This is a genomic window from Burkholderia sp. TSV86, assembly GCF_001522865.1.
Taxonomy (GTDB): Bacteria; Pseudomonadota; Gammaproteobacteria; order Burkholderiales; family Burkholderiaceae; genus Burkholderia.
Genome location: NZ_LOWB01000040.1, coordinates 1 through 85,115 on the forward strand (window position 1 = coordinate 1; position 85,115 = coordinate 85,115).

Genomic DNA, 85,115 nt, shown 5'->3' on the forward strand with positions numbered 1-85,115 from the left:
TCTCAAGGCCACCATCGAATTCGCGCTGCGGCACCCCGAAGTCAAGGACGAGTTCGCCGCTTATCTGCGCGAGCGCGACGCAAGCCCGCTGTAATTTTCATTCTGAATCGCGTGCGGCAAGGCGGGCATTGCACCGCCGAGCCGCACGCCGAGTCACGGCGCCTGGTTTCCGCCCGGATCGCGCTGAGCGCTTAGCTCCCGCGCTTAGTGTGCATCGACGGGTTTCACCGACACCACGCCCAGCACCTTACCCTGATCGTCCTGCTTGGTTTTGACGAGCCAGCCGCCGCCGGCGAACGGCAGTTGCGCGAGCGCGCTTTGCACGAGCGCGGGCGCGGCTTGCAACGCGTCGGCCTGACGATCCTGAACAATCGCCGACACACGGTACGCTTCATTCCCCGTCGCGCGTTCGACGAAACGCAGCGTCAGCATGTGCCGGTAGACCGTTCCGAACAAGCCGAACGGCGCCGGCCCGTCGACGGCGATACACGCCGGCTGCTGCTCGCCGCCGCAGCCCGCCTGCGCCAGCGCAACCGATGCCGGCTGCGTCGCATACGCCACCGTTAGGCGATAACGGGCCTGCGCGGCGCCTTCCTCGGCAAACCCGCGCCGAGCCAGCTCGCTGCGCACGAGCGCCTCCACGCGCCGATAATCCGCATTGTCGGCCTGGGCGCTCGTCTGCACGAAATCATAGGTTTGCGCGCCCGCGAGCGCCCCCGACGCACTAACACCGGTCGTGACCGACGCGCAGCCGGACAGCAATGCAACCGCCAGTCCCGCCCCCGTCCACAAGATCTTCATAAGTTCTCCCATACTCGCGGATTGCCCCGCCATTTCTCGCGACCGCTGGCCCCATGCGCGCCGCTTGCACAACTCCGCTTGCCGAACATCCCCCATCATGCCGACGGTTCGTCGAGCGTCGGCAACGATACGGTGATCTCGGTACCCACGCCAGGAGTGCTGTCCACGCCGACGCTACCGCCGTGCCGCACGATCACGGTCTTGACGAATGCCATGCCAAGCCCCGCGCCGGCGACCTCCGGCCGCTCGTTCGCATGAAAGCGCTTGAAGCGCTCGAACAGATACTGCTGATCCTCGAGCGGAATGCCGTATCCCTGATCGCGGATCGCGCAGTGCATCCGCTTGGCCATCGGTTCGACTGATAGCGTACACGTGATCACGGTATCCGTCGGACTATATTTGACCGCATTGTTCAGCAAGTTGACGAGCGCGCGTGTCATCAGCGAACGGTCGGCGCCGATCCAGCACGGCGCGGTGCCGATCGACGTGTCGATGCGTATGCGCTTCGCCTGCGCCTGCGGCCAGACTTCGTCGCTCGCGTCGATCAGCAGGTCCGCAAAGCTCACGACCTCGAGCTGATAGGTTTGCGACTCGGCGCGCGCGAGCTGCACGAATTCGTCGGCCAGCATCAGCGCGCGCTGCGCATATCGCTCGATCCGCGCGAGCAGCCCGCGCATATGCTCGGACTCCGCGCGCGGCCGCTCGATCTCGACGAGAGCGAGAATCGACGACTGCGGCGAGCGCATGTCGTGCGACAGCAGGTGCAGCGCCTCCTCGCGCTGCCGCTCGGCCGCATGCAGCGCGGTCACGTCGACGAGGCTCGCGATCCAGCCCGTCACTCTGCCCTGAGCGTTGGTGCACGGCGCGTAGCGTAGCAGATGATCAAGCCCTTCGCGATCACGAACCTCGACGCCGCGCTCCATCACGTCGTTGCGGCTGTCGCGCGTCGGGTCGAGCGCGGCGGGCCAGCGCTCGCGAATCGCGACATCGGACTCGGCCTGGCCGTCGACCGTCTTCATGAACGAAAGCTCACCGAAAGCCGAACGCAACGGCCGCCCTTCCGGCGCCGGCACGTTCAGCCGCCCGCAATAGCGCTTGGCCGCATGGTTGGCGATCAGCACGACGCCTTCCAGATCGGTGACGACGACAGGCTCCGGCATGCTGTCGAGGCTGTCCCACACAAAGCGCTTCATGTCCTGCACGCGCTGCGCCGCCTGCGCCATCAGCGCCATCTGCCGCTCGAGCACGTCGCCGCCGAATTCGTTGCGATCGCGCGGCGCCTCGGGCAACAGATGCGGCTCGTCCGCAAGCCGCTGCAGCTCATAGCGCAGATACGACATCGTCATTTCGAGCCGCCGCCAATTCCAAATCGGATAGGCCGCGATCAGACCGAAGATCGCCGGCGCAGGCGACAGCCACAGCCGCGCGTAGTAAAGAAGCGCCGCGCTCGATACGACCGCGAACAGCGCGAGACTCAGCGTGAGCAGCAGCGAGCGCCACGGCGACAACATCAGGAAACCCGCGAGCAGCACGACGAGCGGCAGCAGCGACGCGGCGAAGATCACCCAGCCCGAGGCGGGCGAGATCGCGCGATCGTTCATCAGCATGTCGAGCGCGCTGGTATGGATGTAGACGCCGGGCAGCGGGCCGAATTCGCCCGAGATCGGCGTCGCGAACCGGTCGCCGAGCCCCGACGCCGTCATGCCGATGATCACGACCTTACCGCGCAGCTGTTCCGCGTTGACGTTGCCCGAGAGCACGTCGACGAACGACACGCTCGGATAGGTCGCCGTCGCAAGGCCGAACGGAATCAGATAGCGGTCTTCGCCTGTCGCGTGCTCGGCAAGCTCGCGCATCCGGTGCGCGATCGGCCTCGGGTGCGCAAGCTTGAGCCGGCCATCCGCGACAGCGCGAAACACGGACATCGACAGCAGCGGCCAGCCCTGCCGGCCGTCGCTCTCGAACGGCGCGATGCTGCGCACGATTCCGTCCGGATCGACTTCGACGTTGATGTGCCCCGTTCCCGCGATGCTCTGCGCGATCGACGGCACAGGCGGATCGACCGCGCGCGTGCCGTCGGGCATCTCCTCGTGCAGCAGCACCGGCACGAATGTCGGCACGAGGCCGAGAGACTGCGCAAACGCTCTATCGTCGGGAGACGGATCGCTGAACAGCACGTCGTAGACGACCGCAGCGGGCTTCGCCTTCGCGATCGCGGCGATGAATTCGGCCTGGATGTTGCGCGGCCATGGCCAGCGTCCAAGCAGGTTGATGCTGCGGTTGTCGATCTCGACGATCACGAGATTGGGGTCGATCGGCAGCTTGCGCAGCGTCAGCAGGCGATCGTAGATGATCCGGTCGACGCTCGACGTCGTGCGCCCCATCACGCCCACGAGTATCACCGCGACTCCGAGGCAGCCGATCGCGATCCATTCGACGAGGAAGCGGCGGCCCAGCAGCCGCCGCCGTTGCGTGCGGTCGAATCTCATCCGCCGCCCATCAGCGCGCGACCGTAAACGAGTTGACCGCGCCGGCCTTTTCGTAGAAACGGCCGCCCTCGAACCGCTCCGCGATCACTGCCCAGTAATATTCGCCCGGCTTCAGATTCGATACGACGATGCGCCCGCCCTTCAGATCGACCTGATCGACGATCGGATTGCTCAGATCCTTCGACGACGACAGCACAAAGCGGAAACGCGTCGCATCGCCCTTGTCGCTTTCCGTCGTGGACCAGCGGAACGCATAGCCGCCGTTGTCGCTCGGCGCGGCCGACGCGTCGATGCCGAAGCGGCGCCGCTCGAACGCGTAGATGCGCGGCACGCCCTCGAGGCCGTGCGAATCGAGCGCCGACACACGCACGAAATAGGTGCCGTCCGGCACGTCGTCGAACGTCGCGCGCGGCGAGCTCACGCGAACTTCCTTGAAGAGGTCGTAAAGGCTCGCGTCGCGGCCGATTTGCACGTGATAGGCGCTCGCGCCGTCGAGCGGCGCAAGCGCGAACGCGACATCCGGCTCGTCCTGCACTTTCGCCGGATCGACGAGCGTCGGCGCGGCAAGCAGCGCGATCGGCGCGCCCACGTCGCCCGTCGAACTCGCCACGCTGCCGTAGTTCGCGTGAACGAGCATCAGGTCGTCAGCGGCGCGCTTCGCATCCGGCGCGACGCCGACCGTGCCGTCCAGCACTTCGACCGTCGTCGTCGCCTTGCCGTCCTTGTTGTAATTCACGCGAAAGTGCGTGCCGCGCACGCCGGCCACGACCGACGGCGAGCGGATCTGGAAGCGGTCGTCCTTTTTCTTCAGGTGGGTGACGTCGCTGTCGACCGAACCGCGCTTTAGGTCGATCACGCGTTCGAGCGTGCCCGTGAGCACCGTGCGGCGCAGCGTCGACAAGTCGATTTGGCTGTCCGGCGGCAAGCTCAGGTGCGTGCCGTCCGCGAGTTCGAGCGTGACGAAGCCGTTCGCGCCCGTGCGCAGGCGATCGCCTTCGGTCAGGGTCGTGTCGACCGACGCGGGCACGAACTGGTCGTCACCGCGTGACGCGCTCTCGACCGGCCCGTGCGCGAAGACCACGCGCGCGGACAGCCGCTCCTTGCGCAGCCGCGACGCGGGCAGCTTCAGCGCGATGCCCGGCAGCAAATGCTTGGGCACCGGCACGTCGTTCAACTGCGCGACGAGCGGCCAGTCCCCAGGCCCTTGCAGATAGCGGGTGGCGACGTCGTACAGCGTATCGCCTTCGCGCGTCGTGTATTCGACGACCGGCGTCGCCGCGGCCGCGCGCTTGGGCGACTGCGCGACCGATAGCTGCGGATACGCGGCGAACGCCAGCACGGCGGCGCCGCACGCAGTCAGCGCAAGTTTCGTTACCCGAGTCACCCGAATGCCCGCCGTCACTCCGCCTCCCCTAGTGCGATGCGCTCGAGCCGATAGCCATAGCCGTAAATCGGCGCGAGACGGTAGCCGTTTTCCGGACGCAGGCCGAGCTTCGTGCGCAGCATCGAGATGTGCGTGTCCATGGTCCGCGACGGAATGTCGGTTGCCTGCTTCCAGACGAGATCGAGAATGTGCGCGCGCGACAATGGCCGGTCCAGATGCTGGAACAGCAGCAGCGCGAGCTCGAATTCCTTTTGCGTCAGGCTCACCGGTTTATCGTCGACGTATGCCTGCTTCAGGTTGACGTCGAACTTGTAATTGTCGAATTCGCGAACCGACGACTCGGAATTGACGGGATACGCGCGCCGCAGCAGCGAACCGATGCGCGCGCGCAGAATCGGACCCGACACGGGCTTGACGACGTAGTCGTCGGCGCCGGCGTTCAGAATCTGCGTGATGCCCGCCTCGTCGTCGCGGCTCGTCATGAAAATGATCGGCAGCCGATGTTCGACCTGGCTCTCCCGCACCCACTTCAACACTTCCTCGCCGGACATGTCGGGCACGTTCCAGTCGAGCACCAGCAGATCGAACGTCTCCCGCTGCAGACGCTTCTTCAGCGCCTTGCCTTCCCTGAACGCGTAGCAGGTGTGACCCGCGGCCGTCAGTGTCTGACTGACGAAATCCGTTTGGGCTTGATCGTCATCCAATACAGCAATTCTCATAGCACCCCGCAAAACGAAATCCATTCAGCCTCTCACACGCGGCGCCGCACAGCAATGGCCGGGCGCTGATTCAGCCCCCGCCCCGTCATCCGCCGCTATCGGCCAAATGGTGATGGTGTTGTCCGTTCGACTAGCCCGCAAACCGCTATTTTATGTGATAGACAGCGCGATATCTCAAAAACAGGGGACGCAAGACCTACGTTTTCACGATAGTAGTATGAAAACGCCATGGAGATCGCCAAGAAACCGGCTTGAATCGCAGCTTTGTTACCGGGGCCACAACTCCAACGGCCGGCTGCCGCAGCCCAAACCGGCATCGCACAAGCAAGCCGTTGCATTCAAGCTTACAGAACGGAATCGGGCTCGGCCACCTTCCGCGCCGACGGATGCATCCGTTGCAGCGCATCATGCAGCCGACCGCGCACGTGCTCCCACGCGGCACGCGCATAATCGGGTTGATCGGCCGCCCATGCATGCGCGAGATCAAACACGCGCTCGACCGTGGCCGCGCAACGTGTGAGTTCGGGCTCGGGGCTGCCAAGCGCCTCCCGTATCCATTCGGCGAGCCATGGCATGTCGCTCGCGCTGGAATCCGCATAAGCCTCGAGCGCGGCCCGCGCATGACGATCCTGTGCGGAGTCCAGTTCGACGCGCTGCACGTTCGTTCGATGCCGCATCTTGCCATTCGGCTCGAACGGTATTCGAATCGCTCCCGATCTGAACAGCATCGCATCCCCCCGTTGGTCGTCAACGACACGCACCGGGCATGCCGGCCCGCGGCCACCCATCTTGCACGGCCTTTGCGCAGGCGATCCGGCACGAGTATAAGCAGCGGGTAACGGCAGATGGTTTAAGGATTGTTAGACGCTCGCGCGCAACGCATACGCACATGCCGCGCGGCCGGGCCTCGAACCGTCAGCGGCGGCGCATCAGGAAGATGAAGGTTTTGTCTTGCGTCGTCGCCTCGACGATCTCGTTGCCCGTTTGCTTCGCGAATGCGGCGAAATCGCGCTGCGAGCCGGGATCGGTGGCGAGCACCTTCAGGATCTGCCCGCTTTCCATGTCGGCCAGCGCTTTCTTCGCGCGCAGGATCGGCAGCGGGCAGTTGAGCCCGCGCGCGTCCACTTCTTTATGTATGTGCATCGGCTTTCGACCTTCGAATCGCGCCGTCGCGGCGCTTTCGCTGTGGGGAGCGCCGATTTTACCGCAAGCATCGCGCGCCGCATTCGCGATGAGTGCAAGCGGGCTGCCTCGCCTGGGCCGCCTACTTCACCCGCCTCGCCCGCCTCGCCCGCCTCGCCTACCTCGCCTACCTCGCGTTGCCGCGCCTGTTGCCGCGCGCTGGGCCCGCTATCCGCTCGGCCGGTTTCGTCCGGCCCGTCGCGCTGGCCGCCGCCCGCTACAACTCCACCGCCCGCCCGGTGTCGAGCGACGCGCGCAGCGCATGGCCGATACGCGTCGCCTCGAGCGCATCGGCGAGCGTCGCGCCGCCGCCCACGCCCTCGTCGCCGCGCACCGCCGCGACGAACGCCTGCGCCTCGATCAGGAACGCTTCGTCGAAACGGTCGAAAAACGTCGGCGTGCACGTGTTTCGAATGCCCGTCGCATCGTAGATCTCGACGCGGTTCGCGCGCGGGTTGCGCCCGATCGTCAGCGCGCCGGCCGTGCCGATCACCTCGGAATGCGTGTCGTTGCCGTGCGCCATCGTGCGCGACGCGTAGAACATCGCGAGCCCGCCGCCGTCGAATTCGCAGATCGCCACGCCGTTGTCGACGTCGCCGCACGCGCGCAATCCTTCATGCAGCGCGACCGTGCCGGCCGCGTACACGCGCTTCGCGCGCGGTGAGCCGAGCAGCCATCGCGCGACGTCGATGTCGTGCACCGTGCAGTCGAGAAAAATTCCACCCGAGCTGGGCGCAAAGCGCACGAAAAAGCCGTCGGGATCGTTCTGGTCGCAGGTCTGCGAGCGCACCAGGAACGGCCGGCCGATCGAGCCCGACGCGACGCGCGCGTAAGCATCCCGATAACTGGGATCGAAGCGGCGCATGAAACCGATCATCGCCTGCAGATGCGGCCGCGCATTCGCCTCGGCGAGCACCCGCTCGCATTCGGCAAGGTCGAGCGACAGCGGCTTCTCGCAAAACACGTGCTTGCCGGCGGCAAGCGCGGCTGCTATCTGATCCGCATGCAGCGCCGACGGCGTGACGAGCCACAGTGCATCCAGCTCGGGATCGGCGACGAGCGAATCGAAGCTGTCGTACACGCGCGGCACCTTCAGCGCATCACGCGCCCACGCGCATTCGTCGGCAACCGGGCTGCATGCCGCCGCCAACTCGGCGCCCGCGACGCGGCGCGCGAGATTTTCCGCATGACGCCGGCCGAGCCGGCCGAGCCCGGCGATGCCGATGCGCACCGGCTCGCGACGCGTCGACTTCGACGGGCTGGCCGACTCGGCGGGCTTGGCCGGCCTCGGCGCGGCCGCCGAGGCCGGCGCATTTGATGCGCCCGATGCGCTCATCGGATTCACGAAACCTTTCAGTACCGCCATCGCTCGCCTCCTTCAGGCCGCCGTTTCACCGAGCTTCACCGCGCGGGCCTCGCGCCACGACAGCGTCGCCGCCTCGGCAAGCTCAAGCGCCTTCACGCCGTCGGCGACCGTCGTGCGCACCGGCTCGCCGCGCGTGACTGCCGCAACAAAGTGCTCCATCTCGCACACATACGCGGCGCGATAGCGCTCCAGGAAGAACGCCTCGGGCAGATCGGTCGATACCGCGCTCGCCGTGTAGCCCGTCACCTCGGTCGGCCGCACGTTGCCCGCCTGCAGCATGCCGAGGCTGCCGAGCACCTCGAAACGCTGATCGTAGCCATACGCGGCGCGCCGCGACGTATTGATCTGACAAAGCCGGCCGCGCTTCGTGCGGATGGTGACCGCCGTCGAATCGATATCGCCCGCGTGCGCGATCGCCGGATCGGTCAGACAACTGCCCGTGGCATGCAGCGTGTCGGCCTCGTCGTCGAGAATCCATCGGAAGATATCGAAATCGTGAATCAACATGTCCTTGAAAATCCCGCCCGAATGCTTGATGTAATCGACGGGGGGCGGACCCGGATCGCGGCTCGTCACGACGAGCGCCTCCGGCGTGCCGATCTCGCCCGCGTCGATGCGGCGCTTCACCGCGGCGAACGTCGGATCGAAGCGCCGCTGAAAGCCGATCATGCAGACCACGCCCGCTTGCGCGACGGCGGCCTCGCACTCGCGCGCGCGCGCGAGCGTCAGGTCGACGGGCTTCTCGCAGAACACATGCTTGCCGGCGCGCGCGGCGCCGACGATCAGGTCCGCGTGCGTGTCGGTGCTCGAGCAGATCACGGCCGCGCCGATCGACGCGTCGCCGAGCGCGCCGTCGACGTCGGCAACCTGCGCGCCGTGCTGCGCGGCGAGCGCCGCCGCCGCGTCGCGGTTGACGTCGACCACGTATTTGAGCCGCACGCCGGGCTGGCGCGCGCAATTGCCCGCATGAATGCGGCCGATCCGCCCGGCGCCGAACACAGCGACGTCGATCGCCGGCACGGCCTTCGCTACTGCATCAGTCATCGTATCCTCCAGTGTCTTTGACTTCTTCGACGTTCAATTCCAGCCGGTACGCGAGCGCGATGAACAGCGCCTGGCACAGGCAAATCGTGCTCGTCAGCGAGCGGAACGCGAACGCGCTGCCCTCCTTCACGAGCAGATGGGCGGTGGCATCGCGCGCGAGCGGCGACAGCCGGCTGTCGGTGATCACGAGCGTATCGGCGTGATTGTGCCGCGCGGCGCGCAGGCAATATTGCGTCTCCTTGCCGTAAGGCATGAAGCTGATCGCGATCACGACGTCGCCCTTCGTCACGCTGCGGATCTGCTCGCGGTACATCCCGCCGAGCCCCGACACGAGATGCACGCGCTTGGCCGTATGCTGCAGCGCGTAGACGATGTAGCTCGCCACCGGAAACGACCGGCGCACGCCGACCACGTAAATGTTCTCGGCGCGCTCGAGCATGGTGACCGCGGCGTCGAACTGCGCGTCGTCCAGGCCGGCTGCGAGTTCGTCGAGGCCCGCCCGCGACGCGTCGATGAACTGCCGCGCGACCGCGCCGCCCGTCATCGGCCCCGCATCGCCGTCGATCAGGCTGCGAATGCGCTGCTGATAGCTCTGCACGGAGGGGTTCTGGCCCGTGTACGCATCCTTGAACACCGCCTGCAAATCGGAAAACCCGGAAAAGCCAAAGCGCTGCGCAAAGCGCACGACGGCCGACGGATGCACGCCGCAACGCTCGGCGATATCGCTCGTGCGATCCATCATCACGCTCGAGCGGTGTTCGTCGATATACGACGCGACGCTCTTCAACTGGCGTGGCAGCGCGTCGTATGTGTCGGCGATGCGTTGCAGCAGATCGTCGACGGCGGGCGTTTCGGATTGGGGCGTGTCATCCATGGGCAGGGTTGCGGCGGGCCGCGCGGCCTTCCGGCTGAATCTGAATTTGTCGTGCCCCGAGTATAGGCGTGCGCGAATCGAAATGGAATAAATTTTCCACAATCAAATTAAATAAAATTTTCTTTGCAATTCGTTGCGAGTTGACCTAACCTTGCTCGTGAACGCAGCCCGATCTGCGTTCACCCGATAACGACAGACACAGGTGGAGACATGAGACTTTGCACTGGCAAGGCGCTGCTGCGCGCATTGACCGTCGCGCTCGCCGCGCTCGCGGGCGTTGCGATGCCGGCGGCGCATGCGGCGGACGCCCGTTTCGTGCTGATCAGCCATGCGCCCGATTCGGATTCGTGGTGGAACACGATCAAGAACGCGATCAAGCAGGCCGATGAGGATTTCAACGTCACGACCGACTACCGCAACCCGCCGAACGGCGACATCGCCGATATGGCGCGCCTGATCGAGCAGTCGGCCGCGCGCGACTACGACGGCGTGATCACGACGATCGCCGATTACGACGTGCTGAAGAATTCGCTCAAGAAGGTCATCGCGAAGAAGATCCCGCTCGTCACGATCAATTCGGGCACTGAGGAGCAAAGCGCACAACTGGGCGCGATGATGCACGTCGGGCAGCCCGAGTACGTCGCGGGGCACGCGGCGGGCGAAAAGGCGAAGGCCGCCGGCGTGAAGTCGTTTCTGTGCGTGAACCACATCGCGACCAACAGCGTATCGTTCGACCGCTGCCGCGGCTTTGCCGACGCGATCGGCGCCGATTACAAATCGTCGACGATCGACTCGGGACAGGACCCGACCGAGATCCAATCGAAAGTCAGCGCATACCTGCGCAACCATCCGAACACGCAAGCGGTCCTCACGCTCGGCCCGGTGCCGGCCGCGGCGACGCTCAAGGCGATTCAGCAAATGGGGCTCACGGGCAAGCTGTATTTCGCGACGTTCGATTTCTCCGACGACATCGCCAAGGCAATCCAAAGCGGCGCGATCAAGTTCGCAATCGATCAGCAGCCGTACTTGCAAGGCTACATTCCGGTCGCCGTGCTGGCGATCGCCAAGCAGAACAAGACGAGCGACCCGGCGAAGATCCGTCAGCTTCTCGAAGCGAATCCGAAATTCCAGGCGCGTCTTGCCACTTACGGGCTGCAGCCGTCGTATGGGCCGAAGAACATCCGCTCCGGCCCCGGCTTCATCACGAAGGACAATCTGGACAAGGTGATCAAGTACGCGGGGCAGTATCGCTGAGGGCTTTCGCACCGCATCGCAGGTTTGAGCGCGCCGTGCGACGCGCGCGACCAGAATCGGCGCGACAGCACCGCGCTGGCCCGCGCGAGCGCTGAAGCACCAGCTCGAGCAGTTACAGGAGACATCATGGGCGTCATCGGCAAACACATTTCCGCGCATCCCCACGAGCAACCGCCGGCAGGCGCTCGTCCCGACGAGCGCCTGCGCGGCGAAGCATGGTTCCAGCGCTTTCTCAACCGCCCCGAATTCGCCGCGATTTCCGGCACCGTGCTGGTGTTCGCGGTGTTCGCGTTCGGCGCGGGCGGCTCCGGCATGTTCAATCTCGACGGGATCATGAACTGGTCGCAAGTCGCCGCGTATCTCGGGATACTGGCGGTCGGCGCATGCCTGCTGATGGTCGCGGGCGAGTTCGATTTGTCGATCGGCTCGATGATCGGCTTTGCCGGCATGATGGTGGCGATCCCGACGGTCTACTTCCACTGGCCGATCTCGCTCGCGATCCTGTTCGCGTTCGCGGGCTCGATGGCGCTCGGCGCATTGAACGGCTATCTGGTGATGCGCACGAAGCTGCCGTCGTTCATCGTCACGCTTGCATTCCTGTTCATCCTGCGCGGCCTCACGCTTGCGCTGTCGATCATGTTCGCGGACCGCACCATCGTCTCGGGCCTCGGCGACTACGCGCACGCCGATCCGATCGCGCACCTGCTGTTCCAGGGCGTGGCGTTCCACGGGCTGTTCCGCTGGCTCGCGCAGCACGGCATCGGCCAGATGCTCGACAGCGGCGAGCCGCTCGTGCCTGGCGTGCCAAAGGTGCTGCTGTGGTGGTTCGCGATCACCGCGATCGGCGCGTTCACACTCGCGAAGACCCGCTACGGCAACTGGATGCTCGCCGTCGGCGGCGACGCGCTGGCGGCGAAGAACGTCGGCGTGCCGGTGCGCCGCGTGAAGATCTCGCTGTTCGTGCTGAGCGCGTTCTGCGCGTGCCTGTTCGCCGTGCTGCAAGTGGCCGACATCGGCTCGGCCGCGGCCGACCGCGGGCTGCAAAAGGAGTTCGAGGCAATCATCGCCGCGGTGATCGGCGGCACGCTGCTCACCGGCGGCTACGGCTCGGTGATCGGCGCGGCGTTCGGCGCGCTGATCTTCGGCGTCGTGCAGATCGGCATCACGTACACGAATATCAGCTCGGACTGGTTCCGCGTGTTCCTCGGCGTGATGCTGCTCGTTGCCGTGCTGTTCAACCATTACGTGCGCCGCCGCGTATCGCAAGCATGACGCAACGCACCACGCCATTCGCCACGGGAGCTTCCAGCATGTCCACGCCAGCCTCCAACGATACGATCCTCGCGCTCGAGAACGTCAGCAAGTTCTTCGGCAAGGTGATCGCGCTGTCCGACATCACGCTGCGTCTGAAACGCGGCGAAGTGCACTGCCTGCTCGGCGACAACGGCGCCGGCAAATCGACGCTGATCAAGACCCTCGCGGGCGTTCACCAGCCGTCGCAAGGCCAGTATCTCGTCGACGGCAAGCCCGTCGCGTTCGAATCGCCGAAGGACGCGCTCGATCTGGGGATCGCGACCGTCTATCAGGATCTCGCGCTCGTGCCGCTGCTGTCGGTCGCGCGCAACTTCTTCATGGGCCGCGAGCCGCAGAAGAAGCTGTTCGGCTTGCTGAACGTGATGGATCTCGACGCGAGCGCCGAGATCGCCCGCGCGAAGCTCGCCGAAATGGGCATCCACGTGCGCGATCCGCATCAGCCGATCGGCACGATGTCCGGCGGCGAGCGGCAATGTCTCGCGATCGCGCGCGCGATCCATTTCGGCGCGCGCGTGCTGATTCTCGACGAGCCGACCGCCGCGCTCGGTGTCAAGCAGAGCTTCAACGTGCTGAAGCTGATCCACACCGCGCGCGCGAAAGGCATCTCGGTGATCTTCATCACGCACAACGTCCATCATGCGTACCCGATCGGCGATTCGTTCACGCTGCTCAACCGCGGCCGCTCGCTCGGCACGTTCACGAAGGAAACGGTCAGCAAGGACGAGGTGCTCGACATGATGGCGGGCGGCGCCGAAATGCAGAAGATGATCGCCGAACTCGACGGCGCGACCATTTGACATTCAGGACTCGAGATGACTTCCCCTACCCTTTCCTTTGCGCCCGAGCGGCCGCTCGACGTGATTTGCATCGGCCGCGTCGCGGTCGATCTCTATGCGCAGCAGATCGGCGCGCGGCTCGAGGACGCGACGAGCTTTGCCAAATATCTCGGCGGCTCGTCGGGCAATATCGCGTTCGGCTGCGCGCGGCTCGGTCTCAAATCGGCGATGCTCTCGCGCGTCGGCCACGACCACATGGGCCGCTTTCTCGTGGAGACGCTCGCGCAAGAAGGCTGCGACGTAAGCCATCTGCACGCCGACCCCGAGCGGCTCACCGCGCTCGTGCTGCTCGGCCTGAAGGATCGCGACACGTTTCCGCTGATTTTCATGCGCGAGAACTGCGCGGATATGGCGTTCGACGAAAACGATTTCGACGAGGCGTTCATCGCGTCGTCGAAGGCGCTGCTCGTCACCGGCACGCATTTCTCCACCGAGCAGGTGAACCGCGCGAGCCGCCGCGCGCTCGACTACGCGCGCCGCAACCAAGTGAGCACGGTGCTCGACATCGACTATCGCCCGGTACTGTGGGGGCTGACCGGCAAGGCCGACGGCGAAACGCGCTTCATCGCGAACGAAGGGGTGAGCGCGCATTTGCAGCGGATTTTGCCGCTGTTCGATCTCGTGATCGGCACCGAGGAGGAATTCAGGATCGCAGGCGGCAAGGATACGCTCGTCGACGCACTGGCGATGGTGCGCACGGTGACGAGCGCCACGCTCGTCGTCAAGCGCGGGCCGCTGGGCTGCTCGATCGTCGACGGCGACGCGCCCGCGAGCCTCGATGCGCTGCCGATCATCGGCGGCGTCGAAGTCGACGTGCTGAACGTGCTCGGCGCAGGCGACGCGTTCGCGTCCGGTTTCCTGTCGCGCTGGCTGCGCGGCGCGCCGCTCGACGAAGCAGCGCGCACCGCGAACCTGTGCGGCGCGCTCGTGGTGTCGCGCCACGGCTGCTCGCCCGCGATGCCCACGCCCGCCGAACTCGCGTATTTCGCCGACGAGGCGCAGCGCGACCCCGTGCGGATGCGCCGGCCCGATCTCGATGCGACGCTCGCACGGCTGCACCGCGTGACGCCCGCGCGCGTGCCGCGCGACGAAGTGCTCGGCTTCGCGTTCGATCATCGTCCGCAATTTTTCGAACTTGCGCGCCAGACGGGCGCGCCGCTTGCGCGGATCGCCACGCTCAAGCGGCTGTTCGTCGAGGCGGTCGCGCAGACGGAAGCCCAGCTCGGCCTGCAAGGCAGGATCGGCGTGCTGATCGACGACCGCTACGGCCAGGACGCGCTGAACGATGCCACCGGGCGCGGCTGGTGGATCGGCCGGCCGGTCGAACTGCCCGGCTCGCTGCCGCTCGAATTCGATCACGGCCGCTCGGTCGGCACGACGCTCGTCTCTTGGCCGCGCGAGCATGTCGCGAAGTGCCTCGTTCAACTTCACCCGGACGAGCCTGCCGAGCAGCGCATCGAGCAGGAAACGCAATTGCGCGCGCTGTACGACGCGGTGCAGGCGAGCGGCCACGAGCTGCTGCTCGAAGTGATTCCGCCGCGCCGCGCCGATCTGCCGCACACGGCCGAAACCGTTTATCGCGCGATCAAGCGGCTGTACAACATCGGCCTCTACCCGGAATGGTGGAAACTCGCACCGCTCGATGCCGTGCAATGGCAGGCGGTTGACGCGCTGATCGCCGAGCGCGATCCGTCGTGCCGCGGCGTCGTGCTGCTCGGGCTGTCCGCGAGCGTCGAGGAACTGGTCGACGGCTTCAACGCGGCGGCCGCATCGGCAACCTGCCGCGGCTTCACGGTCGGCCGCACGATCTTTCACGAGCCGAGCCGCGCATGGCTCGCAGGCGAGATCGACGACGGCGCGCTGATCGCGCAGGTGCGGCGCACGTTCGAAACGCTGATCGACGCGTGGCGCACGGCGCGCGCCGCGCACGCGCGGCACGGCGGCCAGCTTGACGCGGTGCGGCGCGTCGCATGAGCGCAACGGATCACGCGATGAATCCCACGATCACGAACGATGAGATCTTATGAGGCAATCACATGAGCCGCTCCTTGGATGAAACCGCGGCGGGCGCCGCGGGCACGCTGCGGCTGAGCACCGCGCAAGCGCTCGTGCGCTACCTGGCCGCGCAGCGGGTGGCCGCCGGCCGCGCCGGCAACGACGGCGGCCACCCCGGCGGCGCCACCGAAGCGCTGTTCGGCGGCGTGTTCGCGATCTTCGGGCACGGCAACGTCGCGGGTCTCGGCGAGGCGCTGTATCAGTACCGCGACGTGCTGCCCACCTATCGCGCGCACAACGAGCAGGCCATGGCGCACAGCGCGATCGCCTATGCGAAGGCGCACATGCGCCGCCGGATGATGGCCGTCACGACGTCGATCGGCCCCGGCGCGACGAATCTCGTCACCGCCGCCGCGCTCGCGCACGTGAACCGGCTGCCGGTTCTGCTGCTGCCCGGCGACGTTTTCGTCTCGCGCGCGCCGGACCCGGTGTTGCAGCAAATCGAGGATTTTCACGACGGCGGCATTTCGGCGAACGATGCATTCAAGGCCGTGTCGCGCTATTTCGACCGGATCGTGCATCCGGCGCAGTTGCTCACCGCGCTGCCGCGCGCGCTTCGCGTGCTGACCGACGCCGCGCTCTGCGGGCCCGTCACGCTCGCGCTGCCGCAGGACGTGCAGGCGATGGCATACGATTATCCGGCCGCGTTCTTCGAGCCGCGCGTCGTATCGTTCCATGCAAGCGCGCCGAGCGACGACGAACTCGACGCGGCGCTCGCGACGCTGCGCGCGGCCAAACGCCCGCTGATCGTCGCGGGCGGCGGCGTGCTGTACAGCGAAGGCGGCGTGCAGGCGCTGCGCGCGTTCGCCGAGCGCCACGGCGTGCCGGTAGGCGAAACGCAGGCGGGCAAGAGCGCGCTGCCGTGGGATCATCCACTCAACGCGGGTGCGATCGGCGTGACGGGCTCGCCCGCGGCGAACGCGCTCGCCGCCGAAGCCGACTGCGTGATCTCGCTCGGCACGCGCCTGCAGGATTTCACGACCGGCTCGAACACGTTGTTCCAGCAAGCCAGCGTGGTCGGCATCAACGCAAACGCATTCGATGCGCTGAAATACCGCGCATCGACCGTGCAGGCCGACGCGCGGCTCGCGCTCGATGCGCTCGGCAAGCAGCTCGAAGGCTGGCGCGCGCAACCCGCATGGACCGCACGCGCGCAAACGCTCGCCGGCCAATGGCGCGACACCGTCGCCACGCTCACGCACACGCCGCCACGCGCGGACGTGCTGCCCTACGACGCCGACGTGATCGGCGCCGTGCAACGCTCGGCCGCCGATTCGCCGGCGCGCGACATCGCCGTGTGCGCGGCCGGCACCCTGCCCGCCGAGCTGCACAAGCTGTGGCGCGCGGCCGTGCCGGGCGGCTATCACGTCGAGTACGGCTACTCGTGCATGGGTTACGAGATCGCGGGCGGCCTCGGCGTGAAGCTCGCGAAACCCGAGCGCGAAGTAATCGTGATGGTGGGTGACGGCAGCTATCTGATGCTCAACAGCGAGATCGCGACATCGGTGATGCTCGCAGCGAAGCTGATCATCGTCGTGCTCGACAACCGCGGCTACGGCTGCATCAACCGGCTTCAGCAGGCGTGCGGCGGCGCGCCGTTCAACAATCTGCTCGCCGATTGCGTGCAGGGCCCGCTCGGCGCGCCGCCGATCGATTTCGCCGCGCATGCGCGCGCGCTCGGCGCGCAGGCGGAGCATGTCGCCGACCTCGCCGGGCTCGAGGCGGCGCTCGCTCGCGCGCGCGCATCCGATAGAACCTACGTGATCAGCATCGACACCGACCCCGCCCGCACGACCGAGGAAGGCGGCTGGTGGTGGGAAGTCGCGGTGCCCGAAGTCTCGCCGCGCGAAGCGGTGCGCGCCGCGCGCGCCCGTTACGACCGGCAGGTCGCGATGCGCGACGGCGCCGGCCACGGCATCGACACCGGTGGCGCTGCGCCATCCAACGCTCCCTCTTCTGCGGATTCATCGACATGAACCCAACCCACATTCGCATCGGCATCAACCCGCTATCGTGGATGAACGACGATCTGCCGTCGCTCGGCGGCGAGACGCCGCTGGGCGTCGCGCTGACCGAAGGCCGCGAGATCGGCTACGAAGGCTTCGAGCTGGGCAACAAGTTCCCGCGCGAGCCGCAGGCGCTGAAAACCCTGCTCGCGCAATATGATCTGTCACTCGTGTCCGGCTGGTATTCGGGGCGCCTTGCCGAGCGCGGCGTGCAGGAGGAGATCGATGCGGTCGGCCCGCATCTCGAACTGCTCGCGAAAAACGGCGCGGCCGTGATGGTGTATGGCGAAGTCGCCGGCTCGATTCAGGGAGCGCCCGTGCCGCTGTACCAGCGCCCGCGCTTCGTCACCGATGCGCAGTGGGACGCTTATGCGGCGCGTGTCGACGCATTCGCGCGCTACACGCAGAGCCAGGGCGTGAAGCTCGCGTATCACCATCACATGGGCGCATACGTCGAATCGCCCGCGGACGTCGACCGGCTGATGGCAAGCACGAGCGACGCGGTCGGGCTGCTGTTCGATGCGGGCCACATGGCGTTCGGCGGCGGCGATCCGGTGGCGGAGCTGGCCAAGCACATCGGCCGCGTATGCCACGTGCATTGCAAGGACGTGCGCCCCGCCGTGATCCGGCTCGCGCGCAACCGCAACTGGAGCTTTCTCGACGCAGTCATCGCCGGCGCGTTCACGGTGCCGGGCGACGGCGCGATCGATTTCCCGGCGCTGATCGCGATGCTCAAGCAACACGGCTATCGCGGCTGGCTCGTCGTCGAGGCCGAGCAGGATCCGGCGGTCGCGCCGAGCTATGCGTATGCGCAAAAAGGCTACCGCGCGCTACGCGCGCTCGTCGGCGCGCCGTTGCCGCCCGCCGCCCGTCAGGAGGCCGCGTAATGAGCCTGCTCGTCAAAGGCGCGAATGAAGGCACGTCGATCGCGTGCGTCACGCCGCAGTCCGCGAACTGGAAACACGTCGGCTTTGCCGCGTATCGTCTGAAGGCTGGCGAAAGCATCACGCTCGCGCAGACCGAGCGCGAAATGTGCATCGTCGTGCTCACGGGCACCGTCGACATCGACGCGCAAGACGGCACGCATTGGCACGACCTCGGCTCGCGCGACAGCGTGTTCGACGGCGTCGCGCCGTATGCGCTCTATGTGCCGCCGAAGCTCGGCGTGAGCGTGCGCGCGTCGCGCGACGCCGAACTCGGCGTCGCGAGCGCGCCCGCTGCGGGGCGCTATCCGGCGCGGCTCATCAAGCCGTCGCAGATGCAGCGCTCGGTGCGCGGCAGCGGCGCGAACACACGCTACGTCTGCGACATCCTGCCGCAAACCGAACCGGCCGAATCGCTGCTCGTGGTCGAGGTGCGCACGCCGTCCGGACATTCGTCGAGCTATCCGCCGCACAAGCACGACACCGACAACGTGCCGCACGAAAGCTCGCTCGAGGAGACCTACTATCATCGCGTGCATCCGCCGCAAGGCTTCGTATTTCAGCGCGTCTACACCGATGCGCGCGATATCGACGAATCGATGGCCGTGAGCGATCACGACGTCGTGCTCGTGCCGCGCGGTTACCATCCGGTCGTCGTGCCGTATGGCTACGAGTCCTACTATCTGAACGTGATGGCCGGGCCAACGCGCGTCTGGCATTTCAAGAACGATCCGGCGCATGAGTGGATGTTGAACGGACGATGAAGGCCGGGCGGCGGCGCCGATGTTCGCTGCGCCGCGGCCGGCGGCCGGCAGCTCCGCGCACGCCATCCGCGCCGGCCAACCTCGATCAGGCCGCCGATGCCGTTGCGCTGCCCGTGCGGAAAATTCGCCGGCGGCTCTGGCGCCGGCACGCTCCCGCTCAGTTCGCCGGCAAGACGAGCCGCGCAAGCGCCGTGCGCAACGCATCGGGCAGCGGCGCGGGCCGCCGCGTGCGCCGGTCGACGTACACATGGACGAAATGCCCTTGCGCCGCCGCCGATTCGCCGCCTTGCGCAAACAAGCCGATTTCGTAACGCACGCTCGACGCACCGCACTTCGTGACGCGCAGCCCCGCGTCGACGTGCTGCGGAAACGCGAGCGGCATGAAGTAATTGCACTGCGTCTCGACGACGAGGCCGATCGTCTCGCCGCGCTCGATGTCGAGCACGCCCGCGCGAATCAGATATTCGTTGACGACCGTGTCGAAGTAGCTGTAGTAGACGACGTTGTTCACGTGCCCATAGACATCGTTGTCCATCCAGCGGGTCGGAATCGTCAGGAAGTGGCAATAAGCGCTGCGCGGCAGTGCAACGGGTTTGGCGGCGGACATAAGTCAGGCGGATCGAAGTAGAAAGAGGTCAAAAAGGTGGGAGGCGGCGCGACAGGCTCGGCACGGCGTGCCGCACACGAGCCGGCATGCATCGGCTCCATCATAGCGATTCGACGAGCATGCGCCGGTAATCGTCCGCCGTCGCGATGCGCGGATTCGTCCTATGGCAATGATCGGCGAGCGCGCCGTCGATCACGCGATCGAACACGCTGGCGTCGACGCCCATCTGCGCGAGGCCCGTCGGCAAACCCAGGCGCGCGCTCATGTCGTGCAGCGCCTGCGGCAAGTCCGCGCGCTCCGGCAGGTTCATCGCGCGGCGCATCCGCGCATAGCGACGTTCGGCAACAACGCTCGGCGCGCTTTCGTTGAAGCGCAGCACCGCGGGCAACACGACGGCGTTCAGCGTGCCGTGATGCAGCGACGTCTTGCCGTCCACCTTCACGCCACCGAGCGGGTGCGACAGCGAGTGCACGCAGCCGAGCCCCTTTTGAAACGCCAGCGCGCCTTGCAGCGACGCACTCATCATCGCAAGACGCGCCGCGCGGTCGCCGCCGTCGCGCGTCGCGCGCTCGATATGCGCCCACGCGCGCTCGAGGCCGTCGAGCGCGATGCCGTCGGCCGGGGGGTTGTACGCGGGCGCGAGAAACGTCTCGATGCAGTGCGCGATCGCGTCCATCCCGGTGGCGGCCGTCAGCCCCGGCGGCAGGCCGAGCGTCAGCGACGGATCGCAAATGGCGGCCTTCGGCAGCAGATGCCACGAATGAAAGCCGAGCTTGCGGCCGTCGGCGAGAATCAGGATCGCGCCGCGCGCGACCTCGCTGCCCGTGCCCGATGTAGTCGGCACCGCGATCAGCGGCGCGGCGGCGCCGGTGATTTGGTCGCTGCCGCCTTCGATCGTCGCGTATTGCGCAAGCGGCGCCAGGTGTGTCGCCGCGATCGCGACGCCCTTCGCAAGATCGATCGACGAACCGCCGCCGATCGCGACGAGCCCATCGCAGCGCTCGCCGCGATAACGCTGCGCGGCGGCAAGCACGGCCGCTTCGGTCGGATTCGACGGCGTGTCGTCGAACACCGGCAGCGCACCGAGCCCCAGCGCGTCGAGCACGCGCGCGACGAGCCCCGCCGCCGCGACACCCCGGTCAGTCACGACGAGCGGACGCGCGATGCCGCTCCTCGCACATTCGGCCTTCAGCATCGCGAGCGCGTCGTCGCCGAGATGGATATGCGTCAGGTAGTAGATATAGGCCAACGGTCGTCTCCTTCGATCCTCGTGTTGCGCTTCGGCGGCGCAACGGCTTGCACGGCGCGCAGCCGCAGTGCCGGCTGTCGAGCGCGCCTATGCCAACGGGTCCGCTGGACAGATGCATGCCGTCCGGGCGAACATGCGACGCTTGGCGCGCTGCGAACGAGCATACGGCAATTCCGGCCGGCGCGCGCCTGCGTGGCCGCCTTGCACCGCTCCGGCGTGCCGGCAACGGCTGTCGCCGGCACGCCGGAGCGGCGCCCTATTCTGACGAGGAACCTTCTATCATGGCAGACCCCCAACTCATCACCACCGCCGTCGAGCTGCCCGGCTACCGGATCGAACGCTCGCTCGGCATCGCGCGCGGGATCGTCGTGCGTTCGCGGTCGATCGTCGGCACCTTCGGCGCGTCGATTCAAACCCTGTTCGGCGGCAACATCTCGCTTTATACGTCGCTGTGCGAACGCGCGCGGCAGGACGCTTACGAGCGGATGATCGAGCAGGCGCGGCAGATGGGCGGCAACGGCATCATCGGGATGCGTTACGACACGACCGACATCGCGTCGGGCGTGACCGAAGTGCTGTGCTACGGAACGGCGGTACAGGCGGTGCGCGCCGGTTGACGGTGGCCGTCGAAAGATAACGGCGCTCGCTCGACAGGGGCCGATCGAGACGCCCGAACGCAGGCGGGGATCAGCGCCGACCGGAAACGGTCGAAGCAGCCCGGGCAAGCCGGCAAGCGCAAGCCGTTGAACGGCTGCCAGGTTTAAATTCAGCGCACCGCCCCCGGACATACCGCCGGCACCGCGGCTCAACCGCCGGGCGAATCGACGAACTCCACGGCAAGGCCGCGGGCGCGCATCCAGTCGGCCAGCGCGTGGCCCGTGCCCGCGCGCCACGGACGCAGATCCGGCGGATCGACGAGACGATATTCGAGCAGCTCCGGCGACAGCCGGATTTCGCCGCACGCGCGCACGTGGTACGCGATGATCAGTTCGTTCTTGCGGATGAACTCGTAGACGCCGACGAGCGCGACCGATTCCGCGAGCAGCGACGTCTCCTCCCGCACCTCGCGGGCAATGCCGTCCTCGGGCGTCTCGCCACGCTCGAGAAAGCCGGTGATCAACGCGAACCATCCTTCCGGCCATGCGGCGTTGCGCGCGAGCAGGATCTTGCCTTCATACTCGACGATCGCAGCCACGACAGGCACCGGGTTGTTCCAGTGCACATAGCCGCACGCGGCGTCGGGACAGGACACGCGCATGCGGTCGCCGTCGCCTGCGGAAACGGCACGCTCGACGAGCGGACGCGCGCATTGCGGACAGAAACGAAAGTCGGCAGTTGTCATCGAACAGGTAGGGCGCGGCCAGGAAAGGAGCGGACAAAGCGTCGCGCACGGCCCTGGCGCGGTGCACGCGCCGCGCCGCCGTTGCGCTTGGCCCCGCGGCGGCGGGCCGCCCGGAATCGCAAGACTTCACATTGTAGCGAGCTATTGCCCGGTGCACCGCACCACCGCACGCAGACACTCACGCACGCCACACTCGCGGCGTGCGTCAAACCTCGGCGGGTAAAACGCACGCGGCCGCCGTGCCCCGCGCCCGGGCGCCGACGCGGCCGCGCAGCCCGACGCGCGCGTCATCCAACGGCGGCGCGTCGCACGCCGCCGATCGGGCTGTATTCCGCGCGCGCTCAGCCGCTCTTGCGCGCAAACGCAAGAATCGCCCGCAGTTCGTCCATTGAAAAACGTCCGTCCAATTGAATCTGGCCATTGGACCAATCCGGACAATCGCGAAATCCGTTCCAGACGATCCAACCGCCGGAACCTCGTAATATCGTCCGAGCCGTCTGCTCGTCCATCGGCCGCTCGGCCTGCTTGGAAATCTGTTCAGTTGCGTCGCTCATTGCCACACCTCATCCCTTCCACTTCGCTTCATGCCTGCGGCAACGCCGCAGGCCGTCCGTGCCGCACGATCATCGACCTGCATCGAGCGCGACCGCCGCACACGTCGCGCCCAACGCTTTTCACCGCTTCTGCGGCGAAAGGTGCCAACCGTCGAATACGTATTCGTCATACGAGAATCTCGTCCGCCGCTGCGCCGCGTCATTGCATCGTTCCGGCGAAACGGCACCGGCGCGCGCGGATGCGGCGGCGGGACCGGTTTGCTCCATTCGCGCCGAACCGGCTGCGCTTTGCCGATAGATTGAACGTTCCGATCCGATTTGACCGTTGCCTAGCCAACCCTTTCGCTGCGCAGCTCGACACCTTCGCCTCGGGAACAACCCTCGGGGCGCGCCGCGGGCGGCGTGCGTCCGCATCGGGGGCATGACATAGCGGCAGATCGCGCCGCCGATGCACGGCGTGCGACACCGCTGAGCCAGGTGTCGCTCTGTGCGATGGCATACGCTTTCCACACTCATTTTTTCGACCGATAGCGCTATGGCTAACGATCGACGTGGCGTGGCGGGCGCGGCTCACTCAATCGAACTGCGCAAGCGCCTTCTTCACGTCCTTTCGTCAACCCGTGCGGACACGCTCGCACGCCGCCACAGCGCGTGCGCCCGGCCGGCATCGCCGCGTTGTCGCTCCAGCATGGCGCAACAGCGCAACGCATCCGGACGATCACGCCGCTTCACGGGCGCGGCGCGTAATGCGCGCGCCGCATCGTCGATGCCGGCTCGCGCCGGTGGACAACCCCGACCGTCTGTGCTGAGATTGCCGGACCTCGGCTTGGGAGAACCTGCATGGAACGCCCCGATTTCATTCGGCACTGGAGCGAACTCGAAAATCCGGACCAAAGCCATTACCCTGGCGACTCGGAGCTGATGTCGATCGGAGCGCCGCTTGCGCGCAAGCTGGGGCTGACGCGAATCGGGATTCATCACGAACGTCTGCTTCCCGGGCGGCGCACGTCGTATCCGCATGCGGAAAGCGCGGAGGAGGAATTCGTCTATGTGCTGCAAGGCACGCCGGACGTATGGATCGACGGCCACCTGCATCGGCTCGCGCCCGGCGATTCGGTGGCGTTTCCCGCCGGCACCGGAATCTGCCACACATTCCTGAACAACACGCGGCAGGAAGTGCATCTGCTCACGATCGGCGAAACCCCAAAGCCGGAAAACCGCATTCGCTACCCGATGAACGAAGCTCACGAGGCGACACGTGCGGACCGGTGGAGCGACTGGCCGTCGCGCCCGCTCGGGCCGCACGACGGCAAGCCGCGCGTCGAATGAGCGCCGCGCGCCGGCGTGCTACGCGCTCGGCGCGGCACTCGCGCTGAAAGCGGACTGATGATCGCGGATGAAATCGTCGATGCTTCGCGCCGGCCGGCCGATGAGCCGTTCGAGCGCGGGCGTGAGCGCCGCGTGGCGGCCGGCTTGCATCGCATGTTCGATCCCGAGCGCGATATCGGCGAGCCAATCCGGCACGCCGCGTTTTGCGTATCCCTGCCGCATCGCCGCCTCGTCGATCGGCACATACTGAATCGGCCGGCCGAGCAGCGCGGAGAATCGCCCGGCCACTTCGGCAAACGTCAGGCTGGCCGGCCCCGTCAAATCATATGAAGCGTTTTGCCGCGCCGAATCGCCGAGCACCGCGTGTGCGGCATCGGCCACGTCGCGCGTGTCGATCATCGCGATGCGAGCGCTCGGCACCAACCCATACCAGCGGCCGGCGCTTGCAATCGATGCCGCCGCAAACAGCAGATTGCTCATGAAATAGGCGGGACGCAGCAGCGTGTGCGCAACACCCGAGGCTGCCAGGTAATCGTCGAGTTCGCAGTGGCGGCGTGCGACTTCATAGCCGCCCTGCTGGCTCGCGCCAAGCACCGACAAGCGAACCACCTGCCCCACCCGCGCATGCGCGGCCGCATCGATCAACGCTTTCTCGAACGCGATTTGCTGCGTGCTGGTGCCAAGCGCGAGAAAGACCGAGCCAACGCCGTCGAACGCGCGTTGCAATAGCTGCACGTCGCCGAAATCGCCGTCGACGATTTCCAAACGATCCGCCGCATCGGGCAGCACGTCGGCAAAAACGGTTTTCGCCTTCGCGGAATTACGGACCAGCGCGCGCACCCTCGCTCCGCTTTCAAGCAGGCGCTTCGCCAGGTGAGACGCCGTGCGTCCGGTCGCTCCGGTAATGAGTATCGTCATTGTGTGGTCCTTGGTGGCCATATCGTGACCATGTAATCGAACATCGGCCCCGCCACATGCCGCACGTCAGCGAGACCACATCATCGATGTAACACTTGCATTCAGTATTTTATATGCATATACACATTAAGTGCCGGAGGCCGACGCCATCGAATTGGCATCCGAATCATCGATGCAAACATTCATAGGGGGCATAAGGTGAAGAAACGAGACTTATTGATAGGACAACAAATCGATGAATTGCAATGGGCGGCCATCAACGGACGAATTTCACGCCGTCAAATGATCAAACAGTTGCTCGCCCTTGGCGTGTCCGCCGCGTCGGCGACATCGATGGCCGTGCACGCCCAGGCTGCGTGGACCAACCAAAGCACGCTGCGCAACGCGCTTCGGGACGAATACGACTACATCATCGTCGGTGCGGGCTCAGCCGGTTGCGTATTGGCCAACCGGCTTTCGGACACGGGCGCGTCGGTGCTGCTGATCGAAGCCGGCACCGACCGCATCAACGAGCCGCAGATCGCGCGAGCAGCGCTCTGGCAGCGCAATCCGATGAGCTATGCGTACTGGAGCCGTCTAACCGTCGCGCAGCCCGCATTCGGCTCGCGCCCTGCGCTCGCCGGCAGCGGCACGATCTGGGGCGGCAGCGGCAGCATCAACGCATTGCTGTGCCTACGTGGCGATCTGCGAGACTACCTGCAATGGCAAGCGCGAGTCGGGCCGGCCTGGAACGTCGCAGCGCTCTATGCCGCGTATTTGCGCACCGAAAACTACATCGCGAGCGATAACCCGCTGCGCGGACACCATGGCCCGCTGACCGTAAGCCGCTTCTCGCAAGACCATCCGCTCACGCCCGCTTACCTCGCGGCCGGCCGCGAACTCGGACTCGCGCAGATCGAACTCAACAGCGGCGGCTCGCTTGACGGCATCGGCGTCAGCGAGCTTCACGTGACGTCTGACGGCTCACGCTCGGGCCCAGCCGAAGGCTATCTCGTGCCGGCCCTGGCGCGCCCGAATCTCACCGTGCTGTCCGAGACCCTCGTCACCCATCTCACGCTTAAAGGCTCGCGTTGCACCGGCGTCACCCTGGCCGCCGGCGGGCAGACGCGCAGTATCGCGGCCAAGCGCGAGGTCGTGCTGAGCGCCGGCGTATTTGAGTCGCCGAAGCTGCTGATGCTGTCCGGCATCGGCAGTGCCGAGCAACTCGCGCCGTTCGGCATTCCGGTGCGCCACGAGCTGAAAGCGGTCGGCCAAAATCTTCAGGATCACTCACTGCTCTATAACATCTTGATGAAAGCGCGCAATCCGGTACCGCAGTTCGACACAATGACGGGCGCGAGCGCGATCGCTTATTTCCGCACCGCGCGGACCCCCGTCACCGAATCGCCGGACATCCAGATCCTGCTGTCGATCAATCCGTTCTTCACGAACGCGGTGCCGCCTACGCAAGGCTTCAGCATCGTGCCGATCTACGTAAAGCCGCGCTCGCGCGGCAGCGTCACGTTGACGAGCACCGATCCTCGGCAGCCGTTGGCGATCGATCCGCGTTATCTGCAACATCCGGTTGAAATGGACGGCATGATCGAAGCGCTCGATCGTGCCATCGACATCGGTAACTCAAGCGCACTGCGGCCATATACGACCGGCTTCGTCACGCCCGGGCCGTTGCGCACCCGCGCGGACAAGCTTGCATTCATCGCGAACAACGGCGGCGCGGGCTTCCATCAAACCGGCACTTGCGTGGCGGGAACCCACCCGGCGCGCAGCGTCGTCGATCCGCATTTCCGGGTCTGGGGCATCGACGGCCTGCGCATCGTCGATGGCTCCGTGATTCCTTACCTGCCGTGCGTCAACATCAACGCGCCGATCCTTTCGCTCGCCGAACTGGCCGCGCATTTCATCGCCCGCGACGCGCTCGCGGCAGCCTGACGATACGACAGCGGGCGGCGCTTTCGCGCCGCCCGCTCTGCTCAATCACTTGGCGTCTTCCACCTGCGGCCGGCGCGACGCGCCGAGCCGCGTCAAGTGGTGGCTACTTCGCCTGCGCGACGTCGACCCGCTGCTCGGCCGCGACGAGCCGATCAAGCATCGCCCGCGCGACGAACGATGGCTGATCGACGACCAGATGCACGATCGGCGCATCGTCGCGCCAATTGTTCTGCTGCGCCTCGGTCACAACTTTGTCTTCCTGGATCGTCGAATAAATCTGCTTGCCCGCCATCTCGGTCAATTCAGCGTTATCGATCAGGAAATCCCGATGCAGGCCGAGAAACGCGTGGCAGCTCTTCTCGGTTTCCGGCGTGAAGATCGTCGTCGTATACAGCCGGAACGCCGGGCCCTGCGCGCCGCCTGGCGGCCGTGCGATGGTCTCGATGCGCACGTTGCCGACCGGCCAGAACACCATCTCCTGGGTACGGTCGATGAACTCGAGCTGCATCAGCTTGTGCAGCAGCGGCGAATTGCGCTCGCCATGCGTCGTGCGTGAGACGCGCACTTCGTGATCGTTGCTCGTGAACACAGGCGGCGTCGTCGCGATCGCATCCGAGCCGATGGTCGACTGATGAACGAACGCGATATGCGACAGATCGAGCAGATTGTCGACGCCGAGCCGATAGTCCGTGCCGATGTGAATGTATTGCACCTGCCCGGCGAACTCCGGCGACGCGCAGATCGAATGATCGGGAATCGCCGCTTCGTCGAGCAGCGCCGGATCGCCCATCCACAGCCAGACGAACCCGTGACGCTCACGCGCCGGATAATGCTTCACGCACGCGCGCGTCGGGATCGTCGCCTGACTCGGGATATGCACGCATTGCCCCGTGCCGTCGAAACGCAGCCCGTGATAACCGCATTCGATTTCGTCGCCCTTCAGCCGGCCCATCGACAACGGCACCTGCCGATGCGCGCAACGGTCGTCGAGCGCCGTCACTTCGCCGTCGCTGCGCCGAAACAGCACGACCGGATCGCCAAGCAACGTCCGCGCGAAAAGCGCGTGCGTGATTTCAGCCGAGAGTGCCGCCACATACCAAGCATTCCTGATGAACATCGCTATCTCCTGGCAACATGAATCGACACCGCCCGCCCGTTGGCCGCAGCAAGTGCCGTTCAGATCGATATCATTTCGAAATCCTCTTTTCCAACGCCACATTCGGGGCAACGCCAATTGTCCGGAATCGCCTCCCAGCGTGTGCCGGGTGCGATGCCGTCCTCCGGCGAACCCGCCTCTTCCGAATAAATCCAGCCGCATACGAGACACATCAACGTTCGCATTTCCACAGTGGGCGTGCTCATGCGATTCGCTCCTCCAGATTCGACATATGCTGTTTCACGAATGCAAAAATCCGCTCGCGCACTTTCGCATCCGACAGGATGCGCCCGTGCCCGCAGCCTGGCATCGGCTCCAGCGTCGCGTGCGCAAGACCGTCCGATACCCGCTGCGCCTCGCAATACGGCACGACAGGATCGTCAGGATCGTGGACGATGAGCACGGGCGAATCGAGCGACCCGCCGCGCGCCGGAATGTCCCAATGGCTGACGGGCACGCCGTTGCGCACGAGCAGCTCGGCGTAGATGCGATCGACGATCGGCCGCGGCAGCGCCATGTCGTTCTGCGCCCAGCGTTCGAGCACACCGGTCAGCGCGGCGGTGGGCGCGATCAGCACGACACAGCGCGGCTGCACGCCGCGCTCCGCGAGTGCCGAAATCGCCGCGATCGAGCCGAGCGAATGCGCAATGACGACGTCCGCGCCGCCGACCGCATCGAGCACCGCACCCGTCGCCCGCGTGAAGCGCGTCATCGTCGTATGCTTGCCCGGCGAAATGCCATGCGCGGGCGCATCGAACGCGACGACCGACAGCCCGAGCGTCTGCATCGGCTTGACAAAGCCCAGCATGCTGCTGCTATCGGTGCCCCAGCCGTGCACGAGCAGCGCGCGCACGGCGCCGCCGGGCCAGCGATAGGCGCGGTCGATGTCCGGATTGCCGGCGATCTGCATCGCGCGCGCGCCAAGGGGCACGCGATCGCTGACCGGCAGCCCGTAACCGCGCGTGAAGCCGAACGCGTCGGCCGCGCGCCGGCCCGCGGTCTTGGGCGCCAACCGGTAAAGCGCGCGGTAGCCGTACTGCGTGATGCGCTCACCGAACGACGGCGCCTTGGCCGATACGCGCGCGATCGGCGAAATGTCGGCGGTATCGGCCGCCGTCATTGCTGCGCTCCCGCAGCCGCCGCGGCCGTCGCTCCCGGCGCCGGCGACACCGGTTCTCGCGACAAGCTCCGGTAATAGCCCGACTCGGGGTCATAGAAGTGGCAATAGCGGATCACATGCCACAGCTCGCCGAAAGAAAAGTCCTTTTCGCGAATCATCCCCGGAAACGCCGCCTTCAGCGCTGCCTGAGCCTTCGGCAGGTTGTAGAACGGCACGATCGGCGCGACGTGGTGCGCGGTGTGCACCGAGATATTGTGCGTGAGAAAGTGCAGCCACTTCGGATAGCGGAAATCCGTCGTGACGAGCAGCCGGCTGGCGTTCGGCGTCCAGTGCTCGGTGGGCAGGAACGGCACGTCGTCCGACGTGTGGTGCATCAGCGTCGTCGCGCTGAACCACGCATGGATCGCGAACCAGGGCGCGACGAAATACAGCAGCAGCCCCGATACGCCGGTCAGCGCGATCAGCACCGGAAAGTAGATCGCCGACGCGATCAGCACGAACGCAAGCGAGCGCTTCACGTCGCGCCGCATCTCGCGCTTCGGATAGAAGCCCGGCCGGAAGCCGGACTCCTTCCAGTAGCTGATCGTGCCCATCCAGAAGAACCACTTGCGCGTGCCCGCATATTCGAGCCGTTTGAGCAGCGACATCCGGTCGTACAGCGGCGCGGGAATCGGCCGCCAATCGGTGTCGAGTTCAAGCCGGTTCGTGTTTGCGTGATGCAGGTTGTGCGTATGCCGCCACGCATGAAACGGATACAGCAGCGGCAGCAACGCGACGTGCCCGACAATCAGGTTGAGCGTGCGCGATCGCGAGAACGAGCCGTGGCCGCAATCGTGCGCGATGCAATGCAGCCCCCACCCGCCCAGGCCCGCGAGGAGCCAAAGCGGAATGTAGAACAGCCAGTGCGGCGCATACGCCACACCAACGATCGCGCCGGCATAAACCGCGTAGCTGACGAGGAATCCGAGCAGCCCGCGGGCGACGCGCGGCTCGTACAGCGATTTGGGAATCGCGTCGGCAAGACGCACGCCTTCGAGCGCCTTCGATTTCTTCAAGAATTCGTCGAAGCTCGGTGGCGGCGCGCTTGGAATGGAATAGGTAGTGGCCATGTGGATCTCCCGTTCACGCCTGCTCAAGGCCCAATTCAGTCGCGAGATAATGCGCGAGGTCGTCGATGCTGCCGTGTTCGAACAGCAACGCCGGCGACAGCCGCTGTTCGACGACCTTCTCCAGATCGCCCGACACCTGCACCGCGACGATCGAGTCGAGACCATACGCATCGAAGCGCTTGGACGTGTCGATCGACGCGCGATCGACCTTCAACTGCTTCGCAAGCCGCTCGACCAGCCAGTTGCGGATCGATGCCTCGGACAGCGTGCCGATATCGGCGGCCGCTGCCTTGTTCCGGCCGAAGAGGCCGCTCAAAATGCCTGCCTGTGCCATGAATCGACTCCTGTAAGTGAGAAATGAACGAATGAAACGAACTTGAATGCCGTCATCGGCGCACGAATGCCTCGGGTTTCTTCGCGAGCCGCTCGATCGCGGCGGGCTCGGGCTTGCGCAATCCATGAACCACGCCGAGCTTGCCAAGCGTCCACAACACCCACGCGCTCAGATCCGGCTCGTACCACTTGACCGAGTGGCGATACGACGCGGGAAACGCATGGTGATTGTTCTGCAGCCCCTCGCCGAACGTGAAGATCGCAACCGGCCAGTTGTTCGCGCTCTGGTCGTCAGTCTTGAACGGACGGCCGCCGAACATGTGGCAGACCGAACCTACGCACCAGGCCGCCTGATTCGCAAGAAAAATCCGGGCAAAGCCGCCGAACAGCAAGCCGTTCCATGCCGCGTGCAGGCTGCCTCCGACGAGCCCGCCGATGACAGCCGGCAACGCAAGGCCGAGCGCGACCCACCACATATACGTGCGGTGGTAGAAAAAGAGCCGCCTGTCGCGCAGTACGTCCGGCGCGAAGAAGGTCCATCCGGACACGTCCGGCGCCAGCATCCACGGCATGTGCGCATACCAGAGCCCGCGCGCCTTCGCGAGGAACCCATTGCCGAGCAGGTTCGGCGAATGCGGATCGCCCTGCTGATCGCTGTACAGGTGATGGCGGCGATGCGTCGTCACCCAGAACATGATCGGCCCCTGCGCGGCCATCGATCCGCAAATCAGCATCAGCCCTTCGAACCAGCGGCCGGTTCGAAATGTCTTGTGCGACAGATAACGATGAAAACCCATCGTGATCCCGCCCATGTGGAGAAAATAGAATGCGGCGAACAACACCAGATCGGTTGCAGCGAAATCGCCAAGCACGAGTTGCCGCAGCGCGAGAACGAAGCCCGCGAATGGCACGAGCATCACCGCGAGCGCGGTCAGCCGCTTGATGCGCGCGCCGGCGCCGATCAACGGCGAGACGCCGGGAATCTGTCCGCCGGCGGCGGACAATCCGCCGCCGGCATTGACGCCGGGTGCTACCTGAATCGACGAAGTCATGAGGGTCTCCAAATACGGTCAAAAGGAAGTCATCGAAGGAAAATCATCGAAGCTACCGGGATGAAGACGCGTCGGCGGCCGCCTGTTTCGATGCGTATCGCACATCCGTGACCAGGCCGACGGAATCGAGCAGACGAATGAACCATGCGGACGGATCCAGTTGCCAAAATTCGTGGTCGTTGTTGGCGAGCGCCGGATGGGCGTGATGGTTGTTGTGCCATGCGCCGCCCACCGAAAAGAGCGCGAGCACGCCAAGATTGCGGCTGTGATCGCGTGTCTGATAAGGGCGCGTGCCGATCGTATGACACAGCGAATTGACCGCCCATGTCGATTGATCGAGCAGGAAAATCCGCGCGAGGCCGCCCCACAGAAATCCGCCCAGCGCGCCAATCCACGCATGGCCCGACGGCGCGAGCAGCGCGCCTGCCGCGGCCGGCAGCGCGAGACCAAGCGCCACCCACCAGCCGTAACGCAGGTTCAGATTGACGATCAACCGGTCCCTGAGCAGATCCGTTGCGAACGCGTTCCAGTTGTCGCGGCGCACCGTAAACAGCCAGCCGACATGGCCGTGCCAGAGCCCGTAGAGGCGGCTCGAGCGGCCGTCGCGGTTCGCCTTGGGCCGCGGCGAATGCGGGTCGCCGTCCTGATCGGTGAACGCGTGGTGCATCCGGTGCGTTGCCGCCCAGAACAGGATCGGCCCTTGCGCGGCCATGCTGCCGAGCACGCCGAGCAGCACGGTGACGATCGGGTGCCCCTTGAACGCGCGATGGGAAAAATAGCGGTGCATACCCGTCTCGACGCCCAATGCGGTCGCGAAATACATGACGGCCAACAGCACGAAATCGGCCGCGCGCACGCCGAACGCCCATGTATAGGCGATCGCGAACACGAAGCCCGCCGCCGGCACGCATACCGTCAGATAGGCGAGCCGGCGCGCGCGCCTGTCGGCGTCCGCGTGCGCGCCGACAGGCGTGTCCGACGTACCAGAGGCGCTTTGAGAAGACAAAAGATCCGCTTCAGCCATGACTGACTCCGAAGAAAAAGAGCGGGAACGAAGCAAGCGAAAGAACGCCGCGCATGCGCTACGCGCTTGCGGTGAACACGCGCAAACTGCCCTTTTGGAACGCCTGCTTGCACGCTTGCCGGCGCACCTTGCCGCTCGTCGTCAGCGGAATCGCGCCCATCGGTCCCAGATGCACGAACGCCGGCGCGACGCCGTGATCGCGCGTCACCGCCCGCGTGATCGCCTCGCGCACTTCGCTCAGTTGCGCGTCGTTTAGCTGTTTCGTGCGCTTGATCTCCGCGACGATGATCAGCGATTCGCTGGTCTCGCCCTCGACCGAGAATGCGGCCACGCCGTTCGTGCGGATTGCGTCGTGCGCCTGCTGAACCGACCCCTCGATGTCGTTCGGATAAAGGTTGCGCCCCGCAACGATCACGACGTCCTTCAGCCGCCCGGTGACGAACAGCTCGCCGCGCTCAACGAACCCCAGGTCGCCCGTGCGCAGATAACGGGCCGATTCGCGCCCGCCTTGCGGCGCATCGGCGGCGAGCGTCGCGGCAAATATGTCGTCGCTGTCGTCGCGATTCAGATACCCGGCCGCGACGTTCGGACCCGCGACCCAAATCTCGCCGATCGCGCGCTCCGGCAACGGCTGCCGCGTTTGCGGATCGACGATGCGCAGTTCATGGCCCGCCGCGACGGGCCCGCAGCCGACGAGCCTCGCGTGGCCGAGCGGCGTGTCCGTGCCGCCCGTGTACGGCAAGCAGATGCCGGCGGCGAGCGCGTCCTTGTCGACGTCGAGCAGCGTAATCGGCTCGCGGCCGCGCTTGCCGGACACATAGAGCGTCGCCTCCGCCATCCCGTAGCACGGCACGATCGCATGACGGTCGAAGCCGCGCGGCTCATACCGCGCGAAGAAGCGTTCGAGCGTCGCGTAGCGAACCGGCTCCGCGCCGCAAAACACGTGCTGCAGCGAGCTGAGATCGAGCGTGGCCGCCTCAGCCTCGCTGATATTGTCGACACACAAATCGAAGGCGAAATTGGGCGCGACGCTCGTCGTCACGCGATAGTCGTTGATCGCCTTCAGCCAACGGTACGGCCGTTGCACGAAATGCTGCGGCGACAAAATGACGAGCGGAAAACCGCTATAGACCGCAAGCAGCAGCGCCCCCATCAGCCCCATGTCGTGATACGGCGGCAGCCATGTGCAGCCGACGCGCTCCGGATCATCGCCAAGGCGCTGAGCGATCACCGCGCAATTGCTGACGAGATTGTCGTGCGTGACGATCACGCCCTTGGGCTCGCCCGTCGATCCCGACGTATATTGCAGCAGCGCCGGGCGTTCGGCGTCGCCGGGCGGCAAGTCCGTTACCTGCTTTTTATATGCATATACATTTTCACCATCAAAAAATTTTTGATCGATGCCGAGCAGCGCCGGCACGGCCTGCACGCCGGCTTGCGCATAGAACTGATTGAGATGCTGCTTCAGCAGCTCGAGCACGCCGGTGCCGGCGATGACGATATCCGGGTGCGCATCGCGGCAAATCGACGCGAAACGGGCGATGGCCCGCGATCCGGCCGGCGGAAACGACGGCACGGCGGTTGCACCGGCAAACAAAATTCCAAATAAAGCAGCCACATAATTCAACCCAGGTTCAAGCACCAGCAAGACGCGCCGATTATTAAGCGGATACTGCAAAATGGCATCGCGCACGCGAATTGACGCATCATAAAAAGTTTGATAATTCCAGGTAACTACGTCGCCTTCACCATCGCGCAAAAAGATAAAAGCCGTGTGATCCGGCGCCTGCGCGGCGCGCTCACGGAGAATATCGAGCAACGACGCACGCCGGTCACCATCGCGTGGCGTGGGGATGACATCGATCGCCATGGAAGCCCTCGTTTGATGTTGTATGTCAAATCCCGGTTCTGGTTTTCCCGGTGCATACGCTTTTATATACGCGAGCGTTAAAAATTCAAAATAAAGTCGACTGATGAACTCTTCTACAAGTCGCCCCGCGCTTTCGGTTGACAGAATAACCCATTCAATGGATTTTCACCAAAAAATAATTTGCTCTTTTGGGTAACAAAAATCCATTCAATAAGCACCTCCATAAAACAACCATATTATTTTTGGGCGACCTAAATTAGGCGGTAGACAATCAAAGTCCAATTACGATCGAGGTGCATTCGCGGCGCGGCGATGGTGCGCGCCTCACCAACATCGATCAGCGCTTGCCGCTTGCCCCAAGATAGACGGTTGCCGCAAACCCGGCGGCGGCGGCAGCCAACACAACCACCGCAAGCCATAACACAGGCGAGAACGACCCAGCGTGCGCGGCGAGCGGCGCGGCCACGAGCGGCCCGGCGATCTGGCCGAGGCCATACGAAGCGGTCGCATATCCCATCAGCCCAACCGCGCGCTCGCCATACAACCGGCGCGCCTCGCGCATCGCAAACAGCGTGATCGCGGTAAAAGGCAACCCGACGAGCATGCTGCCAAGCGCAAATCCCGCAGCCGTCGGCCACACGATGCCAAGCATCACGCCCACGGCCTGCACCCCGCAACAGGCGGCAAGCAGCAGCCGGTTGTTCCAGCGCGGCGGCAGCTTCGCGCCGAGCAGCGCACCGGCAATCGCCGCCGCGCCGAACATCGGCCAGAACAGATCCGGCCACGGCGAATGCACGGGCAATGCAGCATGCGCGATCACCGGCAGGAACGTCGCGGTGACGATGTAGCCGAAGCCCGGCAAACCGTAGAGCAGCACCAGCCAACGCGCATCGCGCCGAACGTCGCGCGCCCGTGCCTCTTGAGACGCGCGGACGATATGCACCGCATCGGCTCTTTCTATATGTGTACGCATATTATTTGCGTTCGCGTTCATGCCGGCGTGTGCATCGCGTGCGCCGCCGCTTTCGTCCGCACGCGCGGGCAGCGCGAACGTGCGCCACACCGCTGCCGACAACAACGCCGCCACCATCGCGAACGCACTCCATCCGAGCGCGGCGCGTTGCCCCGCCAGCGCCGCCGCAGCCAATCCCGTCGCCACGATCCCGGCGCCCGGTCCGGTATAGATCACTCCACCCCACGCCGGCGCGCCGCACTGCGCGACGCGCGTTAATCCCCACTGCGAGGCGAACACGAATGTCCATGCACTCACCGCTCCCGCGACAAAGCGCGCGAGCGCCCAGATCCAGAACGGACTGGCCACGCTCATCACCAGCAACAGCGCGACCGTCGCGGCAAGCCCGCCGCGCACCATCTTCTCGGGCGCGGCGCGGATACGCGCGCAAGTGATCGCGCCGACGAAATAGCCCGCGTAGTTCGCGGACGCGAGCCATCCGCCATGCCGAATATCCAAGCCGCCGCCCGCGAGCATCAAAGGCAGTAGCGGCGTGAACGCAAAGCGCCCAATGCCAAGCGCGCTGGCGAGCGCGGCCGCGCTCGCCAGCGCCGCACGGCACGCGGCGCTGGCGTCTGGCGCGGCCGGCGGCGACATGCCCGCTGAGCGAACGAAACCGTCATCGCGGGCAGAAGGGAACATACGCATCGGAATCGACCTCGGGTCCACGTGCGATACGACAACGGCAGCAGCTGCAGCCGGCAGCATCGCGGCAACATTCGAATCGATCCGATGCTAACTTGACGGAACGTTCTCTAAAAATGAATAATTGAGATTCAATTCATTTCCAGGAGAGAATCGTGGATCTGGCCGCCCTCGCGATCTTCCGTGCCGTCGTGCGCGAAAATGGTGTGACGCGGGCCGCAGCGAAGCTCAATCGCGTGCAGTCGAACGTCACCACCCGGATCAAGCAGCTCGAAGAGCAGCTCGGCGCGGCGTTGTTCGTGCGCGACGGCCGTCGGCTCGTGCTGACGCCGGCCGGCCAAACGCTGCTGCCTTACGCGGAGCGCCTGCTCGCGCTTGCCGACGAAGCGCGTCACGCGATTCGGGAGGACAAGCCGCGCGGCCGGCTGCGCTTCGGCGCGATGGAAAGCATGGCGGCCACCCGCCTGCCCGCGCTGCTCGCGCGCTATCACCAGCAATGGCCTGACGTCACGCTCGAACTCATCACCGGCACGACCGGCCATCTCATCCAACAGGTCCGCGAATTCGAGCTGGATGCGGCGCTCGTCGCAACGCCCGTCGAATCGGCGGCGCTGGCAGAGCCGTTCGACACCGCGCCCGCGTTCACCGAGGAACTGGTGTTGCTGACGCCGCGCGGGCATCCGCGCGTGCGCACGCCGCACGACATCCTGCTGCCGACACTCGTCGCCTTCGAGCGCGGCTGCGCGTACCGGGGCTATATCGAGCGCTGGTACGCGGCATGCGGCGTAAAGCCCGCACGAGTGCTCGAACTCGGCTCCTATTATGCGATCGTCGCATGCGTCGCGGCGGGCGCGGGCGTCGCGGTCGCGCCGCGCTCGGTGCTCGCGGTGCAGCGCGAGCCGGACAGCCTCGGCGTGCATCCGCTCACGGATCTCGCACCGATCGTCACGCGGCTGATCTGGCGTCAGGGTCACCTGTCGGCGGCGCTCGGCGCATTGCGCGATGCACTGGGAGAAGCGGCTTCCGATGCGGCGGCGCTTGCCGAAGTCAAGCCGCGCCGCGCCCAAGGCCGGCGGGCCGCGCCGGTTGCGTTGCCGGCCTGAATCCGGAGCGCTCGCCAGCGGAATGCGGGCAAGCCAAGCCCGCGCCGCGAGCATGCCGCGCACAACGCAATAGCCTGTTGGATGGCTTGCCGAATGGCCTGCCGATAAGCGACGGCGGCAACGGCAAACCGCTCACGTGGGCTATTTGACGCGCTTATCGTCACTCAATCGGCACTCAAGCCCTGTGATCGCCACCACCCCGTCCGGTATCCCGCGCCAATCGTCATCGGCATGCGCACCGCCCGTGCAAACCAACGCGGGCCCGCGCCGCCGCGCGATATGCATCGCAACAGCCGACCGTTGTTGCGCCCCCCCAAAGAAAAAGCCGCGTCGATTCGCGGCTTTTTCTGCACGACGGGCGCACGGCGCCCTATCCGGCAGCGCTTACAGCTTCGCTTCAACCCAGGCTTTCACGCCCGCCAGCGCGGCCGGCAAGTTCGCTGGCTCGGTGCCGCCCGCTTGCGCCATGTCGGGCCGGCCACCGCCCTTGCCGCCGACTTGCTGCGCGACGAAGTTGACGAGTTCGCCCGCCTTGACTTTGCTGTTCGCGCCGTCGGTAACGCCGGCAATCAGGCTGACCTTGCCGCCGTCGACCGCCGCGAGCACGATCGCCGCGCTCTTCAGCTTGTCCTTGAGCTTGTCGACCGTCTCGCGCAGCGTCTTCACATCGGCGCCGTCGAGCGTCGCCGCGAGCACGCGCACGCCGCGCACTTCGACCGCCTGCTGTGCAAGCTCGTCGCCTTGATTCGACGCGAGCTTCGATTTCAGCGCCGCCAGCTCGCGCTCGAGCAATTTCACCTGGTCCTGCACCTGGCCGATGCGCTGCACCAGCTCGGAAGGCTGCGCCTTCAGCGCGGCCGCCGCGGCATTCACGCGCGCGTCGAGCGCCTGCACATAGTGCAGCGCGTTGTCGCCCGTGATCGCCTCGACGCGGCGAATTCCCGCCGCGACGCCGCCTTCCGCGACGATCTTGAAAAGACCGATATCACCCGAGCGCTGCACGTGCGTGCCGCCGCACAGCTCGCGCGAAAAACCGAGATCGAGCACACGCACCTCGTCGCCGTACTTCTCGCCGAAGAGCGCCATCGCGCCGCCCTTCACCGCTTCGTCGTAAGGCATCACGCGCACGATGCCCGGCGCGTTCGCCAGCACCTGCTCGTTGACGAGCGCCTCGACGCGGCGGATCTCGTCGTCGGTCAGCGGCGCATTGTGCGCGAAATCGAAGCGGGTCTTGTCCGCATCGACGAGCGAACCCTTTTGCTGCACGTGCGCGCCGAGCACGTCGCGCAGCGCCTTGTGCATCAGGTGGGTCGCCGAGTGATTGCGGGCCGTGCGCGCGCGGCGTTGCGCATCGATCTCCGCGCGAACCGCGTCGCCCACCTTGAGCGTGCCTTGCACGAGCGTACCGTGGTGACCGATCACGTCGGCCTGAATCTTCAGCGTATCGGCCACCGCGAAGCGCACGCTCGCATTCGCGAGCGTGCCCTGATCGCCGACCTGGCCGCCCGATTCGGCGTAAAACGGCGTATGGTCGAGCACGACGACTGCCTGCTGGCCCGCCGTCGCTTCGTTGACGGCCGTGCCGTCGACGAAAAGCGCGGTGACCTTGGCGTCGTCGAACGCGATTTCGTCGTAACCGTGAAACGTCGTCTTCGCACCGCTGTACTCGAGGCCCTGTGCCGCCTTGAACTTGCCCGCCGCGCGCGCCTGCTCGCGCTGACGCGCCATCGCGTCGTCGAAAGCCGGCTCGTCGACCGTCACGCCGCGCTCGCGGCACACGTCGGCCGTCAGATCGAGCGGAAAGCCGTAGGTGTCGTGCAGCTTGAACGCCAGTTCGCCGTCGAGCACCTTGCCGCCCTTCGCTTCGAGTTCGCCCAGCGCGGCTTCGAGGATCGACATCCCGTGCTCGATCGTCTCGAAAAAGCGCTCCTCCTCCTGACGCAGCACGCCGGTCACACGCGACCCGGCTTCCTTCAGCTCCGGATACGCACCGCCCATCTCGGCGACGAGATCCGCGACGAGCTTATGGAAAAACGGCGCCTTGCGCCCGAGCTTGTAGCCATGACGGATCGCTCGGCGCACGATCCGGCGCAGCACGTAGCCGCGGCCCTCGTTGCCGGGAATCACGCCATCGACGATCAGGAACGAGCACGCGCGGATGTGATCGGCGATGACCTTCAGCGAATTGTTGCCGAGATCGGCGACGCCCGTTTCGCGCGCGGCCGCGGCGATCAGCTTCTGGAACAGGTCGATCTCGTAGTTGCTGTGCACGTGCTGCAGGACGGCCGCGAAGCGCTCGAGGCCCATGCCGGTATCAACGCACGGCTTCGGCAGACGCGTCATGTTGCCCTGCGCGTCGCGGTTGAACTGCATGAACACGAGATTCCAGATCTCGATGTAGCGGTCGCCGTCTTCTTCGGCGGAACCCGGCGGGCCGCCCCAGACGTCCGGGCCGTGATCGTAGAAGATTTCCGAGCACGGGCCGCACGGGCCCGTGTCGCCCATCTGCCAGAAGTTGTCCGATGCGTAGCGCGCGCCCTTGTTGTCGCCGATGCGGATGATCCGCTCGGCCGGCACGCCGACTTCCTTCGCCCAGATGTCGTATGCCTCGTCGTCTTCGTGATAGACGGTGACCCACAGCTTGTCGGCCGGCAGCTTGAACACCGATGTGAGCAGCTCCCATGCGTACTGGATCGCGTCACGCTTGAAGTAGTCGCCGAACGAGAAGTTGCCGAGCATCTCGAAGAACGTATGGTGGCGCGCGGTATAGCCGACGTTCTCGAGATCGTTGTGCTTGCCGCCCGCGCGCACGCTGCGCTGCGACGTGGTCGCGCGGGTGTACGGGCGCGTTTCGGCGCCGAGAAACACGTCCTTGAACTGCACCATCCCCGAATTGGTGAAGAGCAGCGTGGGGTCGTTACCGGGCACGAGGCTCGACGAGCGAACGATCGTGTGGCCCTTCGATTCGAAGAACTTGAGGAATTTCTCGCGGATTTCGGCGGCTTTCATAGCGTGCGGGGAACGGTCAGGCCAAAACGTATTGAGCGCCGGCGCGCCGGCAAGCGGACGGACGGCGGGCTTCTGAAACGTTTGATTATACGGGATCGCGCCCTCGTCGCGGCCGGCGGCCGTTTCACGCCGGTTGGGCCGCAAACGCCCGCTTGCGATATGTGGCGCCCGCGAACCACGCAGGACGCCCGCGATCGCTTTTTTGACCCGGCGCCGCAGACGCGTTGCCCACCCCTGCGGCCGCCACGTGCCGATACCGGGAATATTGGCCTGCGCATCCAGCATCTATATTCGGCATGCGCGTTTTCGTATGTCTGGCGTCCATTTCAGAAGACAGCGCGGCCTCATCGCCATGCCGAACTAACATCGCCCGCTCTCGCTCCCTGCGCCAGGACTACCCGCGGCCAAACGGGAAGTACGAAACGAACGATCACTGGAGATTCCAAACCGATGTTTACGGCAACGGCCCCGAACAGTCGCGCCAATCACGTCACGAAGGTGACGCATCAACCGGTTCGCCCGCCCGCCTCTGACGATGACGCAAGCCGCAGCGCATCCGATCGCGCAGTGCCAGGCGTGATGCACGATGTGACGAGGCACCTGAAGCAAAGGGTTTCGGCAGCGCCGCCTGCGGAGAACGCCGCCCATGCCGCGAGCGCCTCCAGTGATGATAGCGCCGACGATACCGCCTCCTGCGTCGCGGCAGCGTTGAACGCGCCAGCGCCGGCCTCGGCAGCGCATGAGCCCGCACGCACGCCCCACGAACGCCCGCGCCCCAGACGCGACGGCTCGAGCTACATTTGGCAAGGCTTGCGCCAGACTGTGCTTCATCCCTTGGTGCGGCAGGCGCAAAACGCCATCCGTCAGGGCAATCAGGCCATCGACGCTCAGGCCGCGCCGATCCTGGGTCTGATCGATCAGACCGCCCAAGCCATCACGCGAGCCCAGCAGGCGCAAAATATTTTCAATCAGTTCGGCGAGCAAGTCATACGCATGCAGGTGGGGGCAAAGACCGGCGGCCAGCAGGTCGATCGAGCCGAAGTGGAGCAATCCCAGCGGACGTTGACTCAAATCCGGGACGCCGCGATGCAGGCGCAGACGGACATCGCCCGCGCGCTGTTGGCACTGCGCTCGCCTCCGCAGATTCAGCGCGATATTCCCGCGGCCTGGCGGGCGATCCAGCGGGCGCTGCAGGACGTGGGCCGCGCCCGGCACGATCTGGAGGATCCGGCGCCGGACCAGCACCTCCGTCAACCGCCGCCGGCCCAGGAGCGGCAAGCCCTGCTGCTCCAGCTCACACAGCTCGACGGCAGGTTACGGTTGGCTGAAGACCGGCTGCAGCAGCTACAGAACAATCCACCGCTGCTGCAACGGGTTCGGGAAAATCTGATGATCTACGCGAGAGATTTGCAGGCGACCAATGATCGTCGGCTCGACAATGTCCTGGCATCGCTGCTGAAGGCAACCGGCGCTCACCAACGCCCGCAGCCGGAAAACAATGGCGATGGAGGGTCACCCACCAAGCATCCCCGGCCGGATAGCCACAGCGGCGAATTGAACCAGGAACTGCGGCGCTCGACCGATGATCGATCACCCGAACGGCCCGGAGCGATTTATCCGCTGCCCAAGAGCGCCATCGCCGGCAGCTATTCGCTTGGCGGAAAAATGGAGCGCCACGGCCTCGACAAGGCGCTGCTTTCCATTCAGATCAACAAACTGCAACCCGATCTGATCAACCAGGTCACGCCGCTCATCAATAGCGGGCGCATCAAGTTCGACGTGACGCCCCAGGCAGTAAACGGCGCAACGAGCATCGCATACGAGACGGTACAAAACACCGAAATCGCGACCATTCGCGTCCACTTCCAGCACGAAAGCTCCACTCAAAAAAATGCGCAGGCGCTGCTGGCGCTGTTCCAAAAAATCGTGGACCGCTTTAGCGGCGGCAACGCGTAGACCGGCGCCCGGCTTGACGTCGAACCGGCCTGCGGCTGCCCGCAGGCCGGGTACGCAGGCGCGGTTTCCAGCGCCGCTGGCGGATTGCTGCGGCAGCCGGCCGCGAATCGCTTTAAGATGCGACGATCCCGCCAATCGAGCGGACGCCGCTATCGAGCGCGCACCCGCCAGCCAAGCAAAGGAGACGAACCGACGATGGGAGCCTTGAGCCATATCCGCGTGCTGGATTTGAGCCGCGTGCTTGCGGGCCCGTGGTGCGCCCAGACGCTCGCCGATTTCGGCGCCGACGTGATCAAGGTCGAGCGCCCCGGGCTCGGCGACGACACCCGGCATTGGGGCCCGCCGTACCTGAAAACGCCCGATGGCGCCGATACCGGCGAAGCCGCGTACTATCTCGCCGCGAACCGCAACAAGCGCTCGGTGACCGTCGATATCGCAACGCCGGAAGGCCAGCGGATCGTCCGCGAGCTTGCCGCGCAATGCGACGTCGTGCTCGAGAACTACAAGGTCGGCCAACTCGCCAAGTACGGGCTCGACTACGCATCGCTGCAAGCGGTGAAGCCCGATCTGATCTACTGCTCGGTGACGGGCTTCGGCCAAACCGGCCCGTATGCGCACCGCGCGGGCTACGACTTCATCATCCAGGGCATCGGCGGCTTCATGAGCATCACCGGCGAGCGCGACGCGCTGCCGGGCGGCGGCCCGCAGAAAGCCGGCGTGGCGATCGCCGATCTCGCAACTGGCCTTTACGCGGCGATCGCGATTCTTGCCGCGCTCGCGCATCGCGAGCGCACCGGCGCCGGCCAGCATATCGACATGGCGCTCCTCGACGTGCAGGTCGCGCTGCTCGCGAACATGAACACGAACTTCCTCACGAGCGGCAAGCCGCCCGTGCGCTGGGGCAACGCGCATCCGAACATCGTGCCGTACCAGACGTTCGAGACGAGCGACGGCTGGATCATCGTCGCGGTCGGCAACGACGGCCAATTCCGCAAGTTCGTCGACGCAGGCGGCCGCGCCGAGCTTGCCGACGATCCGCGTTTCGCGACGAATCCGGCGCGCGTGCAGCACCGCGACACGCTCGTGCCGATCCTCGCCGAGATGACGAAGACGCGCAGCAAGCGCGCGTGGCTCGACGCGCTCGAAGCGGCCGGCGTGCCGTGCGGGCCGATCAACGATTTGGCCGAAGTGTTCGACGACGAGCAGATCCGCGCGCGCGGCATGCAGATCGCGTTGCCGCACCCGAGCGGCGCGACGGCCAAGCTCGTGCGCAATCCGATCCGCATGAGCGCGACGCCGCCAGACGCGCGCACCGCGCCCCCCCTGCTCGGCGAGCATACCGACGCGGTGTTGCGCGAGCTGCTCGGCTATGGCGACGCGGCGATCGCCGCACTGCGCGACAAGGGAATCGTCTGACGCTTGTGGCGCGCGCCTGGGCATCGCGAACATTCCGCCGTCATAACCCGACGGTAAAAAGGGCCCCTTTCCACTGCCGATTCGAGGTATTCCGATGCCGTCGCGCCGCACATTCCTGCTTTCCTCGTCATCCGCCGCCGCGCTGCCGCTCGCCAGCACGATCCTTAGCGCGTGCAACGACAGCATCGCGCAAGCCGCGCCCAGCGACGCCGAACTCAAGCGGCAAATGCTCGGCAAGCTGACCGCGCAGCTCAACGACGCGGCGAACGCCGCGACCGTCGAGCCGTATTTGATGGACATCGGCTTCACGTGGGATCTGCCGACGATCCCCGCCGCGCAGATCAACCGGATCGTCGCGTACAGCTTCGGCAATCGCCCCAACGCGGCGAGCGGCAACACGCCGGCCAACGGCGGCAGCCAGAGCGCGCTGCCCGACCCCGGCCCCGTCAACGAAGCGCTCGCGGACGCCGTCTACAGGATTCACCAATTGAAGCCGGTCAAGGTCTATGCGCAGTGGGAAATCGCCCGCTTTCTCGCCGCGAAATACCAAATGACCAACGTGCATTCGATCGAGCCTGTGATCGCGGCCGATGGCACCGTCTCGTATCTGAGCACCGACGGCGTGGCGGCCGCGATCGTCGCGCTCGAAGGCAAGGCTGCCGCGATGGGCAATGTCGCGGTGGTCGGCCACCGCGACCATGCGAAGCGCTGCATCCAGACGTCGCGCGCACGCGGAATGAACGCGGCCGCGGCGGCCGAAGTCGCGCTGCCGACGTTGTACGATCCGCAGTCCGGCCAGGCTTGGACTCGCCGCCGCGATCTGTATCTCGTGCATGACATGTACGCGCAGTTCGGCGCGCTGCGCGCGGACCTGCTCGCGGCGGCCTATCCGAACGGCTGATTGAGCGAACGTGAACGGCAGGCCGAAAAGCCGGTTGAAAAGCCGATCCGGCGGCTGGGCTCGAAAGGCGCGATTCGGATGTGTCGACCCGAAAGCGAATGCGTTCGCTCGACGAGGGGCGCCTCAGCGCCGCCCGAGACGCGCCGGGAACGGCGCTCCGGCGCGCTCGGGCTCAAGCGCGCCGCCCGCCCTATCGACGGCCAGCCGATATGACGATGACGAGCCGTTGCCGATATGCCAACGGCAGTGCCCCTCATTGCAGCACGCCGCCGACAATCGATGCCGCCGGCACGCCGCGTGTCATCCGAAACGCGCGTGTCGGCCCGCCGGAAAGCCGGCGCACCGCCACGGCAGTAGTCAGAAGTCAGAAGTCGGAGCTAAGGCGCGCCGCGACGCCCGTTCAGCGCACGCCCGCGCCGACGAGCCCGCCCGCGGCCGCACCCGCGACCGTGCCAAGCGGGCCGCCCGTGATCAGGTAGCCGAGCGCGCCGCCCGCGGCCGCGCCGATGCCGGCATTGCGTTGCGTGCGATTCATCGCACAGGCGCTCAGGCTGGCGATCGCAACGGCGATCACAGTAGCGCGCACGAACAGACGGGTCTTGTTGGTTTTCATGATGCGTGGATCTCTGCTGGCACTGCCGCGCGTGGCACCGCGCGGCGGGATGATTCCGAGTGAGCGCATCTTAAAAAAGCCGAATTCGCTCGGCAAAGCGATTTACCTCCTGTTACAGCCGCGAACGGCACGCGATACGTCGCGTGCGCGGCGCGTGCCGGGCCGCCCGTACAGCAGGCGGCCCGGCACGCGCACCGCCGCGCTGCGCCGCTGCGACCTCCGTCAGGTAGAATTGACAAATTCGGGCGCCATGCCACGCGCGCCCTTCCTTTTTCTGTCCCGTTTCGCATGAGCACCGAACACAACGACGCCGCCGCGCCAGCCAACTTCATCCGCAACATCATCGACGACGACAACCGCACGAACAAATGGGGCGGCCGGGTCGAGACGCGCTTTCCGCCCGAGCCGAACGGCTATCTTCATATCGGTCACGCGAAGAGCATCTGTCTGAATTTCGGCGTCGCGCGCGACTACGGCGGCGTGTGCCATCTGCGCTTTGACGACACGAACCCGGAAAAGGAAAATTTCGAGTACGTGAACTCGATCATCGACGCGGTGCGCTGGCTCGGTTTCGACTGGAGCAAGGACGGAGCCGATCACCAATATTTCGCAAGCGACTACTACGACAAGCTGTACGAATTCGCCGAGCTGCTGATCCAGCGCGGCCGCGCCTACGTCGATAGCCAAAGCGCTGACGAAATGCGCGCGAACCGCGGCTCGCTGACCGAGCCGGGCAAGCCGTCGCCATTTCGCGAGCGCACGCCGGAAGAAAACCTCGACCTGTTCCGACGGATGAAGGCAGGCGAATTCGCAGAAGGCGCCCACGTGCTGCGCGCGAAGATCGACATGAGTTCGCCGAACATGAACCTGCGCGATCCGGTGCTCTACCGAATCCGTTATGCGCATCATTACCGCACGGGCGACAAGTGGTGCGTGTACCCGATGTACGACTACACGCACTGCATCTCGGACGCGCTCGAGCACATCACGCACTCGCTGTGCACGCTCGAATTCGAAGATCATCGGCCGCTGTACGACTGGGTATTGAACGAGCTTGCGCAAGCTGGCGTGTTCACGCGCCCGCTGCCGCAGCAAATCGAATTCTCGCGGCTCAATCTCACCTACGCGGTCACGAGCAAGCGCAAGCTGCTGCAACTCGTGACCGAAGGCCACGTCGACGGCTGGGACGACCCGCGCATGCCGACGATCGTCGGCGTGCGGCGCCGCGGCTTCACGCCGGAGAGCATCCAGTTGTTTTGCGAACGTATCGGCGTGACGAAGGTGGATTCGTGGATCGACATGAGCGTGTTCGAAGGCGCGCTGCGCGACGATCTCGACGACAAGGCGCCGCGCACGGTGGCCGTGCTCGATCCGCTCAAGCTCATCATCGACAATTACCCGCAAGGCCAGACCGAAGCATGCACGGCGCCCGTGCATCCACATCATCCGGAGCGCGGGCAGCGCACGTTCCCCATCTCGCGCGAGCTGTGGATCGAACGCGAGGATTTCACCGAGCATCCTCCGAAGGGTTATTTCCGGCTGTTCCCAGGCAACAAGGTGCGGCTGCGCTACGGCTATGTCGTCGAATGCACGGGCTTCGACAAGGACGAGCACGGCAACGTGATCGCCGTTCACTGCAACTACTTCCCGGACAGCAAGTCAGGCACCGAAGGCGCGAACAACTACAAGGTCAAGGGCAACATCCATTGGGTCAGCGCCGAGCATGCTTACGCGGCTGAAGTGCGGATCTACGACCGTCTGTTCAACGAAGCGCACCCGGACGCGGGCGGGCGCAACTTCCTCGACGCGCTGAATCCGAATTCGAAGAAGATCGTGCGCGCATATCTGGAGCCGGGTGCGCGCGAGGCGGCGCCAGAGGCGCGCTATCAGTTCGAACGCCACGGCTACTTCGTCGCCGATCGCCACGACTCGAAGCCGGGCCAGCCGGTGTTCAACCGGATCGTCGGCTTGCGCGACAGCTGGGGCAAGCCGGCCTGACGGCAACCGGCTTGCATTGCAGGCGACGAGCAACGCCCGGCTTGACAGCCGGGCGTTGCCGTTTGCGGGGCAAGTTCGCCCGCCCCGCATGGCGCCACCGGAAGAACGGCCCGCGAACGGCAGTCGCAACAGTGGCGGCAACGGCGTGCCGACAGCGCGGCGCCCGCTGCGCACGCCCGCTTCAGCGCGGCAGCCGCCGATGCAACTGCTCGAGCGACAGCGCCGTGCGAAACAGCCGCGCAAGGCTGCGGCTGGCATACGCGCTCACCTCGCCGGGCTCAGTCCAGCGGAAGGCATCCATCTCGGGAATCATCGAGCCGTCGCGACGGCTCGGGAACATCGACGTGCAGACGCAGCGCGATAGATCCACTTCGTGAGCGGCCGCGCGCGCGGCGAACAGATGCAGATCCTTGTCGGGCCGATAGACGAAGCGGCCGAGATCCGTCAGCCGCCTCGGCGCGAGCACGATGCCCGTCTCTTCGACAAGCTCGCGCAGCGCCGCCTGCAGCTCGGTCTCGCCGGGCTCGCTCTGCCCTTTCGGGATATCCCAGTGCGTCGTGTCGGTCGCGTGCGCGAGCAGCACACGGCCGGCCGAATCGAGCAGCACGACCCCGCACGATACGGTGCGTGGCCGGGCAAGCGGCTTCATCGCGATCGGCGCGTCAACGCTTTTGCAGCAGCCACTTGCCTGCCGCGCTCTTGCAGAACAGCGGCTTGAGCGTCATCGATTGTCCCTTCGCCTCGATGACCGTCGTGATCTCGCGGCACGTGCGTGCGCCCTGCTCGGTCGTGCTCGGCGTGAGCTTCGCCTCGAGCTTCGTGCCTCTGCCGTCGTTCTGCCAATCGACGGTTTCGCCGTCCTTGCCTTCGTCCCGGACTTTCTGCACGGCCTTGCCCAACGATGCGGTGTCGGCCTTGCTGAAATAGCTGATCGGCGTGTCGTTCAAGAAGTTCAGATTGTTCTGCGCGTGCGCGCCAAGCGCGGCCGTCGCGCATACCGCGCTCGCCAGTGCGCGCGCAAAAATCGAGACAGAGGCTCGCATCGTCATGGTGTTCTCCTTATGGAAGCGATCAAGTGCCGGCGTGCGAGCACGGCCGCGCGCCGGACAAGCGCTCAAGGATAACTGCAACCACGCGCATTTAAAATCGATCTGACAGGAAGTGACGTTTATCCACGCCGCGCCACTCGGCGCCCGCCGGCAGCGCGCGCGGCGATCGGCCGCACACGCGGCGCCACCCGCCCGCTGCACCGGGAGCCCGGCGCGGCTCGCCAAGCGTCGCCGCGTCGGCGCCGCCGCATCGAATCAGCGGCCGCCGTGCGCGGTCGGCGCATGCGGATCGTAGCCGTCGGTCAGCGTGCCAAGGAACGCGATCACGTCCTGAATTTCCGCATCGGTCAGCACCGGCGAATCGCCGCGCTTGCGGTCGAACGGCGCTTCGTCGTTCAGATTCTTCCAGTAGCGCTTGGGCAGATCGTCGAATTTCTGAACGACGCCGTGCTTTACCGGATAGAACTTCTCCGGATTCGTGTCGCGCTCCGAATAGAAGCGCAGCACATCTTCGAGCGAATGATAGATGCCGTTGTGGAAGAACGATTTCTTCAGGACGACGTTGCGCAGCGTCGGCGTGCGAAACAGGCCGCAAAACTCGTCGCGGCCCTTCAAATCCTGACGCTCCGGCCCACACGCGCCAAGATCGTAGAACTTCGGATTCCGATTCACCGCAAGCTCGCGGTTGCGCGGCACGCCCAACGCGATCAAGCCGAAATCGCTGAACTGCGGCGGCGTGCCGTCAAGCCCGCGCTTGCTCACATGGCAGCTCGCGCAGTTGCCCTTCGTCTCGTCGTTGAACACCTTGAGGCCGCGCAACTCGGCATCGGTCAGTTTCGCGTTGCCTGCAAGATACGCATCGTATTTGCTCGTGTACGGATAAAACACGTCGGGCTTCTGCTCAAACGTCTCGAGCGCCTTGAGCACTGCCTCGAATGTGGCGTCGTCGTCGTTGAATACCTGCGCGCCGAATGCGGCGCGAAACGCATCCGCGTAGGGCGCCGCGCGCACCGCGCGCGCGACCTTCGCGGGCGTGCTGTTCATCTCGAACGGCGACGTGAGCGGCACACGCGCCTGTTGCGCGCCGCTGTCGGCGCGGCCGTCCCATGTCAGGCCGCCGGTCGGGCCGGCATCGACGCTCTCGTCGCCTTCGTCATCCGACTCGTGGTAATGCTCGCTGAACTTGGGCACCGCTTGCAGATACTTCAGCGTCGGCACCGAACGAAAACCTTGCTGGCGCATATCGTCGCCGCCGAATTGCGCGGCGAGCGCGTTCGGCGCGCTGAAGCCGTGCTGCGGGCTATGGCATGACGCGCAAGCCAGCTTGCCGGAGCCCGACAGCGACGGATCGAAGAAGATCTGCCGGCCAAGCTCCGTCATCTGCTTCACCCCTTCGTACACCTGCGCGCGAGTCTGCGGCTGACCATCCACGACGACGGGCGCATCGGAGCGCACCGCCGGCGCACCTGAGCCGGCCGAAGCAGCTAACGCCCCGCTCGCCGCCGCAGCCGGGCCTGCCGTCGCGGGGCCGTTCGCATCGCACCCCGCGGCGCCCGCGGCGATCATCCCGGCTGCGGCCACCGTGCGAAGCGCGGTGAACAACCCGTGGTTCCTTAAAACAGACCGCAGCTGATGTCGCATCATCGGTTCGGCAGTGTCGAGTGAGAAAGGCGCGAGCGTATGTCATGAAAATGACACTTCGATGACGTCAAATGAAAGCACAAAGAAAGCGGTACAACATGCGGCTGTCAAACGTGCCTTACACAATTCTGGCCGCCGGCTGTCGACCGGCGTTCATGCCGGACGCCGCGATGCACCCGTCGCGCCAGCCCGCCCCACATCCATACCTCATACCTCGCGACAAGAGAGAAAACAGATGAACAAGCACTGGATTCGCGTGACCCCGATCGCGCTCGCGGCCGCCTTCGGGCTGAGCGCGTGCGGTGGAGACGACGTCACGTCGCCCAGCCTGTCGGCAGTCAAGAATATCGTCGTGATTTACGCGGAAAACCGCAGCTTCGACAACCTGTACGGCAATTTTCCGGGCGCCAACGGCCTGCAGAACGCGTCGGCCGCCACGCAGCTCGACCGCGACGGCACGAAGCTCGCCACGCTGCCGAAGGTCTGGGGCGGCTTGACCGCGACGGGCGTGACGCCCACGATCACGGAGGCGATGACGGCCAACCTGCCGAACCAGCCGTTCGCGATCGACGATCCGAACGGCTTCAACACGCCGATGAGCGTGACGACGCGTGACCTCGTCCACCGCTTCTACGAAAACCAGATGCAGATCGACGGCGGCAAGAACGACAAGTTCGCCGCGTGGTCCGATGCGGGCGGCCTCGTCATGGGCCATTACACGCCGGACCCGTCTAAGCTGCCGCTCTGGAAGCTCGCGCAGCAGTACACGCTCGCCGACAACTTCTTCATGGGCGCGTTCGGCGGCTCGTTCCTGAACCACCAATATCTGATCTGCGCGTGCGCGCCGTATTATCCGAACGCCGACAAGAGTCCGGCCGCGAGCCAGATCTCCGTCGTCAACCCGGACGGCGTGACGCTCACCACCGCCGCAAACTCGCCCGCCTCCGCGTTGTCGGGCCCGCCAAAGTTCGTGAAATCGGGCGGCCTCACGCCTGACTTCTACGCGGTCAACACGATGCAGCCGCCGTACCAGCCGAGCGGCAACGCGACCGCGAAAGGCGGCGATCCGAATCTCGCCGACCCGTCGAACCCGTCGACGCTGCCGCCGCAGACACAGCAGAACATCGGCGATCTGCTGACCAACGCCGGCATTTCGTGGGCTTGGTACGGCGGCGCATGGAACCAGGCGCTACAGGCGGCGCAAAGCGGCCAGGCGAACGTGATCTACGGTCCGAACCTGTCGGCGCCGAACTTCCAGCCGCACCACCAGCCGTTCAACTACTACGCGAACCAGGCTCCCGGCACCGCGAGCCGCGCGCAGCACCTGCTCGACGGCGGCCAGAACGGCGCGGCACTCCTCCAGGCAATCGATTCGGGCAAGCTGCCGCAAGTGACGTTCTACAAGCCGCAGGGCAACCTGAACGAGCACCCAGGCTACACGGACGTCGCCTCGGGCGACCAGCACATCGCCGACGTCATCTCGCATCTGCAAAAGAGCCCGCAGTGGAACAACATGGTCGTCATCGTCACGTATGACGAGAACGGCGGCTTCTGGGATCACGTCGGCCCGCCGAAGGGCGACCGCTGGGGCCCCGGCACGCGGATTCCGGCGATCATCGTTTCACCGTTCGCGAAGCAGGGCTTCGTCGATCATACTCAGTACGACACCGCGTCGATCCTGCGCTTCATCACGCGGCGCTTCTCGCTGCCGACACTGCCGGGCTTGCAACAGCGCGACACCGCGCTCGTCGCAAACGGCGGCAAGGCGATGGGCGATCTGACGAACGCGCTGACGCTGTCGACGGGCAATTGAGTTATTCGATGGGGTTGTATCGCTGAATCGGGCGGCTTCGGCCGCCTGTTTTCATGCGCGCGGCAACGCACGCGCCGCGCGCGAACCAGCACGCCGCTACACCAGCCCGTTCTCCGACGCATACATGAACAGATCGGCGTCGGAGCGCAGGCCGAGCTTGCCCATGGCATTGTGCTTGTGTGTACTGACAGTCTTGATGCTGCGGCCGCAGCGGTGCGCGATCGCGGTCATCGTCATGCCCGCGGCGCACAGGCGCACCACCTCGACCTCGCGCGGACTCAACGGCCGCATGACATCCGCTTCGCGCAACGGGATACCCGCCGTGGCGGCCGCCTGCGGGCCGATATACGGCCGCCCCTCGCTTGCGGCGGCAACCGCGCGCGGCAGTTCGTCCAGATCGCCGCGCTTGCTCAGCACCGCGAGCGCGCCTGCCTGCCGCATCGTCTGCATCAAGCGCGGATTGTCGAGCATCGTCAGCACGACGACGCGAACCGACGGATGGCGCTCGCGAATCGCGTTCAGCATATCGAGCCCGTCGGCGGTCGGCTTGTCGGGCATCGCGAAATCAGTGACGACGACATCGCACTGCGTGCGCTCGAGCAACGCAAATAATTCGGCCGGATCGTGCGCCTCACCCACGATCGACACGCCAAGCCCCTCCGTCAATGCATGGCGAATACCGAGCAGCACGAGCGGATGGTCGTCCGCGATCAACACTTGAACGCTCATTCAATTTTCTCCTTTTGAATCATCGTCATCGCGCCACTGTGCAGGATACTCGACACTGCTCAGCAGATAACCCACCATCGCCAGCACTTCGCGCGCCTCGCTGCGCGCTGCGCGTGCATCGTCGGCCGCGAGCAATCGGTGAAATACGTCCAGCAGTTCGTCGACATGCGCCTGACCAAACAGACTGAACGTGCCGCGCGCCGCGTGGCACCACGCGCGCAGTGTTTGTTCGGACAGGCCGTCTCCAAGATGGCGCATCAGCGTGTCGCGATCGCGCTCGAGCGAATCGCGGCACGCGCGCGCAATTGCTTCGAACGCCGGAAGATCAGCACGCGATGCACCGAATACCTTCAGCAAGGTGCTGCGGTCGATTAACGCCGGATCGAAGCGCAATGCGGGAGCCGGCTCGATCGCGTCGAAGAGCGCGCGCTCGAGCCGCTCAAGCGTCACCGGCTTGCTGATGCAGCTCGCCATGCCGGCGTCCACGCAACGCACGGCGTCGCTTTGCGATGCCAGTGCCGTCATGCCAACCACCGGTGTCGCGCGCACCCGCGGATCCGGATGCCCGCGAATCGATTCGGCGAGCGCCAGGCCGTCGAGGCCCGGCATCCGGCAGTCGGTCAGCACGATGTCGAACGCCTGCTTCTCAAGCGTGCGCAGCGCTTCGCCGCCACCGCCGCACAAATGCGCACAATGGCCCAATGCGTCGAGCCGGTAGCGCATCGCGAGACGGTTCATCGCTTGATCGTCGACGACCAGCACCCGGTATGAAAGCGCCGCGGGCCGCGCAGACGCGGCGTGCACGCGTACCACGTCGCGCGCGTCGAGCACTGCGTGCAAGCTTGCGACGAACGCGCGCCAGCCGGGCGGATTGCAATCGAGACGCACCGGCGCGCTGCCTTCGGCCTCCTCCACCGGGGCCGCCGACATCGTCACGCCGATCCGGCCAATGGACGGCGGCCAAGCGGCCATACGCGCGTCGTCGCATAGCACCGCATCGACGCTGCGGGTGCCGCACGCCGCGAGCCGCATGCCGGCCGCGCGCGCATATGCGCACAAGGCCGCCGCGAGTCCGGCATCGGCGACATCGATCGCCACGATGCGCCCCGTCAACGCATCGGGCTGATAGCCGCGCGCAACGATCCCGCAACGAATGCTCATCGTCGCGACCGTGCCGCGCCCCACCTCGCTCGTCAGCGTGACATCTCCGCCGAGCAGCCGCGCGAGCTTGCGTGCGATCGTGAGCCCGAGCCCGGCCCCCTGCTCGGCGTCAGGTCCGCCCGGCTGCGCATCGCGCGCCCGCGTGCCACGCACGAACGGCGTGAAAAGCTTGGGCAAATCTTCGGCCGCGATCCCGATGCCCGTATCGACTACTGCCGCGACGATCGTGAGCGCATCACCGCAATCGTCCGTCACACTCAAGCGCACCGACACGCTGCCACGCTCCGTATACCGGATAGCGTTGCCGATGAGGTTGACGAGAATCTGCCGCAACCGGTTGCCGTCCGTCCACACGACGGCCGGCACGTCCTCGTCGATATGCAAGCCGATGCGCAAACCCTTGCGGCGCGCCCGTGCCGTCAGTAGCGCGGTCACGCTGTCAGTCAGCTCGCGCAGATCGATACGGGCCGGTTCGATCGCAAACTGCCCCGCCTCGAGATTCGCGTGATCGAGCAAATCGTCCAGTACCCGCACAAGCGATTGCCCGGACTCCTGCACGAGCCCCAGCAAGCGCTGCTGCTCGGCTGCCAGCGGCCGAGCCGTCAATACTTCGACGAGCGCGAGCATACTGTCGACGGGGCCGCGCAGTTCGTGGCTCGCCACCGCGAGCGCGCTGCGGCTCGCATTCAACGAAGCCCGCAAGCGCCTCAAATTGTGCTGTGTCCAGCCAAAACACAACAGCACGATCAATACATTGCTGCTCCACCATAGCCATGGGTGAAACAGCGCTTGCTCGCAGGGCGTTTTCACGCTCGCCGAAGACATCATGATCGGGTCCGAAGCCTGCGATGGCGTCCACACCGCGAGCAACGCGGTCACGACGCCCATCAGGATGCGTCGGCAGAATTTGCGCCTGCAAAAGCCGTCGCTTCTCATGTCGTTATCTCACCTGGAACCTGGCCGGAATAAGCATGTCTTCGGTCACTGAAAATTCATTCATCACCGCTTCGGTGTACCCGAAGCTAATAACGCACGTCGATGATCACGCTATCTGTATACGTCCCGACAGCGGGAGTCGATTGATCTGTATAGATTTTCGCGGTGTAGGGGAACTGCTGCGCGGCCTGGCCGTTAGCTGCCGTACCGCTGCCGACACGATTCGTCGCTTGTCCCCATACAGTACTGCCGCCCGAACTATAGATGTCGTATTGCAATCGGTTCGTGCCATTGGCCATCTGCCGGCGTCCGTTCGCGGCCGGATTCGCCCCCGGGCTCAAGCCGACCGTATAGACCATGCCCTTCGTGCAGGTCAGCGACAGATTGCCCGTGACTGCTTGGAAGCTCCCGACCGATGGCGCGGAGCCGAAGTTCACGTTCGGCGCGACGATCACGCAGTCGTTCGTCACGGTCAGCGTCACGGGTACGACGGTCGAGCCGCTGCCATTACTCCATCCGAGGCAAATCAAGATGGAAATGCCAGTGCACACGTGCCAATCCCAGTTGATCGTCAGCGTGTCCGTATATGTTCCCGCGGCGACGTTACTGCCTGGCGCGGTTCGGAAATAAAGCGGCAGCGCCGAAGACGACGACGCGCTTCCACCGATGCTGATCCATTGAGTGCTATACCAGTCGTAAGTCATGCCCAACGTAATCTGCTTACTGTATGAGGAATCTTGATACAGCGAATAGGGAATCGAATCGCCGGTCGAACTGACCAGCTTCAGCCCGTTCGCCGACATCACCGTTCCGCTGATTCTGTTGCCGAGCGAAAGCAGCCCCAGGAACGCGCCGGGACAAGTCATGCCGACGTTCGTAGTCGACGTCGATTGCGGCTGATTCGCAACGTTGAACGACGTAACCGAGCCGAACGACGCAGGAGTCGCGGCGACGAGCGAACAGTCCGCCGCGACCGCCCGAAACGGTGCCAGCATGACGAGCGCAATGATCGAGATTGCGAGGTGACGGAGAAATTTATTAAACATATTCATCGGTAAGCCTGATCGTTATTCACCGCAACCGAGCGGACCGACGCGGCTCATCTGAGCTGCGTTCACGTCTGCGTCGAACGTCGCCCGGCATTGACCGCCGCCCGGCAGCGTCACGCGCAGATGATTGACGGCCGACAAGCCCTCGAAATAAGTTTCGCCGCCCCAGCCGACGAGCGAGGTCTGGCCGCTCTCCTCGTGCAGCACGCGCGCGCCGACCTTGAGCGGCTTGCCGCTGCCATCCACGAGCGCGATGCGCGCCGATACGATCTTCTCGACCGGGAAAGACACCAGCGCGCCGGCACGTTCGCGCACGGCAACACGACGCTCGACGATAGGCACCCGCATATTACTTGGCAATCCCAACGGATCGATTTCATACTTGCCGGCATAGTACGAAGGCGCCCAAGGCACAAGCAGGTGACCGCTGCCGTCCGTCGCTCCGACGAGCTGATTCTCATAGCGCACCGGCACGCCCTTGCGGCCTTGCGTGCTAATCAGCACGAACGCGTCGTCGACCCGGTTCGCGGGCATGACTGCCCCATCCATCACAACCAGCGAGCCCTGCACCTCGCCCCAGCGCGTATACGATTGCCCGCCGCCGTATCCATACGCACCGCCCTGCACCTCGAAGTAACGGTTGCGCCAGGTCGCGTCCGCCTGCTGATAATGCGAGTTGCCGCCTCCATAGGCGAGATTCCAGCCAAAACCGCCGTCGCTTGGCACGCTGCGGCTGTATTGCACGCGCTCGCTCCAGTTGTTGCGCTCGTCGCGCGCTACCGAACCGGTCACGACACCCTTGTCGCCGAACGGCAAAATGAGCTGCACTTGCGCCGCGACGCTGCGCTCGCCGATCGTCTTGTTGAGCGATGCGTAAATCGTCGCGCGATTGAAAATCGGCCGTGTATACGACAGATTTGCGATCCGAGTGCGCGAGCCGTCCATACCGCGCACGTCGAAATATCCGGCGCCGAGCGTGCCGCCGATCGCACCGAGATTCAACGCGCCGGTTGCCTGCGTGCTGCTGCGCACGAGCCGATAACGAACATCGGAGGGCAAATCGTAAACTGACAGATCGCCGTAATTTCCGGTACGCTGGATTCGTTGCAACGACAGGCTCGCACGCTGCGACGAATAGCTGTAGCCGAATGCGTACTGCTGGCCAGACGCGCCCGCGAAACTGCTTTGCGTTGCCGCGAAGTTGAACACGCCGAACATGCCAACGCCGAGATCGAAGCCCACGCCACCGAGCGCGAGGCGCTCGCCGCCTTCGGCGTGCCCTTCGATCGTCAGATAGTCGGTCAAGCCGTAGCGCGCGGTGCCGGATACGGCGAACTTTCCATAAGAGAAAGAACGAATACCATAGTCGCGCCGCATTGCGCCGATCGATAGCGAATAATCCGACAGTCCTTTTTGCAGCAGTGTATTCGCCACGTAGAACGGTATCGTCGTCGCAACCTGACGGCCGAGCGCATCGGTGGTCACGACAGTCGCCTCGCCCGCCCCGTTGATGAACGGCACGTTGTTCAGCGTAAATGGCCCTGGATTGATCTGTCCTGACGTCGTTTTGCTGCCGTTGATGAAAAGATCGACGGCAGTGGGCACTGCGGCCTGCCCGGAGAACTGCGGCAGCGGGTAAGTAACGATGTCGGGCCGCACCCTAAAGTTGCGCTCGATCGATACGCCGCCCAATCGCACCGCATTGCTCCACGATAGGGCCCCCGTGACCAAGTCGCCTGCCGTATAGGTCAGCATCCGGTCCTGGTCCGAATAGCGCCAGGTGGTGTCGTAACGCAGATAGCGGTTGCTCGCGATGCCGCCGTTGCCGCCGTAATCGCGCCGATAAACGCCCGTGGTCGTCACCGTGCCCCACTTGTCGAACATGCGTGCTTCGGTCCAGGCTGACGTATAGCTCGTGCCAAGGGTCGGCGAACTCGTGTAGATATCGTAATTGAATAGAAGGCCGAAATTTACCGCCGCGGGCGTACGATCATAGAGCCGCCGCGAACCGATCGTTTGCGACGGAAGCCAATCCGCCGGCACGGTAAGTTTTAACCGCTGTTCGGTACTTTCGTATTCGACTTCCACACCGTCGAGTTTCGCGAGATTGACGAGCGTATCCGGATCGGCGTTCGTGCGTACCGAAGCCTGCGTTAGATCGCCCGCGCGCACGAAGTACGCGCCATCTCGATAGCGAACCGGAACAATCTGGCCCGTCGGCAGTTCATTGACGACGAGCTCCAGGTACAGCGTGCCCTGCTTCGCCGCTCCCGATGCAGGTGGCAATGCACGGCTAAAGTTATCCGCGAGCGTCATCGGCTCATCCGCGCGCGCGCCGGTTGCCGCCGCGAACGCCAAGCCGACCGCCCATGCCGCCGAGCGCAAACGCGGCGGCCTTTGTCTTCCGGTCATTCGTGTGTAAGTGCGCTTCAACGCATATCCCCGTATCGACGTCGTCGCTTGTGTCGTAATGCAAGTCACCGGCCTGCCACCGCACTATCCGCATCGATCGTAAGATCGGCCACACCATTGACTGTGGCAACCAGTTTGGATTCCGAATTGAGTTTCATGCCTTCCGGAATCACCCAGCGCATCTGAGCGCCAGGTAGTACGTACCCAAGCAGGCCACGCGCAAAATCAGAGCGCACACCGTTCGATTCGAACGTCACACGCGTGAGCCGCGCATGCACTGGGCCACGGTTAGACATGACGAGCCAGCGCTTGCCGCCATCCTGCGCAACATGCCAGCTCAAGCTCGGGTGGCCGGCCGTTGCCGGATCGCGGTGCTTCTCCGGGTTCTCCTTCGCCCACAGGCCATTGCCGTAAACGAAGAGCGGCACCGAGTAATGCATCTGGAATTTGACGCCGAGCGACGAGCCGCTCGATGCGGTTTGCGCATCCTCAGGTTGCGGAATCTCGTCGATCAGTACGCGATAAGCTTCTTCTGTGCCGGGCGCAACATCGGCAGTGCGCGTCAGACGAATCAACTGCCGTTTGCCCGGCGGCACGGTTGCCATCGGCGGACTACCCGCGATACGTGCCTGATTTTCGTCGTAGATGTCTTCGCCATTCTCCTCGCGCCAGCCGAGCACACGCACCTGCAGCGTCACCGGCTGCCGATCGCGGTTCTCGAGCCAGAGTGCCGCCGCGCTCTGATCGCTGTCGATCACAGGATCGATCGGCCAGATCATCACGGACGCGGCCGCGTGAGCGTGACTGGCGGTGAAAGCCGCCGCCATCGCCGCGCAAAGCGCCGCGCGACGTAAAAAACCGCCGAAGCGCGCCGGTCCGCCCGGCGATCTCGAAACATTCATCACGGATTCCTAAGTATTAATAGCTGAGCGTGACCTGTGCGGTGTCCGTATAGGTGCCTGCCGGAACACCATTGCCCGGAAGCGTCAACGCACCATAAATCGGCAGCGTGATCGTTCCAGAGACGGGCACCGATACGGCCTGCCCAATCGCGATCGCCTGCGTGCGGCCCGGATCCGAATACAACCGGTACGCGATCCGCGCATTGCCGCTCGCAAGATTGCGTTGTGTATTGCCCGCGCTGGCATGCGCGCCGCCGTCGATCGTCATTTTGAGCGTCGAACCAGGTGCGCATTCGATCTGCACCGCGCCGCTGCCGACCGACGCGGTCGCCTGACCGGTCGCGACAGCCGGATACGTGCCGAAGTCGAGCATGCCGAAATTCAGCCCGCTCGATGCGCCACCGCCCGCGACGCCACAACCCGCGACGATTTGCGCGCTGACCGTGAAGGTCTGGGTTCTGGGCAGCAGCGTATCGGCGTTGCCACAGACGGGCAGTGTTGCAATGCCTAACAAGAGAATCGCGCGTTGTAGAGTCGACATGACGATCGGAGCACCGAAATCGGGAAAACTGGGATTGCCTTACGGCTCATTCGCGAGCCGCAAGGCTTGGCTGGATGACGAGTCGCCGCTTACCAGCCGAGCGTGACGTTCAGCACATCGGTATAAGTGCCTGCTGCGAGCGCAGACGTACTCGTCTTGTTCGCGACGCCATACACCGGCAGTTGGAACGCCGCGCCCGGCGTCGGCACTGCAACCGCTTGCGCCGTGCCCGCGATGTACTGCTTCGAATGACCCGCGTCCGCATAAACCTCGTAAGGCACATAGCTCGTACCGTTCGCGAGTGCACGCGTACCCGAGCCGATGCCCGTGCCCTTCGATGCGTTTTGGCCACCGTCGACCGTGACTTGAATCGACGTGACGTCCGGCGAGCACGTCACCTGCGCCGTCGTCGAGCCACCGCCCGTAGCGGTCGCGTTGAGCGAGCCGGTAAAGCCGCTCGGCTGCGTGCCGAAATCAAGCGTGCCGAAATTCGTCCCGCTGACCGAGCCGCCGCCCGCATCAACCGCACACCCCGTCGTCAGCACGAGCTTTGCATTGACCGTACCGGTGAGCTGGCTGGTTTGGGCTTGCACACCCGCGCAGGCAGACAGACAGGCGACGGCCGCCCAAGCTTTCCAGTGAGCTTTCATGTGGTTTTTCCTTCTAGGTAGTAAAAATGAACAGTTACTGCTACTGCTTTACCTACTCCGAATCACCAATCGAGCGTGATTCCGAGCAAATCCTCGTAATTGCCGGATGGCACCGCGCGGGTCATGCCATTGACGACGCCGAAGATCGGCAGCGTCACGTCGTCTTGCCGTCCGTCGACAAGAAACGATTGCGGGAGCATCGGTACATAGGGAACACTACGTGCCGGATCGCGGTACACGTTGTACGGAATCCGTCCAACGACGCGTCCGCCCGCGTCGCGCTGAACGAGATAGCGACTTGATTGATCGCCGTTGCGGCCGGCGTCGAGCGATACCAGGAAGCCCCGTACATCAGGACTGCAAACGATGCGCACTGCGCCATTCGATGTCGCATTGCCGTCGGCGGTCAGATAATCGTTCCAGACCGGGCCATGTGCGCCGAAATCGAGGCGACCGAAATCGGTGCGCCCAGCGATGCCAGCGATCTCACAACCGCGGTTGACCTGCAAATTAACTTGCATCACACCGGTCAATTGACCGGCCGCAACAGCCGTGAACCACAGCATCGATGCGGCCCCCGCCGCCGACTGCCATACACGCTTGCCCATTTCCTTCTCCGCGTGATCGGCCCTCGATTTCCATTTTTATTTTTGATTCCCCGCCCCGCCTACCTTGCTCATACATGCACTGCGAACACTGCAATTCCGTGCCACACAGGCGCCTTTCGCAATTCACGCATCACGTCAAACGGATAAGCCGAGGCCAGACGACGCGAAACGCGCCGCCAAGACACATAACATTGGAAATCGAATTAAACCGACCTGATTTTTAATTGAATAAATAAACTAAATTGAGTATTTGAAATCGATCACTTTCGAATCAAATCTCCGTTTCACCCCAAATAATGAGATAGATGATGAATGTTTCTTGCAATACTCACTATCGGAATAATCCGAGTTTTTGTTAAATTTACAAAATTTAAAGATCGGATTCGAAATTTTAATTTCTATGTTAATTTACAATTTTTGAAATTTTATGGGGTTCGATTTAAATAATTCGCGGTCACGGTCAGTCATTTTTATTAGCAATCCGCCAATTGGCTGACACACCACCTCGATGAAGTGCATCGGCTGCATAGGGCGCTGCAACAGGGCGATTGGAACGCACGGAGTGGCAACCAAACAAAGCCGCCCTAAGATGCCCCGCCGTTTTACTTTCTATGCAATCGCGAGCCACTTTCATATGGCCTGCAAATTCCAGCCGATCCCGGGCTGCCTCAAGGCCGTATCTGTATATAAAACGACGGCGTCCACGGTCACGCCCGTGACGCTCGGCGATGCGCATTGATTCGCGGCCAGCGGGACAACGTCTCTATTTCCCGCTGCCCGTATCGCTGTTTATGCAACCGAAACGACCCGCATGAACAACGCAGCGCTCATTACAGCCCCATATCGGCGTGCGCGCACGGCCCCGCCTGCGTCAATTGATAGCAGTTCGTTACCGGCACACGGCTCATGCGTAACAATGCTGGATTTGACATTGCACGGTCAGCCTCGCGGCGAGAACGGCGCCAATTTCGATTCCCGTCTCCGCGAGCAAGCGATGCGTCGAATAAAATCCCGCGCCAATGCGAATCTATCGCTCACTACGCGCGGCGTCGCCAAGCATCAAATCGAGATTCTGCACAGCGGCGCCGGATGCGCCTTTCCCGAGATTGTCGAACACTGCGGCAATCACGCATTGCCCGGCCTCGTTGTTCGCGAATACATGAATATGCAGATCGTCGGTGCCGTTCAGCGATTCCGGCTCGAGCGAATCGAAACTCGCGTCGCAATGCAGCGGCGCGACCGAAACATGCGGCGCACGCTCGTAGTGCTTTGTCAGCTCCGCATGCACCCGTTCGCCGCTCATACCGGCCGCCATTGCGGAAAAATGCAGTCCGACCGACAGCAGGATGCCCTGCCGATAGCGGCCGATCATTGGCAGGAAAATTGGCCGCGCCGATAATCCCGAATGCAATTGAATTTCGGGCACGTGCTTGTGCTTCAATGCAAATCCGTATCCTCTCACCGGCGTGTCGATATAACCGGGGTTCGCGGGATTCTCATATGCATCGATCATTTTCACGCCAGCGCCGGAATAACCGGAAACCGCATGGATCAACGCCGGAAAACCGGCACTTACCAGCCCGCGCTCGACAAGCGGGCGCAACACCGCGATCGCTCCTGTCGCGTAGCATCCCGGATTGGAAACGCGCCGGCTCATGGCGATCCTGCCCGCATGTCCGGCCGTCAGCTCGGCAAATCCGTACACCCAGTCCGGATGCGTCCGGTATGCGGTGCTCGCGTCGATCACGCGAACGGCAGGATTACGAATCAACGAAACGGCTTCGCGCGCCGCATCGTCCGGCAAACACAGAATCGCGACGTCGCATGCATTCAGTGCATCTGCGCGCCGCTCGACGCGCTTGCGCTCGGCATCCGGCAGCGACAATAACGCAATATCGTCACGGTCAGCGAGGCGATCGCGAATCTGGATGCCCGTGGTACCCGCCTCGCCATCGATGAATACGACCGGCTTCATCATTGATCACTCCGATTTGCTGATGTCGAATGCACGATGATCGACTCGCCGGCATGGGCCGTTCGAGCCATTCGGCGAATCTGTTCGAACCCCACATTTGCGCTGCGGAAAATCCATGCAGGCAACCGGCCAGCCTAACGCTCCGGCACATTCGGCGCACGCCGAAAGCAGATTCACTCTAAACATCCACACGCCGCTTGTCCATCCAATACGGCGCGACGATTCCCGGTAGCGACGTCGCCACCAGCATCAGCACGATCCAGTCATATCCCGCCGCCGGGCTCTGGGCCGTGCGCGCTGCGTGTGCCGACGACCAGTCGAAAATCGCGCCGATGAGCGGCTGAATCGATGCCGCGACCACGCCGGCAAGCGTGCTGTTGATGGCTGTGCCAATGCCAATGTGCTCGCTCGTGTAGATGCGCTTCAAGCTCATGAAAATCTGCGGCAGTGTCGCGCCGCCGACGAAGCCGAAACCGACAAGACCCACGACCACGGCCGCCGTGCCGGCCGCTTGCCCGATCGACGGAGCCAGCGGTAACAGACACAGCGCCCGCACCAAGCTGCCGATCGACAAAGCGCGTCGCAGCCGGCGCGGATATCGGTCGACGAGAAAGCCGCCCGCCACGGAGCCCAATGCCGTCGCCACCAGCACGAGCGACATCGCCGATGCCGCATCGCGCTTGGCCATGCCGAACCCGTCGGACAGGATCGGCATACCCCAGACGCCGGACAGGCTCATCGCCGCGACGAAATAGGCGACGAAACTCGTCGCGCTGCCCCAAGCATCGCGTGTGCGCAGAAACGCGCCCATCTTGGCGAGTGAGATCCGAATGCCATCGCGAATCTCCGTGCTCAGCACAACGGCGCGGGATGCGCCCACGCGCGCGCGGCCCGCGTCGGGCACGATGAGTGCGATCAACAGCGCGTCGACAATGATCAAGCCGGCAAGCGCCGTGTAGGTCGGCCGCCATCCCCAGTGTGCGACGGCGGCGGCGAGCGGCATGGTGGCAACGATGCCGCCGAGATAGCCCGATACCTGCGACACGCCCGATACGAAACCGAAACGCCGCTCGGGAAACTGCTGCGCGACAAACTTGATCAGCGCGGCAAATACGATCGCGTCACTACAAGCGACGCACAGACGCGCGGCGAACGCGACACTCAGCGTCGGCGCTTGCGAGAACAGCAGCGTGCTTGCAGCCGATACGGCGAGGCTAATCAACATCACCCGCCGCACGCCGAGGGTATCGACAAGAATGCCTGTCGGCACCTGCATCGCCATGTATCCGTAGAAATAGCCCGACGCCAGCAGGCCGATGCCAGTGCCATCCGTCGCGAAATCGCGCCGCAACACGTCCACGAGCGTTTGCGGCGATACGCGCTGCCCAAAGGCGATCGCATACGCGATGGCGAACAGCGCCCATGCAGCGATCCGCCAGTGTGCGCGCTCGCGCGCCGCGATGCACGGCATCGTAGGCTCGGCCAAGGTTTTCTCCCGAATCCGGGCTGTCGAGCCGCAACGGCCATGGCAGGCGCGACCAGCCGGTCGCGTGCATTCTAATCTTCGATCTGAGGGTTCGTCAGCGCCCCGGTCACCCGCTCCAGTGTACCGCTCAGCCAAAGCTCTTTCGTCAACGCGCGTCGTATCTTGCCGCTCGTGGTCTTCGGGATGGTGCCAGGCCGAATCAACGCGATATCGTGTGCGAACAGCTCGTGCTGACGAACCAGCGCCTGCCGGATATCGCCGATCAGTTCGTCGAAGTCGAGATTGTTCCGCCAAGTCCGTTCGACTTCCTGAACGACAATCAATACCTCCTGCTGATCGAGCACGACCGAAAACGCCGCGTTGCAATGCGCGCGAAGCGCGGGATGACTGCGCTCGACAGTCAGTTCGATATCCTGAGGATAGTGATTCACCCCACGAATGATCACGAGATCCTTCAGCCGCCCCGTGATGTAAAGTTCACCGGCGCTGTCGATGCAACCGAGGTCCCCGGTTCGCAGCCACCTTCCGCGCGCTTCGCCATGAATACGCGCATCGAATGTGCGCACGTTCGCGTCAGGCCGATTCCAGTAGCCGCAGCTCACGTGCGGCCCTCTCACCCATATCTCGCCCGTGCGGCTCTGCTCAACGCGCGTGAGAGCAACCGGATCGACGATCGCAATCTCCTCTGCCCGCAGCGCGCGCCCGCATCCGACCAGACGCTTCGTATCGTCAGCGCACGACGGCGGCAGAACGCGCCCATCGCTGAGTGCGGCCGCACTGACGGGCCGGGTGACGGCGCCGCCCCCCGGCATCCCGCCGCTAATCAGCAACGTCGCTTCGGCCATTCCGTAACACGGATACAGCGATTCGCGCCGGAATCCGAACGGCTCGAACGCTTTGGCAAAGTTATCGAGCGTATCCGCCCGAACGGGCTCCGCGCCGTTGAACGCGACTCGCCAGCATGACAAGTCGATGCCGTCGAGCGCTTCCTTCTTGATGCGCTCGACGCAAAGATCGAACGCGAAGTTGGGTGCGCCCGCAATCTGGGCCCGATAGCGATCGATCGCGCGAATCCACGCCAGCGGCCGCTGCATGAATGCGACAGGCGCAAGCAACACGCATAGCGCGCCCGCATACAGTGCCTGCAACACATTGAGGATCAGCCCCATGTCGTGATACAGCGGCACCCAGCTTACGTAGGTCGAGTGTCGATCGTTGCGAAACGTCTCGAGAATCATTTGCAGGTTCGCCAGCAGATTGCCATGCGATACCTGCACGCCCTTTGGAGACGAAGTCGAGCCGGACGTGTATTGCAGGAAGGCCAGCGATTCGCGTGTGATCGGCTGCAAAAACGAAACGACGCACGTCTCGAGCGCCTGCGCCGCACGAATCTCGTCCAGCTCGACTGTCATGACCGCCGGAGGACTGGCCGCCGTATCCGTCAGTACTTGCGTGAGCGAAGCGGCCAGCTTTTCCGTACTGAGACACAGAGCCGGCGCGCAATCGAGCACGATGCTTCGGGTCGCGTCGCGCATGCGCGTCTGCTTGGGCGGCATGATCGGCACGGCAATCAATCCCGCCTTCAAGCACGCAAAAAAAGCGACGATGAATTCGAGTCCAGGGGGAAATGCCAGCAGCGCCCTTTCGCCCAGCGCCGCCGCCCCCGCGAGCCGCACCGCCAATTTGCCGGCCAATGCATCGAGTTCCGCGAACGTCAGCGCCTGTTGTTCGCCCCCCGAATCGTCGACGAATACATACGCGCGGTCGGCCGGCTGATAGCGCGCCTTTTGAGTCAGCACATCGACCAGCGACGCATATCGTTGTTCGTCCGCCATCGTGCGTCACCGGTCGAGAGCGTCAGCCAAGCGCGCATTCAAAACCGCCTTGCGTGCCGCGATCCGTTCGGGCTCGATACGCCGTACATCCCATGCCAGCCCGCAAGCCTCCAGCGCGAGCACCACCCAATAGCCGAAATCGACCTCGTACCACTTCAGCCCAAAGCTCGCCGATGCCGGGAACGCGTGATGATTGTTGTGCCAGCCTTCGCCCCAAGTCAGTATCGCGAGTAGCGGATTGTTGTGGCTGCGGTTGTCCTGCATCTTGAACGGCCGCGAACCGAACAAATGCAATAGCGAATTCAGCGCCGACACCGACTGCTCGACGACGAACATCCGGACTACGCCGCCCCACAGAAATCCGGTCAGCGCGCCAATCCAGCTGTGCGTCAGCCATCCGCCAAGCAACGCGGGCACGGCAAGACCTACCACAATCCATAAGTGATACATACGGTCGGCTTTGACGACGGGCTTGTCCGCGAGCAGATCGGGAACGTAATGAGCGACATTCGGGTATTCATGCCGAATCATCCAGCCGACATGCGCATGCCACCAGCCGCGCAAGCGTCCGGTAAACGTCGTGCCATGCATGTTTGGCGAATGCATGTCGCCTTCGTGATCGGCCAGTTCGTGGTGGCGGCGGTGCATCGCCGTCCACGAGATCATCGGCCCGCGCGCCGCCATGCAGCCGAGAATCGTGAAGATCACTCTGACGGGCGCGCTGGTCTTGAATGCCCGATGCGTAAACAAGCGGTGAAATCCGACCGTCAGCGCAAAACCCGTCAATGCCCACATCAGAAAAAACAGGCCGACATCGACCGCCGTGAGCGGCTGATAATAAAGCAGGCCGAGCGCGCACAAGGTCCCGACGAACGGCAATACATCGAATAACAGGAAATGCCGCCGTTGCAGCCGATGCAGATAGGGACTGCTGATCGCCGTGCGGTCCCGTTTGCGACGCACCGGCGCCGGCTCGTCCAGCGCCTGCTCGCTTTTTCGATAAGAGGCGGCCGAGCCGGCAAGCTCGGCCGAAGAATGAAGGTCGCTGGCAGGCGTCGACATGAACGGCTCCTTCTGAAATGGAAATCGAATCGAATAGCGCGATCGCGCGGTCCGACATTCGACCGCTCGGCCCTACCAAGGCTATCCAGCCGAGCGCCGTTCGACAATTGATCTTTTCGGCGCCATCGTTGTGCGACATGCAAGCGTCTTTCGCGCACGCCTGCTGACTCGATCAACGTTGAAAAAAATTCAATCGTCCAATTTCAAAATGCAATTGTTCATATCAAAACCAGCCTTTAACCTGAAGCTCCCGATATCTTTCCCCGTTCGATGAGTCTCCTATGCGCGACGAAATACAGCTTCGCGGACTCCGGCGAAATGACACCGCCAGCCTCGTTGAATTCATGTCGGGAAACAATTTTATCCGCGGCCTGACCGTGCTTCCTTATATCAGCGAGTACGACGTGCAACGCCTCGTCGAGCCAAGCGACACCCGCCACTGGATCATCGCGGCGCTGAACGATCAAGCGATCGGCTACGTCTATCTTGAATGGGGCAAGGGGAGATGGCGCAATATCGCGACGCTGGCGATCGGCGTCGCGGATCAGCATGTGGGAAAAGGCGCCGGCCGCAAGCTGCTGGATGCCGCGCTGTGGCTCGGCTTTCGCTATCTCGATTTGCACAGGATCGAGCTGGTCGTCTATGCCGACAACGAACCGGCCATCCATCTGTATGACAGCGCCGGATTCGTGCGGGAAGGCATGAAACGCAGGAACGCGTTTAGAGACGGGCATCATCCGGATGCGCTCGTCATGTCTATTCTGCAATCGGACTACGAAAACAGCAGGCGCTGACGCGTCCCGTTGCCCTGCGCTCGAATCATCAGGCGAAGGCACGCTCACTGCTATCGAAACGGAGGCGCAACGTGATTCGGTTCGAAGAAACGTTCCTCAATGAAGGAATGCTCCCGATGACGATACAAATCATGTCGGGACGCGATGCGGACATCGACAGCGTCGTTGCGTGGCTCGCCGAGCATCGTCCGCTGTTCGACGCGCATCTGTCGACACACGGCGCTGTGCTGCTGCGCGGATTCAGCGCGCTCGACGGCGCTGAGCCGTTCAGCCGCGCGCTCGGCGCGCTCGCTGCCCACCTGATGGACTACATCGGCGGAACAGCGCCCCGGCATACCGTGCTTGGCAATATCCTGACCGCCACGGACCTGCCACACGAATACACGCTCGCACTGCATCAGGAAATGGCCTATACGGCCAATCCCCCCGATCGCGTCGCGTTCTTTTGCGACATCCCGCCCACCGAAGGCGGAGAAACGACGATAGCCGACGCACGCGAGATCACGCGGCGGCTATCGCCCGGCATCAGGGAACGGTTCGAGCGGCAAGGCCTGCGGGTAAGGCGCACGCTGCCGACGCCCGACATGCTGCATCTGCGCCCCGGCATTCCAAAGGCGTGGCCGGCTGTCTTCGGAACACATGATCCTTCGGAAGTCGAACGAATCGCTGGCGACAAGGGCTGGGACATCCATTGGTTGCCCAACGGCTGCCTGCAACTCTGGCAGGAAATGCTGCCCGCGTTCAAAACCCACCCGTCGACGGGCGAACGCGTGTGGTTCAATCAGGCGCACTACCATACGCCGGACTGCACGCTGAAGTGGGCGCAGCGCGACGGCCGCACCGAACATTGCGAACTGATACGAACGGCGATGACCGACCATCCGGAGATGCTCGACAACGTATTTCATCGCGACGGTTCGGCCGTCGCCCGCGACGATTCCGAGCACATCTGGGAAACGCTGATGGCAATGGAAGTACCGCTGAAATGGCAGGCATCCGACCTGCTGATGCTCGACAACGTTCTAGCGATGCACGGCCGGCTCGCTTATCGGGGTCAGCGCCGAATCCTGGCCGCACTGATCCGCAACACCGTCGTCACGCATTGAACCGCGCCCCTGCTTTCCGGCAGTGCCATGCGGTTCCGCCACGCTAGGAGGGCGACATGGGCAACGTATTGGTCATCGATGGTCCGCAATCCACCTATCTCGAAGGGCTGGATATCGAGCGCGACGTATTCGGCAGCGAACATACGGTCGAACTCTGCCGCGTGCGCGATGAGGCTGAAATAGACGGCCGCCTCGAGGAGGCAGACGTCGTCATCTCATGGCATCCGGTGCCGCTAGGCGCCAGCAGCTTCAGCCGTATGAGGCGTTGCCGCGGCGTCGTGCGCGCGGCAGTCGGCTACGACAATATCGACGTATCGTTCGCGCGCAGCGTCGATATACCGGTTGCCAACGTTCCCGATTACGGCACCGAGGAAGTCGCCGATCACGCGATGGCAATGCTGCTCTACATCGTACGCAATCTCGGCACGACGAATACGACCGCCCGCGCTGCGTGGGACTGGCGTGACATCGGCCCCGTGCCGCGCCTGCGCGGGCTGCATCTGGGCCTGGTCGGATTCGGCCGGATCGGAACCGCGATGTCGATGCGCGCACGCGCATTCGGCATGATCTGCACCTTCTATGATCCGTGGCTCACGCCCGGCGTCGAAAAATCGCTCGGCGTCGAACGCGTCGACGATCTCGATACGCTGTTTTCCGGCTCCCGGATCATCTCCGTGCATACGCCAAGCAGCCCGGCGACACGCCGCCTGATCGGCGCGAAACAACTATCGCTAATGCCACGCGACGGCATTCTAATCAATACGTCGCGCGGAGACGTCATTCGCCAGGAAGAGTTGATCGAGCATCTGCAGACCCATGCCGAATTCCGTGCCGCGCTCGACGTGCTATCCGGCGAGCCTGCCGTTCCCGCCGCGATACGCGACAGCGCGCAGGTGCTATTGAGTGCGCATTCGGCGTTTTATTCCGATGCATCGTTGATGGAAATGCGGCGAAAGTCCGCCCTGACCGCGAAGTGCTTTTTCCGTGGCGAAGAAGTCCGGACCATTGTGAATTGAAATAAGCCGAGCAGCCCTCACGCAGGTTCTTTCACGAGACAGATCATGCTGCCACCGCTCAATCGAATCGTCGCGAGCCTCGACAACCGCTCCCCCTTTTTGGGCGCAAAGGCGCTCGAGCGTCTGCGAGGCCGCCCGTACCGCGCCCGGCTTGGTGCGAACGAATCGCTGTTCGGCGTCTGCGATGCCGTCAAGCAGGCGTGGGAGAAAAGTCTCGCAGAATCCAGCTACTACAACGACCCCACACACTACGATCTGCGAACCACCATCGCCGAAAGCTGGCAAATCGGCATCGATCGTATTTCGGTAGCCGAAGGAATCGACAGCCTGCTCGAACTGCTATTCAGAGCCTACATCGAACCCGGTGACTGCGTCGTCACCTCACTCGGCGCATATCCCACCTTCGATTACCACGCCGCCGGCTTCGGTGCCCGACTGATCCAGCAACCGTATCTTCCTAATTACGTCAACGATCTCGACGGCATCCAAGCACTCGCCTGGCGTCACCGTCCCAAGCTGATTTATCTCGCCAATCCGGACAATCCGACTGGCTCCTTTTTCGACGCGAACGCTCTGCTGAGCTGGATTGATCACATGCCAGGCGATTGTCTGGTCGTTCTCGATGAAGCCTATGCCGAATTCGCTCCTATTGAAACGTTGCTGCCGCGCGCACTCGAGCGCCCCAATCTGGTTCGCCTGCGCACGTTTTCCAAAGCTTACGGGCTCGCGGGCGCAAGAGTCGGCTATTTGATCGGCCGCCCCGAGCTGGTACAAGCGCTCGATTCGATTCGGTTGCACTTCGGCGTCGCCAAAGCATCGCAAGAAGCCGCGCTCGCTGCATATCGAGATACGGTGTTCGTCGACCATGTCGTATCCGAAACGATTCAAGCCAATCGACATTATTATGAGATAGCCGCTCAAATCGGCGTTCCCACGCTATCTTCAACGGCTAATTTCGTCGCCTTCGATTTCGGTACGCCGGAAAATGCGCTTTACTTCGCGAACTGGCTCGAAAATCACGACATCTTTGTCAGACGGCCGCCCGTTGGCCATTTGAATCAGCTGATTCGCGTGACGGCCGCGCCGCTGGAGACACGCCGCTATTTTCAGGACGTGATCCTGGACGGCATGCGAAACCGCCCCGCTGCTTGCGCACTCAGGGAAAGCTCCTGAAAAATTCGCCCGGTTCAGCCAAGGTTTAATATGGCCAATTAATGCTGCCAAAATTCATTTTTCTTTTTTTTGATGCCGTAACTTGCTACGCTGTAATAGCCAACCCCGATCTCAGTCGCGAGGAGCAATCCTTAAGGTTTGCTGACGAATTTCGGGAAATTGCCATAACTGGCATGCATTCAAGAAATAGATTTCGAGAATCCGGCCATGGCCCGCCTTCCCCCTTTCAAATCGATCGAAGCGTTTGTCGTGGCTGCCCAGTCGCTCAGTTTCACGACGACGGCCTCCGTCCTGCACATCACCGTACCCGCTGTCAGCAGGCGAATCCAGGCACTCGAAGTTGAACTCGGCATTTCACTATTTCAGCGCGAACACCGCTCGCTCGAATTGACCGAGGCCGGACGCGAATATGCGCAGCGCCTGACCCCTGCGATCGAGGCAATACGCGTTGCTTGCGAAGGCGTGCGCGTCGCCCCTCGCAAGAGCAGCCTCAGGATCAGCGTGCGCCCGGCATTTGCGATTTCGTGGCTATTTCCGAGGCTGCATCGGTTTGCTGAGCGCCACGGCAACATTGGCTTGGAATTCGAAACGTCTACGCAAGAACTCGATGCTGTCAGCGACAATTTCGACATTGCAATCCGGCTCGGCGACGGTCAATGGAGTTCGCTCGAAGCCACGCCGCTGATGAATGTCGCGATGTTCCCGGTATCCAGCATGCAATATGCATACAAGCATCTGCATGCGCGAAGCCCGGTCGACATTTTGTCCGGGAAATTGCTCTGCTGCCGGCATTTGGACGGCATTTGGTCCAGTTGGGCGGAAGCGTTCGGCATTGTCGAACACGATGACGATGCCCGCGAGTCGACGCTATTCCTGCACGATCTCTCGCTCGTCTACGAGGCCGCTACGAACGGGCTCGGCATCGCGCCCGGCTTCGATGTCCTGATCGATCCATATATCAGAAACGGAAAGCTGATCCGCTTGACGGAACGGCCTTTCATTCCCGATTGCAAATTCTACGCACTGGTTCGCCCAAAGGATCGCGATCGAATACAAGTCCAGACCTTTATCCACTGGCTGCTCGATGAAGCGCGTGCGCTCAATCGCGACTCCATTGCATTCGAATTAACCGATCTCTCACAAAACTCAATTGTTGCGAGCCCAAGCGCGCGCTAATCTGCTCGAACCGAGATGTGTCGCCTCATTCGATAAATTTCGGCATCCAAAATTTTTTGTCGAGAATTTCATGGTCGATTGGAGCACGTCATGTCATTAGTCATCGATGAGACTTTCAAGGAATCACACGCTGTTCCCGGACGCCGGCTGGCCATCGACGCGCCCTTTCTCCACCGCTTGCAACGCCGGCATTTCATCTTGTTCGACGTTCTTCCGCTATTCGGCACGATAGCGGCCATTGTGCTCGCTTTTTATCGGCCGGTTACCTGGGTCGATATCGCGCTGTTCATGGTCATGTGGCTTTTGACCGGACTCGGCATTTCCGCGGGCTATCACCGGCTCTTCACGCACCGTTCGTACAAAACCGTGACCGCAGTGCGCGTCGCCTTGGCGATCTTCGGTTGCATGGCAGGGCAAGGCGCCGTGATTTCGTGGGTAGCGATGCACCGCCGGCATCACGAGCGCGCCGATCGAGACGGCGACATGCATTCGCCGAATCTGCACGGCACATCGGTCATGCAGCGCATTCGCGGATTCATTCATGCGCACTATACATGGATGATCAAGCACGAATATCCGAATGTCGCGCATTACACGCCCGATTTGCTGCGCGACCGCGCGATCGTCAAGACCGGCCGGCTCTACAGCTGGTGGATCCTGCTGGGTCTAGCGATTCCGGCCGCCATCGGCGGCCTCGTCACGCAAAGCTGGTATGGCGCGCTCACCGGCCTGCTGTGGGGTGGCGTAGTGCGCATGTTCGTCGTCGGCCACTCGATGTGGGCGCTCAATTCGGTGCTTCACACCATAGGCGCGCGCCCCTACCGGTTACGCGAAAATCCGAACGACAACAGCCGCAACAATTGGGTATTGGGTCTGCTCGCCTGGGGAGAAGGCTGGCACAACAATCACCATGCGTTCCCGTTCTCCGCATCGTTCGGCCTTGCATGGTATCGCGCCGATATTGCGTACTGGTTCATCGCAATGCTCAAGGCGCTCGGCCTTGCATGGGACGTCAAACTGCCGACCCCGGAAAGCATGGCAAAGCGAACCGCCGAAGCGATTCAAACCTGATTTGCGCCGCTTCATCCGAAAGTCGCATCCTCACCCGTCCTATCGACACGGAGGCTTCAACCATGACAACGCCCATACTCAACGATGCATCGTCGATCGAAACATGGTGTGTCGACTTCATCTCGAACACGCTCAATTTATCGAAATCGAAAATCGATCCGACTGTCGCGGTCGATCGATTCGGGCTCGATTCCGCCACTGCCGTGTCGCTGATCATGGAGCTGGAAGAAACGCTGAACGTCGAACTCGCCCCCGAGTTGCTGTTCGAATACCCGACGCTTCGTTCGCTTTCCCAACATTTGGCATCGCGCCTTTCCTCCAAACAGGTGGCCTGACATGAATGCAATCAGCTTACGCGATCGCGAAGGCGAAAAATACGGCGGCTCTCCCGAAGGCATCCGCCACCATTACGACATCGGCAACGACTATTGGCGGCTGATGCTGGGCCCGACTTTTACCTATTCGGCCGCGCTTTTCTCCCGGCCCGACGAGGATATCGACACGGCCCAGAATCGCAAGATCGATTGGCACCTCGTCAGCTCCGGCGCACATGAGGCACGCTCTGTGCTCGAAGTCGGATGCGGATGGGGCACGATCCTTCGGCGCTTGTCGAACATGCCGCATATCGAAAGGGTCGTGGGTCTGACGCTAAGCGATGCGCAAGCCGATCACCTTCGCTCGCTCGAATTGCCGAAAGTAAGCGTGCGCGTCGAAAACTGGGCGGTTCACGAACCGCCCGAGCCCTATGATTCGATCATCTCGATCGGCGCATTCGAGCACTTCGCCAAGCACGAGGAAACCGAATCCGAAAAACTGAGCGTCTACCGTGATTTCTTCGAGCGCTGCCGCCGCTGGCTGACGCCGAACGGGCGAATGTCGCTGCAAACCATCGCATACGGCAATATGAAGCGCGAAGAAGCCAGCGACTTCATGAATACGGAAATTTATCCGGACTCCGATCTTCCGTATCTGAACGAAATCGTCAAAGCCGTCGACGGTCTGTTCGAAATCGTCACCGTGCGCAACGATCGGCTCGATTACGCGAGAAGTTACGACGCATGGGCCGCCAATCTGCGCCGGGACCGCGACAAGGCGGTCGCCATGGTCGGCGAAGAGCAGGTGCGGACCTTCGAGCGTTTCTTCAAGCTGGGCTCCGTCGGCTTTCGGATGGGAAAACTCAACCTGCTGCGCTTCACGCTGCGCCCGATCACCGATTCGTGGACGGTGACCGGCAGCGAAATCTGGGGGCCTGCCCGTCTCAAGCTGGCTTGAGCTTGCCCGCAACGCCATGCGTGAACCGGGCATCGGGGCATGGCGTTGCTCATTTCTTTCGGGACGGATGCCATGAGCGAATCATCGCCGTCGCTACGGCACGCGCCCTCCGAGGGCATTGCGCGCGTGCGCCTGCTTTGCTTTGCGCATGCGGGCGCCGGCGCATCGTCATTTAACGGTTGGCCCCAATATCTGCGTCCCGACATACATCTCGTCAAAGCCCAGCTTCCGGGACGAGAGGACAATAACGCGACGCCTCCCTTCACCGAGATCGAACCGTTGATCGCGCATCTGCTGCCGCAGCTCGACCCCCTGCTTGATCGGCCCCTCGCGATCTATGGGCACAGCATGGGCGCGCTTGTCGCATTCGAGATCACGCGCGCGCTGCGCCGCCATCGCAACGTGCAGCCGGTGGCGCTATTCGTCTCCGGACGCCGCGCGCCGCACAAGCCGCTTCGTCATCCGTTCCTTCACCGGCTCTGCGACGCCGACCTGGTTGCGCACCTTCGAAACATGGGGGGCACATCGGCCGACCTGCTGGATAAACCCAAGTGGCGAGACCGATTTCTGCCGACAATGCGCGCCGATCTCCAGCTATCGGACATCTACGACTATCGTGACGAACCCAGGCTTGCATGCCCGCTCTATGCATTCCTCGGCGAAGAGGACCACGAAATGTATCGTGAGGACTGGGAATCCTGGATCGATCAGGCCGACGGCCATTTCGAGCGCGCGCTGCTTCCGGGGGGCCATATTTTCTCGCTTCCGGTGCAAGCATTGCTCGTCGCGCGCATCGCGGAAATCCTGGATTCGCTGCCGTTGCGCGTCGGCCAGCCGCCCATGATGCCAACGCCCGCCGGACCCATTCGCGCATTGGACAACGCGAGCATGACATCATGAGCCATCTGATGAGAGCCGCCGTTGCCGAACAATTCAATCAGCCTCTGTCCATCTGCGACGTTCCGATTCCGTCGCCCGCCCCGGATCAGGTGCTCGTCAGGCTGGCCGCAAGCGGTGTGTGCCACACCGATATCCATGCCGTTCGCGCGGAATGGCCGCTCAAACCCCGCTTGCCGCTCATTCCAGGACACGAGGCCGTCGGCTTTATCTCGGCGTGCGGAGAAAACGTCAAACATCTGCGCGAAGGCGACCGGGTCGGCGTCTTCTGGCTGAACAGCGCCTGCGGCATTTGCGAATTCTGCACCAGCAAACGCGAGACGCTCTGCCTGAAACAGAAAAATACCGGCTACTCTCTGAACGGCACATTCGCCGAATACTGCGTCGTTTCGGGCGATTACGCCGTGCCTCTGCCGCAAGGCGACCCGTACAAACTGGCGCCGATCATGTGCGCCGGTGTGACGACTTATAAAGGAATCAAGGAAACCGGCGTCAAGCCGGGAGAATGGATCGCCATTTCCGGTGTCGGCGGTATCGGGCATCTTGCCGTTCAATACGCGAAAGCATTAGGACTTCAAGTCGTGGCGCTGGATATCGACGACGACCGCCTGCGGCTTGCGACTCAGCTCGGCGCGGACATCGTCGTCAATGCGCAAACCGAATTTCCCGTCAGCCGGGTGACTCGCGTGACGGGCGGCGTGCATGGCGCGCTCATTACCGCCGTCTCGCCGAAAGCATTCGAGCAGGGCCTCGGCATGTTGCGCCGTGGCGGCACGTGCGTATTGGTGGGTATTCCGCCGGGCAGCTTTGCGCTGTCGATCTTCGATACCGTTGTGAAAGGATTGACAACACGCGGTTCGATTATCGGCAGTCGCCAGGATTTGAAAGAAGCGCTCGAATTCGTTTCATCCGGATCGGTATCGGCGCAAATCGAGGTACGTCCGCTGAATATGGTTAACCAGGCAATTGATGCTATTCTTCAACGGCAAATACGAGGGCGAATCGTGTTAGACCTTAATTAGCGCCGTAAAGGCGCAAACGTTCGAGAGGGCTGTTTGATGACGACGCTGCGCCGACAAATTTCGCTCTCGAGCGGCATCGCGCTCGCGGTGGGCATGGTGATCGGCTCCGGTTTGTTCGGACTGCCCGGCCTCGCGCTTCAAATCAGTTCCCCCCAAACCGCGGCGTGGGGATGGCTGATCTGCACGCTGGCATGCGTGCCCCTGATCTGGATTTTCGCGGTTCTGGGCGCGCGCTTCGCATCCGCCGCCGGCATTTCACGCTATGTAGAGGCCGCACTCGGTCAACGCGCTGAATATGGGGTCACGGCCGTGCTTTGCGGCACGTTTCCGCTTTCCGTGCCGGCGTTGGCGATGATCGGCGGAAGTTACGCGCTCACCGCGTTCGGCATCGAACCGGGAAGGCTTCTCGTCGTGTCGGCGCTGTTCCTGCTGACCGCCGTGCTATTCAATCTGAGCGGCGTGCGGACCACCACGCTGATCAACAAGGTATCACTACTGCTGATCGTCGCGACCGTCCTCATCCTTGCCGCGCTGCGCCTACCCGATCTGATTACCGGAGGCCGGCTATGGACAGCCCCCGATTTCACCGCGATGCATCCGGCATCGCTCTGGAAGGTGACGGTATTGATTTTCTGGGCCTATCTGGGCTGGGAAAACATGTCGTTCGGCCTGGAAGAATTCAAGAATCCGAATAAAACGATCAAGCAGGTTTATTTCCTGAGCTTCGTGACCGTCGTTGTCCTCTACTTCGCGCTTGCCGCAACGATGAACGGCGCGTCGATTCATGACCCGCACGTCAATGTCACGCAGGGCATCGCCCACCTCGTGCCGGCCCAATGGCGGCAGCTTTTCTCGATCGCGACACTCGTCATCATTCTGGCAAATGCGAACGCGTGGGTATTTGGCGCGAGCCGCCTGTTCTATTCGGCGGGCCGCAACGGCCTGCTGCCCGACACATTCGGCAAACTGGATCACCGGGGCATACCGCGCAATGCACTCCTGCTGCTCGCCGGCTGCTTCGCGGCCGTGTTGATCGCATCGGCAATCTTCCACCTCAAGATCGAAGATCTCGTTTTGATCGCCAACCAGAATTTCCTCGTGCTCTATGTCGCATGTCTCTATTGCTTCTGGAAAATAGAGACGGGGCCCAGCCGCTGGCCGCTGATGGTACTCGGCTCGATATCGTGCGCCTTCCTGCTCGCGGGCTTCAGCTACAGAATGCTGTATCCGATCGCGCTGCTCATCGCCGGCATGCTGTATCAGCAATACCGTGCGAAACGTCCGGGCTTGTCGGTTTGAGCAATGCCGATCACTGCCCCGCGTCAGCGAATCGAGATACGTTTCGTCGTGCGGCCCCGCGCACTGGCAAACCGACGATGTGCAAGCACAACAGGCAGGCATCGGCCCGCGAGCTTCCCGTAACGCCCCAATGCCCAACTCTGCACTGGGGTGCTCGTCAAAAGCGCCTTGTTCAGCCGACGTCCGCCGCCCCCTGCCGCGCCCATTCGCCTCGATCCACGCCGCCACGCGCCAGCACAGGCTCAAGCGCGCGCCCCGTATGGCTCGCGCTCACCTTCACGAGCCCTTCCGGATGCGCCGCCGCCACGACTGCGCCGCCCCCCACGCCGCCCTCCGGGCCGAGGTCGATCACCCAGTCCGCTTCCGCGATCACGTCGAGGTCGTGCTCGATCACGACGACACTATGCCCCGCATCCACGAGCCGGTGCAACACGCGAATCAGCTTCGCGACGTCCGCCATGTGCAGCCCCACGGTCGGCTCATCGAGCACGTAAAGCGTATGCGGCGCCGTCTGGCCGCGCCGTGTGATGTCGTCGCGCACCTTGCTGAGTTCGGTGACGAGCTTGATACGTTGCGCCTCGCCGCCGGACAAGGTCGGCGAAGGCTGGCCGAGCGTCAGATAACCCAGGCCGACGTCCTTCATCAGTTGCAACGGGTGCGCGATATTCGAAATCGCCGCGAAAAACTCCACCGCTTCGTCAATCTCCATCGTCAGCACGTCGCCGATGTTCCTGCCACGCCACGTAACCGCCAGCGTCTGCGGATCGAAGCGCTGCCCGTGGCACACATCGCACGGCACCTTCACATCGGGCAGGAAGCTCATGCCGATCGTGCGCACGCCTTGCCCTTCGCATGCCGGGCAACGTCCTTCTCCGGTGTTGAACGAGAAGCGCGACGCCGTGTAGCCGCGGGCGCGCGCCTCAAGCGTATCCGCGAACAGCCTGCGGATGGCGTCCCAAACGCCGATATAGGTCGCCGGGCATGAGCGCGGCGTTTTGCCAATCGGCGTTTGATCGACTTCGAGCACTCGGTCGATGGACTGCCAGCCGCTGATCGACTCGCAGCCCTGCCACACATGCGTGACATTGAACGACGGCTTGGGCGCGCTGCGCGCCAGCACGCTCGCGCGGCGCCCCGCCGTCTGCGTCGCGCGCGGCGTGTCGCGCTGCGCGGCGTTGCGCGCGCGGCGCGTGGCCGGCGACGACAGCACCGATCGACCCACCGCATCGAGCAGGTTGGCCATCAACACGTCGCGCGCGAGCGTCGACTTGCCCGACCCGCTCACGCCCGTCACCGCGACGAGCCTCGCAAGCGGAATGTCGACCGTGACGCCGCGCAGGTTATGCAGTTTGCCCCCGTGCACCGTCAGCCAATTCTCAGGCACCGCCACGCCGTTCTTCGCGCCCGGCGGATTCACGTTGCGGCGCGGCTGCAGCGGATGCACGATCGGTTGCGCGAGAAAGCGCCCCGTCACGGATTCGGGCTGCGCGGACAAGTCCGCCACCCCGCCCTGTGCGACCAGTCTGCCGCCGCGCTTGCCAGCGCTCGGACCAATATCGATGATGTGATCCGCGCGGCGGATCGTGTCTTCGTCATGTTCGACGACGACGAGCGTATTGCCTTTGTCGCCAAGTTTGCGCAGTGCATTCAGCAGAATCTGGTTGTCGCGCGGATGCAGGCCGATCGTCGGCTCGTCGAGCACGTAGCACACACCCTGCAGATTGCTGCCGAGTTGCGCCGCGAGCCGGATGCGCTGCGCTTCGCCGCCAGACAGGCTCGGCGCCGCGCGATCGAGGCTGAGGTAGCCAAGCCCAACTTCCTCGAGAAACGCGAGACGGCTGCCGATCTCGCTGACGATATCGCGTGCGATCTGCGCATCGCGGCCGGTGAGTTGCAAGCCATCGATCCAGTGGCGCGTATCCGACACGGTCCATTGCGCGACATCGACGATCGGATGACCATCGAAAGTCACCGCGCGCGCGAACGGATTCAGACGCGTGCCACCGCAATCCGGACACGGCTCGTCGCCGACGCCCTCCGGTTCCTGCTCGTCCGAAGGCAGCGTCTGTTCGCGGCCTCGGCCGTCCTCGGCGAACACCGTGTCGTCATAGGCGGCGCGCTGCTCGCGCGTGAGCGCGAGGCCCGTGCCCACGCAGGTCGTACACCAGCCGTGCTTGCTGTTGTACGAGAACATCCGCGGGTCCAGCTCCGGGTAGCTCGTGCCGCACACCGGGCACGCACGCTTGATCGACAGCACTTCCAGCGTGCCGATCCGCGCACTCGACTGACGATGAGCCATCGCCTGTTGCAGGCCATCGAGCGGCGCGAGCAGATGCATCACGCCCTTGCCCAGTTCGAGCGTCTCGTTCAAACGCTGCCGCAGCTCGTCCTCGCGATCCGGCGACACGATGAGATCGGCCACCGGTAGCTCGATCGTATGCTCGCGGAAACGATCGAGCTTCGGCCACGAATCGACGCTCACGAACTCGCCGTCGACGCGCAGATGCGTATTGCCGCGCGCCTTCGCCCACTTCGCGAGGTCCGTATAAACGCCCTTGCGGTTGACGACGAGCGGCGCGAGCAACCCGACGTGCTCGCCGCGATGATCACGCAACAATTGCGCGGTGATCGATTCGACGCTTTGCGACGTCACCGGCGTGCCGTCATGGACGCAGTGCTGAAGGCCGAGCTTCACATACAACAGCCGCAGGAAGTGCCACACTTCGGACGTCGTCGCGACCGTGCTCTTGCGGCCGCCGCGCGACAGCCGCTGCTCGATCGCGACGGTAGGCGCAATGCCGTACACCGCGTCGACTTCCGGACGCCCCGCCGGCTGCACGATCGAGCGCGCGTAAGCGTTCAGCGATTCGAGGTAGCGGCGCTGGCCTTCGTGAAAAAGAATGTCGAATGCGAGCGTCGATTTGCCCGAACCGGATACGCCGGTGATCACGTTGAACCTGCCGTGCGGAATATCGACGTCAAGCGCCTTCAGATTGTGCTCGCGCGCGTTGACGATCCGCACGACGTCCTCGCCTTCGACCTCGCGCCGCGCACGCGCCGCACGCAACGCAGTCTGCAGCGGCATGCCCGCGTCGGCGGGCTGCGCTTGAGCGCCGATCGCGCGCTCGTACTGCAACAGCGCCGCGCCGGTATGCGAGGTAGCACACGCCTTGACCTCATCGGGCGTGCCCGCGCACAGCACGAGGCCGCCGCCATCGCCGCCCTCCGGGCCGAGATCGATCAGCCAGTCGGCCGCGCGGATCACATCGAGATTGTGTTCGATCACGATCAGCGAATGACCCAGCGCAAGCAGCTTGCCGAACGCCTGCATCAGCTTCGCGATATCGTCGAAATGCAGCCCCGTGGTCGGCTCGTCGAACATGAACAGACGTGCGTCGCGCGCCTGCTTCGCAGCGGCACCGCGGGCGCTGCCAGCCTTCGCGGATTCCGCGAGAAAGCCCGCGAGCTTCAACCGTTGTGCTTCGCCGCCCGACAAAGTCGGCACCGGCTGGCCAAGCTTCACGTATTCGAGCCCGACGTCGACGATCGGCTGCAGCACGCGCAACACCTCGGCGTCGGCGGCAAAGCACGCCGCCGCCTCGCTGACGGTCAGATCGAGCACGTCGGCAATACTGAGCGCGCGGCCGCCGCGCTCGATGCGCACCTCGAGAATCTCGGCCCGGTAGCGCCGGCCGTCGCAGTCCGGGCAACGCAAATAGACGTCACTCAGGAACTGCATTTCGATGTGTTCGAAACCGCTGCCGCCGCAGGTCGGGCAGCGGCCGTCGCCCGAGTTGAAGCTGAACGTGCCGGCGCCATAGCCGCGCTGCAACGCGAGCGGCGCCTTCGCGAACAGCTTGCGAATCTCGTCGAACGCGCCGACATAGCTTGCCGGGTTCGAGCGCGTGGTCTTGCCGATCGGCGATTGATCGACAAACACGACATCGCTCACCTGCTCCGCGCCCGTCAAGCGGCGGTACGCGCCCGGCGACTCGGTCGCGCGGCCCAGATGCCGCGCCATCGCCGGATAGAGCACGTCCTGCAACAGCGTCGATTTGCCGGAACCCGATACGCCCGTCACACAGACAAAGCGCTGCAATGGAATCTCGAGCGTGACGTCGCGCAGATTATGCTCGCTCGCGCCTTCGAGCACGATGCGCGGCGTGTTTACATCCACCGCGCGGCGCAACCAGCTCGACGTATCGGTCACGTGCTTGCGGCCGCCGAGATACTCGCCCGTCAGCGTGCGGGCCGAGCGGATCGCGCCAGGCGTGCCGTCGTAGACGATCGTGCCGCCGCGCTCGCCCGGACCGGGCCCCATGTCGATCAACCGGTCGGCCGCGAGCATCACCGACGGGTCATGTTCGACAACGACGAGCGTATTGCCCGCATCGCGCAAGCGCTGCATCGCCTCGACGATCCGGTTCAGATCGCGCGGATGCAGCCCGATGCTCGGCTCGTCGAGCACGAACAGCGTCTTCGTGAGCGAGGTGCCGAGCGCCGTCGTCAGATTGATCCGCTGCACCTCGCCGCCCGACAGCGTGCGGCTCTGCCTATCGAGCGTCAAATAACCCAGCCCCACATCGCACAGATACTTCAGCCGCGTGCGCACTTCGGCAAGCAGCAGCTTCAGCGCATCGTCGAGCAGCGTGCTCGGCAGGGTGATGCCGTCGAAGAAACGGCGAATGCGCTCGATCGGCAACATCATCAGATCGTGCACCGTCAGGCCCGGCAGCGCTTCGAGCTGCGCGCGGGTCCAGTCGACGCCGCGCGGCATGAAACGCTGCGCGCCCGCGAGCACCGCGTCGGCGTTCTCCTTCGTGCCGAGCCGCCAGAGCAGCGACTCCGTCTTCAGGCGCGCGCCGCCGCACACTTCGCATGGCGTGTAACTGCGGTATTTCGACAACAGCACGCGGATATGCATCTTGTACGCTTTCGATTCGAGATAACCGAAGAAGCGCTTGACGCCGTACCATTGGCTCTGCCACTTGCCGCTCCAGTCGGGCGATCCGTTGATCACCCAATCGCGCTCGTCGGGCGTCAGCTCGGCCCACGGCGTATCGCGCCGGATGTTCGCCTTCGCCGCATAGCGCATCAGATCGTCCTGGCATTCCTTCCACGCAGGCGTCTGCATCGGCTTGATCGCGCCGCCGCGCAGCGTTTTGCGCTCGTCGGGAATCACCAGGCCGAGATCGACGCCGATCACGCGGCCAAAGCCACGGCACGCTTCGCACGCGCCGTAGGCCGAATTGAACGAGAACAGCGCCGGCTGCGGGTCCGCATAACGCAAATCGCTGTCCGGATGATGGAGGCCGGTGGAAAACCGCCACACCTCGGGCGCCGGCGCCGCATCGTCCGGATTTTCGGACGGCTGCGCGAGCACATAGACGTTCACCCGCCCGCCGCCGCGCTTCAGGGACGCTTCGATCGCCTCGACGGCGCGCACCTTGTCCACCTGATGCAGACGGAAGCGATCGGCCACCACGTCGAGCACCTTGCGCGGCCCGGTGGGCGACGCGACTTCACGCTGCGCCTGCACCCGCGTATAGCCGCTTGCTGACAGCCATTGCTCGACTTCGTCGGCAGACGCCGTTTCCGGCAATTCGACCGGGAACGTGACCACCAGCCGCGGGTTCCGATCCGCCGTGCGCGCGAGGAGGTCCGCATAAATGGTCTGCGGCGTGTCGTGCCGCACCGGCTGCGCGGTCTTGCGGTCGAACAATTCGGCGGCGCGGGCATAAAGGAGCTTCAAGTGATCGTTGAGCTCGGTCATTGTGCCGACGGTCGAACGCGAGCTGCGCACCGGATTGGTCTGGTCGATCGCAATCGCGGGCGGCACGCCGTCAACGCGGTCCACCTGCGGCCGGTCCATCCGGTCGAGAAACTGCCGCGCATACGCGCTAAAAGTCTCGACATAGCGCCGCTGACCTTCCGCGTACAGGGTATCGAACACGAGACTCGATTTGCCGGAACCCGACGGGCCGGTGACGACCGTCATCTCGCCGGTGCGCAGGTCGAGATCGATATTCTTGAGGTTATGCTGACGCGCTCCACGAATGCGAATCAGATTATTAGCTGACAATTTGCCTGCCCGTCTGAATGAGTTGATCGACGTTCGCCGCGCCGGAAAACCGCGAGACGCCTGAAGGAATAGCGTGCACGCCAAAGTGAAACACCGGCGCGGGTCAATTTCGACGTACACTATACTGTACATTCATACAGCTTTCCATCTCGGCATTCAGGCACTGAGCCGGCACGGCGCTATTTCGTATCCGGTTGCCGCGTCGGCGGCGCGCGCCGATGCCGCACCGCATACACAACGGCAGCACAATCAGGAACGGAATGCCGAAGAGCAGCGTCATGTGGAATGCGGGCGTGAAGCAGATTGTCACCATCACCGCGAACATCAACGCCGCACCGAGCAGCGTCAGCCACAAAGGCCGCGCACCCGAAATGCGGGCGCCGGCAGGCCAAGCGCCACATGCCGGCACCGCGCCACGAAAATCATCATCCAAGTAAAAACGCACCGAACATCGACACCGATCATCATGATCGTGAACGATGCATTCGGATGCGGTCGCGTGAATGGCTGGAGAAGCAACGTGAAGTGGCGGCTTTGCTCCGGTCCTGCCGTGACCGGCTGAAGCGGGTGTAACGCCTCGTCGGCGTGCTATGGTTGCTCACCAACTACTAGACGGGCTGACTCATGGCGCGGGGATGGCTTTACGGGTTGATGGCGCTTTCGCTTCAGGGATGCGCCACCTATAACTTCGACCTGATGCCACGCACGCAGGGGCCGATGGCCCACGGCGTGGCAAAACAGATAGACAAATCAGTCACCATCACCCTTGGTGACGAAACCTACTCAGGCCACTTCGCCTATGTTGAAGGGGGCTCATTTTCGCTTGGCACCGCCTTCAGCGGGACACCTGTTGCAACCGGCTCGGCCGTGGGCATTAGCTGTATTAGCCGGGACTTGATCTGACAGGTAGTCGGGCCGACAAAGTACGAGTCGTCAATGGGGGATGAGTTTCTCCTTGGCGAGATCGAGCGAATCGAGGAAAGTGCGCATCGGCGTCTTGCCGTAACACCAGCGCCCCTGATGCTCTCGTTCATTGTTGTACTGGTCGAGCCACGCATCAAGGTCCGTCTGCAAGGTGGCGATCGAGTCGTAGATCTTCTAC

At 64.0% G+C, this 85,115-nt stretch carries 72 protein-coding genes and 1 pseudogene; 30 read left to right on the top strand and 43 right to left on the bottom strand.

Annotation, left to right across the window (positions count from 1 at the left end; translation table 11 throughout):
• Positions 1-204 precede the first annotated feature (204 nt).
• The 9 genes from WS68_RS06970 to WS68_RS07010 all read right to left on the bottom strand — a co-directional run bounded on the left by WS68_RS06970 (position 205) and on the right by WS68_RS07010 (position 9,859).
• The gene (locus WS68_RS06970; RefSeq protein WP_059570101.1) at positions 205-801 is read right to left on the bottom strand and encodes a DUF4136 domain-containing protein; all 597 of its coding nucleotides are present in this window, start codon (positions 799-801) and stop codon (positions 205-207) included.
• A gap of 95 nt (positions 802-896) precedes the next feature.
• Entirely contained in the window at positions 897-3,290 is a 2,394-nt protein-coding gene (locus tag WS68_RS06975) for a CHASE2 domain-containing protein (RefSeq protein ID WP_059570102.1), read from the bottom strand.
• Positions 3,291-3,300: 10 nt separating this feature from the next.
• Complete coding sequence (locus tag WS68_RS06980; RefSeq protein ID WP_059570103.1) at positions 3,301-4,692, bottom strand: FecR domain-containing protein; 1,392 nt, start codon at positions 4,690-4,692, stop codon at positions 3,301-3,303.
• Positions 4,689-5,393: a response regulator transcription factor gene (locus WS68_RS06985; RefSeq protein ID WP_059570104.1), complete on the bottom strand. Its 705-nt coding sequence runs from the start codon at positions 5,391-5,393 to the stop codon at positions 4,689-4,691. The genes WS68_RS06980 and WS68_RS06985 overlap by 4 nt, the downstream gene beginning before the upstream one ends.
• Before the next feature lie 344 nt (positions 5,394-5,737).
• Positions 5,738-6,121, bottom strand: a complete 384-nt coding sequence (locus tag WS68_RS06990) for a hypothetical protein (protein WP_059570163.1) — start codon at positions 6,119-6,121, stop codon at positions 5,738-5,740.
• A gap of 187 nt (positions 6,122-6,308) precedes the next feature.
• Positions 6,309-6,536, bottom strand: coding sequence for a sulfurtransferase TusA family protein (locus tag WS68_RS06995; protein WP_059570105.1), 228 nt, complete (start codon positions 6,534-6,536; stop codon positions 6,309-6,311).
• 256 nt (positions 6,537-6,792) lie between these two features.
• A complete protein-coding gene (locus tag WS68_RS07000; protein WP_059570164.1) occupies positions 6,793-7,806 on the bottom strand; it encodes a Gfo/Idh/MocA family oxidoreductase in 1,014 nt (337 codons plus the stop codon).
• Between the two features lie 147 nt (positions 7,807-7,953).
• A complete protein-coding gene (gene iolG, locus WS68_RS07005; RefSeq protein WP_059570106.1) occupies positions 7,954-8,985 on the bottom strand; it encodes an inositol 2-dehydrogenase in 1,032 nt (343 codons plus the stop codon).
• Complete coding sequence (locus WS68_RS07010) at positions 8,978-9,859, bottom strand: MurR/RpiR family transcriptional regulator (protein ID WP_059570107.1); 882 nt, start codon at positions 9,857-9,859, stop codon at positions 8,978-8,980. Before WS68_RS07010 ends, iolG begins: the two co-directional genes overlap by 8 nt.
• Before the next feature lie 210 nt (positions 9,860-10,069).
• On the opposite strand from WS68_RS07010, the gene WS68_RS07015 reads away from it, so the two are divergent.
• The 7 genes from WS68_RS07015 to iolB all read left to right on the top strand — a co-directional run bounded on the left by WS68_RS07015 (position 10,070) and on the right by iolB (position 19,011).
• Entirely contained in the window at positions 10,070-11,113 is a 1,044-nt protein-coding gene (locus WS68_RS07015; RefSeq protein WP_059570108.1) for a sugar ABC transporter substrate-binding protein, read from the top strand.
• A gap of 126 nt (positions 11,114-11,239) precedes the next feature.
• The gene (locus WS68_RS07020) at positions 11,240-12,385 is read left to right on the top strand and encodes an ABC transporter permease (RefSeq protein ID WP_059570109.1); all 1,146 of its coding nucleotides are present in this window, start codon (positions 11,240-11,242) and stop codon (positions 12,383-12,385) included.
• A gap of 38 nt (positions 12,386-12,423) precedes the next feature.
• Positions 12,424-13,224: an ATP-binding cassette domain-containing protein gene (locus tag WS68_RS07025; protein WP_059570110.1), complete on the top strand. Its 801-nt coding sequence runs from the start codon at positions 12,424-12,426 to the stop codon at positions 13,222-13,224.
• 15 nt (positions 13,225-13,239) lie between these two features.
• Positions 13,240-15,237, top strand: a complete 1,998-nt coding sequence (locus WS68_RS07030; protein ID WP_059570111.1) for a bifunctional 5-dehydro-2-deoxygluconokinase/5-dehydro-2-deoxyphosphogluconate aldolase — start codon at positions 13,240-13,242, stop codon at positions 15,235-15,237.
• Between the two features lie 62 nt (positions 15,238-15,299).
• Positions 15,300-17,294: a 3D-(3,5/4)-trihydroxycyclohexane-1,2-dione acylhydrolase (decyclizing) gene (gene iolD / locus WS68_RS07035; protein ID WP_059570112.1), complete on the top strand. Its 1,995-nt coding sequence runs from the start codon at positions 15,300-15,302 to the stop codon at positions 17,292-17,294.
• The gene (gene iolE / locus WS68_RS07040) at positions 17,291-18,211 is read left to right on the top strand and encodes a myo-inosose-2 dehydratase (RefSeq protein ID WP_059570113.1); all 921 of its coding nucleotides are present in this window, start codon (positions 17,291-17,293) and stop codon (positions 18,209-18,211) included. Before iolD ends, iolE begins: the two co-directional genes overlap by 4 nt.
• Positions 18,211-19,011 carry a 5-deoxy-glucuronate isomerase gene (gene iolB / locus WS68_RS07045; protein WP_059570114.1) on the top strand — a complete coding sequence of 267 codons (801 nt, stop codon included), beginning with the start codon at positions 18,211-18,213 and terminating at the stop codon, positions 19,009-19,011. The genes iolE and iolB overlap by 1 nt, the downstream gene beginning before the upstream one ends.
• Positions 19,012-19,168: 157 nt before the next feature.
• Here the strand turns inward: iolB and WS68_RS07050 are convergent, their stop codons facing one another.
• A complete protein-coding gene (locus tag WS68_RS07050; protein ID WP_059570115.1) occupies positions 19,169-19,618 on the bottom strand; it encodes an acyl-CoA thioesterase in 450 nt (149 codons plus the stop codon).
• A 100-nt stretch (positions 19,619-19,718) separates the two neighbouring features.
• Positions 19,719-20,867 (bottom strand): iron-containing alcohol dehydrogenase, encoded by a 1,149-nt coding sequence (locus tag WS68_RS07055; protein WP_059570116.1) that lies wholly within the window; start codon positions 20,865-20,867, stop codon positions 19,719-19,721.
• A 281-nt stretch (positions 20,868-21,148) separates the two neighbouring features.
• On the opposite strand from WS68_RS07055, the gene WS68_RS07060 reads away from it, so the two are divergent.
• Positions 21,149-21,484: a YbjQ family protein gene (locus WS68_RS07060; protein WP_059513624.1), complete on the top strand. Its 336-nt coding sequence runs from the start codon at positions 21,149-21,151 to the stop codon at positions 21,482-21,484.
• 188 nt (positions 21,485-21,672) lie between these two features.
• Here the strand turns inward: WS68_RS07060 and WS68_RS07065 are convergent, their stop codons facing one another.
• Together WS68_RS07065 and WS68_RS25785 are read right to left on the bottom strand one after the other, a co-directional pair.
• On the bottom strand, positions 21,673-22,209 hold the full coding sequence (locus tag WS68_RS07065; protein ID WP_059570117.1) for an NUDIX domain-containing protein: 537 nt from the start codon (positions 22,207-22,209) through the stop codon (positions 21,673-21,675).
• A gap of 341 nt (positions 22,210-22,550) precedes the next feature.
• Positions 22,551-22,763 carry a hypothetical protein gene (locus tag WS68_RS25785; RefSeq protein WP_231752964.1) on the bottom strand — a complete coding sequence of 71 codons (213 nt, stop codon included), beginning with the start codon at positions 22,761-22,763 and terminating at the stop codon, positions 22,551-22,553.
• A gap of 840 nt (positions 22,764-23,603) precedes the next feature.
• On the opposite strand from WS68_RS25785, the gene WS68_RS07070 reads away from it, so the two are divergent.
• Complete coding sequence (locus WS68_RS07070) at positions 23,604-24,092, top strand: cupin domain-containing protein (protein WP_059570118.1); 489 nt, start codon at positions 23,604-23,606, stop codon at positions 24,090-24,092.
• A gap of 18 nt (positions 24,093-24,110) precedes the next feature.
• Here WS68_RS07070 and WS68_RS07075 read toward each other — a convergent pair whose 3' ends face one another.
• A complete protein-coding gene (locus WS68_RS07075) occupies positions 24,111-25,010 on the bottom strand; it encodes an NmrA family NAD(P)-binding protein (RefSeq protein WP_197419546.1) in 900 nt (299 codons plus the stop codon).
• A 282-nt stretch (positions 25,011-25,292) separates the two neighbouring features.
• On the opposite strand from WS68_RS07075, the gene WS68_RS07080 reads away from it, so the two are divergent.
• Positions 25,293-26,939 (top strand): GMC family oxidoreductase, encoded by a 1,647-nt coding sequence (locus tag WS68_RS07080; RefSeq protein ID WP_059570120.1) that lies wholly within the window; start codon positions 25,293-25,295, stop codon positions 26,937-26,939.
• 103 nt (positions 26,940-27,042) lie between these two features.
• On the opposite strand, the gene WS68_RS07085 is transcribed toward WS68_RS07080, so the two are convergent.
• The 9 genes from WS68_RS07085 to WS68_RS07125 all read right to left on the bottom strand — a co-directional run bounded on the left by WS68_RS07085 (position 27,043) and on the right by WS68_RS07125 (position 36,257).
• A complete protein-coding gene (locus WS68_RS07085; RefSeq protein ID WP_059570121.1) occupies positions 27,043-28,056 on the bottom strand; it encodes an aromatic ring-hydroxylating dioxygenase subunit alpha in 1,014 nt (337 codons plus the stop codon).
• A 59-nt stretch (positions 28,057-28,115) separates the two neighbouring features.
• The gene (locus tag WS68_RS07090) at positions 28,116-28,301 is read right to left on the bottom strand and encodes a rubredoxin (protein ID WP_082709858.1); all 186 of its coding nucleotides are present in this window, start codon (positions 28,299-28,301) and stop codon (positions 28,116-28,118) included.
• Entirely contained in the window at positions 28,298-29,215 is a 918-nt protein-coding gene (locus tag WS68_RS07095; protein ID WP_059570122.1) for an alpha/beta fold hydrolase, read from the bottom strand. The genes WS68_RS07090 and WS68_RS07095 overlap by 4 nt, the downstream gene beginning before the upstream one ends.
• A complete protein-coding gene (locus WS68_RS07100; protein WP_059570123.1) occupies positions 29,212-30,324 on the bottom strand; it encodes a fatty acid desaturase in 1,113 nt (370 codons plus the stop codon). The genes WS68_RS07095 and WS68_RS07100 overlap by 4 nt, the downstream gene beginning before the upstream one ends.
• Positions 30,325-30,337: 13 nt before the next feature.
• On the bottom strand, positions 30,338-30,658 hold the full coding sequence (locus WS68_RS07105; protein WP_059570124.1) for an acyl carrier protein: 321 nt from the start codon (positions 30,656-30,658) through the stop codon (positions 30,338-30,340).
• Positions 30,659-30,710: 52 nt separating this feature from the next.
• Positions 30,711-31,709 carry an acyl-CoA desaturase gene (locus WS68_RS07110; protein WP_059570125.1) on the bottom strand — a complete coding sequence of 333 codons (999 nt, stop codon included), beginning with the start codon at positions 31,707-31,709 and terminating at the stop codon, positions 30,711-30,713.
• Positions 31,710-31,761: 52 nt separating this feature from the next.
• Positions 31,762-32,733, bottom strand: coding sequence for an acyl-CoA desaturase (locus WS68_RS07115; protein ID WP_059570126.1), 972 nt, complete (start codon positions 32,731-32,733; stop codon positions 31,762-31,764).
• A 58-nt stretch (positions 32,734-32,791) separates the two neighbouring features.
• On the bottom strand, positions 32,792-34,603 hold the full coding sequence (locus WS68_RS07120) for a fatty acyl-AMP ligase (RefSeq protein WP_059570127.1): 1,812 nt from the start codon (positions 34,601-34,603) through the stop codon (positions 32,792-32,794).
• 337 nt (positions 34,604-34,940) lie between these two features.
• Positions 34,941-36,257, bottom strand: coding sequence for a YbfB/YjiJ family MFS transporter (locus WS68_RS07125; protein WP_197419547.1), 1,317 nt, complete (start codon positions 36,255-36,257; stop codon positions 34,941-34,943).
• 158 nt (positions 36,258-36,415) lie between these two features.
• Here WS68_RS07125 and WS68_RS07130 point away from each other — a divergent pair, with 158 nt between their 5' ends.
• Positions 36,416-37,363 carry a LysR substrate-binding domain-containing protein gene (locus tag WS68_RS07130; RefSeq protein ID WP_059570129.1) on the top strand — a complete coding sequence of 316 codons (948 nt, stop codon included), beginning with the start codon at positions 36,416-36,418 and terminating at the stop codon, positions 37,361-37,363.
• A gap of 384 nt (positions 37,364-37,747) precedes the next feature.
• On the opposite strand, the gene alaS is transcribed toward WS68_RS07130, so the two are convergent.
• Positions 37,748-40,372, bottom strand: coding sequence for an alanine--tRNA ligase (gene alaS, locus WS68_RS07135; protein WP_059570165.1), 2,625 nt, complete (start codon positions 40,370-40,372; stop codon positions 37,748-37,750).
• A 450-nt stretch (positions 40,373-40,822) separates the two neighbouring features.
• Between alaS and WS68_RS07140 the strand changes: the two genes are divergently transcribed.
• The 4 genes from WS68_RS07140 (at position 40,823) to WS68_RS27325 (ending at position 44,858) form a co-directional block, all read left to right on the top strand.
• Positions 40,823-42,328 carry a hypothetical protein gene (locus WS68_RS07140; RefSeq protein WP_059570130.1) on the top strand — a complete coding sequence of 502 codons (1,506 nt, stop codon included), beginning with the start codon at positions 40,823-40,825 and terminating at the stop codon, positions 42,326-42,328.
• A gap of 195 nt (positions 42,329-42,523) precedes the next feature.
• Positions 42,524-43,744: a CaiB/BaiF CoA transferase family protein gene (locus tag WS68_RS07145; RefSeq protein WP_059570131.1), complete on the top strand. Its 1,221-nt coding sequence runs from the start codon at positions 42,524-42,526 to the stop codon at positions 43,742-43,744.
• 94 nt (positions 43,745-43,838) lie between these two features.
• Positions 43,839-44,645, top strand: coding sequence for a hypothetical protein (locus tag WS68_RS07150; RefSeq protein WP_059570132.1), 807 nt, complete (start codon positions 43,839-43,841; stop codon positions 44,643-44,645).
• Positions 44,646-44,858, top strand: a complete 213-nt coding sequence (locus WS68_RS27325; protein ID WP_156429384.1) for a hypothetical protein — start codon at positions 44,646-44,648, stop codon at positions 44,856-44,858.
• Between the two features lie 187 nt (positions 44,859-45,045).
• On the opposite strand, the gene WS68_RS07155 is transcribed toward WS68_RS27325, so the two are convergent.
• Positions 45,046-45,258, bottom strand: coding sequence for an ornithine acetyltransferase (locus WS68_RS07155; protein ID WP_082709859.1), 213 nt, complete (start codon positions 45,256-45,258; stop codon positions 45,046-45,048).
• 288 nt (positions 45,259-45,546) lie between these two features.
• On the opposite strand from WS68_RS07155, the gene WS68_RS07160 reads away from it, so the two are divergent.
• Positions 45,547-47,256, top strand: coding sequence for a glutamine--tRNA ligase/YqeY domain fusion protein (locus tag WS68_RS07160; RefSeq protein ID WP_059570133.1), 1,710 nt, complete (start codon positions 45,547-45,549; stop codon positions 47,254-47,256).
• A gap of 181 nt (positions 47,257-47,437) precedes the next feature.
• Here WS68_RS07160 and WS68_RS07165 read toward each other — a convergent pair whose 3' ends face one another.
• The 3 genes from WS68_RS07165 to WS68_RS07180 all read right to left on the bottom strand — a co-directional run bounded on the left by WS68_RS07165 (position 47,438) and on the right by WS68_RS07180 (position 49,946).
• Positions 47,438-47,905, bottom strand: coding sequence for an NUDIX hydrolase (locus WS68_RS07165; RefSeq protein ID WP_059570134.1), 468 nt, complete (start codon positions 47,903-47,905; stop codon positions 47,438-47,440).
• 13 nt (positions 47,906-47,918) lie between these two features.
• On the bottom strand, positions 47,919-48,305 hold the full coding sequence (locus WS68_RS07170) for a hypothetical protein (protein WP_059570135.1): 387 nt from the start codon (positions 48,303-48,305) through the stop codon (positions 47,919-47,921).
• Positions 48,306-48,560: 255 nt separating this feature from the next.
• Positions 48,561-49,946: a cytochrome c peroxidase gene (locus tag WS68_RS07180; protein ID WP_156429389.1), complete on the bottom strand. Its 1,386-nt coding sequence runs from the start codon at positions 49,944-49,946 to the stop codon at positions 48,561-48,563.
• 235 nt (positions 49,947-50,181) lie between these two features.
• On the opposite strand from WS68_RS07180, the gene WS68_RS07185 reads away from it, so the two are divergent.
• Entirely contained in the window at positions 50,182-51,759 is a 1,578-nt protein-coding gene (locus tag WS68_RS07185) for an acid phosphatase (protein ID WP_059570138.1), read from the top strand.
• 96 nt (positions 51,760-51,855) lie between these two features.
• Here the strand turns inward: WS68_RS07185 and WS68_RS07190 are convergent, their stop codons facing one another.
• The 8 genes from WS68_RS07190 to WS68_RS07225 all read right to left on the bottom strand — a co-directional run bounded on the left by WS68_RS07190 (position 51,856) and on the right by WS68_RS07225 (position 60,747).
• Positions 51,856-52,488, bottom strand: coding sequence for a response regulator transcription factor (locus WS68_RS07190; protein ID WP_059570139.1), 633 nt, complete (start codon positions 52,486-52,488; stop codon positions 51,856-51,858).
• Positions 52,489-54,585 carry an ATP-binding protein gene (locus WS68_RS07195; RefSeq protein ID WP_059570140.1) on the bottom strand — a complete coding sequence of 699 codons (2,097 nt, stop codon included), beginning with the start codon at positions 54,583-54,585 and terminating at the stop codon, positions 52,489-52,491.
• A gap of 86 nt (positions 54,586-54,671) precedes the next feature.
• On the bottom strand, positions 54,672-55,637 hold the full coding sequence (locus tag WS68_RS07200; RefSeq protein ID WP_059570141.1) for a Csu type fimbrial protein: 966 nt from the start codon (positions 55,635-55,637) through the stop codon (positions 54,672-54,674).
• 15 nt (positions 55,638-55,652) lie between these two features.
• Positions 55,653-58,046: a fimbria/pilus outer membrane usher protein gene (locus WS68_RS07205; RefSeq protein WP_059570142.1), complete on the bottom strand. Its 2,394-nt coding sequence runs from the start codon at positions 58,044-58,046 to the stop codon at positions 55,653-55,655.
• A 65-nt stretch (positions 58,047-58,111) separates the two neighbouring features.
• The gene (locus WS68_RS07210; protein ID WP_059570143.1) at positions 58,112-58,948 is read right to left on the bottom strand and encodes a fimbrial biogenesis chaperone; all 837 of its coding nucleotides are present in this window, start codon (positions 58,946-58,948) and stop codon (positions 58,112-58,114) included.
• Positions 58,949-58,964: 16 nt separating this feature from the next.
• The gene (locus tag WS68_RS07215; protein WP_059570144.1) at positions 58,965-59,489 is read right to left on the bottom strand and encodes a Csu type fimbrial protein; all 525 of its coding nucleotides are present in this window, start codon (positions 59,487-59,489) and stop codon (positions 58,965-58,967) included.
• Positions 59,490-59,578: 89 nt separating this feature from the next.
• Entirely contained in the window at positions 59,579-60,139 is a 561-nt protein-coding gene (locus WS68_RS07220) for a Csu type fimbrial protein (RefSeq protein ID WP_059570145.1), read from the bottom strand.
• Positions 60,140-60,201: 62 nt separating this feature from the next.
• The gene (locus WS68_RS07225; RefSeq protein ID WP_059570146.1) at positions 60,202-60,747 is read right to left on the bottom strand and encodes a Csu type fimbrial protein; all 546 of its coding nucleotides are present in this window, start codon (positions 60,745-60,747) and stop codon (positions 60,202-60,204) included.
• Positions 60,748-61,309: 562 nt separating this feature from the next.
• On the opposite strand from WS68_RS07225, the gene WS68_RS27330 reads away from it, so the two are divergent.
• On the top strand, positions 61,310-61,486 hold the full coding sequence (locus WS68_RS27330) for a hypothetical protein (RefSeq protein ID WP_156429385.1): 177 nt from the start codon (positions 61,310-61,312) through the stop codon (positions 61,484-61,486).
• 288 nt (positions 61,487-61,774) lie between these two features.
• On the opposite strand, the gene argC is transcribed toward WS68_RS27330, so the two are convergent.
• From argC to WS68_RS07245, 4 genes are all read right to left on the bottom strand, one after another.
• Positions 61,775-62,725, bottom strand: a complete 951-nt coding sequence (gene argC / locus WS68_RS07230; protein WP_059570147.1) for an N-acetyl-gamma-glutamyl-phosphate reductase — start codon at positions 62,723-62,725, stop codon at positions 61,775-61,777.
• A gap of 175 nt (positions 62,726-62,900) precedes the next feature.
• The gene (locus tag WS68_RS07235; protein WP_156429386.1) at positions 62,901-64,208 is read right to left on the bottom strand and encodes an MFS transporter; all 1,308 of its coding nucleotides are present in this window, start codon (positions 64,206-64,208) and stop codon (positions 62,901-62,903) included.
• Positions 64,209-64,279: 71 nt separating this feature from the next.
• Complete coding sequence (locus WS68_RS07240; protein WP_059570149.1) at positions 64,280-66,043, bottom strand: fatty acyl-AMP ligase; 1,764 nt, start codon at positions 66,041-66,043, stop codon at positions 64,280-64,282.
• Between the two features lie 6 nt (positions 66,044-66,049).
• Entirely contained in the window at positions 66,050-67,105 is a 1,056-nt protein-coding gene (locus WS68_RS07245; RefSeq protein ID WP_197419548.1) for an acyl-CoA desaturase, read from the bottom strand.
• Positions 67,106-67,386: 281 nt separating this feature from the next.
• Here WS68_RS07245 and WS68_RS07250 point away from each other — a divergent pair, with 281 nt between their 5' ends.
• The 11 genes from WS68_RS07250 (at position 67,387) to WS68_RS07300 (ending at position 77,931) form a co-directional block, all read left to right on the top strand.
• Entirely contained in the window at positions 67,387-67,899 is a 513-nt protein-coding gene (locus WS68_RS07250) for a GNAT family N-acetyltransferase (protein ID WP_059570150.1), read from the top strand.
• Between the two features lie 116 nt (positions 67,900-68,015).
• Entirely contained in the window at positions 68,016-69,005 is a 990-nt protein-coding gene (locus WS68_RS07255; protein ID WP_197419549.1) for a TauD/TfdA family dioxygenase, read from the top strand.
• 56 nt (positions 69,006-69,061) lie between these two features.
• Entirely contained in the window at positions 69,062-70,021 is a 960-nt protein-coding gene (locus WS68_RS07260; RefSeq protein WP_059570152.1) for a C-terminal binding protein, read from the top strand.
• A gap of 45 nt (positions 70,022-70,066) precedes the next feature.
• Entirely contained in the window at positions 70,067-71,194 is a 1,128-nt protein-coding gene (locus tag WS68_RS07265; protein ID WP_059570153.1) for an aminotransferase class I/II-fold pyridoxal phosphate-dependent enzyme, read from the top strand.
• 207 nt (positions 71,195-71,401) lie between these two features.
• The gene (locus tag WS68_RS07270) at positions 71,402-72,370 is read left to right on the top strand and encodes a LysR substrate-binding domain-containing protein (RefSeq protein WP_059570154.1); all 969 of its coding nucleotides are present in this window, start codon (positions 71,402-71,404) and stop codon (positions 72,368-72,370) included.
• Positions 72,371-72,568: 198 nt separating this feature from the next.
• Entirely contained in the window at positions 72,569-73,441 is an 873-nt protein-coding gene (locus WS68_RS07275; RefSeq protein WP_197419550.1) for an acyl-CoA desaturase, read from the top strand.
• A gap of 62 nt (positions 73,442-73,503) precedes the next feature.
• Positions 73,504-73,776 carry an acyl carrier protein gene (locus tag WS68_RS07280; RefSeq protein WP_059570156.1) on the top strand — a complete coding sequence of 91 codons (273 nt, stop codon included), beginning with the start codon at positions 73,504-73,506 and terminating at the stop codon, positions 73,774-73,776.
• 1 nt (position 73,777) lies between these two features.
• On the top strand, positions 73,778-74,713 hold the full coding sequence (locus WS68_RS07285; protein WP_059570157.1) for an SAM-dependent methyltransferase: 936 nt from the start codon (positions 73,778-73,780) through the stop codon (positions 74,711-74,713).
• A 39-nt stretch (positions 74,714-74,752) separates the two neighbouring features.
• Positions 74,753-75,613, top strand: coding sequence for a thioesterase II family protein (locus tag WS68_RS07290; protein WP_059570158.1), 861 nt, complete (start codon positions 74,753-74,755; stop codon positions 75,611-75,613).
• Complete coding sequence (locus WS68_RS07295; RefSeq protein ID WP_082709862.1) at positions 75,610-76,632, top strand: zinc-dependent alcohol dehydrogenase; 1,023 nt, start codon at positions 75,610-75,612, stop codon at positions 76,630-76,632. Before WS68_RS07290 ends, WS68_RS07295 begins: the two co-directional genes overlap by 4 nt.
• A 36-nt stretch (positions 76,633-76,668) precedes the next feature.
• Positions 76,669-77,931 (top strand): APC family permease, encoded by a 1,263-nt coding sequence (locus tag WS68_RS07300; protein WP_059570160.1) that lies wholly within the window; start codon positions 76,669-76,671, stop codon positions 77,929-77,931.
• Positions 77,932-78,103: 172 nt separating this feature from the next.
• Here WS68_RS07300 and uvrA read toward each other — a convergent pair whose 3' ends face one another.
• Entirely contained in the window at positions 78,104-84,013 is a 5,910-nt protein-coding gene (gene uvrA, locus WS68_RS07305; protein WP_059570167.1) for an excinuclease ABC subunit UvrA, read from the bottom strand.
• Between the two features lie 103 nt (positions 84,014-84,116).
• Positions 84,117-84,458, bottom strand: a complete 342-nt coding sequence (locus tag WS68_RS07310) for a hypothetical protein (protein ID WP_156429387.1) — start codon at positions 84,456-84,458, stop codon at positions 84,117-84,119.
• Positions 84,459-84,661: 203 nt separating this feature from the next.
• Here WS68_RS07310 and WS68_RS07315 point away from each other — a divergent pair, with 203 nt between their 5' ends.
• Entirely contained in the window at positions 84,662-84,916 is a 255-nt protein-coding gene (locus WS68_RS07315) for a hypothetical protein (protein ID WP_231752966.1), read from the top strand.
• 30 nt (positions 84,917-84,946) lie between these two features.
• On the opposite strand, the pseudogene WS68_RS27335 reads toward WS68_RS07315, so the two are convergent.
• Positions 84,947-85,111: pseudogene (locus WS68_RS27335) on the bottom strand (IS481 family transposase); the annotation flags it as partial.
• Positions 85,112-85,115: the final 4 nt, after the last annotated feature.

Excerpts from the sequence above, each read along its gene's own strand:
- WS68_RS07155 (WP_082709859.1), bottom strand. The coding sequence starts at position 45,258 with ATGAAAACCAACAAGACCCGTCTGTTCGTGCGCGCTACTGTGATCGCC.
- WS68_RS07030 (WP_059570111.1), top strand. The coding sequence starts at position 13,240 with ATGACTTCCCCTACCCTTTCCTTTGCGCCCGAGCGGCCGCTCGACGTG.
- WS68_RS07220 (WP_059570145.1), bottom strand. The coding sequence starts at position 60,139 with ATGAAAGCTCACTGGAAAGCTTGGGCGGCCGTCGCCTGTCTGTCTGCC.
- WS68_RS07050 (WP_059570115.1), bottom strand. The coding sequence starts at position 19,618 with ATGTCCGCCGCCAAACCCGTTGCACTGCCGCGCAGCGCTTATTGCCAC.
- WS68_RS07100 (WP_059570123.1), bottom strand. The coding sequence starts at position 30,324 with ATGGCCACTACCTATTCCATTCCAAGCGCGCCGCCACCGAGCTTCGAC.
- WS68_RS07080 (WP_059570120.1), top strand. The coding sequence starts at position 25,293 with ATGATCAAACAGTTGCTCGCCCTTGGCGTGTCCGCCGCGTCGGCGACA.
- WS68_RS06985 (WP_059570104.1), bottom strand. The coding sequence starts at position 5,393 with ATGAGAATTGCTGTATTGGATGACGATCAAGCCCAAACGGATTTCGTC.
- WS68_RS07115 (WP_059570126.1), bottom strand. The coding sequence starts at position 32,733 with ATGGCTGAAGCGGATCTTTTGTCTTCTCAAAGCGCCTCTGGTACGTCG.
- iolE (WP_059570113.1), top strand. The coding sequence starts at position 17,291 with ATGAACCCAACCCACATTCGCATCGGCATCAACCCGCTATCGTGGATG.
- iolG (WP_059570106.1), bottom strand. The coding sequence starts at position 8,985 with ATGACTGATGCAGTAGCGAAGGCCGTGCCGGCGATCGACGTCGCTGTG.
- WS68_RS07210 (WP_059570143.1), bottom strand. The coding sequence starts at position 58,948 with ATGAATGTTTCGAGATCGCCGGGCGGACCGGCGCGCTTCGGCGGTTTT.
- WS68_RS07125 (WP_197419547.1), bottom strand. The coding sequence starts at position 36,257 with ATGTTCCCTTCTGCCCGCGATGACGGTTTCGTTCGCTCAGCGGGCATG.
- WS68_RS06970 (WP_059570101.1), bottom strand. The coding sequence starts at position 801 with ATGAAGATCTTGTGGACGGGGGCGGGACTGGCGGTTGCATTGCTGTCC.
- WS68_RS07140 (WP_059570130.1), top strand. The coding sequence starts at position 40,823 with ATGTTTACGGCAACGGCCCCGAACAGTCGCGCCAATCACGTCACGAAG.
- WS68_RS07165 (WP_059570134.1), bottom strand. The coding sequence starts at position 47,905 with ATGAAGCCGCTTGCCCGGCCACGCACCGTATCGTGCGGGGTCGTGCTG.
- WS68_RS07300 (WP_059570160.1), top strand. The coding sequence starts at position 76,669 with ATGACGACGCTGCGCCGACAAATTTCGCTCTCGAGCGGCATCGCGCTC.
- WS68_RS07185 (WP_059570138.1), top strand. The coding sequence starts at position 50,182 with ATGAACAAGCACTGGATTCGCGTGACCCCGATCGCGCTCGCGGCCGCC.
- WS68_RS07015 (WP_059570108.1), top strand. The coding sequence starts at position 10,070 with ATGAGACTTTGCACTGGCAAGGCGCTGCTGCGCGCATTGACCGTCGCG.
- iolB (WP_059570114.1), top strand. The coding sequence starts at position 18,211 with ATGAGCCTGCTCGTCAAAGGCGCGAATGAAGGCACGTCGATCGCGTGC.
- WS68_RS07240 (WP_059570149.1), bottom strand. The coding sequence starts at position 66,043 with ATGGCGGACGAACAACGATATGCGTCGCTGGTCGATGTGCTGACTCAA.
- WS68_RS07085 (WP_059570121.1), bottom strand. The coding sequence starts at position 28,056 with ATGTTCATCAGGAATGCTTGGTATGTGGCGGCACTCTCGGCTGAAATC.
- WS68_RS07225 (WP_059570146.1), bottom strand. The coding sequence starts at position 60,747 with ATGGGCAAGCGTGTATGGCAGTCGGCGGCGGGGGCCGCATCGATGCTG.
- WS68_RS07265 (WP_059570153.1), top strand. The coding sequence starts at position 70,067 with ATGCTGCCACCGCTCAATCGAATCGTCGCGAGCCTCGACAACCGCTCC.
- WS68_RS07280 (WP_059570156.1), top strand. The coding sequence starts at position 73,504 with ATGACAACGCCCATACTCAACGATGCATCGTCGATCGAAACATGGTGT.
- WS68_RS07270 (WP_059570154.1), top strand. The coding sequence starts at position 71,402 with ATGGCCCGCCTTCCCCCTTTCAAATCGATCGAAGCGTTTGTCGTGGCT.
- WS68_RS07090 (WP_082709858.1), bottom strand. The coding sequence starts at position 28,301 with ATGAGCACGCCCACTGTGGAAATGCGAACGTTGATGTGTCTCGTATGC.
- iolD (WP_059570112.1), top strand. The coding sequence starts at position 15,300 with ATGAGCCGCTCCTTGGATGAAACCGCGGCGGGCGCCGCGGGCACGCTG.
- WS68_RS07160 (WP_059570133.1), top strand. The coding sequence starts at position 45,547 with ATGAGCACCGAACACAACGACGCCGCCGCGCCAGCCAACTTCATCCGC.
- WS68_RS07180 (WP_156429389.1), bottom strand. The coding sequence starts at position 49,946 with ATGCGACATCAGCTGCGGTCTGTTTTAAGGAACCACGGGTTGTTCACC.
- alaS (WP_059570165.1), bottom strand. The coding sequence starts at position 40,372 with ATGAAAGCCGCCGAAATCCGCGAGAAATTCCTCAAGTTCTTCGAATCG.
- WS68_RS07150 (WP_059570132.1), top strand. The coding sequence starts at position 43,839 with ATGCCGTCGCGCCGCACATTCCTGCTTTCCTCGTCATCCGCCGCCGCG.
- WS68_RS07255 (WP_197419549.1), top strand. The coding sequence starts at position 68,016 with ATGACGATACAAATCATGTCGGGACGCGATGCGGACATCGACAGCGTC.
- WS68_RS07290 (WP_059570158.1), top strand. The coding sequence starts at position 74,753 with ATGGCGTTGCTCATTTCTTTCGGGACGGATGCCATGAGCGAATCATCG.
- WS68_RS07060 (WP_059513624.1), top strand. The coding sequence starts at position 21,149 with ATGGCAGACCCCCAACTCATCACCACCGCCGTCGAGCTGCCCGGCTAC.
- WS68_RS07170 (WP_059570135.1), bottom strand. The coding sequence starts at position 48,305 with ATGACGATGCGAGCCTCTGTCTCGATTTTTGCGCGCGCACTGGCGAGC.
- WS68_RS07205 (WP_059570142.1), bottom strand. The coding sequence starts at position 58,046 with ATGACCGGAAGACAAAGGCCGCCGCGTTTGCGCTCGGCGGCATGGGCG.
- WS68_RS07200 (WP_059570141.1), bottom strand. The coding sequence starts at position 55,637 with ATGAATATGTTTAATAAATTTCTCCGTCACCTCGCAATCTCGATCATT.
- WS68_RS07285 (WP_059570157.1), top strand. The coding sequence starts at position 73,778 with ATGAATGCAATCAGCTTACGCGATCGCGAAGGCGAAAAATACGGCGGC.
- WS68_RS07020 (WP_059570109.1), top strand. The coding sequence starts at position 11,240 with ATGGGCGTCATCGGCAAACACATTTCCGCGCATCCCCACGAGCAACCG.
- WS68_RS07010 (WP_059570107.1), bottom strand. The coding sequence starts at position 9,859 with ATGGATGACACGCCCCAATCCGAAACGCCCGCCGTCGACGATCTGCTG.
- WS68_RS07110 (WP_059570125.1), bottom strand. The coding sequence starts at position 31,709 with ATGACTTCGTCGATTCAGGTAGCACCCGGCGTCAATGCCGGCGGCGGA.
- WS68_RS07190 (WP_059570139.1), bottom strand. The coding sequence starts at position 52,488 with ATGAGCGTTCAAGTGTTGATCGCGGACGACCATCCGCTCGTGCTGCTC.
- WS68_RS25785 (WP_231752964.1), bottom strand. The coding sequence starts at position 22,763 with ATGAGCGACGCAACTGAACAGATTTCCAAGCAGGCCGAGCGGCCGATG.
- WS68_RS07295 (WP_082709862.1), top strand. The coding sequence starts at position 75,610 with ATGAGCCATCTGATGAGAGCCGCCGTTGCCGAACAATTCAATCAGCCT.
- WS68_RS06975 (WP_059570102.1), bottom strand. The coding sequence starts at position 3,290 with ATGAGATTCGACCGCACGCAACGGCGGCGGCTGCTGGGCCGCCGCTTC.
- WS68_RS07260 (WP_059570152.1), top strand. The coding sequence starts at position 69,062 with ATGGGCAACGTATTGGTCATCGATGGTCCGCAATCCACCTATCTCGAA.
- WS68_RS07215 (WP_059570144.1), bottom strand. The coding sequence starts at position 59,489 with ATGTCGACTCTACAACGCGCGATTCTCTTGTTAGGCATTGCAACACTG.
- WS68_RS07195 (WP_059570140.1), bottom strand. The coding sequence starts at position 54,585 with ATGAGAAGCGACGGCTTTTGCAGGCGCAAATTCTGCCGACGCATCCTG.
- argC (WP_059570147.1), bottom strand. The coding sequence starts at position 62,725 with ATGATGAAGCCGGTCGTATTCATCGATGGCGAGGCGGGTACCACGGGC.
- WS68_RS07105 (WP_059570124.1), bottom strand. The coding sequence starts at position 30,658 with ATGGCACAGGCAGGCATTTTGAGCGGCCTCTTCGGCCGGAACAAGGCA.
- WS68_RS07075 (WP_197419546.1), bottom strand. The coding sequence starts at position 25,010 with ATGACGATACTCATTACCGGAGCGACCGGACGCACGGCGTCTCACCTG.
- WS68_RS06990 (WP_059570163.1), bottom strand. The coding sequence starts at position 6,121 with ATGCTGTTCAGATCGGGAGCGATTCGAATACCGTTCGAGCCGAATGGC.
- WS68_RS07120 (WP_059570127.1), bottom strand. The coding sequence starts at position 34,603 with ATGGCGATCGATGTCATCCCCACGCCACGCGATGGTGACCGGCGTGCG.
- WS68_RS07065 (WP_059570117.1), bottom strand. The coding sequence starts at position 22,209 with ATGACAACTGCCGACTTTCGTTTCTGTCCGCAATGCGCGCGTCCGCTC.
- WS68_RS06995 (WP_059570105.1), bottom strand. The coding sequence starts at position 6,536 with ATGCACATACATAAAGAAGTGGACGCGCGCGGGCTCAACTGCCCGCTG.
- WS68_RS07250 (WP_059570150.1), top strand. The coding sequence starts at position 67,387 with ATGCGCGACGAAATACAGCTTCGCGGACTCCGGCGAAATGACACCGCC.
- WS68_RS07245 (WP_197419548.1), bottom strand. The coding sequence starts at position 67,105 with ATGTCGACGCCTGCCAGCGACCTTCATTCTTCGGCCGAGCTTGCCGGC.
- WS68_RS07145 (WP_059570131.1), top strand. The coding sequence starts at position 42,524 with ATGGGAGCCTTGAGCCATATCCGCGTGCTGGATTTGAGCCGCGTGCTT.
- WS68_RS07095 (WP_059570122.1), bottom strand. The coding sequence starts at position 29,215 with ATGACGGCGGCCGATACCGCCGACATTTCGCCGATCGCGCGCGTATCG.
- WS68_RS07070 (WP_059570118.1), top strand. The coding sequence starts at position 23,604 with ATGGAACGCCCCGATTTCATTCGGCACTGGAGCGAACTCGAAAATCCG.
- WS68_RS07025 (WP_059570110.1), top strand. The coding sequence starts at position 12,424 with ATGTCCACGCCAGCCTCCAACGATACGATCCTCGCGCTCGAGAACGTC.